This window comes from uncultured Psychrobacter sp. (genome assembly GCF_947488565.1).
In the GTDB taxonomy this organism is placed as follows: domain Bacteria; phylum Pseudomonadota; class Gammaproteobacteria; order Pseudomonadales; family Moraxellaceae; genus Psychrobacter; species Psychrobacter saeujeotis.
In genome coordinates this window covers 576,714-692,056 of sequence record NZ_CANKZC010000001.1, presented here as the reverse complement: position 1 = coordinate 692,056, position 115,343 = coordinate 576,714, and the positions used below count along the sequence as shown (strand labels likewise).

94 protein-coding genes and 1 tRNA gene (2 of these 95 cut by a window edge) are annotated in these 115,343 nt (G+C 43.2%); 48 read left to right on the top strand and 47 right to left on the bottom strand.

Features of this window, described 5'->3' with window-relative positions; translation table 11 throughout:
* Positions 1–465 carry the 3' portion of an SDR family NAD(P)-dependent oxidoreductase gene (locus tag Q0890_RS02705; protein WP_299217280.1) on the top strand. The gene continues 387 nt to the left of window position 1, outside the view, so only the last 465 of its 852 coding nucleotides appear in the window; its start codon lies off the left edge, out of view; its stop codon occupies positions 463–465.
* Positions 466–678: 213 nt separating this feature from the next.
* Entirely contained in the window at positions 679–1,014 is a 336-nt protein-coding gene (locus Q0890_RS02700; RefSeq protein ID WP_058369897.1) for a GlpM family protein, read from the top strand.
* 19 nt (positions 1,015–1,033) lie between these two features.
* Here the strand turns inward: Q0890_RS02700 and Q0890_RS02695 are convergent, their stop codons facing one another.
* From Q0890_RS02695 to Q0890_RS02685, 3 genes are all read right to left on the bottom strand, one after another.
* Positions 1,034–1,273 (bottom strand): hypothetical protein, encoded by a 240-nt coding sequence (locus tag Q0890_RS02695; RefSeq protein ID WP_299217273.1) that lies wholly within the window; start codon positions 1,271–1,273, stop codon positions 1,034–1,036.
* A 194-nt stretch (positions 1,274–1,467) separates the two neighbouring features.
* A complete protein-coding gene (locus tag Q0890_RS02690; RefSeq protein ID WP_299217270.1) occupies positions 1,468–1,923 on the bottom strand; it encodes an outer membrane protein assembly factor BamE in 456 nt (151 codons plus the stop codon).
* A gap of 99 nt (positions 1,924–2,022) precedes the next feature.
* On the bottom strand, positions 2,023–10,464 hold the full coding sequence (locus tag Q0890_RS02685) for a YadA-like family protein (RefSeq protein WP_299217267.1): 8,442 nt from the start codon (positions 10,462–10,464) through the stop codon (positions 2,023–2,025).
* Between the two features lie 751 nt (positions 10,465–11,215).
* Between Q0890_RS02685 and Q0890_RS02680 the strand changes: the two genes are divergently transcribed.
* Positions 11,216–11,779: a GNAT family N-acetyltransferase gene (locus Q0890_RS02680; protein WP_299217264.1), complete on the top strand. Its 564-nt coding sequence runs from the start codon at positions 11,216–11,218 to the stop codon at positions 11,777–11,779.
* A gap of 342 nt (positions 11,780–12,121) precedes the next feature.
* On the opposite strand, the gene Q0890_RS02675 is transcribed toward Q0890_RS02680, so the two are convergent.
* From Q0890_RS02675 to Q0890_RS02655, 5 genes are all read right to left on the bottom strand, one after another.
* A complete protein-coding gene (locus Q0890_RS02675; protein ID WP_299217261.1) occupies positions 12,122–12,742 on the bottom strand; it encodes a hypothetical protein in 621 nt (206 codons plus the stop codon).
* Between the two features lie 96 nt (positions 12,743–12,838).
* Entirely contained in the window at positions 12,839–13,516 is a 678-nt protein-coding gene (locus tag Q0890_RS02670) for a hypothetical protein (RefSeq protein ID WP_299217258.1), read from the bottom strand.
* 42 nt (positions 13,517–13,558) lie between these two features.
* Positions 13,559–14,314 (bottom strand): phosphate/phosphite/phosphonate ABC transporter substrate-binding protein, encoded by a 756-nt coding sequence (locus Q0890_RS02665; protein ID WP_299217255.1) that lies wholly within the window; start codon positions 14,312–14,314, stop codon positions 13,559–13,561.
* A 3-nt stretch (positions 14,315–14,317) separates the two neighbouring features.
* Positions 14,318–14,812, bottom strand: a complete 495-nt coding sequence (locus Q0890_RS02660; protein WP_299217253.1) for a PAS domain-containing protein — start codon at positions 14,810–14,812, stop codon at positions 14,318–14,320.
* 49 nt (positions 14,813–14,861) lie between these two features.
* A complete protein-coding gene (locus Q0890_RS02655) occupies positions 14,862–15,224 on the bottom strand; it encodes a roadblock/LC7 domain-containing protein (RefSeq protein WP_058369317.1) in 363 nt (120 codons plus the stop codon).
* Between the two features lie 683 nt (positions 15,225–15,907).
* Here Q0890_RS02655 and gdhA point away from each other — a divergent pair.
* The 5 genes from gdhA to Q0890_RS02630 all read left to right on the top strand — a co-directional run bounded on the left by gdhA (position 15,908) and on the right by Q0890_RS02630 (position 23,406).
* Positions 15,908–17,254, top strand: a complete 1,347-nt coding sequence (gene gdhA, locus Q0890_RS02650; protein ID WP_299217250.1) for an NADP-specific glutamate dehydrogenase — start codon at positions 15,908–15,910, stop codon at positions 17,252–17,254.
* 709 nt (positions 17,255–17,963) lie between these two features.
* Positions 17,964–19,766 (top strand): glycosyltransferase family 2 protein, encoded by a 1,803-nt coding sequence (locus Q0890_RS02645; RefSeq protein ID WP_299217247.1) that lies wholly within the window; start codon positions 17,964–17,966, stop codon positions 19,764–19,766.
* 107 nt (positions 19,767–19,873) lie between these two features.
* Positions 19,874–21,079, top strand: a complete 1,206-nt coding sequence (locus tag Q0890_RS02640; RefSeq protein ID WP_299217244.1) for a glycosyltransferase — start codon at positions 19,874–19,876, stop codon at positions 21,077–21,079.
* Positions 21,080–21,145: 66 nt separating this feature from the next.
* Positions 21,146–22,402, top strand: a complete 1,257-nt coding sequence (locus Q0890_RS02635) for a hypothetical protein (RefSeq protein WP_299217241.1) — start codon at positions 21,146–21,148, stop codon at positions 22,400–22,402.
* 38 nt (positions 22,403–22,440) lie between these two features.
* Positions 22,441–23,406 carry a glycosyltransferase family 2 protein gene (locus Q0890_RS02630; protein WP_299217238.1) on the top strand — a complete coding sequence of 322 codons (966 nt, stop codon included), beginning with the start codon at positions 22,441–22,443 and terminating at the stop codon, positions 23,404–23,406.
* A gap of 177 nt (positions 23,407–23,583) precedes the next feature.
* On the opposite strand, the gene Q0890_RS02625 is transcribed toward Q0890_RS02630, so the two are convergent.
* Positions 23,584–24,417: a hypothetical protein gene (locus tag Q0890_RS02625; RefSeq protein ID WP_299217236.1), complete on the bottom strand. Its 834-nt coding sequence runs from the start codon at positions 24,415–24,417 to the stop codon at positions 23,584–23,586.
* Between the two features lie 239 nt (positions 24,418–24,656).
* Here Q0890_RS02625 and Q0890_RS02620 point away from each other — a divergent pair, with 239 nt between their 5' ends.
* On the top strand, positions 24,657–25,274 hold the full coding sequence (locus tag Q0890_RS02620; protein WP_299217233.1) for a PepSY domain-containing protein: 618 nt from the start codon (positions 24,657–24,659) through the stop codon (positions 25,272–25,274).
* 123 nt (positions 25,275–25,397) lie between these two features.
* Here the strand turns inward: Q0890_RS02620 and hutI are convergent, their stop codons facing one another.
* The 5 genes from hutI to hutU all read right to left on the bottom strand — a co-directional run bounded on the left by hutI (position 25,398) and on the right by hutU (position 33,224).
* Complete coding sequence (gene hutI, locus Q0890_RS02615; protein WP_299217229.1) at positions 25,398–26,738, bottom strand: imidazolonepropionase; 1,341 nt, start codon at positions 26,736–26,738, stop codon at positions 25,398–25,400.
* Between the two features lie 291 nt (positions 26,739–27,029).
* Positions 27,030–28,160, bottom strand: coding sequence for a formimidoylglutamase (locus tag Q0890_RS02610; RefSeq protein WP_299217226.1), 1,131 nt, complete (start codon positions 28,158–28,160; stop codon positions 27,030–27,032).
* Between the two features lie 192 nt (positions 28,161–28,352).
* Entirely contained in the window at positions 28,353–29,915 is a 1,563-nt protein-coding gene (gene hutH / locus Q0890_RS02605; protein ID WP_299217223.1) for a histidine ammonia-lyase, read from the bottom strand.
* Positions 29,916–30,055: 140 nt separating this feature from the next.
* Positions 30,056–31,447: a YjiH family protein gene (locus Q0890_RS02600; protein WP_299217220.1), complete on the bottom strand. Its 1,392-nt coding sequence runs from the start codon at positions 31,445–31,447 to the stop codon at positions 30,056–30,058.
* 61 nt (positions 31,448–31,508) lie between these two features.
* A complete protein-coding gene (gene hutU, locus Q0890_RS02595; RefSeq protein WP_299217988.1) occupies positions 31,509–33,224 on the bottom strand; it encodes a urocanate hydratase in 1,716 nt (571 codons plus the stop codon).
* A 445-nt stretch (positions 33,225–33,669) separates the two neighbouring features.
* Here hutU and Q0890_RS02590 point away from each other — a divergent pair, with 445 nt between their 5' ends.
* The 4 genes from Q0890_RS02590 to Q0890_RS02575 all read left to right on the top strand — a co-directional run bounded on the left by Q0890_RS02590 (position 33,670) and on the right by Q0890_RS02575 (position 37,137).
* Entirely contained in the window at positions 33,670–34,464 is a 795-nt protein-coding gene (locus tag Q0890_RS02590; protein WP_299217217.1) for a UTRA domain-containing protein, read from the top strand.
* Between the two features lie 301 nt (positions 34,465–34,765).
* Entirely contained in the window at positions 34,766–35,602 is an 837-nt protein-coding gene (locus Q0890_RS02585; RefSeq protein WP_299217214.1) for an amino acid ABC transporter substrate-binding protein, read from the top strand.
* Positions 35,602–36,339 carry an amino acid ABC transporter permease gene (locus Q0890_RS02580; RefSeq protein WP_299217211.1) on the top strand — a complete coding sequence of 246 codons (738 nt, stop codon included), beginning with the start codon at positions 35,602–35,604 and terminating at the stop codon, positions 36,337–36,339. The genes Q0890_RS02585 and Q0890_RS02580 overlap by 1 nt, the downstream gene beginning before the upstream one ends.
* A 54-nt stretch (positions 36,340–36,393) precedes the next feature.
* A complete protein-coding gene (locus Q0890_RS02575) occupies positions 36,394–37,137 on the top strand; it encodes an amino acid ABC transporter ATP-binding protein (protein WP_299217208.1) in 744 nt (247 codons plus the stop codon).
* Between the two features lie 195 nt (positions 37,138–37,332).
* On the opposite strand, the gene Q0890_RS02570 is transcribed toward Q0890_RS02575, so the two are convergent.
* From Q0890_RS02570 to uraD, 11 genes are all read right to left on the bottom strand, one after another.
* Positions 37,333–37,482 (bottom strand): hypothetical protein, encoded by a 150-nt coding sequence (locus Q0890_RS02570; protein WP_299217206.1) that lies wholly within the window; start codon positions 37,480–37,482, stop codon positions 37,333–37,335.
* Positions 37,483–37,614: 132 nt separating this feature from the next.
* Positions 37,615–38,274 (bottom strand): aminodeoxychorismate/anthranilate synthase component II, encoded by a 660-nt coding sequence (locus Q0890_RS02565; protein ID WP_299217203.1) that lies wholly within the window; start codon positions 38,272–38,274, stop codon positions 37,615–37,617.
* Positions 38,275–38,307: 33 nt separating this feature from the next.
* A complete protein-coding gene (locus Q0890_RS02560) occupies positions 38,308–39,726 on the bottom strand; it encodes an anthranilate synthase component I family protein (RefSeq protein WP_299217200.1) in 1,419 nt (472 codons plus the stop codon).
* Between the two features lie 62 nt (positions 39,727–39,788).
* Entirely contained in the window at positions 39,789–40,067 is a 279-nt protein-coding gene (locus Q0890_RS02555; protein WP_299217197.1) for a Trp family transcriptional regulator, read from the bottom strand.
* 225 nt (positions 40,068–40,292) lie between these two features.
* Positions 40,293–41,129 (bottom strand): bifunctional allantoicase/(S)-ureidoglycine aminohydrolase, encoded by an 837-nt coding sequence (locus Q0890_RS02550; protein ID WP_299217194.1) that lies wholly within the window; start codon positions 41,127–41,129, stop codon positions 40,293–40,295.
* Between the two features lie 99 nt (positions 41,130–41,228).
* A complete protein-coding gene (locus Q0890_RS02545) occupies positions 41,229–41,789 on the bottom strand; it encodes an ureidoglycolate lyase (protein WP_299217191.1) in 561 nt (186 codons plus the stop codon).
* 42 nt (positions 41,790–41,831) lie between these two features.
* Positions 41,832–42,824: an allantoinase PuuE gene (gene puuE / locus Q0890_RS02540; RefSeq protein WP_299217189.1), complete on the bottom strand. Its 993-nt coding sequence runs from the start codon at positions 42,822–42,824 to the stop codon at positions 41,832–41,834.
* 265 nt (positions 42,825–43,089) lie between these two features.
* On the bottom strand, positions 43,090–44,601 hold the full coding sequence (locus Q0890_RS02535) for an NCS1 family nucleobase:cation symporter-1 (RefSeq protein WP_299217186.1): 1,512 nt from the start codon (positions 44,599–44,601) through the stop codon (positions 43,090–43,092).
* Between the two features lie 202 nt (positions 44,602–44,803).
* Entirely contained in the window at positions 44,804–46,144 is a 1,341-nt protein-coding gene (locus Q0890_RS02530; protein WP_299217183.1) for a urate hydroxylase PuuD, read from the bottom strand.
* Positions 46,145–46,211: 67 nt separating this feature from the next.
* Positions 46,212–46,580, bottom strand: coding sequence for a hydroxyisourate hydrolase (gene uraH / locus Q0890_RS02525; RefSeq protein ID WP_299217180.1), 369 nt, complete (start codon positions 46,578–46,580; stop codon positions 46,212–46,214).
* A 43-nt stretch (positions 46,581–46,623) separates the two neighbouring features.
* Entirely contained in the window at positions 46,624–47,145 is a 522-nt protein-coding gene (uraD, locus tag Q0890_RS02520; protein ID WP_299217177.1) for a 2-oxo-4-hydroxy-4-carboxy-5-ureidoimidazoline decarboxylase, read from the bottom strand.
* Between the two features lie 231 nt (positions 47,146–47,376).
* On the opposite strand from uraD, the gene Q0890_RS02515 reads away from it, so the two are divergent.
* Positions 47,377–48,039: a TetR/AcrR family transcriptional regulator gene (locus Q0890_RS02515; protein ID WP_299217174.1), complete on the top strand. Its 663-nt coding sequence runs from the start codon at positions 47,377–47,379 to the stop codon at positions 48,037–48,039.
* A 123-nt stretch (positions 48,040–48,162) separates the two neighbouring features.
* Here the strand turns inward: Q0890_RS02515 and Q0890_RS02510 are convergent, their stop codons facing one another.
* Positions 48,163–49,560: a nucleobase:cation symporter-2 family protein gene (locus Q0890_RS02510; protein ID WP_299217987.1), complete on the bottom strand. Its 1,398-nt coding sequence runs from the start codon at positions 49,558–49,560 to the stop codon at positions 48,163–48,165.
* Between the two features lie 718 nt (positions 49,561–50,278).
* Between Q0890_RS02510 and Q0890_RS02505 the strand changes: the two genes are divergently transcribed.
* Both Q0890_RS02505 and Q0890_RS02500 read left to right on the top strand, forming a co-directional pair.
* Entirely contained in the window at positions 50,279–52,342 is a 2,064-nt protein-coding gene (locus Q0890_RS02505; RefSeq protein WP_299217172.1) for a TonB-dependent receptor, read from the top strand.
* 137 nt (positions 52,343–52,479) lie between these two features.
* Positions 52,480–53,235 (top strand): siderophore-interacting protein, encoded by a 756-nt coding sequence (locus Q0890_RS02500; protein WP_299217170.1) that lies wholly within the window; start codon positions 52,480–52,482, stop codon positions 53,233–53,235.
* Positions 53,236–53,363: 128 nt separating this feature from the next.
* Here the strand turns inward: Q0890_RS02500 and Q0890_RS02495 are convergent, their stop codons facing one another.
* The 4 genes from Q0890_RS02495 to Q0890_RS02480 all read right to left on the bottom strand — a co-directional run bounded on the left by Q0890_RS02495 (position 53,364) and on the right by Q0890_RS02480 (position 57,514).
* Positions 53,364–54,134, bottom strand: coding sequence for an ATP-binding cassette domain-containing protein (locus Q0890_RS02495; protein ID WP_299217168.1), 771 nt, complete (start codon positions 54,132–54,134; stop codon positions 53,364–53,366).
* Between the two features lie 41 nt (positions 54,135–54,175).
* The gene (locus Q0890_RS02490) at positions 54,176–55,246 is read right to left on the bottom strand and encodes an iron chelate uptake ABC transporter family permease subunit (RefSeq protein WP_299217165.1); all 1,071 of its coding nucleotides are present in this window, start codon (positions 55,244–55,246) and stop codon (positions 54,176–54,178) included.
* Positions 55,247–55,297: 51 nt separating this feature from the next.
* Complete coding sequence (locus tag Q0890_RS02485) at positions 55,298–56,401, bottom strand: iron chelate uptake ABC transporter family permease subunit (RefSeq protein ID WP_299217162.1); 1,104 nt, start codon at positions 56,399–56,401, stop codon at positions 55,298–55,300.
* A 66-nt stretch (positions 56,402–56,467) separates the two neighbouring features.
* On the bottom strand, positions 56,468–57,514 hold the full coding sequence (locus tag Q0890_RS02480) for a siderophore ABC transporter substrate-binding protein (protein WP_299217159.1): 1,047 nt from the start codon (positions 57,512–57,514) through the stop codon (positions 56,468–56,470).
* A 505-nt stretch (positions 57,515–58,019) separates the two neighbouring features.
* Between Q0890_RS02480 and Q0890_RS02475 the strand changes: the two genes are divergently transcribed.
* The 3 genes from Q0890_RS02475 to Q0890_RS02465 all read left to right on the top strand — a co-directional run bounded on the left by Q0890_RS02475 (position 58,020) and on the right by Q0890_RS02465 (position 60,269).
* The gene (locus Q0890_RS02475) at positions 58,020–58,961 is read left to right on the top strand and encodes an energy transducer TonB (RefSeq protein WP_299217156.1); all 942 of its coding nucleotides are present in this window, start codon (positions 58,020–58,022) and stop codon (positions 58,959–58,961) included.
* A gap of 116 nt (positions 58,962–59,077) precedes the next feature.
* Positions 59,078–59,755: a MotA/TolQ/ExbB proton channel family protein gene (locus tag Q0890_RS02470; protein ID WP_299217153.1), complete on the top strand. Its 678-nt coding sequence runs from the start codon at positions 59,078–59,080 to the stop codon at positions 59,753–59,755.
* Between the two features lie 112 nt (positions 59,756–59,867).
* Positions 59,868–60,269, top strand: coding sequence for a biopolymer transporter ExbD (locus tag Q0890_RS02465; RefSeq protein WP_299217150.1), 402 nt, complete (start codon positions 59,868–59,870; stop codon positions 60,267–60,269).
* 233 nt (positions 60,270–60,502) lie between these two features.
* On the opposite strand, the gene Q0890_RS02460 is transcribed toward Q0890_RS02465, so the two are convergent.
* Positions 60,503–61,042: a DUF2799 domain-containing protein gene (locus tag Q0890_RS02460; RefSeq protein ID WP_299217148.1), complete on the bottom strand. Its 540-nt coding sequence runs from the start codon at positions 61,040–61,042 to the stop codon at positions 60,503–60,505.
* A gap of 355 nt (positions 61,043–61,397) precedes the next feature.
* Here Q0890_RS02460 and Q0890_RS02455 point away from each other — a divergent pair, with 355 nt between their 5' ends.
* The gene (locus Q0890_RS02455; protein WP_299217145.1) at positions 61,398–61,994 is read left to right on the top strand and encodes a hypothetical protein; all 597 of its coding nucleotides are present in this window, start codon (positions 61,398–61,400) and stop codon (positions 61,992–61,994) included.
* Positions 61,995–62,271: 277 nt separating this feature from the next.
* On the top strand, positions 62,272–64,950 hold the full coding sequence (gene topA, locus Q0890_RS02450; protein ID WP_299217142.1) for a type I DNA topoisomerase: 2,679 nt from the start codon (positions 62,272–62,274) through the stop codon (positions 64,948–64,950).
* A 245-nt stretch (positions 64,951–65,195) separates the two neighbouring features.
* On the opposite strand, the gene Q0890_RS02445 is transcribed toward topA, so the two are convergent.
* Together Q0890_RS02445 and lon are read right to left on the bottom strand one after the other, a co-directional pair.
* The gene (locus Q0890_RS02445) at positions 65,196–65,750 is read right to left on the bottom strand and encodes a superoxide dismutase family protein (RefSeq protein ID WP_299217139.1); all 555 of its coding nucleotides are present in this window, start codon (positions 65,748–65,750) and stop codon (positions 65,196–65,198) included.
* A gap of 354 nt (positions 65,751–66,104) precedes the next feature.
* Positions 66,105–68,654, bottom strand: a complete 2,550-nt coding sequence (gene lon, locus Q0890_RS02440) for an endopeptidase La (RefSeq protein WP_299217136.1) — start codon at positions 68,652–68,654, stop codon at positions 66,105–66,107.
* A gap of 386 nt (positions 68,655–69,040) precedes the next feature.
* Between lon and Q0890_RS02435 the strand changes: the two genes are divergently transcribed.
* Positions 69,041–70,417, top strand: coding sequence for a Na+/H+ antiporter NhaC family protein (locus Q0890_RS02435; protein ID WP_299217133.1), 1,377 nt, complete (start codon positions 69,041–69,043; stop codon positions 70,415–70,417).
* Between the two features lie 123 nt (positions 70,418–70,540).
* On the opposite strand, the gene Q0890_RS02430 is transcribed toward Q0890_RS02435, so the two are convergent.
* Positions 70,541–71,461: a 5-formyltetrahydrofolate cyclo-ligase gene (locus Q0890_RS02430; RefSeq protein ID WP_299217130.1), complete on the bottom strand. Its 921-nt coding sequence runs from the start codon at positions 71,459–71,461 to the stop codon at positions 70,541–70,543.
* Positions 71,462–71,656: 195 nt separating this feature from the next.
* Here Q0890_RS02430 and fumC point away from each other — a divergent pair, with 195 nt between their 5' ends.
* The 4 genes from fumC (at position 71,657) to Q0890_RS02410 (ending at position 75,405) form a co-directional block, all read left to right on the top strand.
* Complete coding sequence (gene fumC, locus Q0890_RS02425) at positions 71,657–73,060, top strand: class II fumarate hydratase (protein WP_299217127.1); 1,404 nt, start codon at positions 71,657–71,659, stop codon at positions 73,058–73,060.
* Positions 73,061–73,113: 53 nt separating this feature from the next.
* A complete protein-coding gene (locus tag Q0890_RS02420; protein WP_299217125.1) occupies positions 73,114–73,641 on the top strand; it encodes a peroxiredoxin in 528 nt (175 codons plus the stop codon).
* A 571-nt stretch (positions 73,642–74,212) separates the two neighbouring features.
* Positions 74,213–75,004 carry a hypothetical protein gene (locus Q0890_RS02415; RefSeq protein ID WP_299217122.1) on the top strand — a complete coding sequence of 264 codons (792 nt, stop codon included), beginning with the start codon at positions 74,213–74,215 and terminating at the stop codon, positions 75,002–75,004.
* Between the two features lie 101 nt (positions 75,005–75,105).
* Positions 75,106–75,405 (top strand): HigA family addiction module antitoxin, encoded by a 300-nt coding sequence (locus Q0890_RS02410; RefSeq protein ID WP_299217119.1) that lies wholly within the window; start codon positions 75,106–75,108, stop codon positions 75,403–75,405.
* A gap of 8 nt (positions 75,406–75,413) precedes the next feature.
* Here the strand turns inward: Q0890_RS02410 and Q0890_RS02405 are convergent, their stop codons facing one another.
* From Q0890_RS02405 to Q0890_RS02385, 5 genes are all read right to left on the bottom strand, one after another.
* Positions 75,414–76,271 carry a DMT family transporter gene (locus Q0890_RS02405; protein ID WP_299217116.1) on the bottom strand — a complete coding sequence of 286 codons (858 nt, stop codon included), beginning with the start codon at positions 76,269–76,271 and terminating at the stop codon, positions 75,414–75,416.
* Positions 76,272–76,544: 273 nt separating this feature from the next.
* The gene (locus Q0890_RS02400; protein ID WP_299217113.1) at positions 76,545–77,354 is read right to left on the bottom strand and encodes a MipA/OmpV family protein; all 810 of its coding nucleotides are present in this window, start codon (positions 77,352–77,354) and stop codon (positions 76,545–76,547) included.
* 114 nt (positions 77,355–77,468) lie between these two features.
* Positions 77,469–78,380, bottom strand: coding sequence for a rhomboid family intramembrane serine protease (locus Q0890_RS02395; protein ID WP_299217110.1), 912 nt, complete (start codon positions 78,378–78,380; stop codon positions 77,469–77,471).
* A 57-nt stretch (positions 78,381–78,437) separates the two neighbouring features.
* Entirely contained in the window at positions 78,438–79,646 is a 1,209-nt protein-coding gene (locus Q0890_RS02390) for an alpha-hydroxy acid oxidase (protein WP_299217107.1), read from the bottom strand.
* 64 nt (positions 79,647–79,710) lie between these two features.
* On the bottom strand, positions 79,711–80,028 hold the full coding sequence (locus Q0890_RS02385) for a glutaredoxin family protein (RefSeq protein ID WP_299217105.1): 318 nt from the start codon (positions 80,026–80,028) through the stop codon (positions 79,711–79,713).
* 210 nt (positions 80,029–80,238) lie between these two features.
* On the opposite strand from Q0890_RS02385, the gene mtgA reads away from it, so the two are divergent.
* Together mtgA and ppk1 are read left to right on the top strand one after the other, a co-directional pair.
* Entirely contained in the window at positions 80,239–80,925 is a 687-nt protein-coding gene (gene mtgA, locus Q0890_RS02380; protein ID WP_299217102.1) for a monofunctional biosynthetic peptidoglycan transglycosylase, read from the top strand.
* Positions 80,926–81,031: 106 nt separating this feature from the next.
* Complete coding sequence (gene ppk1, locus Q0890_RS02375; protein ID WP_299217099.1) at positions 81,032–83,230, top strand: polyphosphate kinase 1; 2,199 nt, start codon at positions 81,032–81,034, stop codon at positions 83,228–83,230.
* Positions 83,231–83,236: 6 nt separating this feature from the next.
* On the opposite strand, the gene Q0890_RS02370 is transcribed toward ppk1, so the two are convergent.
* Complete coding sequence (locus Q0890_RS02370; RefSeq protein WP_299217096.1) at positions 83,237–83,782, bottom strand: DUF2058 domain-containing protein; 546 nt, start codon at positions 83,780–83,782, stop codon at positions 83,237–83,239.
* 347 nt (positions 83,783–84,129) lie between these two features.
* On the opposite strand from Q0890_RS02370, the gene Q0890_RS02365 reads away from it, so the two are divergent.
* The 4 genes from Q0890_RS02365 to Q0890_RS02350 all read left to right on the top strand — a co-directional run bounded on the left by Q0890_RS02365 (position 84,130) and on the right by Q0890_RS02350 (position 85,551).
* Entirely contained in the window at positions 84,130–84,300 is a 171-nt protein-coding gene (locus tag Q0890_RS02365; RefSeq protein ID WP_299217093.1) for a hypothetical protein, read from the top strand.
* Positions 84,301–84,386: 86 nt separating this feature from the next.
* Positions 84,387–84,638: a hypothetical protein gene (locus Q0890_RS02360; RefSeq protein WP_299217090.1), complete on the top strand. Its 252-nt coding sequence runs from the start codon at positions 84,387–84,389 to the stop codon at positions 84,636–84,638.
* A gap of 71 nt (positions 84,639–84,709) precedes the next feature.
* Positions 84,710–85,165, top strand: coding sequence for a hypothetical protein (locus tag Q0890_RS02355; protein WP_299217087.1), 456 nt, complete (start codon positions 84,710–84,712; stop codon positions 85,163–85,165).
* 185 nt (positions 85,166–85,350) lie between these two features.
* On the top strand, positions 85,351–85,551 hold the full coding sequence (locus Q0890_RS02350) for a hypothetical protein (RefSeq protein WP_299217084.1): 201 nt from the start codon (positions 85,351–85,353) through the stop codon (positions 85,549–85,551).
* A 138-nt stretch (positions 85,552–85,689) separates the two neighbouring features.
* On the opposite strand, the gene Q0890_RS02345 is transcribed toward Q0890_RS02350, so the two are convergent.
* Complete coding sequence (locus Q0890_RS02345; protein WP_299217081.1) at positions 85,690–86,397, bottom strand: tRNA-(ms[2]io[6]A)-hydroxylase; 708 nt, start codon at positions 86,395–86,397, stop codon at positions 85,690–85,692.
* Positions 86,398–87,017: 620 nt separating this feature from the next.
* Between Q0890_RS02345 and Q0890_RS02340 the strand changes: the two genes are divergently transcribed.
* From Q0890_RS02340 to Q0890_RS02285, 12 genes are all read left to right on the top strand, one after another.
* Entirely contained in the window at positions 87,018–89,216 is a 2,199-nt protein-coding gene (locus Q0890_RS02340) for a malate synthase G (RefSeq protein ID WP_299217079.1), read from the top strand.
* Positions 89,217–89,815: 599 nt separating this feature from the next.
* The gene (locus tag Q0890_RS02335) at positions 89,816–90,892 is read left to right on the top strand and encodes a porin (RefSeq protein ID WP_299217076.1); all 1,077 of its coding nucleotides are present in this window, start codon (positions 89,816–89,818) and stop codon (positions 90,890–90,892) included.
* Positions 90,893–91,060: 168 nt separating this feature from the next.
* Positions 91,061–92,191 (top strand): porin, encoded by a 1,131-nt coding sequence (locus tag Q0890_RS02330; protein WP_299217073.1) that lies wholly within the window; start codon positions 91,061–91,063, stop codon positions 92,189–92,191.
* 230 nt (positions 92,192–92,421) lie between these two features.
* Positions 92,422–94,056 (top strand): CTP synthase, encoded by a 1,635-nt coding sequence (locus tag Q0890_RS02325; RefSeq protein ID WP_299217070.1) that lies wholly within the window; start codon positions 92,422–92,424, stop codon positions 94,054–94,056.
* A 222-nt stretch (positions 94,057–94,278) separates the two neighbouring features.
* The gene (kdsA, locus tag Q0890_RS02320; RefSeq protein WP_299217067.1) at positions 94,279–95,154 is read left to right on the top strand and encodes a 3-deoxy-8-phosphooctulonate synthase; all 876 of its coding nucleotides are present in this window, start codon (positions 94,279–94,281) and stop codon (positions 95,152–95,154) included.
* Between the two features lie 27 nt (positions 95,155–95,181).
* Positions 95,182–95,436, top strand: coding sequence for a heavy-metal-associated domain-containing protein (locus Q0890_RS02315; RefSeq protein ID WP_299217064.1), 255 nt, complete (start codon positions 95,182–95,184; stop codon positions 95,434–95,436).
* Between the two features lie 183 nt (positions 95,437–95,619).
* A complete protein-coding gene (locus tag Q0890_RS02310; RefSeq protein WP_299217061.1) occupies positions 95,620–95,844 on the top strand; it encodes a heavy-metal-associated domain-containing protein in 225 nt (74 codons plus the stop codon).
* 389 nt (positions 95,845–96,233) lie between these two features.
* Positions 96,234–98,582: a cation-translocating P-type ATPase gene (locus tag Q0890_RS02305; protein ID WP_299217058.1), complete on the top strand. Its 2,349-nt coding sequence runs from the start codon at positions 96,234–96,236 to the stop codon at positions 98,580–98,582.
* Positions 98,583–98,899: 317 nt separating this feature from the next.
* Entirely contained in the window at positions 98,900–100,216 is a 1,317-nt protein-coding gene (eno, locus tag Q0890_RS02300; protein ID WP_299217055.1) for a phosphopyruvate hydratase, read from the top strand.
* Between the two features lie 123 nt (positions 100,217–100,339).
* Positions 100,340–100,648 carry a septum formation initiator family protein gene (locus Q0890_RS02295; RefSeq protein ID WP_299217052.1) on the top strand — a complete coding sequence of 103 codons (309 nt, stop codon included), beginning with the start codon at positions 100,340–100,342 and terminating at the stop codon, positions 100,646–100,648.
* Between the two features lie 122 nt (positions 100,649–100,770).
* Positions 100,771–101,520, top strand: a complete 750-nt coding sequence (gene ispD / locus Q0890_RS02290; RefSeq protein WP_299217049.1) for a 2-C-methyl-D-erythritol 4-phosphate cytidylyltransferase — start codon at positions 100,771–100,773, stop codon at positions 101,518–101,520.
* 426 nt (positions 101,521–101,946) lie between these two features.
* Entirely contained in the window at positions 101,947–102,567 is a 621-nt protein-coding gene (locus Q0890_RS02285; protein ID WP_299217046.1) for a BLUF domain-containing protein, read from the top strand.
* 175 nt (positions 102,568–102,742) lie between these two features.
* Here the strand turns inward: Q0890_RS02285 and Q0890_RS02280 are convergent.
* From Q0890_RS02280 to pyrC, 3 genes are all read right to left on the bottom strand, one after another.
* A tRNA-Glu gene (locus tag Q0890_RS02280) sits at positions 102,743–102,818 on the bottom strand.
* Between the two features lie 520 nt (positions 102,819–103,338).
* A complete protein-coding gene (gene rnt, locus Q0890_RS02275) occupies positions 103,339–103,998 on the bottom strand; it encodes a ribonuclease T (protein WP_299217985.1) in 660 nt (219 codons plus the stop codon).
* A gap of 276 nt (positions 103,999–104,274) precedes the next feature.
* Positions 104,275–105,354: a dihydroorotase gene (gene pyrC / locus Q0890_RS02270; protein WP_299217043.1), complete on the bottom strand. Its 1,080-nt coding sequence runs from the start codon at positions 105,352–105,354 to the stop codon at positions 104,275–104,277.
* A 470-nt stretch (positions 105,355–105,824) separates the two neighbouring features.
* Between pyrC and Q0890_RS02265 the strand changes: the two genes are divergently transcribed.
* The gene (locus Q0890_RS02265; protein WP_299217041.1) at positions 105,825–107,063 is read left to right on the top strand and encodes an argininosuccinate synthase; all 1,239 of its coding nucleotides are present in this window, start codon (positions 105,825–105,827) and stop codon (positions 107,061–107,063) included.
* A gap of 136 nt (positions 107,064–107,199) precedes the next feature.
* On the opposite strand, the gene Q0890_RS02260 is transcribed toward Q0890_RS02265, so the two are convergent.
* On the bottom strand, positions 107,200–108,453 hold the full coding sequence (locus tag Q0890_RS02260) for a hypothetical protein (protein WP_299217038.1): 1,254 nt from the start codon (positions 108,451–108,453) through the stop codon (positions 107,200–107,202).
* 136 nt (positions 108,454–108,589) lie between these two features.
* On the opposite strand from Q0890_RS02260, the gene Q0890_RS02255 reads away from it, so the two are divergent.
* Positions 108,590–109,105, top strand: a complete 516-nt coding sequence (locus Q0890_RS02255) for a L,D-transpeptidase (RefSeq protein WP_299217036.1) — start codon at positions 108,590–108,592, stop codon at positions 109,103–109,105.
* Positions 109,106–109,226: 121 nt separating this feature from the next.
* Here Q0890_RS02255 and Q0890_RS02250 read toward each other — a convergent pair whose 3' ends face one another.
* Positions 109,227–110,825, bottom strand: a complete 1,599-nt coding sequence (locus Q0890_RS02250; RefSeq protein ID WP_299217033.1) for a CYTH and CHAD domain-containing protein — start codon at positions 110,823–110,825, stop codon at positions 109,227–109,229.
* Positions 110,826–111,021: 196 nt separating this feature from the next.
* Positions 111,022–112,608, bottom strand: coding sequence for an isocitrate lyase (locus Q0890_RS02245; RefSeq protein WP_299217030.1), 1,587 nt, complete (start codon positions 112,606–112,608; stop codon positions 111,022–111,024).
* 681 nt (positions 112,609–113,289) lie between these two features.
* On the opposite strand from Q0890_RS02245, the gene Q0890_RS02240 reads away from it, so the two are divergent.
* Both Q0890_RS02240 and Q0890_RS02235 read left to right on the top strand, forming a co-directional pair.
* Positions 113,290–114,279, top strand: a complete 990-nt coding sequence (locus tag Q0890_RS02240; RefSeq protein ID WP_299217027.1) for a LysR family transcriptional regulator — start codon at positions 113,290–113,292, stop codon at positions 114,277–114,279.
* Positions 114,280–114,653: 374 nt separating this feature from the next.
* Positions 114,654–115,343, top strand: the 5' portion of a protein-coding gene (locus tag Q0890_RS02235; RefSeq protein ID WP_299217025.1) for an NAD-dependent succinate-semialdehyde dehydrogenase. The gene runs 690 nt beyond the window's last position; 690 of the gene's 1,380 nt are visible here — the first part of the coding sequence; its start codon is at positions 114,654–114,656; its stop codon lies off the right edge, out of view.

Genomic DNA, 115,343 nt, shown 5'->3' with positions numbered 1-115,343 from the left:
AAGTCAAGTGAAGCCCGCATCATTAATCTAAGCTCAGCGGCGCAAGCACCGATATCTTACAAAGCATTTGCAGGACAAGAGCGTCTCGCCGATAAAGACGCCTATGCCCAAAGCAAGCTGGCGCTCACGATGTGGAGTATGGATTTAGCTGCCACAGTCGCGGCATATGATATCAATGTTATCGCTGTCAATCCAGGCTCGCTACTAAATACCAAAATGGTCGATGAAGCTTATGGTCAATATTGGTCATCGGCGGATAAAGGGGCAAATATCCTAACCGAGCTTGCCATCTCAGATGAGTTCGCTAATGATACTGGCAAGTACTTTGATAATGATATTAAGGATGGCGCGCATGGTGATGCAAGAGGGGAGTTTGGTCAACCGCATGCAGATGCTTTAAATAAAGAAGCCATTGCAGAGCTTAAACACCAAACTCAGACAGTATTACAGAGACTTTTTCTATAAGTTATCGATTTTTGAATAATTTATTAGCTTTTTCTAATGATATAATCCGTCACTTTAGCTTCTATATCTTTATGACCTGTGTTTAAGTGACTTAAGTTTCACGACTTAAGCTTCATGATTTTTCATAAGCTAGGCACATTCATTAAGTGTTTAATGATAGCTAAAAATCGATAAGAGCGTAGCTAGTTTGAGTCCAACAGGAGATAACCCATTATGATCTGGCTAAAAATGCTTGTTGGCGCGTTGGTAGTATTATTGATTCAACTGTTCGCTCAAAGTCGGTTCTTTTATTTGGCTGCACTTGCGCCACTTTTTCCGACTTTTACTTTGATCAGTCATTTTTTAGTCAGTACTCAGCGTAGTGCTACAGATTTTAAGGTTGCACTGATATTTAGTATGCTAGGTGTGATACCGCATCTTATTTATACGCTGATTGTGTTTTTTAGTTTTAGCCATATGGGGCTTTATAAGGCGTTGCTACTAGGTATCGCAGGCTGGCTGATCGCTGCTGCTATTTTGGTATTTGCATGGCAACATCTGCAAATATAACGAAGAATGCATCAGTACGTTAAGCGCTTCTTTTTTTATTCATGCAATCAAACCAAGCGTCGTCATAGACAGCAGTAGCAGAATCAAAGTGCACATATATTTTTTCATTATTTAGTGTCGCATACCAATGCTCATCGTTATATCCTGTAAGCACTTGAAAATACTTTTCATTCACAAAATCGCCTACAACATAGGTATTGCCTGTTGCAAAAAAGGTATTGCCAGCTGTACAGAGTAGTGTGTCGCCCGTATTTATCATAGCTTCCTACTTGTATATTTGTTTATATTCGGTAATGCTAATATATGATTTTAGCCGAATATAAGGTGAAATACCATAAGGTAGGGTGCGATGAATACGTTTTGTAACGTAATTTTTTACGCTTCCATACAAAAAAGCAAGACAGTAGCTGCCTTGCTTTTTAGTCAATTTAGACCGTTTATTGAATCAACGAATTAACGCCCATACTTAGCACAAGAGGCAGGTTGCCAATAAAATTCAGTAGCGACAAATTCATCATCACGTAGACGACCTTCATAACTGTCGTCAAAGATAATCTTATATTGACAAGACTCCACTCTGTCATCAGCATCGTAGAATTTGAGAATATAATCCCACTCGCGAGCATTAAAGCCTTCACTAAAATGAGGGGTGCCAATTAACTGGTAAATTTCATCTTTAGTAGTACCCACCTTGATTTTGGCAACATCATCCTGACTGACGATACTACCGCCTTTTTGCCACGCTTTGTTTGGATCTGGGAACACCAAGTCATCGGTATCAACAGAGCCGTGCTGAGCACCAGGGGTCAAATGCCATGTCGGCGTTATGTTTTTTTGGGTACAGCCAGTCACAGCAAATAGTAGAGCAGTAGTGGCTAACAAGCCGTAACGGTATACAGATTTTTTCATGATCCATTCCTTAATATATGTTGTGTGTCATTTGACAACGTTTATCTATTTATAAAAGCTATTGGTAGACAAACGCTATCAGGAGGTAAGGTGCGTGTACTAGAAATGGAAGCCTGCACCAATGGCACCGCCAGCATTCCCTTGTGTATCCGCTGTACCATTCACTTTAATTACCCAGCGACCGTTATCAGACACTTTAGACACACCAACGGCCACTGCGCTTTCGCCATTGTACGAGGCGATACCGCCGCCGACCATCGACTTACCTGGGATATACGCTTGTGGCAATGAAGACATCGCCATCGCCGCTGAGATACCAGCATTGGCATCATCTTCGACTTCACCAATTCTGTAGCCTAGGGCGTTGACGCTATCGCCAAGCTTTTTATCAAGAGCATGTAGCTGACCACCGTTAACCGCATCAGTACTGTCCGCTGCAACTCTGCCAGCTTCAACTCCAGTGATGACAGTGTTGGCGGCATTAAAGCCTTCAGTTGTCATGCTAGGACCATCTTTGATCGTGACGCCATTGTCACTAACCACTGTGTTGCCAGTAGTGACGCTGTCGACTTCGATGTTGCCATCTAGGCCAATTTGAATACCACCATTAGCAGTACTGGTGGTAATGTTATTGCCGCCTTCAAATTGAATGCTGCCATTGTTACCGCCGACGCTCTGACTGATATTGTCACCATTATCCGCGCCAAAGCTGATACCTGCGTCAAGACGACCAGTATTGTCTGTGATCTGCTCGTTATTGGCTTGGATATCTTCGTTGGCCTGCGCGTTGCCTTGGTTAACAGCAGCGATGGCGTCACTAATGTTACCTTGACCAGTACCGCCGATGTTATTAGCAGTGAGGTTGCCATCAGCATCATAGCTAGCATCGCCGCCAATGATGCCAGCGACGCCGCTACCAAGATTATCTAACTGACCTTTATTAACAGCATCTGATGATTGAACACCATTGGCTACGTTAGTGATAGTAGTCCCTCCCGCACCGCCTAAGGTAATATTGCCCTTATTAACCGTGCCATCTTGGTTTTTATCGTACTGAACCGCAGCATCATTAATAGCAGTGTTATTATTGTCAATTTTGTCATTGACCGCTTTTAGCTGTGAGACGTTGACCGCGTCAGAGTCAGCCGTACCCGCAGCGACACCTGTAACTTGACGATATACGCCATTAGCCGCATCGCCTACAGCAACTGCGCCTGTCGTGCTGGTCGTCGCTGTGATAGCAGCATTACCTGCTGCGCCGAAGCCTACGATACCAGCACCTGTTGTAGCTGCAGAACCAAGACCTAATACTACTGAGCCATTTTGGTTTGCTGTAATGCCGTTACCGATTACGAAAGTATCATCACTGTTAATCGTATTGTTATTACCCACAGCGTAACTGCGATCACCATTAATGGTACTTGGGTCACCGAACGCACCGGAGTTATTGCCATCAACGATGTTGCCTGTACCAATACTGATGGACTGATTGCCATTAGCTTGAGCACCATCACCGATGGCAACAGAGGAGGCGCCTGATACTTTTGAGCCTTTACCAATGACAACTGAGTTTTTAGCCGTCTCTGTTGCTTCGGTATCATGGCCTAGAGCAACCGTGCTGTCAGCGCCTTCTTTAATAATGGCATTGACACCAATGGCTGTTGAATCAAAGCCGCCGGCACTTGAGTCGTTGGTCATACCAATGCCGCCTGCGCCATTATCTCTGGCATTGGTGTGAGCAAATTTTACGCCTTCGGTATTCATTTTTTGTACAGTTTGACCAATGGTTAGGCGATCTGTAACTTCTTGGCCTGTTTTATCGTAAGTTAAGAATAATGAATCTAAATTATTATTATCTACGGAAGTGTTAGCGACTTGCTCAGCGACATTAATAGTCACTTCACCCCCATTGCTATCAAAGACTTTAACTTTAGTAGCGCTGTCGAGCTGACCTTTATTGACTGCATCGGAAGCATTGACACCATTGGCAACGTTGGTAAGTGTCGTACCACCACTAACGACGATATTATTACCGCTATCATTTTGCTCGATTACCGCTGGTGTACCAGCAAAGCTAACTCTATCGTAGTTTACTGTATTGTCATTATTACGATCATACTGAACGCCACTTGCACTTATGTTGCCAGTAATAGCGTCTAACTGACGTTTATTCACAGCGTCTGTGGCATTGGTGCCATCAGCCACACCGGTCAGTTGACGGGCTTTGTCTGCTGAGTTTGTGAAGTTAACGCTTGTACCGCCCGTTTGAGCGCCAACGGTGATCGCGCCTGTGCCTGCGTCTTGACGAACAATACCGGTGCGACCAGCATTGATGTCGTCGATATCGCTGGTGTTGTTGGTAGTGCGACCATCTAGGTTCTCAAGTGCCGATCCGACGTTGTTAACCGTGGTATCGGTGCCAGTATTAGCGCCATTGTCTAAGGTGTAGGTTGGGGCGCTAACTACGCCTGTTGCAGCGTTGTAGCTTGCACCGCCGCCAAGGTTGCTTGCTGTACTGGCACCTAGAGCATCTGCCTTCGTGTTACCTGCACTTGCTATCGCGTCTAATTGGCCTTTGTTAATGGCTTGGTCAGCCGCGGTTGCGTCGGCCACACCGCTAATTTGTCCTGTGTTGCCATCTAATACTAAAGTGTTAGATACAGGGTTTGCAGGGTCAGTGTTGTCAGTACCGCTTATACTAATGCGGTCCGTACCAACAGTTGTGCTGTTGATCCCATCAGTCGCTGTGAAGCCATCAGCGCCATAGTTGCTAGTGTTCGTGCCGTCAGTGACCGTGGTGCCAGTACCGGTGGTGGTGGTGACGTTGTTGCCAGTGGTGATGGTATTGCCTGTCGCGGTGCTGACATTGGTGTTGCCTTGGTCATCACTTAAGCTTGAGCTGGCTGCTGTGTAGCCCGCATTGTTACCATCAGCATCAACCACGCTGATGCCTGCGGTGGTGATGGTGGTTGCATTGCCTGCGCCATCATTAACCGAAAGCCCTGTATTGTTCATTAGGGTGTTGCCGGTGGTCACGCTACCATCTGCTCCAAGATCAATATTCTCAGCAAGCTTGACCGTTAGGGTATCGTCAGTACTAGCAACCACACCAATGTTGTTATCAGTTAGGTCCGTTGCTCCGCCACGAACTTTTAATTCTTCACCCAGTTTACGAGTGAACGGTGTCGCAGTGTTGTTGTCGCCTGAGAACTGTAGACCAGCATTGGTCAAGCCTGTAACCGCTGCATTCACGTCACCAGCATTCACCGCAGTATTTGCATTGGCAGGTAAACTTATATCGCCTGCACTTGCCACGCCTGTTAGTTGACGAGCATCGCCACCTACATTGGTAAAGTCAACGCTTGTACCGCCAGTCTGAGCGCCAACGGTGATAGCGCTTGTACCTGTGTCTTGACGAACCAGGCCAGTTCTACCTGAAGCCAGATCTGCGAGACCAGACGTGTTCGCAGTGGTACGACCATCTAGGTTGCCTAGTGCACTACCGACGTTATCAAAGTCGCTGTTGGTACCAGTATTGCTACCATTATCTAGTGTATAAGTCGGGGCGGTATAAGTATCAGTTGCTGCATCATAAGCCGCATCGCCACCAAGGGCAGACAAGTTCCCTGTTGCAATATTATTGGTGTCTGTTAACTGACCGAAGGTTGCTGCGTCATTTGGCGCAATGCCGTCAGCTAGGTTGGCAATTCTATTATTACCGTTATTGAGTCCAGTTCCACTAAGGGTAACAGTATTGTTAGGACCATCAACAATGGTAACACCAGCATTATTTAATGTACTGTTACCAGCAGTGATTCTATTAACATCAATATTATCGTTCAGACTAACTTGTACACCGCCTGTGGTGGTGGTAGAAGTGATATTACTGTCACCAGTGACATTAATGGTATCGCCTAGCGCAAAGTTATTATCTGTCGTACCATTCCCAACGCTAATACCTTTATTAATGTCAGCAGTATTAGTGGTGGTACGAGTATCTAAGTTACCTAGAGCATCACCAACGTTGCTAAATGCAGGGGCGTTAGTGCCTGTGTTAGTCCCGTCATCTAAGAGATAGCTTGGCGCGGTATAGATGTCATTTGCCGCATCATAAGCAGCGCCACCACCTAAGGCTGCAAGGTTGCCAGTAGAGCGGTTGTTGTTATCGGTGACATTGCTATTGGTAGTATTTAATTGATCACCAGTCACCGCTTCAGTTGAACCTGTGGCAACGTTGCCATTAGCAAGACCACTTAGCGTACGTACGCCATCAGTACCAGTAAAGTTAACGCTTGTACCGCCAGTCTGAGCACCAACGGTGATAGCGCCTGTGCCTGCGTCTTGACGGACGATACCAGTGCGACCAGCGTTGATATCGTCGATATCGCTGGTGTTGGTAGTGGTACGACCATCAAGGTTGGTGAGGGCAGCGCCCACGTTGTTAAATGCTGGGGCGTTAGTGCCCGTGTTCGTCCCATCATCTAAGGTATAGCTTGGAGCGCTGACTGCGCCAGTGGCTGCGTTATAGTTCGCGCCGCCACCTAGGTTACTCGCTGTACTGTTGCCCAAGGCATTGGTCTTAGTATCAGCAGCATTGCTTGATGCTTCTAGCTGACCGAAATTCACCGCGTCGCCTGCGTCCGTACCGTCATCGACGTTGGTGATTTTGTTACCAGCGGTATTGATGCCAGCACTGGTGACACTCGGTCCACCCGTAATGGTCAGACCGGTGTTGTTCAAGACGCTATTGCCTGCGGTAAAGCTACCATTTGCACCAAGATCAACGCTCTCATTTAAACTAACTTGTACACCGCCTGTGGTGGTGGTAGAAGTGATATTACTGTCACCAGTGACGTTAATGGTATCGCCTAGCGCAAAGTTATTATCTGTCGTACCATTTCCAACGCTAATACCTTTATTGATGTCAGCTGTATTGGTGGTAGTACGAGTATCTAAGTTACCTAGCGCGCCACCAACGTTATTGACCGTGGTATTGGAGCCAGTATTAGTCCCGTCATCCAAGGTATAGATTGGGGCAGTATAGGTATCGGTTGCTGCATCATAAGCAGCATTGCCGCCCAATGCCGCTAAGTTGCCAGTAGAGCGATTGCTGTTGTCGGTGATGTTGCCTGCGTTGATATCGATGTCTGTTCTATTAGCAGTAACGTTAGTATTAGTAGTATTTAACTGATTACCAGTCACCGCTTCGGTTGAACCTGTGGCAACGTTACCATTTGCAAGGCCACTTAAGGTACGCACGCCATCAGTGCCAGCAAAGTTAACGCTGGTACCACCAGTAGCAGCACCAACAGTGATCGCACCTGTACCAACATCTAGACGGACGATACCGGTACGACCAGCGTTGATGTCGTCGATATCGCTGGTGTTGGTATCAATATCTGTTCTGTTGGCTGCAACGTTATCATTGGTAGTGTTTAATTGATCACCCGTCACTGCATCACTTGATCCAGCAGCAACACTGCCGTTAGATAAGTTAGTGATCTTATCACCGCCTACATCTAAACCATTAACTGTGCTGGTCAATACCGTATTATTAGTGGCATCACCAATAGTCGCTTGGGTGACACTAATGTTCTCTGCTAAGTCGTAGTTAATGCCATTATCGACAGTATTGGTCACAACTAGGTTGCCGTCGGTATTTGTGAAGTTGACGCTTTCACCAAGTTGAACGTTATCGTTAGTACCACCAGCTGCGCTGATGTTAAAGCCCTTTGCAATATCAGCGGTATTATCAGTGGTGCGACCATCTAGGTTACCTAGTGCGCTACCGACATCATTATAGCCTGTGGTGCCAGCGTCATTGTTACCGTTGTTTAGGGTATAAATGGGCGCGGTATAGATGTCATTTGCCGCATCATAAGCAGCGTCACCGCCCAAGGCAGCTAAGTTGCCAATAGAACGGTTATCGTTATCAGTGATGTTGCTGGCATTGGTGGCAACATTGCTATTGGTAGTATTTAATTGACCCACGTTTACCGCATCATTGTCGGCTGTTCCGGCAGCAATGCCTGTCAGTTTACGGTTCTCATTTGTTGAATTACTGAAGTCAACGCTGGTACCACCCGTTTGAGCACCAACGGTAATCGCGCCTGTGCCTGTGTCTTGACGGACGATACCGGTGCGACCAGAAGCTAGGTCAGCGATGTCATCGGTGTTGGTGGTCACTCTGTCATTGGTGGATCTGAGCTGCGCGACGTTTACCGCATCAGAATCATTGGTACCTGCTGCCAATCCAGTTAATTGACGGGTGACTCCATTATCACTATCTCCTAAAGCTACAGCTGCTCGAGTAGATTGCCACACATTTGATGTTTTGGTAGTTGCGCCACCCGTAGAAGGGTCAAAGCCTTTAATACCTGCTTCTATATTAGCTATAGAGCCTGCACCAATGGCAACACCACCTGCTTTATTTGCTTTAGCTCCTGCGCCAATAGCAGTACCATTTGCAGCTGCAATAGATTCTCGACCAATAGCCAATGCATCTTTACCTGAAGTGTTTGCCAGTCGACCTATGGCAATACTAGCTTCACCCTTGACCGTTGACCGTTGACCGATAGCAATTCCGTAAGAGCTTGCACCGTCAGCAAAATCACCACCAACAACACCCGCTACAGCGTTGTCACCAATTGCAATACTGCGGGTATTGTGTGCCTTAGCCTTATTACCAAGCGCCACCCCAACAGAGGCTGCAACAGCTTCGCTGCCTATCGCCGTTGCATCAGAGCCTAATGACTCAGCTTTATTACCAATGGCAAGCCCCCTATCAAAGACGGATGTTGTCGCATCAGTACCGAGGGCAACAGAGTTAGTCCCCCTAGCCCATGCTTTATTACCAATAGCAACTGCACCGAATGGTAGCGCAGCTCCTGTATCGGGTCCCCTGTCAACCTTCGCCCCAAGCCCCATAGCGATAGAGCTATTATGACCATCAGCAACTTTAGCATCTTTACCAATGGCTATTGCATTGGTGCCTTGTGCACCGTCATTGTTTACGTTACCACCACCTGTGGAATTCACGCTGAAGTACTTGACTTTATTGTCTGCAACCGTTCGGTTTAGCTGACCGAAGTTCACCGCGTCATTGTCATTAACGCCATCAGCGACACCTGTCAGTGTACGGGCATCGCCTGCTAAATTTGTGAAATCAACGCTCGTACCACCAGTAGCAGCGCCAACAGTGATTGGACCAGTGCCAGTGTCTTGACGGACAAGCCCCGTTTTACCTGTGGTAAGGTCGCTAATATTGCCTGTATTGGTATCAATGTCTGCTCTATTAGCGGCCACGTCTTGATTGGTGGCATTCAGTTGACTGCCATTGACCGCGTCCGTGCTGTTGTCACTCAAGTCGCCTGCTTTGACATTAGTGATTGTAGTACCATTCGCACCACCTAGGGTAACGTTGTCTTTTGTGTTGTCATCATATTGAACGGCGTTGTCTGCTTGCGTGGATGCAGCATCAGCCGTTGCTTGAGCGGCTCTGATATTATCAACCAACTCATTGGTCACTGAAAAAACCTGACTACCATTAATCGCATCGGTGGAGGTTGAGGATATCTCACCTGGTGCCACGTTTTTGATCTGGCGCTCATTACCTATAAGACCAACAGACACTTGACGTCCAGCATCGCTTGCATTACCAGCAAAACCTGACGCACCGTCAAACCCTGCGAAGGTAACACCGTTGACTGTCTGGCTTTCGACCTTTGTCGCGCTACCATCCGTTTTACTACCTGCGCCAATAGCCACTGAGCCTTCTTTGGACGCATCAGCAGAGACACCAAAAGCTGATGAGGCAACACCTGTAGCATTGGCCTGCGTACCAAACGCAGTTGATAGTGCGCCAGAGGAGACCGCTTGTACACCAATGGCGACGGAAGCGGCACCACTTGATGCTGTATTAGGGTATTGATTACCGCCTGCCGATGTATCGACTAAATCTCGGCCACCAGAATACTTTTTAAAAATTGTATTGACTTCACCGCTGTTGACTGCGCCAACAGTCTCTGTACCATCTTGGTTTACAGTAGTTCCAGAGGCTTTGTTTAGATCATCACCGCCGATGGCAATAGAGGAGCTGCCTGATGATACTGCGTTCGCACCGATAGCCGTGGATTGATCACCACTTGCTGTCGTATTCTGCCCACCGTTTACTCCACCAATGGCAATTGATTGACCGCCTGTCGCTTGGGCATTTTGACCGATAGCCACGCTTGTACCTCCCGCAGCGTTTGCCCCAGTACCGCACTGTACTCTGTCAACCACACTTGCACCTGCTGCATTATCCTCAGCACAAGCAGCGATAGCTGATGCTTGCATACTAAACCCAGCACTCGCAAGTCCAATACACAACGCACTTAACCGCAACAAGTGCGCACCTCCTGTTGTCGTGCCATTGGAGACATTTGCAGCGTTAGAGCTTACGACGGTACTTGATGATTTTCCTCGGCTCTTTGCATATTCTGCAACTGCCATAAAACAGTTTAATGACTGATTCCAAATAACTTTATAATTGCGATTCATAAGTTAACATCCTGTATTGGTCAAAACCCTGCCTAGTAACAGTAAAACCTGCTGACAATAAATTGACATCACGAAAAAACCAATTTATGGTTTATTAAATAAAATTTAATTAATGTTAATGCAAAAATAAATAAAAGTGAAGTTAATAAAAATAATAATTATAAAATAACAAGCAGGATATATATTAACTTAAAAGAATATATTCATTTATCTATATATTTATTTTTATGAATATAAAAATTCATTAAAACGAATATTGATGGTAGTTGTTATTTAATATAAAATTTATAGAACATATGACGAGAATTTTGTTTTTTAATACAGAGTAGTAGTCTGTAGAGAGAGGGATGCAGGTAGTCTTAAGTGCTGTTAGTCACTCAATCTTTAATTATAAAAATTAAAACAGATTATTTTAAATTTTATTCGATATAAACTTTTTAAAGAATATTAATCGTTTCATTAAAATAAAAAATAAAATTTTTTATATAATATTTTAATGAGAATAAAATTAAAAAATAAGTATTTAATAATATAAAAAATTAAGATATTTATTTTTTATTTTAATTGTAATAAATTAAATTATTACAATTTAATTTTCGTTTTAGGTGAGTTTTTAAATAGATATACGATATCGTAATGAGAGGCTGATAATCAGACGCATGATTTAGAGTATAATGGCAGAACATATCAATAGTGCAGAATGTACTAGACATCAGTAAAGTTATACATTGAATGAAGCAGACAAAATATCATGAGGCAAAGAGTGCTAACAACACAGCGGCTTGTTCTTAGGCAATGGCAACCAAGTGACTTGGCCGTGTTTGCTAAGATGAATGCAGATCCTGAGGTCATGAGATATTTCCCAAAGCTACTAACACCGACATTGAGCGATGCGATAGCCAATAAATGCCAGCGGCTTATTGAAGACAATGGCTGGGGGTTTTGGGCGGTCAGCTTAAAAAAAAGCAATATTTTTATAGGGATGGTCGGCTTAAATACAGCACATGCTGATATGCCTTTTGCGCCCAACGTGGAGATTGGTTGGCGACTGCATAAGGACTATTGGGGGCAGGGTTATGCTACAGAAGCGGCGCGGGCTTCATTGAGGCTTGCATTTGAGGAATTAGAGCTTGATGAGGTCGTTGCCTTTACTGCCGTTGTTAACACGCACTCACAGCTAATTATGCAGCGCATCGGTATGAGTAATACACAAGACAACTTTGATCATCCTATGCTTGATCCTAGCCATCCTCTAGCTGAGCATGTCTTATATAAGATTACGCAGCAGGAATGGCAAGATAACAATTTGTTATAAAAAGCCACTGTAACCAATGGTGAATAAACCATAGAGTTATACAGCATAAAAAACAACCTATTTATAAAGTAATTATTTGTATTGAATAAAACAACTAAATTACATTGTAATGTTAAATTCTCTTTTCAAGATTTTATCTTCTATAAAGCTGCATCAAAACAAACCGATAATTGATAACAGTACGGAAACATTATCTTTTACTATACTCTCTTAATCATTAAAATAACGGTTCATTATTTAGATCAGATTGTTTATTTGTTAGTCAATATAATCATTATATATTTTACCCGATTGGTTTTTGGTGCATGCGCTTCATACCTTGCTACGCCGCAGTTGCTATTCTCAAATTGAATTATCAAATCGTAGCCCAGAGGTTTTGATTCCCCAGATGAGCTCCACAAAGGCGCGATTGTTAGTCAGTGGTTCACCATCGATAATGAGAGCGTAGCCGCCACCATCAATCCACAAAAATACAAAGCTGGTCTCAGGTATCAATAAATCAACTTGCTGAAAGAACGATATCGCTTGGCTTTCAATCGCCCAGCCGCGCTGCTTTTGGCGTAGCATAAATCCAGAAAAATCCGCAGCTGCTACGCTCAGCATATCTGCTTCTTCTTGACTATAGCCAATGCGGGCTAAGCAAAACCCTTCATCTGAGGCAATAGCAGCACGGCGCTTACCAGACAAGCTTGCGACCACATACGGCAAAAACTGATCAAGCGGTAAGTTGGGCGCGGGCAAAAAGGTAGATAGCTTTTCGATAAACCCTTGCTCAACGAAGCTATTTAGCCAGCGCTCTGAGTACTCCTCTAACCATACTGCGACCAGCATCGTCTCGCGATAGGATAGGAGCGCCTGTAGTGCTAGCTGCTGGGCGGTCGGTTGCTGTTGGGAAAAAGCCTCAAATACGCCAGCAGGGGTCAAGGTAATATAGGTTTTGTCAGCATTATCAAAAATGGACATAAAAACGTTCTCGTTGACAGAATGAGTAAAAATGAATAAGTAGTAAGTGGCTACAGCAATGCTCAATGCGGCAAATAACTGTTGGGTAAGTAACCGCTACACGCTTAATTTATGGTCTAAATTCTGCGTATTTTTTAGGACGGTAGAGCCGGTTTGTTCTAGTTGCTGCTGACAGTCACACCAGCGCTCATCAAACTGCCAATCGCTCTTGCCCAAACCAAACCAAACGATGGAAAAAGCCAAGCGATCATTACAGGCCAAGCAGTGCGCAAAAAACTCACGTTCAACTTGTTCAATTGTATGCCAATCTTCAGCAGCACGCGCACTCATAAGCTCAGTGGTAATGTTTTTGGCGATTTCTTTTGCATCGTCGCTACTGATGCGTAGACGATGAGTCTGTACGTTTAACGATGGTGTCACCAGCACGCTCCAGCGCGTTGCAAACTCACTGCTGTACTTGATGTAATCGAGCTTGTTAATACAGTTATGAAAAGCGTGTTCTATCTGCGGATGCAGGCGACCTTGAATACGGGCAAAGATATCTTTGACATCGTAAGGAATGTCATACCAACAGCCAAAGAAAAAGTCGGCGACCGCGCCTTGTAGCGGTTCTTTTTCGTTAAGTAGCAACGCAGCATTAATACGCTGTTCGTGATAGTAGCGGTTGCTAGGATCGATAAAGATCTTTCGCGCATAATAACGATACGTATGACGGGCAATCATCTCACTATCTTTAGACAACGATAAATCATCAGTTGCAGATAAATCAGCCATGACGGTGTCCTAAATATAAAAAGGAATGTTAGGTTTTGACGCTTAATCGAGCAAGGTTTCCATCAGATCTAACATAAACTCACCATCTTCTTCACTCATTGCCTCAAACCCTTGCGGCATACCAAGCTCGGTCAGTGCTTCTTTACCGCTATCATCTTGATGAAAGGCCAGTAACGCCTGACTCAATGCCTGGGCATCAGCGAAGTCATCTTTAATCAGTAATATATGGCTAATATCTGCCAGATCACTTTCGATCAGCACTGACAGTTGTGCTTTAGTCAAACGTGAGAAGCTGTGAAAGATTTCTGCTAAGAAAAACGCCACTTGAGCGTCACCTTTGATGACCTGCCTTGCTGCCGCTTGATAGTTTTCGGTTACCTCCCAGATGAGATCGGACTCTTCTAAATCTACCGCTTCTAATAAGCGCAGACCGATAAGCTTTACATCACGGTTGTCTGCCATAGCGACAGACGCGCCTTTGGTCAAATCCTCTAAGCGCTTAATATCACTATTGGCAGACGCGGCAATTACCATTTCATCTGATTTGCCGATGGGACGCGCAATGGCGCGATAGCCTTTTTCCCGAATCAAAGCAGCAGCGTCAAAGGGGTTGGCATAGATAATATGTATGTTACCAGCATTGACCATCTCTTCTTGCTCAACATGAGAGGTGGGCGTATTGAGATGCAAGTGAATGTCAGCACGCTTTTGAATCAAGGTATTAAACATGTGCCAGCCTGCAAAACGATCAGGCGAAAAATCAGGAGCGATTAATAGGTTATAGGTTTTTTCGTTCATGGTTTAACCTTCCTCATTCTGTTTCATTTGAGCATATTGCGTGATCGCGGCTTCTATCTTGCGACGTGACGGCTGACGGCGTACAGAGGTATAACCGACGGTCTGTCCGCGGCGTATGTTAGGAACGACCGTTGCATACACCCAATAGTGGCTACCATCTTTGCACAGGTTTTTGACGTAGCCGTGCCATTTTTGTCCTGATTTTACCGTCTGCCATAAGTCTTGGTAGGCGGCACTTGGCATATCAGGGTGGCGCAAGATATAGTGCTGTTGACCGATCAGCTCATCTATCGTATAGCCACTGATTTCAACGAAAGCATCGTTTACATGGGTAAGATGACCATCCAAGTCAGTACGTGAGACGATAAGCTTACCATCAGGGTAGGGACGCTCGATCCCCGAATCATAAATCGTACGTGAGACACCGTCATGATAGGTTATGCTAACTTCTTTAGCTGGTATGTCAGGCTTTGCAGCATCTAAAAGTGGAGAGCCCATAAGTATTTCCTATATTTACTGTTCTAAATTCTCGGTTATCTAAGTCTGTTTAGATGAGCTTTGCTAGTGCCTCTGATGCACGCTTAATATCCAAAAAAATCAATCCCAGTTTGGCATTTGGCTTGGCCATGATCGTAAGGACTGCTTCATCACCCGATGAAGTGGTGATTACGTAGCCTTTTTCACCTTGAATCATGATTCGGTCAATACTGCCTCGAGCCAACTCGCGACCAGCACGATCACCTAGTGATAAAAGCGCAGCTGACATAGCGCCAACGCGGTCTTCATCGATGCCTGTCGGTAACGCTGACGCTATCATTAAGCCATCATTTGAGATTAGAGCAGACGCTTCGACATCTGCTGATGAGCTATTGAGGTCTTCTAGTATTTGTTGGAACGTATCTGTACGCATAGATATCTCACAATCCCTTATAGTTAAATGGTCATATGCCATTCGTTGGTAAAGTTAAAAAGGAGTCTTGTACTCAGGTAAACGATGTATTCAGGTAAACGATTATAATACCCTACTAGCAATGTGGATTATTATAAACCCATACTCTTTATATTGATATAGAATTATTAGAATTATTAGAATTAAGCCGGTTTTTTTACCTTTTGTTTTGTTTTTGATACCGCTGATACCGTTATCTGTTTTAATATGGTATAAAAATCAAAGGGTTGTATGGTGACAGGTGGGTTTAAAATTATAGTCATTCATAATTGGTAGCATTTATATTGCAATACGGGATTGACTTTTTTCAGTAGCAAGGTAAATTAAATAAGAGCTATCAAGCAACCAATCGTTCTGACCGCATATGCTGCGCACTATAATTACTGTCTTTGTCATATCTATCCCATCTATGCACAATCAGTATTTTCAAACCGTAGTCTCACAATAATATGTAGTAGATCTAATCTATCAATGTCACAACGCCTATCGGTTGCTCAACTTATGGGTTATTAAATCCGCTAGCCTTTTATTTACTGTAAAAAAGCCAATCCTGCATCAGTATCTACAATATGATCGTTTTGTAAAGACGACATGGTAGGGATGTAATTCAGCACGACCACACGTTCTATAGTTAAGGAAGATATATGAGTATTAGTCAGGTCATTGAAAAAATCGAATCACGCTACGCCCATCAACCTGAATTTATTCAAGCGGTTAAGGAAGTTGCTCTTACCATTACCCCTTTATATGATGCTCATCCTCAATACGAAAAATTCAAAATATTTGAGCGCCTAGTAGAGCCTGATCGTGTTATCGCTTTTCGTATCAATTGGGAGAACGACAAAGGTGAGGTTCAAGTCAATCGTGGCTGGCGGGTACAGTTTAGTAATGCCTTAGGCCCTTATAAAGGCGGCGTACGGTTCCATCCTACTGTCAACCAATCCGTGTTGAAGTTCTTAGGCTTTGAACAAATCTTCAAAAATGCTTTAACTGGTTTGCCTATGGGCGGCGGTAAAGGTGGTTCGGACTTTGATCCTAAAGGAAAATCAGATAGCGAGATTCGCCGGTTTTGTTATGCCTTTATGCGTGAGCTGCATCACTACGTAAATAAAGACGTCGATGTACCCGCTGGTGATATTGGTGTGGGAGGCCGCGAAGTAAGCTACATGTTTGCAATGTACAAAAACCTAACTCATGAGCATGGCGGCGTATTGACTGGCAAAGGTGTGGGTTTTGGTGGTAGCTTAATGCGTACAGAAGCCACAGGCTATGGTGCTGTCTACTTCTTAGAAAATATGCTCACAGCACAAAATGAAGGTATTAAAGGTAAAAAGGTATTAATATCAGGCGCGGGCAATGTCTCATTACATGCCGCTGAAAAAGTCTGTATGCTCGGAGGCATCGCAATCACGGTGTCTGACTCAAAGGGCACCTTGTATGATGAAAAAGGCTTTGATCAAGAAAAAATTGATTGGCTAAAAAACCAGAAAGAACAAAGTAAACCGCTAGCTGATTATGTCGATGTTCATGGCGGCGAATGGTTCGAGGGTCAAAAGCCGTGGGGTATCAAAGGAGATATTGCGATACCATCAGCGACTCAAAACGAGGTTGATGAAGATGATGCCAAACTTATGGTCGAAAATGGCGTCAAATATGTTGTTGAAGGCGCTAATATGCCATTGACCGCTAAGGCAGCAGACTACATTTGTCTACATCGCGTACATTATGCGCCAGGAAAAGCCGCCAATGCGGGAGGAGTCGCTGTGTCAGCGCTTGAGATGTCACAGAACTCGGTCCGTCAATATAAGAGTTTTGAGCAAATCGATGAGCGTCTAAAGCTTATTATGAAAGACATCCATGATTGTGCAGCTGACGCATCAGAGAAATATGGTCAGACTGATGATGGCTATATTGACTATATGGCAGGAGCCAATATCGTAGGCTTTAAACGCGTCGCTGATGCCCTCGTGGCGTATGGCATTTTAAACTAATTTATAAGATAAGCTAACTTGAGCTACAAACCAACTTTGTTTGGTTAAGCGACAGTAAATCTAGATACCGCTACTATGTCTGATAGTTGCGGTATTTTTTTGTACAAAATAAACCCATTAAACGGATTCTCTATAGTTTAAGTGTCGTTACGATACTTTGTAATAACATCAAACGTATGAGATTCAACACGACGTTTACTATCGTTTATAAAAGCTAACAACCAAACAAGACTATCCATACTACAAAGACGATAAATGAGTTTATATGGACGCTAAGTAGCTAATAAAGCGAGACTTTTACAATAATTACGTGACGTTACACTACTAGGTTGTTATGTACATTTCATACGTAAACTCTACTATTTATTTCAACTATTATAAAACTTCATACAAATAAATAGTAAGAATAACTACAAATATTGCTCAGAAAAATTTATATATCAGTAAAAGCTGAGTGTCAATTAAGTACATATCTATACAGGCGTTGACCCTCTAACTCGTAAATGCATTACCACAACAATAGAGACCGAAACGTTTCTATTTTTGTCTTAATCTTTTTTAAGTTGATGGGTGAACACAGGAACAAGACATGAGCATTAACAATACAAACTATGCTACAAGAACGCCGTTATCTGTAAGTGAGGAGGTCATCAGACAGAGTGCTATAAAGAGGAATGCTATAGCAAAAGATACAAGAAGGAGAGCTGGTATGAAAAAGATAGCTGCCAATCGCCATACTGGTATAAGGGACGTAGAAGAAAATGCGACTGGTTTAAATTTAACTAAGAATGATATATCAAAAATTGATCGTCCAACTGGTTATAACTTAGATAGTTTTGAAACAGATAGCTTTGAAACAGATAGCTTTGAGACAGATAGCTTTGAAACACCGATCAATAAACAGGAAAGAGAAGAGCATAGTAATGTTTTTAGAGATAATAATTATAAAGAGACCGTCTTAAATAAGAAAAATAATCGAATATATAAAGGAGCATTAAATAATAACAAACAGGGCAGTACGGATGCTCTAGTACGTTTGAGCTTTCAGCTAATGACTCGTGCTGAGCCGGCAAACATGGTTATTGATACTATTAAGTCGTTGTTGGCAATCAAAGCGGACGATGATGAGATTTTAATTGTCGATAACAACAATACCCAAACATCCTTGTATGAGCCTTTGGCACAGTTTTGTGCCAGTCTTGATGCAAGCTGCAACGTGCATTTTTATCATATCGATGCGGTGGCTGGCTTTAAAGCAGGTGCGCTTAACCTGGCACTAGGTCTTATGGACCCTGAATGTAGTCACGTGGTTGTAGTCGATAGTGACTATCAAGCATTGCCGCAAGCGCGTATGTCCATTGCAAAGGCCATTGAGCGTTATCCAGACCATGCGCTATTGCAGTTTCCACAGTTTTACCGTGATGCAGGAAAAGCTGATGTCCATAGTGAATTGAACCATTATTTCAATCATCATTTGTATCGCTCATTTAACCGTCAGCGTGCACTATCGACAGGGACTTATGCCGTTATTCGTCGTCGTGCGCTTCTAGCGATGGGCGGTTGGTCAGGTGCGTCGATTACCGAAGATGCACAGATGGGAGTGCTGATGCATGGTCGCGGTTTGCGTACTCGGTTTATACCTGAAGTCATTGCGACCGGTCTGTTACCGACTACCTTGCATGATCTAATGAGTCAACGCCGTCGTTGGATCTACGGTAATATGCAGGTGCTAAACACTTACTTTTCTACGGTATCAAATTCATCTGCGCCAAGCTCATCTAGAAGTAAGAGGCTTAACGAACGCCTAGCCTATATGGGTGCACATGTATCACAACTGAGCGCATGGGTGAACTTTACAGGGATATTTATTGTCTTGCAGTTGTTGACGCTACTTATCATTACAGGTGCGCTACTATTTAGCACCAGTCTCAACATTCATGCTTTGCTGGCTCCTTTATATGCGGTGTATGCAAGCTATGCAATATTTTTGGGTAGACGCTTATGGGCTTATATGCAAGACAAGGCTCCGCTTAATCAGCAAACTGACCATGGCGTGGCACCAAGCTTAGGCAGTCGACTTCGAGCTTGGGCGTTACATCTAAATTTTTGGGAACTTGGTGCTTTATCATGGTGGCCTGTGCTTTGGGGCCAAAAAAAGCCCTTTATCTGTACTCCAAAACAGGCACTTGTACGTACACGTAAGTCAGTTTATGTGGCTAACCTGATGGCAATGCCTAAAGTGCTACTAATGCTAAATATAACCACAGCTATCATTGTATCGCCATTTTCATTGCTGTACTCACCGCTATTATTTGGCTGTGCGATAGTGGTTTGTATTTTAAAGATATGGGCGGCCAAAGTCATGCTGGTCAATTATGGTTATGAGAAGCGCTCTGTAACTAATAAAGCTGTAACGGTTAAGAATACCTTCGCTAAAAACCTGTCTCATTCGCGCATAGTCCGTCTTAACGAAAAAAAATCGTTTGAAGATGATAATACTGTAAATTTTTAGCGCCGGCTTATTCACGTCTGGCCATTAGACATTGTCAATTTTGATGGCTATGGTTTTGTTTGCTGCCATAGCCGATTCATACCCCCTTAACTTATGTTGGACTCGTTATGCTATCTAGCCCTACTGTCGATATAACAAATATTACTGATGATAGTGACGCAAAACCAAAGTATGCTTCCGTACTACGTATTGCGGTTATCGCGCATTCTTTATATCCCATTGCACAGCCTTATGCAGGCGGTCTTGAGATGATTACTCAACTGATCTGTGATGAGTTGGTGGCTCAAGGTCATGAGGTATTGCTTTATGCCCATACTGATAGTCAAACGAGGGCGACGTTGGTGCCATTTATGACTCGTGATGAGTTTGATAACACGGTTTATCCCAACGAACATGATTCAGTAGGGATGAGCCGCGAAGAGCTATATCAGTATTTGGTTTATCAGCAAGCCATGCGCGACATTATTAGCCGTGATGAACAAGGTATGATTGATGTGGTACATAACCATAGCTTGCACCATATACCGATGACAATGGGTCAAACGTTTGGTGCACGCTTCTTTACCACCTTTCATACACCGATTTTTCCGCAGCTGCGTTTGGCATTATTGACGCTACGCTTAGGGACGCAAACCCAGTTTACTGCGATTAGTGGTCATCAGCAGCAGCTGTTTGATGAATTTGTACCGTCGCATGTAGTCTACAATGGTATTGATGTGCAGTCATTTAATGCCAATACAAACCCAATTGATGACGAAGTATATTTTTGGTACGGGCGCATTTGTATTGAAAAGGGCACGCATTTGGCGATGGAGTACTGTAAAGCGGCAGGTAAGCGTCTTATTATAGCAGGGCCTAAAAGCAATGAAGAATACTTTGATGAATATGTAGCGCCGCTACTAGAAGAAGATAAAAACGATGAGTCTTTATTTGATTACGTTGGTCATTTGAGTAAAGATCAAATCAATGAGCGCTTAAGTCAAGTCACAGCCATGCTATTTACCAGTACGTGGGATGAGCCTTATGGCTTAACATTGGCTGAGAGCTTAGCTTGTGGCACCCCAGTCATTGGTTTTGATGTTGGTGCAAGTGCTGAAATCGTTACGCCAAAGACAGGCATTATCGTACCCAAAATGGATAAAGATGCCTTTATTCAAGCCTTTGATGATATCAAACACATATCACGTAAGGCATGTCGCATTCGAGCTGAGCAGTTTTGTTCCGTCGCTGCAATGGTTGGTGGTTATCTGCGCTTATATGAGCAGGCTGTAGCGGTCGATGATAGCGACAGCATTCAAGAGGCGTTTGTCTAACGTTCTTCTTTTTTTATTCTCTCATTAATATCAATGACTGCCTTAACCTGTTAGGAACTTTTTATAATGCGTATCGGCTATTATGCTCATCACCATGGCTCGGGGCACTGCCGTCAAGCCGATAAATTGGCCGCTTTACTACCATCAGAGTTGCGTCAGCGAATGACAGTGTTTACAAGTTTGCCTAATGACGCTTATCACTTCAGTACGATAACCGATGAGCAAATCGTACGTTTGAGTGCTGAGGATGAGTTGCCAGATGATGTGCTGCCAGGGCGCGCTGGAAAATACTGGCAGCCAAACAGTTTGCACTATTCGCCAGTGGGTAATGAAGATATTCAAAAGCGCAGTTGGCAGCTGCTTGATGCTATTTATCAGCGCCAGATTGATTTGATGATTGTCGATGTCAGTGTCGAAGTCGCTATGCTGTGCCGTACCGCTAGCGTGCCTTATTTGTATGTGAGACTGGCAGGCGAGCGTGATGATATGCCGCACTTAAACGCCTTTGCTGGCGCGCTTGGATTGCTAGCTCCTTATCCTAAAGCGCTAGAAGCCGCTGCAACGCCAGACTGGGTACGCCAAAAAACACTATATCTGGATTTTTTGCCAAACAAAGCCCAAAGTCTGCCCAGCTTTAGCGAGTTTATAGATAAGCTCATGACGCTCAGCGAAAATGGCGCTACTAAACAACAGCTATGCTCGCACGCAAGTGCTGATAAAGCAATCTATGATCATGATAAAGCCAATCCACAAACCAGTGTTAAAACTCATATAGCCACTGTGATTAAAGGTTATGGTGGTCATGAAGCGATTGATGCCAAGCTGCCAGAGCTGCGCCAATTGCTACCAGACGCTATAATCGTCTCTCTTGGCCCTATTAATGAAGAAGTAAGACATTGTGTTGATATCGCCGCCCATGTGGATGATGTGACGCCGTTTATCGCCTATAGTAATTTGCTGTTGATGGCCTGTGGTCTCAATGGTATCGCGCAAGTCTATGATTATGCAACGCCGCTTGTGGTACTGCCTGATGTGCGTCCACATCGTGAGCAAGAAGTGATGGCAGAAGCCTTAATTGAGCGAGGGCGTGCGCTTAGCTGGGCGCAGTTTATGGCTCAAACTTCCCATATGGACAGTCAGAATGGAACGTCTTTTTTATCAATGAGTGATAAAACCATTAGCAATGAGCAGGCTGCTTTGACGGATCATCAGACCAATCAAGCCGCGCAAAATTTTATGGACAGCATCGCTGACTATATTTCTGTGAACGCTTGGTTTCAAGAATGGCTATTGCCGCAGTTGGGCCTAAAACCTGAGAAATAACAAAGAAACTTATAATAATAAAAGTAAAGAAGATATTTATGATTACCATACCCCAAGTAGCAAGCCCTGCACATAACACCATTCCTGTGAGTGTAATAACGACCTGTTACGGACGCAATCGGCATCTCTACAACCTACTTGGTAGCTTGGCGCAGGGTAGTGTCAGACCAAGCGAGGTGATTATCGTTAATGACGATGCTGAGCCTCAACGTCTGGCAGAGTACGATTTAAATATTATTAAGATAGCAACGACTACAGCGACTGAGAATGGACTAGCAAGTAATGTCTCGTTCGATATTGGTCGTAACCGTAATCTTGGCGCTACGCGTGCCACACATAAGGCCATGATTTTCTTGGATGTGGATTGTATCGTCGCGCCAACCTTTATTGAGCAATTACATAGTAAACTGCAAGCGCATCCTGATGCACTACTCATGGGTCAACCGCGTTATCTGACACGTCCTTTGACGGATGATGAGGGTAATCAGCTACAGCAAGGTAGATTGGCAGTCGACTTTTTAGATGAGCTGTCCGTCTTTAACCCTTATCGCGATAACTTTGATTTACAGCATCAGGGTCAATCTATTAAACAGACGCAAGATTATGGCGCATTTTGGAGTCTTTGTTTTGCTATTATGCGCAGTCAGTTTGAGCGGGTAGGCGGCTTCGATACGGATTATGTTGGCTATGGCGCTGAAGATACGGATTTTGCTTTTATGGCGCGTGCGTTAAATATCGATTTTTATTTAACTGACGATGTGATTTACCATCAACAGCATAGTGTCTATAGACCGCCGCTTAATCATTTAGATAGTATCGTTATCAATGCCAATCGCTTTTATGAAAAATGGCAACATTGGCCGATGGCAGGCTGGCTTGTAGAGTTTGCGCAGCGGCAATTGATTGATTGGCAGGAGGCGCAGACAGTGCCGATTGCTATTAATCGGCAACCCAGTAAAGCGGAGATTAATGCCGCGCATTGCCCAGATGCGCCTTATGTGTAGATATAGAGTCGATACTAAATAAAATAGATATACTGCATTGATACGCTAGACTGGTACAAATTGCTTTTGAGTACTGTGCCTGGGCAGACAGAGGCTGCAAGACATTTAACCCAGTTTCGCTATATCAGTTTTAAACTGAATCAACTATAAGGGTTTAATCTTATTGGTAATGTTCTATTAGTATTGACGAATAATTTCGACATCTCTAGGCGGCGTGGCAAGTTCTTGTCTTTCAAAGGCCCAGTTATGCCCTTCCCAAAAATGCGCGGTTTTGTCATCATTATTAAAACCCAACATGATGATAGATAGCGGAGTCTCAACATTCTGTTTTTGCTGAATGTGCAGGCGAGCAGATAAGAGTAACCGATATAACAAAAATCCTGAAGTTGGCGCAGATGAATGAATATCAGCAAAGATAGGATAGTCTGCTACTACTTCATGTTGTTCTGACAACACGCGGCAATACTCATCACTACGTAATAGTTTATCAGGCGCCTCTGAAATCTCTAACACTCGGTCAACCGTTATGGGGTCATCATGAGGACTTGGGTCATCAGATGGCAATGGGAACTTATAGTCAGTGTTGCCAAACAAAATACCAAGTGGCGCTTGCTTTGCCATATCTAGCATCGCTGTTAAGTTATTACTACGCGGCGGCAGGCCAAAATGTAGCTTACTGTCACCAATTTGTCTAAAGAACAGTAGCTTTGGTAAACCTTTAGCCAGTGGATGATGGGCAAAGAAGTCTGCGTGAATAAAGTCATTAAATAACACCAGCATATCAGTAGGCCGTAATAGTGCTTCTAAGCTTGCTGTATCTATCGACGGGTTGTTAGCTATCAATATGATCCGCTCACTTTGTAATAATGACTCTTGAATAACAAGCGGTAAGCTTGCAAAAGCCAAAGCCGATATCATGTTTTCATCGGTAGCAATATTGAAATCAAAATCACTTATAGAGTGATAAATGTTGTCGTACAATGAGTCTGTTGGCTGGGACGTATGTAGCATAGAAGCTTAAATGACCTAAATAGAAAGAAGAATTAACATTATAAAAAACGGAGAAACATTATACCGTATGTCTATTAAAATAACATCACCTAAGGTTATGATAAATATAGTAAAAAACCGACTATTAGACAATGTTTTGTAATACATAGATGCTACATTTTGCAACCTTTTTACCTTAGAGTCTTTTTTATATATCCGTACCATAAGAGCAGCTAAATCATAATTAGAAGGATGGATTTATGAAAAAGACACTTAAAAACTTTAAACTAACGACATTGGGTGCTTGTCTAACTGTGGCATTGACGACAGGGGCATTAAGTACCGCTGTGGTCGCGGCAAATAACTCTGATGAAGTAAGCGTGGTGCAAGCAGCTAAAGTCAGCTTAAAGCAAGCGGTTGCTACAGCAAGTAAAGAAGCTGCTGGTTCTTTGGTCAGCGCAGAGCTAGACGATAATGATAGTGATGCCCAAAATGGTAATAGTGTCTACGAATTAGAATTTAGTAATGACACCACCAGCTACGAGATAAAAGTCGATGCCATGACAGGCGAGATCGTAACGTCTGAGACCGAGCAACTTGATAAAGAAGATATCGACGATTATAAGGTTCAGCAACAAGCGAAGATAAGCATGACTGATGCCATTGATATTGCTGAAAAACAAACCAACGGTCATACTCTAGAGATTGAATTTGAGAGTGACGATGATAAGATGGATCATCCAACTTACTACGAGGTTAAGGTGTTAAAAGACAATCAAATATTTGAATTAAACATAGACGCAGAGACGGGTACAGTGTTTGAAAATTCAATTGATGATATAGACGCTACGCCAGATATGACGGCAGTCGAGTTATAACACTTTTAAAGTTTATCAAATGTATTAAATTTTGGTTAACTTCTATCGATAGACAATAAGAAAGCCCCTACCATTGAATGGTTGGGGCTTTCTTTAGTTATGCTAAATGTTTATATGAATTCGCTATACTGTTTCGCGCCATTTGCCTTGTACCATAATACCTGCGATAGGGTTTAATCCTATTTGATAAGCAAGGTCAGCGGGGCGGGCGATGTCCCATAATACCAAATCAGCATCACAGCCCACTTCTATTTTACCTTTGTTGGCGAGACCTAACGCTTGTGCCGCATGAACAGTTGCCCCTGCCAATACTTCTTCAGTAGTGAGATAAAATAATGTACAGCCCATGTTCATTGCCAATAACAGCGAGGTTAATGGGGAGGTACCAGGATTGCAATCGGTTGAAATGGCCATCGGCACCTGATGTTTACGCAATGCTTCAATCGGTGGCAACTTGGTATCACGCAAGGTATAAAAAGCACCTGGCAATAGCACCGCTACCGTGTTGCTTGCGGCCATTTTTTTAATATCGTCTTCTGCTAAGTGCTCGAGATGGTCGCTTGATAGTCCTTGGTATTCTGCTACCAAAGCACTAGCACCTATATTTGATAGCTGCTCGGAATGTAACTTCACTGGCAAGTCTAATGAACGGGCAACGTCAAAGACCCGCTTAATTTGCTCACTACTAAAGGCGATGTTTTCACAAAAACCATCGACCGCATCGACCAAACCCTCGCTATGCAAGATTGGTAACCATTGGCAAACTTGCTCTATATAGTCATCGGCATGGTCTTTATACTCAGGCGGTAGCGCATGGGCGGCCAAATACGTGGTGCTGACATGAATGTTGTGTTTGTCGCCGAGCGTACGAGCGACTTTTAGCATTTTTCGTTCAGTGTCTAAGTCCAGTCCATACCCAGATTTGATTTCGACACTGGTCACGCCTTCTTTAATGAGCGCGAGCAGACGTTTTTCACTTTGCGCAAATAACTCTTCTTCATTTGCCTTGCGAGTAGCGCTAACCGTCGAGACAATGCCGCCACCTTGTGCCGCGATATCTTGATAACTGGCACCTTGCAAGCGTGCTTCAAACTCGTTGCTGCGATTGCCGCCATACACGATATGGGTATGACAATCGATGAGTCCGGGCGTGACCCAGTTGCCGTCAACGTCTTTGATTTGCTCGCTTTGATAATGGTTCAGATGAGGCTTTATTTGCTCATACATACCAACCCATGCGATTTTACCGTCTTTGATACCGATAGCGGCGTTTTCCAATTGACCATAAGGAGTGCTTTTGTTTTGATTGGCGCTTTGGTTGTCACTTTGATTATCATTATAAATATCAAAGCCGTATTGTGCTGAAAAGGTGGCGAGATTGGCATTGATAATGAGGTGGTCGAACGAGGTCAGGGTAGAATCGTTTATAGGCATTCGGTCTGTAGAGTTTGTTGTGTTAGTCATGATGTGCTCCTACTTAATTAGTATAGATTTAGTGCAGCCATCCATAGTCCGTTCACTTTAAAATAGACATTGTGTCGTTGGTAAAAACGCTTCTTGCTGTGGTGCTGCTAACAGAGGATGTGCAAAATTTACTTCAGTAGCCTTGTATGGTTGGTTTATTTTAAAAATGTTATAGCGTGACTGGTACAAATTTTACTCGCTTGTTGTGCGCAAGCGAGACAAAGGTTTTGCAAAATTTATCCCAGTCACTTGTATAAATATTCATAACACTTTTATTCTGTATCGATTTACTTATACTAAAAGTAAATGCTGCTCAATAATAGTCGCTAAGAGGCGAGCGGCGACTTTACAGCTGCGCCCATCAACATCAAAGGTCGGGTTAATCTCGGCAATATCAGCCATCTTTACTTTGCCTGACGCCATGATACGTTTGACCGCGCGCTCAACGAAGGCCAAGTTAATACCATAAGCGGCGGGTGCGCTGACACCAGGTACGACGCTCGATGGTAAGCAATCCATATCAATGGTTAAGTAGATAACATCAACGTTATTGATAAATTCTTCTATTTGAGCTGCAATTTTCTTCCATTTCTTATTGGTGCAATCTTCATCACTGATAATATGTACGCCTAACTGCTCAGCACGGTCGAAAAGCGCGGCAGTATTGGAAAACCGACTGACGCCGATACAGCAATAGTGAAATGGCTGATCCTGCGCTTCAAGGTGCTCGGCAATCTGGCGAAAGGGCGTACCAGAGGTGGCCACATCAGACTGACGAATGTCCAGATGCGCATCAAAGTTAATCACCCCAATGCTAGGCAGTGTGCTCGTATTGCTTTTAACATCATTTTCAATATTACTTTTAACAGTGCTAACGTCATTAGTAGGTTTGTCGGTTTCTGATGACAGCGCTTGCCACAATCCCAAAAAGCTGCCATAAGCAATGGCATGACCACCGCCAAGTCCGATAGGTAGCCCGCCTTGCTGAATAATGTCACTTATCTTATCGGCATATTTTACTTGAGCTTGCTCAAGGGTACGCTCAGCAAAATTATCATTATCATGACAGTGGATATCGCCAGCATCACCCAGTAGCGTCGATAGTTGACCATCAAAGCGTTGTTGCAGCTCAGCGATGACGGGCAGTGCCGCAAATGCCTGACGAATCAAGGGCGGAGCCGCTCGTGCACCCACGCGTCCTTGATTGCGTCTGACGCCTTGGTCACAAGCGAAGCCGACCAGCCCAATGCGCTGGCCGTTTTTCTGGTTGTTTTGTTGACTGCTGCTATCAAAGGTATAAGGCTGCGCTATTTGATACCAATAGCGGGCGCGTGCAGTTTCAAACGGCTCGGCACGTCCAGTCCAGCGGCTCATATCAGCGGCGCTGTGGCTCACGGCTGTGTCAGGCATTGATAGGCTCATCACTGATTTCCTTTAATCCGTATTGCTTGTGTATATTTGATCCGCTATAAAATAAGTACAGTGCTACTGGTATAAACTTTCTTTGCTTGCTGTGTGACTTCGTCACTCCAGAGGCGGCATAAAATTCATCCCAGTAGCACGCCGTAAAAGCTGTACTCTTTTTATTTAGCACTTACTATAGAAGGAGGCTATTTATTTAGACTCATACCAATTGCTACGCAGTGCCTGCCAATGCTTTGTCAGCGCACCATCTAATACCAGCTGTTTTGCTGCTTCAATATCAGGGGCTAGGTATCGATCTTTGTCATAAAAAGTCACTTGCTCACGCAATTTTTGATGCGCGGCCTGTAATGCTTCGGAAGTAGCAAGATTACGATGGAAGTCGATACCTTGACCAGCAGCCAATAGCTCAATACCAACGATGGTAGCGGTATTTTGCGCCATCTCATATAGGCGGCGGGCGCTATAGGTGGCCATCGACACATGGTCTTCTTGGTTGGCAGAGGTTGGGATACTATCAACGCTGCCAGGATGGGCGATAGACTTGTTCTCTGAGGCTAGCGCCGCTGCAGTCACGTGTGCAATCATAAAGCCAGAGTTCACCCCTGCATTTTCCACCAAAAATGGCGGTAAGCCACCTGACAAGGTTGCATCAATTAATAAAGCCACACGGCGCTCAGACATAGAACCAATCTCAGCGATTGCTAAAGCGAGCATATCAGCGGCAAATGCCACTGGCTCAGCATGGAAGTTACCCCCTGAGATAGCAACTGGGCCGTCATCATTGTTAAAAATAAGCGGGTTATCGGTCACCGCATTAGATTCAATCAATAACGTCTTGCCTGCTTGGTTGATGATATCAAGGCAAGCGCCCATGACTTGCGGCTGACAACGTAAGCAATACGGGTCTTGTACTCTATCGTCTTGCTCGCCATCGTGGGAGGCGCGAATAGCACTGCCTTTAATCAGCTGACGATGGGCTTTAGCGATCTCTATCTGACCGTGATGGCCACGCACTTCATGAATACGGGCATCAAATGGCGCATCCGAGCCTTTGGCGGCATCGATAGACAGGGAGCCGACGATGGTGGCGGTCTCTAATAAATCACGCGCTAAGAAATAACCGCGCAATGCCAGTGCGGTGGATACTTGGGTGCCATTAATAAGAGCAAGACCTTCTTTGGCCGCAAGGGTAATGGGTTCAAGACCATGCTGCGCTAACGCCTCAGCGGCAGGGACTTTTTTGCCGCCAACATAGACGTCGCCTTCGCCCATCATGGCCAGCGTCATATGCGATAAAGGCGCAAGGTCGCCAGAAGCACCAACGGAGCCTTTGACCGGAATGTTTGGGGTAATTTGATTATTGATTAAGCCAAGTAAGCTATCGACCACAGCGCGGCGGACGCCAGAGACGCCTTGTGCGAGGCTGGCGACTTTCATCACCATAATCAGCCTGACTACGTTGTCTGGCAGTGCCTCACCTGTACCCACTGAGTGAGAAACGATAAGGTTACGCTGCAGTAGCTCAAGTTGATCATCACTAATACGGGTTTTTGCTAACAGGCCAAAACCGGTATTGATGCCATAAGCGCTCTTATCACGTGCAATGATGGTACGTACATCTTCGTGTGAGGCATCTATCGCCTCGTAAGCACTGTCGGGCAAGGTGAGATTGACAGGATGATTATAAATATCACGTAGCATCTCAAAGCTAAGCTGGCGTGGGTGTAGGGTTAGTTTTTTGATATCAGTCATGCGATTCATCCTAATTTTATGAGCTGTATTAATTGTATTTTTTGTTGTCTATACATTTTAGTTTATGTGTTGTTATTTATAAACCGTTAAAAGCTATGCTGTCTAAATTTTCTTAACCAATCCCGCCTGTTTCAGTCGGTCTAACCGAACCAGCCTAGATATATCGCTAAATGTCCAAAAGGCGCGGCGATGAGAATGCTAAGCACCACGCGCTCAAACCAAATGATGACCATCTTAGGTACTGACAGCGGAATCTCAGTTGCCAATACACAAGGAATCATCGCTGAAAAGAACAGCACACTACTAATCGAAACGACGCCTGCCACATAGCGGGTCAAAACCTCAGCTTCCGTTAGCAATAGGGCAGGCAAGAACATCTCAGCCAATCCCGCTGACATGCCTTTAGCAGCAACTAGTGGCTCGGGCATACCGGTTACCCAAGTGAATGGATACAAGAGCAAACCTAATGCATCAAAGACGGGCGTATATTTGGCTAGTAAAAGGCCTGTCAACCCTACCGCGATGATAGAAGGCACAATCGCTGCCGCCATCGTCACCCCATCGCGAAAGTTCGACCACATAATTTGTTTAAGGTCAGTCGCACGGCGTGAGGTAGCTAGTCCCAAATGATACGCTGCGGCTAAGCGATTGCCTTGTTGGTTGTCCAAATCTGGACGGCTGGCACTATCATCAAAACCCCGGATAGGCGGAATACGGGCAGTAATGGCAGTGACAATAAAGGTAATAATCAGGGTCGACCAAAAGAACAGATTCCAAAACGCCATCAAGTTTAAAGTCTTGGCAACGATGACCATAAAGGCTGCCGACACCGTAGAAAACCCAGTAGCAATAATGATGGCTTCACGAACCGAATATTGCTTTTGCAGAAAGACTCGATTGGTAATGAGCAGCCCAATAGAATAACTGCCAACAAAGGACGCAACGGCATCAATCGCTGATGAGCCGGGCGTTTTCCAAATCGGCTTCATAATAGGCTGCATGAGTACCCCAAACATCTCTAATAAGCCAAAACCGAGCAAAAAAGCGAGGATTAATGCGCCAATAGGAACAATCATGCCAACTGGTAACGCCAGTTTTTCAAACAAAAACGGCATCATGTCCTTTTCCATAATAATAGCAGGCGCCATATCAGTGATATACATCATTGCTAAAATAAGCCCGATTATCTTAAAAACAGTTAATATCATATTGGTGATATTTTTACGCCATGAACCATCATAAATGGGCTTGCCAACACCATAAATCATCAGTAGAAATAGCAAAAACACTGCAAGGGTGTGCTGCTGAGTGACCAGATAAGTTGCCCCATGATCAAATAAAATGGTGCTCTTTTCACCAATAGTAAAAGGCACAAAGAACATCACCAAGCCAATAGCACTAAATACGATTAGCTGTATTAGCGCGACAGGTTTGGACAGCAGCTCTTCAGGCGGCGGGCTAGCAGGCGCTGGACTGTCTAGAGGCGTTCTAGGCACGGAGCTATCTGGGGGCAAAATATCACGTTCAGACATATTATCGTCCTTGATAAAGTGTTGATAATGTCCTTATACCACTTGAGCATATAAGGACAAGCTATTTAATCATTGGTAGATTTAAGCCGTAGTCCTTCGCTGTTTTGATCGCCAGCTCATAGCCTGCATCCGCATGACGCATCACCCCTGAGCCGCAATCATTGACCAGTACGCGTGACAAGCGCTTGGCGGCGCTATCTGTGCCATCAGCGACGATGACCATGCCAGAATGCTGCGAGTAACCCATACCCACGCCGCCGCCATGATGCAATGACACCCAAGTGGCGCCGCCTGCGACATTGAGCATGCCATTTAATAATGCCCAGTCAGAGACCGCGTCCGAGCCATCTTTCATGCTTTCTGTTTCGCGGTTCGGGCTGGCAACAGAGCCAGTATCTAAATGGTCACGACCGATAACGATAGGGCCTTTGAGCTCACCGTTTTTGACCATCTCGTTAAAGGCAAGTCCTGCTTTATCACGTTCACCAAGCCCTAACCAGCAGATACGCGCTGGCAAGCCTTGAAATTGAATGCGTTCTTTCGCCATGTCTAGCCAGCGATGAATATGTTGGTTTTCAGGGAATAGCTCTTTAATCTTTTGATCGGTTTTGTAGATATCTTCTGGATCACCTGATAATGCGACCCAGCGGAATGGGCCTTTACCTTGGCAAAACAGCGGACGAATATAAGCAGGGACAAAACCCGGGAAGTTAAAGGCATTTTTTACCCCTTCATCAAAGGCAACTTGACGAATGTTATTACCGTAATCAGTCGTTGGGATACCCATTTCTTGTAGATCTAGCATGGCCTGCACGTGTACGGCACAAGACGCGGCGGCATCTTTGGTTAAGGCAGCATGTTGGTCCGGATTTTCTTGTGCTGCCCTCCATTCTTCAACTGTCCAGCCACTTGGCAGATAGCCATTGATTAAGTCATGAGCGGAGGTTTGGTCAGTGACCAAATCAGGTTTTATCTCGCCTACATTGGCACGCTTGACCATCTCAGGCAAGATATCTGCCGCATTACCAAGTAGCGCGATTGAGACGGCTTCACCCGCGTCGGTATGCTGTTTAATCAGCTTATAAGCATGGTCAAGATTATCAGCTTGCTTATCGACGTAACCCGTACGCAAACGGAAGTCAATACTAGACTGCTGGCATTCGATGTTTAGAGAAGTGGCGCCAGCAAAGGTGGCCGCTAGTGGTTGCGCGCCACCCATGCCGCCAAGACCTGCGGTCAAAATCCAGCGTCCGCTCCAGTCGCCATCATAATGCTGACGACCGGCTTCGACAAAGGTCTCATAAGTACCTTGGACGATGCCTTGAGTGCCGATATAAATCCAGCTACCCGCGGTCATCTGTCCATACATAAATAAGTCTTTACGATCCAGCTCATTGAAATGCTCCCACGTTGCCCAGCGCGGGACAAGGTTGGAGTTGGCAATCAATACGCGCGGTGCATTTTCATGCGTTTGAAAGACGCCGACCGGTTTGCCCGATTGCACGAGTAGGGTCTCATCGTCTTCTAATTCTTTTAAAGATTCTAAGATTTGATCATAGCTTTCCCAGTTACGGGCAGCGCGTCCGATACCGCCATACACAACCAAGCTTTTTGGGTTTTCGGCCACATCAGGATGTAGATTGTTTTGCAGCATGCGATACGGCGCTTCAGTGAGCCAGCTTTTGCAATTGAGCGTACTGCCAGTCGGCGCAGCGATATCACGACTCTCATCACGACGCGTAAAAACATTGCGGTTGCTGGTGCCGTTATTGTTCATTTCATTATCGGTAGTCATGATCATATCCTTGTGATTATTTATACAGTTTGCTGGTGACATTTTAGTAGTAGCATTATTGGGTATAATGAATAAGTTGTATATACAAATTATCAAAGATTATTTTTTCATGCAAGCACTTTTTTATAAATAGTTAAATTATTTATGAAGTTAATAGTTAGTTAGGTCGTTCTCGTGGTGATTGTCATAACTGTCGTGATATTATGTCAGCACTTTCATAGCTGCACAGTCCCATATAGTTGATACTAAATAAAATGGATACGTTATTTCATAACGCGAAACGGGTATAATTTTTTCTAGCTTGCTGTGCCTACGCCGACAGAGGCTGCAAAAAATTCATCCCAGTTCCGCTGTATCTTTTTCATATTGGACTGGCTATAGTTGGAATCAACGGTTAGAGACAAGCATGACAAAGGTGAAGCGTGACATGACAAAAACAGTTCCAGCATATCAGCGGATTAAAAACGCCATACTAGATAATATCCATTCTGGAAAGTGGCAGGCGGGCGAAGCTATCTCCACCGAAATGGCGTTGGCAGAAGAGTTTGAAGTATCGCGCATGACGGTCAACCGCGCGCTAAAAGAGCTAAGCGAGGAGCGAGTATTAGAGCGCAGGCAAGGGTCAGGGACGTTTGTTGCCCAGCAGCAGTTCAATCATACCTTTGTGGAAGTGCGTAATATCGCGCAAGACTTAAAATCGGCCAATCGTGACTATCAGGCACGAGTGGTGAGCAAACGCGCTATTACCGCGAGTATGTTAGATGATGAGATGCGCCGTAAATTTGGTATTGATGAAGCAGTCGTGCCCTCTAACTCCAAAGCTGCTAATGCAAAGAACGTTGACTCATATAGCATTGATAGCAATACTGATAGCACTGAGGCAGCTGTTTTATATGAAGTAAAAATCATTCACTTTGCGGATGGTCAGCCGATACAGTTCGAAGAGCGCTGGGTTGATGCGACAAAAGTACCAGAATTCATTGAGCAAGATTTTAGCGTGGTGAATACCAGCGACTATCTGATTGCCAAAAGCCCGCTTGAGCGCGGCAACTATACCATTCGAGCCTTAGCAGCACCTGATGAGATCGCTAATGCGCTACAAATTGCACCGCAGTCACCAACGTTAGTACTGCGCCGTCAGACTTATTCGGCAGGACGGGTGCTGACCTTTGTAAAGATGTGGCATGCAGGGGATCGTTATCAATTCTCCGGCAAACTTTAACCTTCTTACGTAAGGTCACTGTTTTCGTACGGTCATTCTTGCCAAGTTGTAATAAGATAAGTTATAAATAGCAGACGATTATCAACTATCAACGCTTGGTTCTATTGAATCACGTTTTAATACAAAAAGCTTATTCCAAAAAAATACTATAAAATGGTATTGAAAGACACAAATAATACCCTCAAATCGGGCAGCCAGAGTAAGATATTGCCAAGAGTAAGTTATATTTTGCGGCAACATCGATGGTTTGTTTAACTTGGTCCGCTCATTACATTATTTACTTACCTTATAAGGACGCCTTATGAAACGTCGTAATCTTTTAGCCCTTGCTGCCAGTACCGTACTGCTTGCCGCTTGTGGTCAGTCAACTACCAATGAAGCGGAAACCAGTGCAACCGATAATGCTGCAACCGAAGGCTCCGATTTGCTACAACGTATCAACAACGGCGGCACGATCAATGTCGGTACAGAAGGTACTTACCCACCGTTCACTTATCATGATGAAAGCGGACAGCTAACTGGTTATGATGTCGAAGTGACTCGTGCAGTCGCTGACAAGCTAGGCGTTGACGTTGAGTTTAAAGAAACCCAGTGGGATGCCATGTTGGCAGGCCTTGATTCTGAGCGTTTTGATATAGTCGCCAACCAAGTAAGCTTGACGACGCCTGAGCGCCAAGCGAAATACGACCTCGCTCAACCTTATAGCTGGTCAGGTGCTGTCGTCTTAGCAGCAACCGATGACAATCGTTATAGCTCATGGGAAGCATTAAAGGGTCTGCGTAGCGCGCAATCATTGAGCAGTAACTATGGTGAAATGGCAGAGCGCTATGAAGCAGAAATCGTTCCTGTTGATGGAATGGCGCAAGCAATCCAGCTGGTGAAGCAGGACCGTGCTGATTTCACAATGAATGACCAACTCGCTGTACTAGACTACCTAAAAAAATTCCCAGACAGCGGCTTAGAGATTAAATTGGAGGCTCCTGCTAGTGAGCAGCGTGGTTCAGGTTTAATACTGCTAAAAGGTGATGATGCTGTCGTAGAAAAGCTAAATGAAGCGATGGGTGAGTTGCAAGCAGATGGCACGTTGACTGAGCTTAGCGAAGAGTTCTTTGGTGCTGATATAAGTCAACAAAAATAATGCTAGCGTCTATAACGTCGATGTTGGCTGATTTATTGGCATTGTTGCCGTTTATGAGTCCTGATCGGGCGCAAATCGTTATTGATTCTTTTTGGCCGATGCTAAAAGGCGGTATTTATTATTCGATACCGCTGGCATTGATATCATTTGCTATTGGTATGATGATTGCGCTGACAGTGGCGCTCATTCGTATTGTGCCGCGGACAGGCTGGTTTCATAAGATTATCTATAGACTGGCTCGCATCTATGTGTCTGCTATTCGCGGTACACCGATGCTGGTACAACTATTTATTATCTTTTATGGCTTGCCAAGCGTTGGCCTCAAGCTTGATCCGTTTCCCTCAGCGATTATCGCCTTTTCATTGAATATCGGAGCCTATGCATCGGAGACCGTGCGTGCATCGATTTTGTCGATTCCAAAAGGTCAGTGGGAAGCAGGGTCAACCGTTGGCTTGACGTATTTGCAGACCTTTCGGCATGTGATTTTGCCGCAAGCGCTACGGGTATCGGTACCACCGTTATCCAATACTTTTATTAGTTTGGTCAAAGACACCTCTTTGGCCTCATTGGTACTGGTTACTGAGTTATTCAAAGAAGCCCAGATTATCACCGCACGTAACTACGAGTTTATGCTGGTCTATACCGAAGCGGCATTTATATATTGGGGTATTTGTCTGTTTTTGACCTTTATTCAAGGTAAGCTTGAAACTAGGCTTGATCGTTACGTGGCTAAGTAGTTCATTGACTCATTCACCAGCAGTTTTAGTATTATTAGCACAACAGGAACCTCTATGATTCAAGTCACTAATATTCACAAAGCCTTTGGTCATAATCAAGTGCTCAAAGGCATCGACTTGACCATCGAAAAAGGTAAGGTAGTAGTGATACTTGGGCCATCAGGGTCGGGTAAAACAACTTTTTTACGCTGCTTAAATGCGCTGGAGATTCCTGATCAAGGTGTCATTGCTTTTGATGATGACAGTTTGACGATTGATTTTGCTACTAATCCTAAGAAAAAAGCACTACTGGCGCTACAACGCAAATCTGGTATGGTTTTTCAGTCTTATAATTTGTTTCCGCATAAGACGGCGATTGAAAACTTAATGCTCGGACCGACCATCGTACAAGGTCAGAGTAAAGCGCAAGCTCGCGAGCAAGCTTTAGCATTGCTAAAGAAAGTTGGTTTATCCGAAAAAGCTGACCTGTATCCGTTTCAGCTGTCTGGTGGCCAGCAGCAGCGTATCGGTATCGCGCGGGCGCTGGCGATCGAGCCGTCATTATTGTTGTTCGATGAGCCGACGTCTGCACTTGATCCAGAGCTGGTGCAAGACGTGCTTGAGACTATGAAGCAGCTAGCGTCTGAAGGCTGGACGATGGTCGTGGTGACCCACGAGATTAACTTTGCTCGTGAAGTGGCAGATCATGTGGTTTTGATTGAAGACGGTTATGTGGTCGAAGAGGGCAGTGCCAAGCAGATGTTTGAGCTATCAACACACCCACGTACACAAGCGTTCTTACAGCGTATAGAGCAGTAATGTCGCTAAAACAGCCACAATTATCTATTAAATTTTGACGGATCAAAACCCTCTTTTTCTAGTAAATGATGAAGTAATAGAAGTAACACCCCCTCAACGATAATATCATGGCTAAGGGTTTCGCTCTTTATCGACTATTATGTAGAGTGCAAAGGGCGCCACTGTCCCAATTAAAGACAGTTCTAAAGCGTAGCCCTAGATACGTAGTGACAAGCTTAGTAATTGCTCGTAAGTTCTATAGGTAGAAAATATCCCCAAAGTACCCCAACAGACAGCGGCAGTAATGATTTGAATGGTGCCTATCCACGATTGCCGCGCTGACATTATGCTACCAGTATTTGCCATATCGCTCTCTATTATTATGTATTATCAAACTTGATAAGTCACCATTAAATAGATACCAGCGACGAGTGCGAAGTGGCAGCAAGTAAGGAGCATCTATACCAGTGGCGCGTAATGGTACTTACTTAAAACAAACTACACTTGCAATAAAAAATTGGTAAGTAGCCGTTTGGCGCCTTCGGTGGCAAAGGACTCAGGGTGAAACTGCACGCCCTGAATTGGATAGTCTTTATGCTGCAATCCCATAATCTCATCTCCTGCGAGCGCTGACTCAGCCAAGCTTAAATGATGATGTGCATCATTTGCAATGACAGCTGTGACGCTTAAACACTCAGGCAGAGTATCTGCTCGTACCATAAGTGAGTGGTAGCGCATGATTTCAAGTTCTTGCGGCAAGCCTTGATAGACACCTGCGTCATCATGGCGAATGGCTGAGACTTTGCCATGCATCGGTACGCTAGCTTGAATCACATCTCCGCCAAATACATGAGCGATACCTTGCATACCTAAGCAAACACCCAGTAGTGGCACCGTCTTACCCAGCGTTTCAATCACTTCTGCACAAATACCAAAGTAAGCAGGATCATCAGGGGAGCCAGGGCCGGGTGAGATAATGATTCTATCTAGATTCATTGCTTGTACGTCAGCCAAGGTAATTTCATTATTGCGTTTAACGATGACGTTTGCAGCGTTATTGCCGTCTTTATCATCCTCCATGGTTTGCAAAATCTCGCCGATATACTGATATAAATTAAAGGTAAAGGAATCGTAGTTGTCGATAATTAAAACGTTCATAAGTCATAAGCTCTTTACTGAGATATAGGAAAGTTAGGCGGTCATAAAGCTGTCTAAGACCACTTTCATGGCAGAGAGCTTACGCTGAATCTCAAGATATTCATCAGCAGGGTTGGAGTCGTAGACATTGCCGCCGCAGGTTTGCGCATAGGCGGACTCACCATTGATAAATAGACTACGAATAGGGATGGCAAAAATACAATCGCCATTAAAATTAAACGAGCCAAGCGCGCCGCCATAAGCACCGCGACCATCAGGCTCTAACTCATTGATGACTTTGATTGCCTCGACTTTTGGTGCCCCTGATAAGGTGCCAGCGGGAAAGTTGCTGGCTAGAGCGCTAAACATATCTTCATTAGGATGCAAAATCCCAACGATTTCAGAGGAGATATGCTGGACATGTGAGAAGCGTTTGATGTCCATTAGACTGCGTACTTTTACCGTACCAAAGCGCGCGACGCGGCCGATATCATTACGGTGCAGGTCAACAAGCATATTGTGCTCGGCAATCTCTTTAGTATCGTTTAGTAAGGCACGAGCAAGCTTACGGTCCTCTACTATATCAACGCCACGCTTGGCGGTGCCAGCCAGTGGGTAGGTCTCCATCTCACCTTGTCGCAGGCGAAACAGCAGCTCAGGGGAGGCACCAATAATGCACTGCTCAGCAAATTTCATAAAATACATATGTGGTGACGGGTTGACCGCCCGTAGCTTTTCATAAATCGGCATTTTGTCACCAACGATACGGTACTTTGACTTAAAGCCAACCTCGCACTGAAAAATACGACCAGAGATAATGTCTTCTTTTACCTGCATCACTCCCTTGGCATGTTCTTCCGGACTCATACCATCGCCCAAAAACTCAACTCTGGGCGCTTCATAGCTAGGCGTTGGCTCATCAAGTAGGGCTTTGATTTGCTCAATACGATTGTCTTGCTGAGCAGTCGGGTAATAAAAGTAGAAGATCTCCCCGGTCATTTTATCTAGCGTCAATCCATCTAGATACACGCCAAATTTAAAGGGTTCGAAATCATCGCTTGCCTTTGCATCAAGACTTGGCTCAAAAAAATTGACACTGTCATAACCTAAATAGCCGACCAGCCCACCGCTTTGGTCACGGGCAATGACATGCTGCGGCGTAATTTTTCGTAGCAACTGGTAAGGATTGTCAGTTTGATAATGTTTGGTATTCACTGTTTTATTATCAGTGATAGCCAGGGTAGTGCGGTCAATGGCTGCGATAGTCATAATTGGATCAAAACCGATGGCATGGTGACGTGCCATATGACCATCTTCGCCCAATGACTCGAGTAGATAACAGGTCTCAAAAGCACGCTCAATACGTTTAAATAGCGCGAAAAAATCGATATCTTGTGTCAGTTTGATGCGTTGTGGTTTGCTAGGAATATCAATCGCAGCAGGATGATCATGTTGGGATATAGAAGAGCTCATAATAATGTCCGAGGGGATTTATCAATATTGGCAAAAAATAGATTCAATTTGTGTGATTTTATTTATTGGGCATTTTGTCTGTGGGTCGCTAGTAGCGCGCTGACATCATGACTTTGCATCACTTTGGCCCCACGCGAGACAGTAGCAATACCGACACCTAATTGTTCAGATATCTCACGCTGAGTCATACCGTGTGCTAATAGATCAAAAATACGAATACGATTGGCGATTTCTTGCTGTTCTTTATCAGTCAATAACGCACTAAATAACACGCCAATAGCGGTACTGTCACTACAATTTGCTAAATGAGTTAATAAACTGTGATAGGGATCAATGCTCATGGTATTTAATCTTTATAATAGTAGGATGAATAATGTATTGTTTCAGTATTCTAGTGCAATAGTACATAGAAAACAAGTAAAGTTATGGATTGTTTTACCAGTACTTGGCTAAAGGACTATTATATTATGATTCAATTTGCTATAAAAACAAAAAACCAGCTAATGGTTATTAGCTGGCTCTATTATAGAATAGTATCATTTATAGCGCTTATTACTCAAAGTTACCTATCGTTCTGGACGAATAAACGGCATATGACGGTTCACATCTTTATAGAGTAAGTATCTAAACGGTCCAGGACCGCCAGCGTAACAAGACTGTGGGCAGAACGCACGCAGCCACATAAAGTCACCCGCTTCAACTTCTACCCACTCAGCGTTTAAGTGGTAGACCGCTTTACCTTCTAGTACATATAAACCATGTTCCATAACATGCGTTTCATCAAATGGAATCACACCACCTGGCTGGAAAGTAACAATGTTTACATGCATATCGTGACGCATGTCTGATTGCTCTGTAAATCTAGTGGTTTTCCATACGCCTTCTGTACCTGGCATTTCAATCGCTTCGACTTCGTGATCGCTGGTGACAAAGGGTTCAGGCACATCAATGCCTTCTACAAATTGATAAGCTTTACGTATCCAGTGGAATTTAACATGCTTGTCGCCATTGTTTTTCAACGACCATTTGCAACCAGGTGGTAAAAATGCATATCCACCTGCTTCAAGATGATGTGACACGCCTTCTATGGTCATGTCCATCTCACCTTCGACGACGAATATGACACCTTCAGCCTTTGCATCTAGCTCAGGTTTTTCTGAGCCGCCATTAGGTTCAACTTCGACGATATATTGTGAAAAAGTTTCTGAAAAACCTGTTAGTGGACGGGCGATTACCCACATGCGCATACCTTGCCAAAACGGTAGGTAGCTGATAACAATATCAGTGAGCACACGTTTGGGAATGATGGCATAAGCTTCAGTGAAGATAGCGCGGTCAGATAGTAATTGCGTTTGCGGAGGCAAGCCGCCTGTAGGGGCGTAATAAGTACTTTTTGTTGACATAATTGATGTTCCTTAGCAGTTTTGTGTCACGATAAATTTGTATTTAAACTCATAGAGCAAAGAGGAGGTATATCTGTAAAATTATGAAACATCTAACTTCTAAACAGTATTAGCCTTTGCTCTATTTGACTTAGCTTGCTCAGTAGCGACATCAATGCAAACTTCCCAATCATCAATCTCAAATTCATGGCAGTTGTTGCCCTCACCATTAATGCGATCGATAACTAAAAAGTCACAATCAGCGTTTAGAGCAAGTAGCGGATGATGCCAAACGTTAGCGTCATATTGAACGCCCTGATGCGAATAAGCATAAAAAACTTCTAAATCATCAGCTGATTTAGGTGGATCGCCTGGTTTGGCCACAACGACCAAATAGTCTGTTGAATTCATAGAAAAAAAAGCTTGTGTACCAAACGGATGATATTCCATAACTGATAGAGTAATAGGGCAATCACGTCTTTTAGTACGGAATATACTAAGACCAACCTCTCCGCCGTCATGTTGAACTTTGCAGATGGAGTCATGACGACAGGCATAACCGCGATTGATATCCCAGCTATTTTCGGGGGTTTTTTCTTCATCGCTATAAGGCTCAATCACTGAGCCATATGGCTTAAATGCAGCTTTAGTTAAAGGCTGAGCAATTATCGTAGTTTTCATAAGTTCACCTTTATGACGATTAACAATGTCATTCATTATAGATTACATCCAATTAGCAGTATTGTCATCTGTGGCAGGATGATTTTCGTACCAATGCTTGGCGATTTCATCGCGGCGGCAGACCCAAACATCAGGCTTGCTGGTGATGTATTTTAAAAATTGTTTGAGCGCAGTAATACGGCCAGCACGGCCAATAATACGGCAATGCAAGCCAATGGTTAGCATTTTTGGCGCGTTTTTGCCTTCTTTGGCACCTTCTTCATAAAGGGTATCAAAACTGTCTTTTAAATACTGATAAAAGGGTTCAGCATTGGTAAATCCTGGACTTGACGCAAAACGCATATCGTTGGTTTCAAGGGTATAAGGGATAACCAAATGCGGCTTGCGGGTTAGCTGACTGCCTTCTTCTACCTTCACATTGAGCCAGTAAGGCAGTTCATCAGCGTAGGAATCAGAGTCGTAGATATAGCCACCTTGCTCAGCGACCAGTTCACGTGTATTAGGGCTATCACGCCCAGTGTACCAACCTAGTGGCTGACCACCGAGCATGCGATTAAAGATTTCAGTTGCTCGGCGCACATGCTCACGCTCCGTCTCACGATACATATATTGATAAGTGATCCAGCGTAGTCCGTGGCTTGCCACCTCATGCCCGTCTTCTAAAACACGCTCGATAATGTGCGGTGTCTTTTCCGCAGCAGAAGCACAAGTAAAGGTGGTAATTGGTAGACCATATTCTTTAAAAACATCTAACACTCGCCAAACGCCCACACGGCTACCGTATTCAAAGGCAGACTCGATAGACTGGTGACGGTTGTTGAATTCTGGTGTCCCTAAAACATCCGATAAAAAGCGCTCAGACTGACCATCGCCATGCATGACACTGTTTTCTGCGCCCTCTTCGATATTTAGTACGAACTGTACCGCTATTCTTGCACCGCCTGGCCAGTTTGCTTGTGGTGGATTGGCACCATAGCCTTTTAGATCGCGGGGGTAGGCATCATGATTAAAATCGCTGGTAATCTTTTTTGTCATTTTGTTTAATCCTTTATAAAACAGAGCAGTATAGTCGCTCGAAACTTACTAACTAAAAGAGGATAAGAACGCGATAAAAATATAATAGAGCGTTATCGCGTATTTATTACGAGTTGAATGTCATCGATTGAGCGTTATGAGTAGGCTTCATTAGTGATCTAACCGTTTTGATATTGTAGCAACGCCTGTTGAGCAAATAGTCAGCACAAAGATAAAATCGTTTGTACTGAGTTTTACAAACATGCTTATGTTTATACTGTGGTTCTCATTCTACTATTGTGTCAGGATCTACTGCATAAGAGCGCATCAAGACCCAATATACGACACCCCCTAATGCAGCACCTAACAAGAAACCATAGCCTTCAAGCTTAGTAAGCGCTGGTATCAGCACCGTGGCAATAGAGAATAAAGCGCCGATGGCAAAGGCAATAAGCGCACGAATGTTCCAGCCTTTGTAGTAATAATAAGCGCCTGTTGGTTGATCAGAAAACAAATCATTCATATCAATATGTTGACGTTTAATCAGGTAGTAATCGATTACCAAGATTCCAAAAAATGGAGCGATGATGGCACCGACAGCATTGACAAAACCAACAATACCGATTTTACTGATGAATGATAACCACAGTGCGCCAACAAAGAAGGCGATAATAGCAGTGATTAAGCCGCCCCTACGAAAGTTAATATGTTTAGGGAACAAATTGGCCAAATCGTAAGCTGGAGGAATAAAGTTTGCGACCATATTGATACCGACCGTAGCGGCAAAAAAGGTCACCGCCGCAACAATGGTCAAGGGTAGGGTGTCCACTCGATCAACAATGTCCGATGGATTGGTCAACGCTTCACCAAATATGACCAAGGTACCAGCAGTAATGACCAAAGCGATGAAAGAGAAAAACACCATATTAATAGGTAGACCCACTAAATTACCTAAGCGCATATCACGCTCACTGCGTAAAAAGCGAGAGAAATCTCCAAAATTGATGACGACTGCGGCAAAGTAAGCAACCATCGTACCGACGATAGCAGTAAATGCTTGGATGGAGTTTCCACTGTAATCACTGCCACTTACAAAGATAGAGTTGATGGCTGGTAGCAATTCAGAACCTGACTGATACCAAATAACCGCCATAAGGACGACCATCACAACATAAACCAGAGGACCTGCCCAATTTAAAAAGTGCTTGATTGGCTCAATACCTGCCCAAAATAGCAGAATTTGAAATACCCAAACAATCACAAAAGCAATCCATGCGGTACTGTTTAAACCTAAAAATGTTGTATCTGGACTGCCTATAAAGATTGCCAATAAGATGGCGACTGCGGTTGAGGCAAAGTAGGTCTGTACCCCATACCAGAAGATACCGATAATAGCGCGTAAAATAGCAGGTAAATTGGCACCATTGATGCCCATGCTGGCACGTATCAATACAGGAAAAGGAATACCATATTTGACACTAGGCTTACCAGTTAAGTTCACCATCCACATGACGATAAAGCCTGAACAGATAATGGCTGCCATAACCCACCAACCACTCAAACCATAGCTCAAAAACAAAGACGCAGCAAGGGTATAACCGAATAAACTTTGGATGTCATTTGACCAGACATTAAATATCGCAAACCAGCCCCAGTTGCGCTGTTCTGACTGTAACGGTGCTAAATCTTCATTGTATAATCTGGAGCTTTTACGCTCGGGATTAAACTTATTACAGTCATAAAGAGCTGTGTTCTTATGAGTATTCTGCCGACGTCCTTGTCGCTCATTATTAGACATCCTTTTCTTCCTTTAGATTAGAGTCAATCGAAGCCAAGATTGTTAACACTTATTGATATCCATTGTTAACACTTTAAGGATGTCTAAGTCATTGGTCAAGATAATTTTTGACTTAACTGAATAAATAGCGACAACGTTGTAAACAGTAAGTAATCATGAGCTTAGCATTATTACTTACACCATAAGGGTCAGTATTTGAAAACTACAAACCTGAAGTGTAAGCGACGATCTGCTGACGTTCTTCATCCGTTAATTGCGTAATGTTGCCTAAAGGCATATAGCCACTTTGTACCGCAGTGACGATTTTGGCTTTGTGAATTTTCATATCTTCAGGCGTTTGAAGGATAATCCCTGCTGGCGGGGCAGCAAATCCTTGTTGAGTCGGCTGCGCGGCATGACACGTACTACAGCGCGTATGTACGACAGCCATGATAGCATCGTCAGCTGAGGCGGTAACTGGTACAGTTTCAGCAGCGCTACTATCATTAGCACTGTCAGTAGCACTGGTCGTATCAACGGCTGCAGCGTTTTCTACTTCAGTATCTGTACTAGCAGCCGGTGGCGTGCTGTCAGTCTCTGCAGGTGCAGCAGCGACTGGAGCTGTAGCAGCAGGCAATGGCTCAATTGGGGCTGGACGCATCCAAATAATTAATAACAACGTTAATAGCGCAGGAATCCATAAGAATTTTGTTTGAGTATTACCTAAATGCTTTTGGTTAAAATAGTGTCTTACAAGGGCTGTGATAATACCTACAAATACTAAGATTAACCAACCATGCTCATGAGAATACATCATCGGATAGTGGTTACTAATCATGGTAAAAATAAGCGGTAAGGTAAAATAGTTGTTCATCAGTGAACGGTTTTTTGCTTGCAAAGCTAGGTCAGCAACTTCTTTACCTGGTTTTTCACCGCGCCGCACACAGTCTACAAGTGCTCGCTGAGCTGGCATGATGCCAAAGAATACGTTACCTGCCATCACAGTACCTAAAATGGCACCAATATGAATAAAGGACGCGCGATCGCTGAACAGCTGATACGAACCCCACGTTGCAATAATTAATAGGGTAAAGATAATCGAGCTAAATACAAAGGCATTTTTGCCTAGATGACTGCGAACAATCACTTCATAAATAAAGTAACTGCCAAATAAAAATAGTAAGCTTGTTGATATGGCGCCAATGCCACTACCAAAAGCGATTTTGCTTGGGTCGATGAGATAAGCGGTGGCGTTGGCATAATAGACAATAGAAAGCATCGCCATACCAGTCAACCATGTCGTATAAGCTTCCCATTTAAACCAATGCAAAGTTTTGGGCATCTCTTCAGGTTCAAGCTTATATTTAGCAATCTCATAGAAACCGCCGCCATGTACAGCCCATAAGTCACCTGAAATACCTTTGTCGGTTTTCCATTGTGGTGGCTTACGAAGGCTAAGATCTAGCCAAACAAAATAAAAGGACGCACCAATCCATGCAATTCCAGCAATAACGTGAAACCAGCGAAAAAATAAAGCGACCCAATCGAGAAGATATGCACCCATATGGCAAATGTCCTTTTGTCCAATGTTCTTTCATTCAGTATGTTCTTACACTGAAATGTAATAATTTTTACGAACCGCGATATGTACTGTAGCCATGTGCGCTTAGTAATAGCGGTATATGGTAATGACCATTGTCACTTATCATAAAGTCGATAACCACTTGCGGATAAAAAGCTGTTAGCTTTTGTGCGTCAAAATAAGTTTGAGTATCAAACGTTAATGTATAACGACCAACATCTAAATGATATTCGGCAATGTCAATAGTCGGGTCAAAAGACCAGCTATCTGGTGCTACGCGACCATCAGCGTTGGTGACTCCCTTGGCCAATAGTGATGCCTCACCGCTTGCGTTTACACGATGGAGCGTCACAGCAATGTCAGCGGCAGGTTTGCCAAGATGGGTGTCTAAGATATGTGATGAGAGAGTACCTGACATGATAATTCCTTTTATTTATTGTACAAGTAAGACGAAGTTTAAGTTAAGCTGCGCCCAGTAGTTTTTGTAGGCGCAAACGCGTAATTTTGTTTTGCTCAGTAGCAGCATTAACCAGCTCAGTAGCGCGATCGTTTGGTAGGCGTGCTAACAATAGGTCCAGCATTTGCTGTGCGCTTTTACCCGTGGCAAATACGATAAAGATAAAACCAAACTTATCGAGATAGTCTTGATTGCCTTGAGCCAATGCTGCAATCACATCATCCTCAGCATCATTTGCGCCTGATTGTTCATGTGCCGCGCTATCTTGAGTATTACGGTATTTTTCTTTTAGTGAGTCGACGTTACCGATTTGCGGATGACCGTCAAAGGCCTCAAGCAAATTTGCTTCAGTCGTTTGAGCCTGTTGCCATGCTTCATCACTATGAGTGAGTAAAGCATCTATATCTGTAAAAGGACGAGCATTTGCTACTTCTTGTGCCCAGCTGGTGCTTGTGCAGCAGGTTAAGAGACATGAGGTCGCCTTTTCTTGCGAGAGAGTATTAAATTGCTGTAAAGTTAAGCTCACAACGAAATCCTTTTCTTTTTATACAAAAGTAGTATTACTTAAGTAATTATTGCTTTAGTATTATCTATTCTGCTTAAACCTGACCATTTGGTCAACTACTTTATGCGAAATACTTGTATTTATCTTACTATGTTCTATAAAAACCAAAAATTGTTCTATAAAAACCAACAATTCAACTCATCTGCTCACCAGAATATAGCTACTTAACAATAATACCTAATGGTTTAAAATATGGCTCATCAAAATCAAGCAAACATCTCATCCGCCTTTGAAGCATATACTCATCGTAGTCAACAAGATATACGCGCGCAAAATCAGGCACTGATTTTGTCAGCGGCTGAAGAGGAGTTCGTTCTACAAAGCTATCGCGGTGCCACCATGCAAGGTATCGCTGATCGAGCAGGGCTGCCAAAAGCCAATATTCATTATTATTTTAAAAATAAAAAAAATCTGTACAAGGCTGTGCTGCATTCTATTATTCAAGAATGGAACGAGGGGCTGATTACCATGACAGTGGATAGTGATCCCAAAGTTGTTATCGAAAAGTTTGTACGTACCAAGCTGCATCAGGCATTTGCCAATCCAAACCGGCACAAGCTGTTCGCACTTGAAGTCATCGGCGGTGCACCGCACCTCCATGATTTTATGTCGACTACGATGAAAGAGTGGGCACTGGATAAAACGCAGGTAATGAAGACATGGCATGAACAAGGCAAAATAAGCGTTGTTGATCCATTACAATTGCTGATTTTGATTTGGGCGACAACCCAAAGATATGCTGAATTTGAAACAGAAATCGTCGGCTTAATGGAGAAAAATGCTTATGATAAGCAAGACGAAGCACGAGCGGCTGAGTTTTTGGTACCGTTTATTTTGCGAGGCTGTGGTCTTTAACGGCTTGTATAGTCAATACGAAAAACCCTATTAACAATGGAGCTGTATGAGTGCTTTATCGTTAAACAGGTACTAAAAGTACAGCAAGCGCTTCTTGCTGTACTCAATTAAATGAAGGGCAAATTATAACGCTTGTCCTTCGACCTCATTTTTACTCTGAGGTGATTTATGTACAGGTTTCAAGCCATCTTCATGATGCTGCTCATCAGTGTCGTATTCAACACCGAAGCTCTTCGGTAAAATCATATCAAGCATAATAGCTACTATACCTGACATCGTCACTGCTGAACCAAAGATATTACGGAATAGCTGTGGCATTTGTGCGAATACATCAGGTACAAATGCAACCCCTAAGCCAAGGCCTAAAGATGTGGCAATGATTAAAATGTTGCGATGAGTAAAGTTCACTGTTGATAGAATACGAATACCAGCGGTGGCCACGGTTGCAAACATCAGCAAGGTTACTCCACCAACAACTGGTTTTGGCAGCTGAGTGAAGATAGCGCCCAAGATAGGGAATAAACCCATAAAGAATAAGATACCAGCGACATAGAAGCCAACATAACGACTGGCAATACCTGTCATCTGAATAACACCGTTGTTCTGACTAAACGTAGTGACTGGGAAGCTGTTAAATATGCCAGCAATGGCGGAGTTGACACCATCACCTAACACCCCACCTTTAATACGTTTTTCGTATATTGGACCTTTAATAGGCTCGCCTGAGATCATTGAGGTCGCAGTTAAGTCACCCGCAGTCTCAATACTAGTAATGATATACATAAAGGCAATAGGAATAAACGCCTGCCAATCAAAACCAAAACCAAACTTAAAAGGGATAGGTACAGTCAATAGTGGAGCTTCAGCGACCAAAGAGAAGTCAATACGACCCATAAATGCTGCTATCAGCAAGCCTAACATTAGACCAATAAAAATAGCGCTTGAGCGAATAACTTTATTGGGTACGATACTAATAAGCACTACGCTCACTAGGACACCGCCACCTAATAACAAGTTTGGTATGCTACCAAAATTTTCAGCACCAACACCGCCTGCTAGATCGGTTAGACCAACTTTAGTGAGTGACAGACCGATAGTGACAATGACACAACCCGTGACGATTGGACTCATCAAGGACTTAAGTTTAGTGATGAACTGGCTTAAAAAGATTTCAACGAATGCTGCAAGGAAGGTGATACTAAAGATGACCGATAAAATCTCTTCAGGACTTCCCCCTTTGTTTTTGACTACAAAACCTGCCGCCAATACGGCCGCTAAGAAACCAAAGCTGGTACCTTGTAGTGCCATAAGACCTGAGCCTACAGGGCCGACCTTGCGAGTCTGAATAAAGGTAGCAACCCCAGATACCATCAGGGCCATACTGATAAGGTAGGGAATATGTTCACCCAGACCTAAAACACCACCAATGATTAATGAGGGAGTAATAACGCCGACAAAAGCGGCTAAGACGTGCTGTACGGCACCTAAAAATGCTTTTGTAGGGGCGGGACGATCATGCAGACCGTATAATAAATCAGGGTTTCCTTGAGTGGTCTTACTAATCTGGGCTTCCTCCTAGAGTGACTCTTTAGTCCAATCCTTATCAGAAATATTTAGTAATACAGGGCGTGTGTGAGCTAGAAATCCCTATTCGCTTAAAACTATATAACGAATCGTATTGCCTATCTATCCAACAAAGAGTCGCACTGATCCTTGTGCTAATTAATAAAACCGATTAGCCATTATTAATAGTCAATTTACTATGAAAGAGTTATAACAGTCGCTTGCTTAAAGTGTTACGCAACCAACTGTACGTGGCTGATTTATAACTTCTTTAAATAGCACTAACTATGTCAATAATAATCATCTATTTATTAATGTCATTAACTATAATACCTAAAAACCTGACTATCTGGTCAGATATCTTAGCGTATAACGAAAAGGTAGCTAATTGCAATGTTTTTCTAATATTAAATTCTCATATTAATTATTGCCAAAATGTTATTACTCCGTTATCATACTTGCCATTATTTAAATGTTAATCATTATCATTAACATTTACAATATTCTTATTATATGTAATTAACTGATTACGATTGAAGCTTTAGTTGTTGTAAAACCAATCTTGTTAAAAGCAGATAAGTATTTAGAAGGTGAGTTAGGGTAAAAACCGTTGATAAACAGTTTTTAATAGTAATTCTAAAAATATAATTTTGACCGTCATTAAAGTGAGTGTGTTATGCGTGAAGTAAAGTTATCAATCTCATCCAACCCATTAACCGTATTATCAATGGGTGTGGCAGCCATATTATGGACACAAGCGGCCAGTGCGGCGGCAGACGATACGCCTAGTACGACCTTACAAACCATTACTGTCACGGCCAATACGTCGGTTAGAGATAAAGTACAAGAAGACAGCGTTTATATCGAAGATTATACGCCAGCCAAGCAGGCCAGCCATTTAAGCGATTTTTTAAATGTGGTGCCAGGAGTGACGGTTGGCGGCACATCCACAGTCAATCAGCGCATCCGTGTGCGCGGCCTTGATGATACCAATCTAAAAGTGTCTATCGATGGCGCGCGCCAAGAAGGGCCACTGTTTTATCATATGGGCGATGTCACCATCGATCCTGACTTGCTCAAGCAAGCTGAGGTATCCGTGGGCAACAACTCAGTCACGCTTGGCAATGATGCTTTGGGCGGCGCAGTCGCGTTTGAGACCGTCGATGCCGCAGACTTGCTAAGACCAGGTCAAAAAATTGGCGCAAAACTAAAAGCCGGTTATGCCAGTAATAATGATGAATTACTCACATCAGCGACTGTCTATGGCGCGCCAACTGACAATGTCGATTTATTGGCCTACTATGGCAAACGTGATACAGACTCAGGCGAAGATGGCAGCGGCCGCGAGTTATTTGAAGACAGCGAAAGCGAAAACATCTTATTAAAAGCTGGTGCTTATCTCACGGACGATCACCGCGTGGGTGCAAGCTTTAGCCGTACCGACAAAGAAGGTGTTTTCCCATTTCGTCCGGATTTTCCAAGCTTAGGTGATGACCCAATACCGCAACAGGTAAAACGCGACACTTATACGCTCGACTACAATTTCAATCCGCTAAATAAGCTGGTTGATGTTGATACCACTGTTTATCAAACCGAAACAGAGATTTCTCGTAATAATAATGCTGAGGTATCATCAGACTATGACTGGAATGCCAAAGTAAAAACCACCGGCGCTAAAATTGAAAACACCAGCGTCATTGATACCAATGCAGGTCGCCATAAGCTGATCGCAGGCGCTGAGCATTATAAGAAAGAATCTGAGATGGCGCGAGAGGGTGCTCAGACTGGCGACGACAGTGCCAATAACACTTCAGTCTATCTAGAAGACCAATGGCAAATGGGCAAATTGACCCTGACGCCAGGCGTGCGCTATGACCGTTATAAATCACCTGAATTTGTAGCAGGTGGCTCCACTTATGACAATGTCGTGGGCGCACTGGCGGCCAGTTATGAGATTGCCCCGCGCACGCAAGTATTTGCCAGCTATACCCAGCTGTTTAATGGTCCAGATTTGGCTCAAGCCGTGTTTAATAAAAACGGTGAAGGCCTTTATGTCAATAATGATCTCAAGCCAGAAGAGGGCTACAACTCCGAAGTTGGCGTGGCTACCACACTACGCGATCTAACCGTCGCTGATGATGCGCTACAACTGAGTGCAAAATACTTCAGAACCAATATCGAAAACTATCAGCTGTATATGCGTACGGGTGACCGCCCAGGCAGGTTTGGTCTGGACTGCGATACAGGCGCGATAGGCGGCGAGTGCCAAGGGATGTATAACAGTGATGAGGACTATAAAATCGACGGCGTTGAGCTGGCAGCCAACTATGCTGTTCAAGACTTTGGCATGGGTCTGAGCTATTCGCGTGCCCGTAGCGAAGGCGATAAAACGGGTAATAGTATCCCCTCAGTGAGCGGCGGCAGTAGCGATTCAGGCGATCGCTATATGGTCAACTTAAACTATGCACCAAATGATATGGTTGGGCTTGGCTGGCGCAGTACTTATGTCGCCTCTATCACTGACAATCAAGGAGAGACTAAGCCAAGCTATGACGTACACGATATCTATATGGATTATGCGCCGCGTCAGCTTGATAATGTTACTACAACGCTTGGAGTGTATAACTTGTTTGAGGAAACCTATGCCAGCCATGCGTCACGCTTCAATGCCATTGAAGATGAGAGTACTGACTTTGAGCCAGGTCGCAACATCAAAGCCTCACTCACGTATCAATTCTAAACCTTTTTTGGTATTTTAAGTACAAATAAGCCAGCTGTCTGTATGAGAGCTGGCTTTTTTAATCGTAATTTTAGACACTACGAAGATACTGTATCTTTTTTAAAGTGGGTCAACGAGACAGTTAAAAGGAGCTGAAAATGGCCAAACCTAATCCAAGAGTATTGGAAGTGAAAGGCATCACTGATATCACCCCAAACATGCGCCGCATTACGCTTGGCGGTGAAGGCATGCAAGGCTTCCCAGCAGATCAAGAAAGTGGCTATATTAAGCTGATGTTTGCAGGAGAGGTAGGGCAAAAGCCCATCATGCGCACCTATACCATCATCCAGCAGCGCGCTGATGAGATTGATGTCGATTTTGTGTTGCATGGTCTCAATCATAACGGCTGCGAGGGACCTGCTTCGCATTGGGCCAAAACCGTACAGGTCGGTGATACCATCCTGATCGGGGGACCAGGCCCCAAAAAGCTTATCAATCATGAGGCGGATTGGGTTTTATTGGCAGGTGATATGACCGCCTTGCCAGCCATCACCGTCAATTTGGCAAAGTTGCCTAAAGACGCTACGGGCTATGCGGTGATAGAAGTATTAAGCGAAGACGATATTCAGCCGCTACAAAAACCAGAAAACATCACGATCCATTGGGTGATAAATCCGGCGACCACCGATAGCCACTATCCGTTATTAGATAAGATTAACACGCTGGACTGGCTGGACGGTGAGGTGGCCGTGTGGGCGGCGTGTGAGTTTAATAGTATGCGCGCGCTACGTCTCTATTTTAAAGAAAAAAGCGTGAATAAAGCCTATTTTTATATCTCCAGTTACTGGAAGCTCGATAATAGCGAAGATGAGCACAAAGTCATTAAGCGTGAGGATGCCGCGTTAGCGTTATAAGCCAAACATGACAACCAAAGAGAAGTCCGTCCTAAGCTGTATGACCCAATAAGCCGCGTTGTTTTAGATACTAACTATTAGGTAACAATGACTTTTAAGCGACAGTTTTAGTTTTGTGCATTCCTATATTAAACCGTATCCACAATCACGGGGCGGCCTTGATGATTGAGTACGGTCACATCGACGTTATACAGCTCTTTCATCGTCTCTTGGGTGATGACATCAGCAGGACGTCCAACGGCTGTCACGGTACCTTCTTTCATCATGACCACCGTATCAGCAAATTGCGCCGCTTGATTGATGTCATGTAAGACTATCACCACCGTTTTTTGCTCTACCTGACTGAGCTTGCGCAACTCACGCATCAGCCGCCCAGCATGGTACATGTCTAAATTATTCAGCGGCTCATCAAGTAGCAGATAGGGCGTATCCTGGCAGACAATCATCGCAATCAGTACCCGCTGCCGCTGACCGCCCGATAATGTCGATAAAAACCGATCGGCAAGTGGCGCCAGCTCAAAGCGCTCGATAATCTCAGCGACTTTTTGTACATCTGTGGTCGTAGGTTTGCCTTGATGGTAGGGATAGCGGCCAAACATCAACAGCTCATGCACTCGCAGGCGGCCTTGTACCTGATTGTCTTGGCTGAGCATCGCAACCGTCGTGGCAAGCGTGCGCGCATCACAGCTGACGATATCACGCGCCTCATTATCTACCGAAAAACTCACTTGCCCTGATTGTAGCGGTTGCAGGCGTGCCATGACCGAAAACAGAGTAGATTTGCCCGCGCCATTGGGGCCGATTAAGGCGATAACTTGTGACGGCGGCAAGGATAAGTCAATATCGTGCAAGATGTGCTGCTTGCCGATGTGATGCGAGAGGTTATTTATTGTTATCATAGTCGTGTTTACTACCGGTTTTGTTTCAGTTATCGATGCCACTACACGCGGCGACGATTGGCCATAAATATCAGCAATAAAAATACCAAGCCGCCAGCAAGCTCAATCACCACGGATAATACGCCAGCCATGCCGAGCAGTTGCTCAAATATCGTCTGACCCAGTACCAAGCAAATCATGGCGATCAGACTGACGAGTATCAGCCGCTCACTATGATGCATATGACGGGCAATACGATTGGTCAAGGCGCAGACCAGCAGTCCAAAGAAAGTCACCGGACCCACTAGCGCGGTGGCGGTGGCGACCAATACAGCGATAACGATTAACAGCCCAAATGCCAAGCGTTGATAATTGATACCAAGGTTAATGGCTTGTGATTTACCGAGCATCAATACATCACACTGGTAACGCCAGCGCCAGACAAACAGAGCGCTTATCACGCAGATAATCATACTGATGCCCAGTAGCTGCGGATTGACCGTATTGAACTGCGCGTAACTTGCCGACTGTACCACCACAAAGTCATCGGGATTAATCAGCCGTGCAATGAGAGCTGATAAGCTACGAAACAGTACGCCAAAGATCACACCCACCAATATCAAGCGCGTTAAATCCTGACTGCTTTTAGAAAATAGCAGCTTAAATAACAATAAGGACGCGCCAAACATCAAAACGATCTCAAGGGTAAACTTGACAATAGGATTGATGCTGGCAAAGCTCATCGCCCCTAAAAAAAACACCAATAGACTTTGCAGCAGCACATAAAGCGAGTCAAAGCCCAGTAAGGAGGGCGTCAAAATCGGATTGTGCGTTAGCGTCTGAAACAGGAGCGTCGATACCCCAATCGCGTAGCCGACCACCATGAGCGCCAGCAGTTTTTTGCCGCGTAACGGTAGGGCAAAATCCCAATGACCATTGACGTTAAGGGTCAAAAACAGCACTGCTGAGACTAATAAAATGACGGTGGCAACGAGGCTGGGATGCTGCTTGATAGCTTGCCAAAACGTTACCCCTAACCCTTTACTAGCAGAAGACTTGCCTGCGGCATTGGCTGAGCCATTGACACTTTGGTTATCCATATTGTCAGGGTTAGAAGCAGACGATGAAAACATACGCAAGTCTTATTAAAAAGGGTAAGTAAAGTAGAGGTGGATCAATAATGCTTAAGAGTCACTAGGGGCACGTAATAATAGCCATAAGAAAATGATGGTGCCTACCACACCAAAGACTGTGGCGACAGGCACTTCAAACGGATAGCGAATTGAGCGGCCAATGATATCGCACAGCAGCACAGCAGAAGCGCCAAGTAGCGCGACCGCAGGCAGGCTACGCCGTAATTTGTCCCCCATAATACGGCTGACGATATTGGGAACAACCAGACCAATGAACGGAATCATACCAACCGTCACCACGACCATCGCACTCATCATCGCCACCATGCCAACCCCAAGCCAAGTGACTTGCTTTTTACTGACCCCTAAGTTGAGCGCAATATTGTCCCCCAAACCGACGATGGTCAGCTTGTCGGCGATAATATAAGCGATGACGCAGAGGCCGCCCGTCAGCCAAAGCAGCTCATAACGACCTGCTAATACGCTTGAGAAATCACCAAACTGCCAGACGCTAAGCATCTGTAACGTTTCAGTCTGATAGGCAATAAAGGTGGTAATCGCCTCAATAATACCGCCAAAAACAATACCAATCAGCGGAATCATCAAAAAATCTGTCGGAGGAATACGGTGGATCAGCGCCATAAATCCCATCATGCCAATAAGCGCCGTCACGGTTGCCACGCTCATTTTGATCAACAAGGTGCTGGCAGGAAACAGCAAACTGACCACCAGTAGCCCTAATGCGGCGCTTTGGGTGGCGCCCACCATAGAAGGCTCTACAAAGCGGTTTTTGAGCACCACTTGAATAATCATACCCGCGACCGCCATCGCAATACCGGTCAAAATAATGGCAATGGTACGCGGCAGACGGCTGACCAGCATCAGCGAGCTGTCTGCATTGGCGCTATGGTTCACCAAGCTTTGTAGCATACCCGACCAAGAGAAGTCAGCCACCCCAATAGACAAGCTTAATAACACCAATACACTCATAACCACTAAGCTGCCGCCATTGATGAGCCAAGGCGGCGGGGTGCGCTTGCTGGTAGGGTTGCGAGCACCATATCCTGAGCGCCACGATGAGACCGCTGTTAGGCTCGCCGCGCCGTGAGTCGCATGATAGGCACTACTGTTATTACGTTTCGGGAATAATGACATAACGGCTACTGGCTTAAAAGCTGTTGTAGGATGGAGCACCCAGCCTACGCTAGAGTATTTGAGGTGTTATTTGGCATTACTAAAAGCGGTCTTAATCGAGGTCAAGTCTTGCATCCATTGATTATAACCACCAAACGCCAGGTAGGAGTCTGGGCTTAGGTACACCACTTGATCTTTTGACCAGGCATTGGTTTGTGCCACTAGCGGATTATCGAGTACCGCTTTTGCGCCCACGCCATCTTCACCGATAGCCGCACTGCGGTCGATGACAAACAACCAGTCCGGATTGGTTTTTTGCAGGTACTCAAACGAGATCGGCTGACCGTGACGCGCATCCTCGATTTGCTTATCTGCCATTGGCACGCCAAGCACGCTATGGACAAACCCAAAGCGCGACTTATCGCCATAGGCGGACAGCTTATTGCCATTGACCATGACCACCAAGCCAGTACCGCTGTCTTGACTCAAAGCTTTGGTTTCATCAATCAGCCCATCGATGTTTTGCTGCAGCTTGAGCGCCTCATCACTTTTGCCAAACAAGGCACCCAAATCATGCAAGCGCTGTTTGCTGGACTCGTAAATATTAGCGGTATCGATCGTCATATCAAGTGTGGGCGCGATGCTTGAGAGCTCATTGTATTTTTCTGCCATACGTGAGCCGACCAAAATCGCTTGTGGCTGCATGGCGTTTAGGGCTTCAAGATCAGGCTCAAATACCGTACCCACCTCTTCTGGATCCGGCTGGTTTTTGGAGTACAAGTTATCTAATTTTAGACCGCTTGGGATACCTGTGACTGCGACATCAAGTGCCGCTAAGTCTTGTAATAGGGTCATGTCGTAGACCGCTATTGGTGAGGGATTAATCGGTAGGCTGACATCCCCTTTTACTGTATCAATATCGATAGCATTGACAGACACGGCATCATTATTAGCGACGTTTGAAGCGGCATCCGCTGTTTTATTCTCAACCTTAGTGTCGTCTATCTCCGTCTCATTTGAGTCAGGTGACGAGCAGCCAGTTAAACCGATACTGACAAACAGTGCTGCTGCCATCGTTGCTAATAATGGACGTTTAAATAAAGTAGTAGCGGTCGTAAAATTATTGTTAGCCATAAGGAACTCGGTATATCAGCTGAATGAGCAGTGTATAAAAAAATGTTGATTAGCGTCTTAAAAGCGTCAACGTTAGTCTTAAGTACAAAAATAGTCGTGACACTACTCATCTAAAACAAGAAAAATTTGTCTTGCAGGATTAACTACATGGGGCGGTACACAAGACAAAGCTCGGTGGTATTTTTTATCATTTATACATTCACTATCTACAGGCTTATTGATGTTATTGGTCTAATTAAGCAGTCTTAGCGCATAGATAAGCGGTCATGATAAATTAATTGAGACTCATTATCAATATAAACGATAATGGTTTTTATTAACGTATATTGAATATTCTTTTATTTTATTAAACTAAAACCCCTTATTTACGACCTATAAACTTCCATCTGCTTATCATCTAACAGGCAATTATTTAATAAAATTATCATAATCTATTATTGATAATAATTATCGTTTGCATTATTATCTACACCATTATATCTTAGTTAATGTATATTAGAGTGTTATGAGTTCAACGAATTTAGACGCACCATCCTCCAAATTAACACTGACAGCTGTCGCGGCTGTCATTGGCCTACATGTGCTGACTGCTGTAGCCTTGATTGGGATGAAAGCACCTGACATAAAAGTAGCACCAAAAAACCAAATACCGCCTATCGAGATAGAGCTTGTAACATTGTCGCAAAAACAGCCTGTGGCAGCGGTGGAGGAAGTGGTTCCTGATTTGCCGCCAGCCACACCGCCCAAATCTAAAGCGTCACCAGCCGTCAAGGCTCAGCCGAAACCGCGTAAAGAACCTGTCATAAAAGAGCAGAAACCTGAAGTCGCACCGCCCAAAAAAGTAGAAGAAAAAAAGCCTGACATCATTAAAACAAAAACACCAATAGCTGAGCCTAAAGTCGATACTCAAGTGGTTGAAGACCAGCGCAGAGCCAAAGAGCGCCGCCAAGCTGAAGAGCATCGTAGAATAGAGCAAGCACAGCAGAAGGCTGAGCAAGAAGCGCGTGATAAAGCTGCGCAAGAGGCTCAGAGGCTGGCCACAGAACAAGCTGCTAGAGAAGCTGAAGCAAAAGCTGCTCAACAAGCGGCAGCACAAGCAAAAGCGGCTAAAGAAGCTGCCGAGGCGGCAGCGAAAGCTGCAGCAAGCAATACGCCTGTGAGCTTTACTGCCAGTAATGCAGATTGGGCATCTGCACCGAGGTTAAGCTTTCCTGAGCGTGCTGCTCGTAATGCTCGCTCAGGTGATACCTTTAACGTGGTACTGGTATTAAGAGTCAATAAGCAAGGCGGCATTGATAGCGTGAGAATAGCAAAGTCGTCAGGCAATCCAAGAGTAGATAAAGAGGCGCAGCGTCAAGTACGCTCTGGCAAGTTTAAGCCCTTTACACAAAACGGCGTACCTGTGGTAGGCGATGTAACCTTACCTGTCAGCTACGCTGTACCCTAACGCTGGCGATTAACTAAGATATTCTAAAACATATTTATTTTAAATATTCGTGATAACGAAAGCTGTAATAAAAGTGGCGTTATCCTGTAATGGTATTAAACATTAAGGAGTCTGACATGGACTTTATGCACTACTGGCAAATTAGCGATATGGTGACCAAGACCCTGTTCTTTTTGCTATTGATTTTGTCTATTGTCTCTTGGGTGACGGGTATCATCCGTGTGCTACAAAGTCGCAAATTGGCCGCTACGGTCGCGGACGACTTGAGTCAGCAGATTGCTTCCAAACAGTCTGATCTACTAGAGTCTGATGCGGTCACTCGTCGTTCGGTCACAGAACAGACGCTACTCAAATATATCGGTCGCTACCGCTTTGCTAGTGAGCGCGGACTGCCTATTTTAGGTACGATAGCCGCTATTGCGCCCTTTATCGGGCTATTTGGTACGGTATGGGGTATTTTCCATGCGCTACATAACATTGGTAACACTGGGCAGGCGGGACTTGCGCAAGTAGCAGGGCCTGTGGGCGAGGCACTGATTATGACGGGTTTAGGTATTGCTGTCGCGATTCCAGCCGTAATATTTTATAACCTTGCAGTGCGTATCAATCGCCGTGTTATGTATCATGCCAATGACCGCGCCCATGATTTGTTAGCGTCGTCTGCCAAGCAAGCAGCCGCCAATAGCCGTCCAAGTACTGTACCAACCGCGCAGCTAGCAAAAGATCAGCAAGTTGCCAAAAAAGACGCACAGCACGCCGCGCATTATCATAGCTCAGCACCATCACAGGGGTAGTAGCCATCCTCTAATAAGGTCGTTAAAACCGACGAAGGTTATGATCAGATAATAGATGTAAGTGGTAGTGTGAATAATCAAATGAATTAAAAGCAGCATGTCGAGGGTAATTATGGCGTTTCAACTGGGTGATGATGACGTTCAAGGTATGAATGAGATGAACCTTATTCCGCTGATCGATATCATGTTAGTGTTGATGATTATTTTTTTATTGACGGCGACGGTATTAAATCCCACAGTGCCACTAGATTTGCCAAAAACTAGTGCCACAGTTAATGAGACCCCGCCCGAGGTGATTCAGATCAGTATTGATGAAGATGCGGGAATATTTTGGGATGATAAAGCCATTAGTCTAGAGGCTTTAGAGGTACGTTTGCAAAAAGAAAGCGCTAAGGGTAAAGAGCCTTCAATACAGCTACGCGCTGACAAAGATAGCAAGTACGATACCGTGGCGCAAGTATTGGCAACGGCTAGTGAAGCAGGTCTGTCTAAGATAGCTTTTGTCAATGAGTAGTTTTTATAGATAGGCTGTATTGAAAGGTTGGCCTTTATAGTAATAGGCTTGCCAAAAAAACCAATAAACCCAGCAATAAAAATATAACCAAAACAATAAGAAGAATAATTAAAATAATAAATTTTTCTCCAGCCTTACTTGGGTAACCTTGTAAGGTTTCTTTATTGTAGAATGATTTTAAAGTGTCAATGTTATTTAACAATGTCAGTAAAGTTCAAAGCTCGTTGTAGTGGTTACCAGCCATAGCCAAATGGACGATAACCATAGCCAAAGTGACTAGGTCCGTAGCCGAATGGATAAGGCGTACGTAGATAATCAAGGTCACGCTGACGAATATAGTAGTAGCGACCTTGCGAGTAAGCTTCCTCTAACTTTTCGATGTTATCTAACGGGCAGACAGGTTGCCAGTCATAGCCCTCGCGGCCAAGCTTATAAGCGTTCAGCTCGGTACAATAATTTTTGAGACCTTGCTGGCGTCCCTGTTCCCATTGGATACGGTTAGGTGTAGCGCCGCCAACGCTTGCACATTGATTGGTATAGTGACCGAAATAAGCCCCTGAGCGGCCGCGGATACCATCTGCATAGCCGACTTCTTGCCAATTGCTGGCTTGGCACTGCTGCGGCGTGAGGGTTTTCGTCGTGGCACAGCCTGATAAGGCGAGTACAGCCGCGCCCATCAGCCCCAACGCTATACCCGATTTATTGATTCGTATTTCGTTTATTTTGCCGCCAAAAGCAGCAGCCGATGAGTGTTGTTTAAGAAGATATTTCATAATAAACCTGCGCGCGTTTAAAATTATGGTTTATCATAGCATTTTTTATACGAATGGCTTTTATATCTTGTTATCGAGTTGAATTATTATCTCTTTTTAAGTAATTGATATAGAAGTGTTTGTTTGCCTTTTACTGATAAAGAGCAGAAGCTTGTGCTTGAATTTTGAGTATAAGGCCGCGATATTAGTCTGCACACAGCATCTTGAGAGTGTCTCTTTATTGGCTCATAGCATATTGGCTTAATATATAGTGCATAAAAAAGAGTTGGCCATATCTGATAACGATAGCTAGCAAACAAGTATCATTTATAACGTTAATAGATGCTTATTAACCAAACGATAAGGCAAGTTTTTCATGGGGCTATGGATCGCAGTCGTCATTGTACTATTTGTATTAGGGAGTATGATGGCGCTTAAACCAAACGGTATTGATCAGCGTTTAGATAAGCTGCGTATGACAGCGCGTCGTCTACAGCTTCATCCAAAGCTTGTGGCTTGTCCTGATTGGATCAAAGGTCGTGACAATGAGTATGGTCGCGGGATGCTTGGTCAGTACTGCCTTGTGTTAGAGGATACGCAGCTGCCGCATATGCGTTATCAAGTTATTGATGGCCAATGGCGACCAGACAGCAATTTTATCGATACGAGTACAGATGATAGTAAGCTTACGATTCCAAGTGTGATTCGTAATCATCAAGCTAGTAACAATACGGTACTCAAAAAATCCAATTTTGCTCTAGATAAAGCGCCGCTGGATTTGCCTGTTAGTATCGAGCCATTTGTAAAAGGTCTGCTGACTAAATCTAACAGCATTGTTATATATTGGGAAGATATCGCTTATGTTCGTCCATTGACCAATCCTAATTACCAATCAAAAATGATTGAAACTGACTTACTTGCACTCAAAGAAAACCTTGAAAAGTGGGCCTTAACCATGCGAAAACAGCCATAATCATATAAAACGGTCATGAAGCTGGTAAAGGGTTTTTTCATCTCCATTAAGGGATATTGAGCAGACGTTTTTGGCAAACTCTAAATTATTTAAAGTTGACAGTTTCACTATTAGCAGTGTAACGTCTTTATAACCGCATTTTTGTTTTATGGTTATTGTTTGTTAAGTAAACATTTTTAATGGCAGCTATTACTACAATAAAACGCTGAACTATTATCATTAGTCAATAAAATTGCCATGCTGCTGAATTTATCCTTATTTTTAATCTACTTATATTATGGTGTCGTCACATATGGCAAAAACTACAACTAAAAAGAAGGCAACTACTGCTGATAAACCGAAAGGTAAGTCTTTAGTTATTGTCGAATCACCAGCCAAGGCCAAAACCATCAATAAATATCTTGGCGATAGTTTTATTGTTCGCTCAAGTATTGGTCATGTCCGTGACTTGCCTGTCAGTGCCAGTAAGAGTGCCAAAAAAGCAGCGACGGCCAAAAAAGATGAAACGCTCAGCAAAGAAGAAAAGGCGCAGCAAGCTCTAGTACGCCGTATGGGTGTTGATCCAGAGCATGATTGGGCAGCAGTCTATGAAGTACTGCCGAACAAGACCAAAGTCATCAAAGAGCTAAAAGCTCTGGCCAAAGACGCCGATAAAATCTATCTGGCAACGGATATGGATAGAGAAGGGGAAGCAATCGCTTGGCATCTAAAAGAAGTCATCGGTGGCCCTGATAGTAAGTATCAGCGTGTGGTTTTTAATGAAATTACCAAGTCCGCTATTCAAAATGCGTTTAAAGAACCATCGAAGCTTGATATCGATCGCGTCAACGCCCAGCAGGCGCGGCGCTTTTTAGATCGGGTCGTCGGCTTTATGGTGTCGCCGCTGCTATGGCAAAAGGTCGCTCGTGGCCTGTCTGCAGGACGCGTGCAGTCGGTTGCTATGCGCTTGGTCGTTGAACGCGAGCACGAAATTCGCGCTTTTATACCAGAAGAATATTGGCAAATTCATGCTGATACTCACGTTACCAATAGTACTGCCAAAAAACCTGCAGACGCTGAGCAAACTGCTTTGCGCTTAGAGGCGACCAAGCAAGGTGGTAAGACGCTTAAGCTTGTCAATAAAGAGCAGACTGACAAAGTCTTAGAGGTATTAAAATCAAGCGACTTTATCGTCAAAGAGCGTGAAGAAAAGCCAACACAATCACGTCCGAGTGCGCCGTTTATTACCTCGACCTTGCAGCAAGCTGCTAGCACCCGCTTAGGGTTTTCAGTTAAAAAAACCATGATTTTGGCCCAGCGTTTATACGAAGCGGGTCATATCACCTATATGCGTACGGATTCGACCTTCTTGTCTGGTGACGCATTAGCTGCTGCACGTGGCTATATCGAAGATAACTATGGCGCAAAGTATGTACCAGAAAAGCCAAACTTTTATGGTAACAAACAGGGTGCACAAGAAGCGCATGAGGCGGTTCGTCCCTCTAACGTCAACATGAAATCTACTCAGTTAAAAGGTGTGGAGCGCGATGCCATACGTTTGTATGAGCTGATTTGGCGTCAGTTTGTCGCTTGTCAGATGCCGCCAGCAAAATATTTGTCAGTAAACCTATTCGTTGGTGCCAGTGATGTCGAGCTAAAGGCTCGTGGTCGCACCATGACCTTTGATGGTTATACTAAAGTAATGCCCCCAGCCAAAACTGACGATACTTTGTTACCTGATGTTAAAAAAGGCGATCAGCTCATCTTGGATAAGCTTGATCCAAGTCAGCATTTCACCAAGCCACCACCGCGCTATACTGAAGCAAGTCTCGTTAAAGAGCTTGAGAAAAAAGGTATCGGACGCCCATCGACTTATGCCTCAATTATCTCAACCATTCAAGATCGCGGTTACGTCAAATTAGAAAATAAGCGCTTATTTGCCGAAAAGATGGGTGATATCGTCACCGACAGATTGACAGCAAGCTTCCCAGACTTGATGGATTATACCTTTACCGCAGCATTAGAAGATAAACTTGACCATGTCGCAGAAGGCGATCAAGACTGGAAAGATGTGTTAGACAACTTCTATGGTGACTTTAAGACCAAACTTGAACATGCCAAAGATAAAGATGGTATGCGTCCTAATGATCCGACGGATGTGCCGGACGTACACTGTGATATCTGTGATCGTCCGATGCAACTACGTACTGGCTCAACGGGTGTGTTTTTAGGGTGTACTGGCTACAACTTACCGCCAAAAGAGCGCTGTAAAGGTACAAAAAATTTAATGCCAGTTGAGGCTTTTGCCAATCTCGATGACGCGGAAGGGGACGATGAGGCGGCCGAAGTCAAAGATTTGATGGAAAAAAAGCGCTGTCCGAAATGTGGTACAGCCATGAACGGTTATATCGTTGATGGTGGCCTAAAACTTCATGTTTGTGGTAACAACCCCGACTGCGACGGTTATATCTTAGAAGAAGGTAAGTTTGAAGTACCAGGCTCAGATGCGCCAACCATTGATTGTAATAAGTGTGATGGGCAGATGGAATTAAAGACGGGGCGTTTTGGTCCTTACTTTGCTTGTCAAAAATGTGATAACACGCGTAAAGTGCTCAAAACGGGAGAAGCGGCACCACCGCGTATGGATCCAATTCATATGCCGGAGCTCAAATCAACCAAGCATGATGATTATTTCATTTTGCGAGAGGGGGCGGCTGGGATGTTCTTAGCAGCATCTAAGTTCCCAAAAGTACGCGAGACACGTGCGCCAAAGCTTGCTGAGCTACGCGCAGTCAAAGATAAAATGGAAGATAAGTTCCAATATTTGTTTGAAGGGCCAGATGAAGATCCTGATGGTAATCCAACGATTTTACGCTGGTCACGTAAGAAAAAAGAGCAGTATATCGGCTCTGAGAAAAACGGCAAAGCCACGCGTTGGGGTGTATATTGGCGTAAAGGCGAGTGGGTTGAGGAGTAGTTAATAACCCAAACTATAGTCAATCTGATATAAAAACGATACAGTGAGATGGAAAGTTGTTTTTCGCAGCATCTGTCGGAGTAGGCACAGCACGCAAGAAAAATAACTTTTCATTGAGCGACTTGATAGCCATGTATCTGATTTATTTGGATTCAACTATCCCTTACGATCTTAATTATCCATAAAAAAACCTCTTAGCATCCTAAGAGGTTTTTTATTATCGATAAGAGTTGAGCTAAACGTTATTATCTCTTTTCGATGATACCGCAAGCAATACGGTCGCCAGCGTTACCTGCTGGTTGACTGGTATAGTCATCAGCGCCAGCATGAACGATAAAGGCACGGCGATTGACACTGTATTTACCTGTTTGAGCTGCTGAAATTTGCTTGTTCACATAGTTGATAGTGGCAACACCATCTTCGTTGGCGGTTAAGTTAGGCAAATCACCTGCATGACCGTTCATATCATCTGGGTTAGAGTGGGGGAAGTTATCAGGATTAAAATGACCACCTGCTGCTTTACCCATATCAGCACAGCTACCAGTTTCGTGAATATGTAGCGCTACTGTTTTACCTGGTGTCATATTCATAAGCTTACCGTAAACCTGTACACCGCCATCAACAGGGCGCAAGAACACCTGACCAACTTCCTTATTACCATCAACCGTTTTAATCGTTGATTTTAGAGCAGGTTGACTAAACGGATTACCTGTTTGGAGCTGATCTTGTACTGTTTGGCAACCTGTCATTGCTAACGCTGAACCACATAATAAAACACTTGCGAGCATCGTCTTTTTCATTGTTTTCTCCATTTTATTCGGTTATTGAACGTTTTTATTGATAGTTAAGTCTACTATCTATATAGGTTTGTTCTGTACTGTTCGCTCTGTACTACTTACAGACATCACAGTCAGTATAGACAAACATTGGTCATAGTTATTCACCATAAGCGCAACAATCGGTTAATAAATGTAAATAACGTATGGGTTTGAAAAATGAGAACATGAAGTAAGAAGAAAAAATATAAGCTACGGTCATCACAGTAGTATCAAAGAGAATAAGTAGGCTTAGCTAAGTAGAAGAGAAACATAAAAAAAGACCGTAATTAATATTACGGTCTTTTTGCATTTATTGACTATTAATAACTTTACAGCTTAATTGTGCAGCGCTTTACCTGCCGTTTTATCAACGGTCACTTTTGCAGGTTTTAGTGGCGTTGGCATACTGACCAAGGCAACCTTTAATATCTCATCAATTGTCGCTACAGGCTGAATGGTTAAGCCTTCTTTCACATTGTCAGGGATATCAGCCAAGTCGCGCTCGTTACTCGCTGGAATTAATACGTGCTTGATACCGCCGCGATGGGCTGCGAGCAGTTTTTCTTTAAGACCACCGATGCGCAAGATTTTGCCGCGCAGTGTAATCTCACCTGTCATCGCAATATCTGGACGAATGGCAATACCAGTCAAAGCAGAGACCAGGGCGGTTGTCAGCGCTCCACCTGCAGATGGACCATCTTTTGGGGTCGCACCCTCTGGCATATGCACGTGAACGTCAGTGGTTTTGACAGTCTCATAGTCAATACCTAAGCTATCACCGCGAGCACGAACGACACTCATGGCAGCGCGAATAGACTCTTTCATCACATCACCTAGTGAGCCTGTGAAGCTAAGCTCACCTTTGCCTTTCATGGCTACCGCTTCGATGGTTAATAACTCACCACCGACTTGTGTCCAAGCAAGACCAGTGATACGACCAATTTCAGGGTCTTTTTCGGCCAATCCATAATCGTATTGATGCACGCCTAGATAGTCATCGATGTTTTTGTCATCGACTACGACCAGTTGACGCTCATCTTTTTTCGGAGCACGTGCGCCATGACTTTCAACTGAACCGCGTACGACTTTACGGCAGATTTTATTAACTTCACGCTCAAGGTTACGTACACCTGCTTCGCGAGTATAGCTACGCACGATGCTGTGCAACGCTGCTTCGACAATTTCAATCTCGCCTTCTTTAAGACCATTTTGCTTAATCGCTTTTGGCACAAGATATTTCTGCGCGATATTGACTTTTTCTTCTTCGGTATAACCTGGTAGACGAATGACTTCCATCCGGTCAAGAAGGGCAGGCGGGATATCCATGCTGTTAGCCGTACAGATAAACATCACTTGTGATAAGTCTAAGTCCATGTCCAAATAATGGTCGTTAAACTTATCATTTTGTGATGGATCTAGTACTTCCAATAGCGCTGATGCTGGATCACCACGGAAATCTTGGGCCATTTTATCGACTTCATCTAGCAAGAATAGCGGGTTTTTCACCTCTACTTTGGCTAAAGACTGGACGATTTTACCTGGCATTGCACCGATATAAGTACGGCGATGACCACGGATTTCAGCTTCATCACGGACGCCGCCTAGTGCCATACGCACAAACTTACGCCCTGTTGCTCGCGCAATCGATTCACCCAATGAGGTTTTACCCACACCAGGAGGACCCACGAGACAAAGAATCGGACCGCGCAATTTTTTCACGCGCGATTGGACCGCTAAGTATTCTAAGATACGATCTTTTACATCTTGCAAGCCATAGTGGTCTTCATCAAGCGTGGTCTTAGCTTTTTCTAGATTGATAGAGACTTTAGTGGTCGCATTCCACGGCGTGTCCAAAATCCATTCAATATAGTTACGTACAACCGATGACTCACTCGATGCAGGTGGCATCATCTTAAGCTTTTTAAACTCTTGCTCCGCCTTCTTACGGACATCATCAGGTAAGTCAGCATCTTCTAGGCGCTTCTCAAGCTCCGCGACATCATCATCGCCATCAAACGCGCCGTCATTCATGTCAGACAGCTCGTTTTTGATGGCTTTCATTTTTTCGTTTAAGAAGTACTCGCGCTGATTGTCTTCCATTTGCTGACGTACCGCATCTTGAATATCTTGTTCGATATTCTGCTCGGCACTTTGCTTAACCAAATATTCAGTCAAGGTATTGATGTGAGCTTTGATGTCATTATTTTCTAAAAACGACTGCTTGACATCAAGATCCATCGATACGCGAGTTGAGATGAAATATACCAACTCAAGCAAGTCATCAATGCGCTTCGCGACACGAGTAAGCTCACGAGCATTACGTAAGCGTGCATCAGCGTAGCTTTCAAACAAGCTGGTTAAAGCTTGAATGGTGTTTTTTTGTTGGCTCTCATCCATTTGTACATCAAGATCAGCGCGCTCAAAGCTTGCCATCAAGACATGGTCATGACTTTGGATGGTATCGACACGCGCACGATATTGACCTTCGATAAGGACTTTAATGCAATCCTCATCGCTATCATGTGGCATCGTGCTGACGATGCGACACACCGTACCGTATTGGTATAAGTTGTCCTGATCGATATCTTCGGTCAATGAGTCTTTTTGTGCCACGACCAATACTTTATTACCATATTCAGCTTGCGCCAGCTCAACCGCTTGCACGGATGGTGCACGACCGACGAATAGGGCGATTTGCATGTGCGGATAGACCACCACATCTCTAAGAGCCAGCAGTGGCAAATAGTCTTCAGCACTATCGTCTTTGACAACGTCAGATGACGCGCTCAACTCATCTACAGATGAGTTATCTGTTTCGTTATCATGGTCAATAGCAGATGATACATCGATGTCGATGTTATCTTTATCAATATTATGTTCACTCATATATTTTTCCTCGTTAACCAGACTTGTAAAGTCAAGTTCGTGGTTCATGTTTAGATAAATGGAGTCCCCATAAAAAATTGCAAGGCCTTACTATAGTCAATGCTAAATAAAATCAAGACATCAATAACCATGTAAAACTAAGGCAAATTCTCTTACTTAAACACAGATAATACCGCTTACTCATTTCTTCTTTAGTGAATATCTCCTTCATTATGAGCATAGGTTTTACTTGTAAAATCAGGTAAACTGACGCCCGTCTAAAACCATACTGTCTAAAGTAGAGCGTTTGAGGTACTAGAGTGTTATTTACAAGGTGTATAGATTTGTAGGTTTTAAGATATAACCAGTCTTTATCAGGCTAAAGCAAAGAGCAAAAGGGGCCATACATGGCAATTAACGCAGTATTATTGGCAGTAGTCATTATGCTTGGTCTGTCACTTGCGCGCGTGCATGTGGTGCTAAGTTTATTAATCGGAGCGCTGGCAGGTGGACTCATCGCAGGTCTTGGTATTACCGATACTTTAGAGGCCTTTCAAGAAGGCATCCGTAATGGCGCACAAATCGCCCTGTCTTATGCGTTACTGGGTGCTTTTGCGGTAGCGATAGCTCACTCTGGTTTGCCGCAGTCATTAGCAGGGACAGTTATCAAACGCATTGACGCGGCGGGCACTGGTGGCATGATTAAGTATATGCTGTTTGCAGGCTTAATCGTCATGAGCTGCTTTAGTCAAAACTTAATTCCTATCCACATCGCCTTTATTCCGTTGCTTGTGCCGCCGTTATTACTCGCCTTTAATCGCATGCAAATTGATCGACGGCTCATAGCTTGTTTGCTGACCTTTGGTTTGGTCACCACCTATATGTTTATCCCCTATGGTTTTGGTGATATTTATCTCAATCAAATCATGCTAAAAAACGTCGGTGAAGCAGGTATAGATATCGCTAACATTTCTGTCATTCAAGCAATGGCGATACCCGCGTTAGGTATGTTCATCGGTTTGTTGACAGCAGTCTTTATCAGCTACCGTAAGCCGCGTCAGTATCAACAAGTCGCTATCGATAAAGAAGCTCGCGATGCCGCTATCCAAAGCGAAGGGTTAGAAGGTGATGAGCTAAGCAAAACAACCGCTGGTGCCAAGGCGCAAAGTAAGTTAAAAACGCTGGTCGCTTTGGCTGCTATTGTGACTGCTTTTGTAGTGCAGCTTTATACGGACTCGCTGTTGCTCGGCTCAATGTTTGGCTTTGGGGTCTTTATGGCGACAGGCGTGGTCAAGTGGCGTGATGCCGATACAGTGTTTAATGATGGTATCAAACTGATGGCGATGATTGGCTTTATCATGATTACCGCGCAGGGTTTTGCCGAAGTCATGAAAGCAACAGGTGAGATTGCACCGCTCATCGATGGCGCGACTAACTTTTTTGCGGGCAACAAAGCCATTGCTGCCTTGGTCATGCTGGGTATTGGCTTGGTGGTGACGATGGGTATCGGCTCGTCATTCTCGACTATTCCGATTATCGCCGCGATTTATGTACCGCTGTGTATCTCTCTAGGGTTTTCGCCGCTCGCCACCGTTGCGATTATTGGTACGGCTGGGGCGCTTGGTGATGCGGGCTCGCCAGCGTCAGATTCGACCCTTGGTCCAACCTCTGGTCTAAATATCGATGGACAGCATGACCATATCAAGGACAGCGTGGTACCAACCTTTTTGCATTATAATATTCCATTGTTGGTATTTGGTTGGATTGCGGCGATGGTGTTGTAGGCGAAGGGTGTTTGGCTAAAATTTAATGTAGGCTGGATTTTTAAACCAGCATCAAATATTTTAAAAAGCGCACCGAAAAAGACATCAACTTCCACTATCGGTGCGCGAGGCATACCCTAGATATTACTCACTTTTATTATCAGAGTCCTCATCAAAATCCTCAATCTCACCACTTAAGCTATTCAAAAAAGCATCACTGTCAGCCAGCAACTCGTTTAAGCGTTTCTCATTAATCACCCTTGCCAACTCATCACCGCTAAACACCTGTTCTTGACTGTAGTACAGAATTTCCCTAGCGTCATCACTTCCTAATGCTTTTAAGTACGTATCAACCGTATCAGCGCTAGAAGATTTTTTCTCAGCACTGTCGTTAGCCTTTGCGACATTATTCGGTTTAAACCACCTTATGCCACTTGGCGTAATTAAGCCATCTAACGGAACATCCCATGGTTGACGTTCGAGAAGTTCTACCACCTGAAAATCATAGCACCAGCCAATTTTTAACGGTTTTTTCGAGCCTGAGCGATAGCTTTTACCAAGCGTCGTATCATAAAATCCGCCGCCCATGCCCATACGATTGCCATTTAAGTCTACCGCCACAAGCGGACAAATAATCACATCTAATTCGCGCGCCCAAAGTAGCCTGCGATGATGGTTTTGTTTCATACCCAAGCTGTGAATCCGTGTCGGCACGTTTACCAATTTGGAATGATAAATCGGCACAAAGCGCAGGTGTTTATCAATATTGCCTGTAGCATCACGACCAAACGAACCAACGACTGGCAAATAAGGTAGATAGCCTAAGCGCACGCACCAAGTGAGTAGTGGCTGAGTCGGCAGCTCACCAAAGCCATCATAATATAAGCCAATACGGGCATGTGGAGGCAAGCGCTGTTGCAACTTGATTAAGTGCAAGCTTGCCAAGCGCGCGTATTGTCTACGCTCGCCATCTGTTAACTGGCGACGTTGGCGGGTAAATTGCCGTCTCGGTGGATTGCTAGGTTTAGACTGTTTCGATTCAATATCTTTGGATTTAGGATGCATAGATATACTATTCGGTAATGTATTGATTTGATGGTAGTTGATACTTTTAGGCGCCAGTTAGACTTATGGACTTGGAGAAATTTGTCATAAGTCATGCTATCATAACGGCACTTTAAAACGTATTCTCCTTTATGTGCAGCGTATTTTGCACTTTTTTCAAAGCAGCTATACAACAAACCATCAAAGAGGGTAGTTATGTCGACACAGAATCAGGCAACTCGTACCGAAAAAGACACTATGGGCAACGTGGAAGTCCCAGCTGATGCTTATTGGGGCGCGCAAACCCAGCGTAGCCGCGAAAACTTCAAAATCGGTGGCGAGACCTTGCCACGTCCGATGATTGAAGCGATGGCTTTAGTCAAAAAAGCCGCTGCGATTACCAACGCAGGTCTTGAGCGTATCGAAGGTGATAAGCGCGACCTAATCGTGCAAGCCGCTGACGAGATCATCAACGGTGGTCTAACGGATCAGTTTCCATTAGTCGTATGGCAGACGGGTTCTGGTACGCAGTCAAACATGAACATGAACGAAGTACTCGCCAACCGTGCCAACGAAATCGCTGGTTCTGAGCGTGGTAGCTACGCGCCGATTCACCCAAATGACCATGTCAACCATGCACAGTCTACCAACGACAGCTTCCCAACAGCGATTCGTGTGGCTGCCGCGCGTCAAATCAATAGCTTGCTTATCCCAGCGGTAAAAGCATTACGCGATACGCTAGATGCCAAAGCCAAAGAATTCGATAGCATTGTTAAAATTGGTCGTACGCACCTGCAAGACGCCACACCTTTGACCCTAGGTCAAGAGTTCAGCGGCTATGTCAGCCAACTTGACCATTCGTTGACTCGTATCGACAACGCACTACAGGGTCTATATGAGTTGCCACTAGGCGGTACGGCGGTTGGTACAGGTCTAAACGCCCATCCTGATTATGCAGTAAAAGCAGCTGAGCAGTTATCAACCTTGACTGGTCTGCCATTTGTGACTTCACCGAATAAATTTGAAGCGCTAGCGGCGCGTGATGCCGAAGTATTTGCTTCAGGTGCACTCAAAACTCTAGCGGGTAGCTTGAACAAAATTGCTAACGACGTACGTTGGCTCGCATCAGGTCCTCGCTGTGGTTTAGGTGAGTTGACGATTCCAGAGAACGAGCCAGGCTCCTCTATCATGCCAGGCAAAGTAAACCCAACTCAGTCAGAAGCAATGACGATGGTTGTCGCTCAAGTGATGGGTAACGACACGACGATCAGTATGGCTGGCGCGTCAGGTAACTTCGAGCTCAACGTTTATAAGCCGGTTATCGCTTTTAACCTATTGCAATCTATCCAACTATTGGGCGATGCGTGCAACAGCTTTAACGATAATTGCGCCGTTGGTATTGAGCCAGTCAAAGACAAAATCGATGACTTCTTGCATAACTCGCTCATGCTGGTTACCGCATTGAACCGTCATGTCGGTTATGAAAATGCGGCAAAAATCGCGAAGACCGCTTATAAAGAAAACAAAACCTTGAAGCAAGTCGCGGTTGAATTAGATCTAATGACCGAAGCACAGTTTGATGAGTGGGTGACGCCAGCTGATATGGTGCATCCTTCTTAATGTAAAGTTTATCTGGATAAATAAAAAGACAATAACCTAAATAGGAGTAAATAATGATTACCCATGTACCTGATGTGACTTTTAAAACTCGTGTTCGTGATGAATCTATCGGCGGAGATAACCCATTCACATGGTATGACCTAACCACCGATGAGTTATTTGCCAATAAAAAAGTAGTTGTGTTCTCGCTACCAGGTGCCTTTACGCCAACGTGTTCAACCAGCCATCTGCCTCGTTATGAAGCGCTTTATGATGAGTTTAAGGCGTTGGGCGTAGATGAAATCGTGTGCGTTTCTGTCAATGATGCCTTTGTCATGTACCAATGGGGTCTCAAGCAAAACCGCGAAAACGTATTTTTGCTGCCTGATGGTAATGGTGAGTTCACTCGTAAAATGGGTATGCTTGTTGATAAGAGTAATCTCGGCTTTGGTATGCGCTCATGGCGTTATTCGATGCTTGTTGACAATAAAGCCATTAAAAAAGTGTTTAAGGAACCTGATTTTGGCGACAACTGCCCAATCGACCCCTTTGAAGTGTCAGATGCAGACACTATGTTAGAGTATTTAAAAAGTAATGCTTAACCACATTGACGCTTGAATACTGTCGAACTGCGTAGTCCTTAAATATAAGGGCTACGTAGCGAGTAGGGTGGGTTAGCGAAAGCGTAACCCGCCGCTGTATACTCGAATAAAAAGACCTTATCACTTGAAGTGAAAAGGTCTTTTTTTTGGTTATAAATTTTTGGAGCCAATCCTGCTTTGCGCTTGTATCTACTAGTCTGGTTGAGGCGGTAGCTACGGTTTGTAGTGTCTCCTGCTCCGCGAGCCACTCCAAAACCTAGCTTCCGCAACTCACCCAAACCAGCAGGATACCGCTTCAATCAGGGCTAGCGGCAACATCTTGTTTTTGCTTATATTTATCGTAGTTAAAGCTTTAATATTTTACAAAGCTTGAGAATACTTAATTCGTAGGTTGGTGTGGAGCTTGCGACACCCAACTACTTTGAGTTGATAAGTTATTGAATATTGTTCTTCCAAAACAACCTATGAAAATTAACTAATGTTTATATGTAATATCTATCCGAAAAGAGGAATGTTGTGTAATAATTGACAACTTATTAAATTATATTTCATTTGTTATACAAGGATATTTATGAGTTGGTTACAAAGATTGTTAGATGGAGGAATCTTAACTAACCTGATGTTTTTGATTATTGCAGTGGTAAGCGTACTAATATCAATCAGTTTATACATAAGAAGTAAAAAAGAGAAAAAGTTGGTTTTTATTGCTAAAAGTTATGAGCTTATAGAGAACTCCACTTCTTCAATCGAAAATTTAACTATTAAATATGGTGAAGAAAGTGTTGAAGTATTAACACTAACCAAACTCTCCTTTTGGAACAATGGAAAAGCTACTATCGATTTTAATGATATAGTAAAGTCTGATAGATTAAGAGTTGAGTTGCCAAAAAATGTTAGAGTCTATAATGCAGTTATCGAAATGCCAGCTAAGAAATCTAACTCAATAAAGCTAGATATTGTTGATAATAAGATAACAATTGAATTTGAATTTTTAGATTATGGGGACGGAGCTATTGTAATTTTTTATCACAGTGGCAGTAATGAACAAGGAGTACATCTAACAGGTACTCTTAAAGGAGCTTTGCCAATAGAGCCAGCTGAAGAGATGGAAGATCTACGTATTACTAAGTATGTAGGACGAGTTGTATTTCGCAAATATTTTGACGGCTACCCAAAAGATTTCAATATCGTAGGTAAGTTTATTCTTTTCAGTTTGATGCCACTAATGACGATTATAATATTAATATTAATTCCTATTGATTTAATTAGTTACAAGTTCTTCAAGAAGATACCAAAGCAGTTCAACCTAATTGACAAGGGTAAAAATGTTGCTAAAAAAGACAATAACTCTAAATTAAGCTAATAAAAAAACTACCATCTTCAAGTTAAGATATTAGAATATGTGATTAACTATGTAATATTTAAGTCAGTCGCTGCTAGAGAGTTAGATAGAGAGAAAACACTATGACTAAAAATGGTATGCGACCTATTCACCCAGGTGAAGTATTACGCGAGGACTTTCTTAAGCCGCTGGGTATGAGTGCAAATAGCCTAGTCAATAAACTCGGTGTTACTCCTGCACGTATTAATGAAATAATACGTGAGAAGCATGGCATTACAGCAGACACTGCCCTGCGTTTAGCCAAGTATTTTGGTGGTAGCGCTCAGTTTTGGTTAAACTTACAATCTACTTATGAGCTACGTTTGGCCGAGACTGATGATCTTGATTTCTTAGACGATATCGAGCCTATTGAGTATGCTTAACTTCCCAATCAAGCAATACTATCTTTATCTACTGTTCTAGAATATATATTTAACGAATTACCGGCCACGATGAGCATGATTCCAATCAATAAGGCAACGCTAAAACTCTCAGAATATAAAAGCACACCAATGATTGAGATGAGCGGTAATCTAAATAAATCCATAGTCACGACGAATGTCACCTCTGCGTATTGCATGGCTTTGGTCATACAATAATGTGCCGATAGCGCCGTTACACCTATAATTATAAGCCATAGCCACTGAATACCGACTGGCGTCGTCCACCCGTCTATCAATAACAGCAATCCTAAAGGCGCTTGTATCAAACACATCATAAAAATAATCGTGATTGGGCTATCTGTGTTAGATAATGATTTTGTGGCCACATGAGAAAAGGCATAACAGATGGCGGCGCCCAACACGATCAATGACGCATAGTGAGCGACATCTAGGCTAGGTTGAACGATGACTATTATTCCCAGTATGCCTAACAGTACGGCAATAACTTTTTTTACCGTGATAGATTCTTTTAAAAAGAGATACGAGATGATTATCGTCCAAAAAGGGACGGTGAATTCAATAGCAAAAACGGTCGCTAAGGGCAGTAGTCCTATGCCTAAGAACCAGCCATATTGTCCCGCGAAATGAAATAAATTCCTTACTAGGTGTAGTTTGATACGTGTGGGAAATGAGAAACGTGCCTTCTTCAATAACAGTATGATTGGCAATAGTACCAATAGGCCGACGATACTTCGGAAGAATAAAATCTGAAAAACACTGATTTCGTTATTCAGCTCACGAGCACCAATGGCCATTAAACAAAATGAGGTGAGTGCGCCAATCATCCAAAGGGTAGAGCGGATCATAATGGTGCAACCCTGTATATAAAATCAAATCTGGAGTTTATCTTATAGTTCATTTACTCTAAGAATGTTACGGCAAGGTTGATATAAATTTTTGCAGCCTCTGTCTGCGTAGGTACAGCAAGCAAGAAAATTTCTATCAACCTCGCATCCAGATAAAGTACATGACACTTTTATTTTGTACGAACTATACAGGCTAGTGTCTCATATCAAAGAATTAACACAATAAAAAAGCCAAGCAAAATGCTCGGCTTTTTCTATTACATTTTTAAAACTCTAAAACTTATAAAGCAAACCGAGCGTCGTACGAGACTCAGTGCGCGAGTCAACCATTGGGCTGTCGTATTGCTCATCCGATAGATAGCTTAAGCTCTGATTGGCGAAGCCTGCCCAGCGCTCATTAAAGTCATAGTTGGCACTGATATTGATGTAGGGGTTAAAGCTTGAGTCAGGTGAGTATGAGTCAACCCCAGTACGTGCTGATTCTTCATCGCTGACACCATAATAATATTCATTGTAGTCTTCGTTATTCCACTCAATACCGATACTTGGATAGACCGTCAGCTTATTTTTACTATATTTGGCAAGGTAAGTTAAGCGGCCAAATGTACCATCACTACGATCTAAGACGTCAGTGGCGATTTGCCCACGCAAGCCACCGATAGGTGTACGGCGTAAATAAGTGAGACCCGCAGCGGCTGAAGCTTTACGTTTATCAAGACCTTGAAGCGCCCCATTGGCGTCATCAGGATCAAACTCACTGCCCGCCAGCTGTGTATAAGCCGATAGCTGGTTGGTCCCATCATTGATGATATACGCACCAGCTTGAGCACCGCGTGCATAAATCTTATTGTTATCATAAAAAACGCCTGGCAATACACGTACTTCGGTATTGTCATCCAAGTCATAAGCTGAGTTTGCCGCCATGACATTGACCCCAACGCTTAGTTCAGCGTCTTGGTCGGCAGGTAGATTCTTAAAAGGAGCTGCACTGGTCAAGCTAGCCACACTAAGTAATGCAGTCGCTGTTAAAGTACTAAGCAAAACTTGTTTAGTGTTATTAGAAAGTGCTGCAATTTTGAACATAATGGAATCTCGTTAGTGAGTGAAAATGATCGGATAGAAAAAAGCGAGTAGGGCAAACTATATTAATCTGCTGCTTTTGTGAGCTATCTAGCAATAATAAATAAGTATGACAGTTTACTCAATGGTTTTTAGTACTTGTAATATTTGCTGATGAATATCCTGCCACCACCAAATAAAACCTGCGCTAATAAGTAGCATTATAAGCCATGGAAGTAGCTGCCATATCAGCGCAGGTTTAGTAGGAGTCTCTAGCAAGACAGAGTAGCTGCCAGATGGTTCATGATTGATAGTAGTATTTATAGGATCAGCGGTAGCAGGATAGACAGTATTTGTATCCTGAGTATCGCCATACTCAGGCACGTCATAAGTATGAGAGTAGGTCATCGGTGCCATTGATGAAGTTATACGTTGACGATGAGCAAGCGCAAATCCAAAGGCGATAAGCAGTCCAGTAATAGCCCCACCAATGTGACCGGCGTTATCAATACCCGGTACCGCAAAACCATACACAAGATTAATACCCATAATAAATACTAGGCTTCTTAAATTGAGAACCATACCGTTAACAGATATTTTAAATAGCGCGGCTATCAAGAGTGCAGCGCCGATACCCATGATACCACCAGAGGCCCCAGCTGATAGACCCGGTTGTCCTGTACCATCCAAAATACCTTGCCACGTCACGTAATTGTTTAGCAAATTACCACCGATGGCCGACAGCAAAAATAACGCCAAAAATTTGGCTGAGCCAAACATCGGCTCTGCAACTTGACCAAAAAAGTACATGGCAAACCCATTAAACAGTAAATGCATCAGGCCAATGTGCAAAAACGCACTACTTACCAGCCGCCACGGATCATCAACCATGGTTAATGGCAGTGCATTAGCGCCCCAGCTTAGCAGCGCTTGCGTCGAGGGATTATTGGCATCAACACCCGTTAACACTTGCACGATAAACAGTCCAATGAAACTGACTAATAATAAGGTGCTAACGGGCGCGGTCTTTAACAATTGCTGTATGGTCATAAAACGAAGTATCAATTAAAAATGATGAATAAAATGGTGAGTATACGAAGCTAAGCGCTACCAGCGTAACGGTGAGATATAAGGCTGAGATGATTTGAGTTGCTCATAAGTGCCTTTGACTAAAATATCGTCAGCCACCTGATTAATATTAGTATGACCGCAAAATGCCATGCTGATATCACATTCTTTATAGATGATCTCAAGGGCGCGGCGCACTCCATCTTCACCATAAGCACCAAGGCCATACAAGAATGCGCGCCCAATCATGGTGCCTGTTGCACCCAGTGATATAGCTTTTAGGACGTCTTGACCAGAACGAATACCACTGTCGAGCCACACCTCGATATTACTGTTTTCGGCACGAACCGCTTGTACGATATCTGCAAGCGCAGCGATGGAAGAGAGTGCACCATCTAATTGACGGCCACCATGGTTTGAGACCACCAATGCATCCGCGCCGCTACGAGCCGCCATGATAGCGTCTTCAGGCTCCATAATACCTTTGATAATCAGCTTGCCGCCCCACATGTCTTTAATTCGCGCCACATCATCCCAGCTTAAGCGTGGATCAAACTGCTCTTCTGTCCAAGCGGTTAGAGACGACAGATCGTCCACACCTTTAGCATGACCGACGATATTGCCAAAAGTATGACGTTTGGTCCCCAGCATATTCATACACCATTGCGGTTTGGTCATGAGATTGACGATATTGGCGAAAGTAGGTCTGGGCGGCGCAGATAAGCCGTTTTTGATGTCTTTATGGCGCTGACCAAGCACTTGTAAATCAGCCGTTAATATGAGTGCTGAGCAATTGGCATCTTTGGCACGTTGAATGAGATTGGACACATATTCTTGATCACGCATAACATAGAGCTGAAACCAAAACGGTGCATTGGTGTTTTCAGCGATATCTTCGATAGAGCAAATACTCATGGTCGATAGGGAAAACGGCACACCAAATTTTTCTGCTGCGCGCGCTGCATGAATCTCACCATCCGCCCACATCATGCCAGTAAACCCAGTTGGGGCAATAGCTACTGGCATTGACGCCGGCGTGCCTATCATATTGGTTGCAAGCGAGCGTCCTTCCATATTGACCAGCACTCGTTGGCGCAGCTTAATACGGTCAAAGTCGCTTTCATTATTACGGTAAGTGGTTTCAGTCCATGAGCCTGAATCGACATAATCATAAAACATACGCGGTACTTTACGTTCAGCGACTCGGCGCAAATCTTCGACTTCTGTTATTTTTTTTAAATCTTTCATAGTTCTCTCATCCATAAGATCTGATGATAAAGTTACAGTTATTAGTGTTGTTAATTGGAATAAATCATTTATAGGTAAGTAACTGTTGCAAATCCATGACTGAAAATGGATAGTCTAATCGTTTTGATGATGTCAAAATTACTGGAATGCTGGTGGCAAACTCCATCATCAAGTCCTCAGGAAAATCTGCAATATCAACATGCCGATACTCAATAGGTTGTACCGCCTGAAAGCGCTTTATCAATTGCTCAGCGACATCACATAGATGGCAGCCAGAGGTACCCAGTAACCACCAGTTATCAAAGTTTTTAGCATGGTCGAGATTTGGGCTCGCTTCAATAATGCGCGCACGCAATACCTGTATAGGGCGATCGTTATGCATAATTACTCTCTTAATTACTCGCTTAGCTTTATACTTGTCACAAACGACTTATTCTAAACGTGATCATCAACCATAATATGTTTTAGCAATCAACACATAATAAAGAAAAAGGGTAAGTAATGACAGCGATTGTGAGATTAGGTAAGATAGCTTGCTACTAATCAATAGCTGACAACTTTTATTATTTCTCATTATTTGGATATTTTGCGCATGGCGAGTTTTGGCAAGTTTATTAAACGATTATTACTGGCGCTGATGTTGTTGGTGGTAGCGTTCCATGTACTGGTGGCAGGTTTACTATTGATTTGGAAAACGCAGCCAGTCAATAACAGTATGTTTATGCTAACCCATCGACTCACAGGCGGCGCAGTGACGCAAACTTGGGTAGATTATGATGACATTGCCAAATCTGCCAAACAAGCAGCGATTGTCAGCGAAGATTCGACATTTAGTCAGCACAATGGTTTTGATCTCAAAGGTATAGAGGCGGCACGCAAAAAAAACGAAGAGACAGGTAAGATGTCCGCTGGCGGCTCAACGATCAGTCAGCAACTGGCAAAGAACTTGTTTTTGACCTCGCATCGCTCCTATATTCGTAAAGGCGAGGAAGCAATCGTCACTGTTATGATAGAGAGCTTATGGGATAAGCAGCGTATTTTGACCGCGTATCTAAATGTGGCAGAGTTTGGTAACGGTATTTACGGTATTGAGGCCGCAGCGCAGCACTATTTTGATAAATCCGCTGCCAACCTGAATCGCGATGAGTCAGCATTACTCATCAGTATGTTGACCAATCCCAAATACTATGAAGACAATCAAGGCGATAGACGCTTACGTAACAAGCAGCGAATCATCAAAAAACGTATGAAAAATGCGGTCTTGCCGCAAGTAGCATAGCTTGATAAAAGCAAAGTCTGATTATCAATGATGAAGCTTGCTGACAATAACAAAGCCTGCTCACATAAAGGTTTAGCCACCATAAATAACTATAAAGGACTGCGATATGAGCACTGCCAACCATGCATCAAACGTGACTATAGAACGCGACAATATCGATAAGCTTGATCGAACACAAGCTCACAGTCTTACTCAAATAGCTTGGCAACGCTCAGAAGACGGCAGCTACTCACCCAGTAGTTATATCAATCGCGACTTGTCTTTATTACAGTTTCATCTACGAGTGTTAGCACAAGCGGCAAGCCCGCGACATCCATTACTTGAGCGCTTATTTTTCTTGATTATTTTTTCATCAAACATTGATGAGTTTTTTGAGATTCGTGTCGCCGGTATCATGCAAAAGCTCAACATCGGAGATGTCTCAACGAGCGCTCATGGCATGCGTCCGAGCGAGGTATTGAATGAGATATCAGCCATTGCACACGAGGCTATTAATGAGCAGTATCGTATTCTTAATGAAGATATCTTACCAGCCCTTGCCAAAGAAGATATCCGCTATTTAAAACGTGATGAATTAAATGCAGAGCAATCGGCTTGGATGAAGCGTTATTTTACGGAGCAAGTATCGCCAGTACTAACGCCCATTAGTATTGATCCTGCCCATCCGTTTCCGCGACTGGTTAATAAGAGCCTAAACTTTATCGCAACGTTAGAAGGCAAAGATGCCTTTGGTCGCGATATTAACCTAGCCATTGTCCCTGCGCCGCGTAGTCTGCCGCGTGTCATTCGGCTGCCTGATGAGCTGACTGGCGGTAAAGAGCACCATGTCATGCTCTCTGCTATTATTCATGAGCATATTGGAGAGCTATTCCCTGGGATGAATGTGACAGGTTGTCATCAGTTTCGGCTGACGCGCAATGCAGATTTGGACTTGGCAGATGATGTCGAAGATATCGCTAAAGCGCTTGAGGGTGAGCTTGAAAACCGCCGTTTTGGCGACAAAGTGCGGCTTGAAGTCACCACCGATTGCCCAACGCCCATCAGTGATTATTTGCTCAATGAATTTGAGTTACATGACAATCAATTGTACCGCGTCAATGGACCAGTAAACCTAACGCGCCTGCTCTTTGATTTTAATATTCCAGCGCTGCGTTATCAGCCGTTTACCCATGTCTTGCCAAAGGCTTTTCGTAGGGAGGCGGACAAACTTGAAAAGGCGACGAGTATGTTCGCTGCCATGCGTAAAAGTGATGTCCTAGTACATCATCCTTTTCATGCGTTCTCGCCTGTGGTGAACTTATTGTGGCAAGCTGCCAGCGATCCAAAAGTCTTAGCGATTAAACAGACTTTGTATCGCTCAGGTACCAATTCAGAAATCGTACAAGCCCTCGCAGCTGCTGCTCGTAACGGTAAAGAAGTGACTGCCATCATCGAGTTGCGGGCACGTTTTGATGAGGCATCCAACATTGCGGTTGCCAATTATTTGCAAGAAGCAGGGGCCGTCGTGGTCTATGGTATCGTCGGCTACAAAACTCATGCCAAGCTGATGCTCATCATACGCCGTGAAGAGGACAAAATCCGTCGTTATGTGCATCTAGGGACGGGTAACTACCATGCCGCTAATGCTAAGGTCTATACGGACTACGGTTTGTTTACCGCTGACGCTGATATCTCAGAAGATGTGCACAAGATATTTCAGGAGCTGACGGGGATGGGCAAACCTGCCAATCTCAAAAAGTTGTTACATGCCCCTTTTACTTTGCATGAAAAGTTGATGAGCTTTATTGATGATGAAATCATTCATGCCAAAGCAGGCAAGCGTGCGCATATCATTGTCAAAGCCAATGCTCTGACCGAACGTCGTTTGATAGGTAAGCTATACGATGCGTCGCAAGCAGGGGTTAAGATTGAGCTGATCTTACGGTCCATGTGTTGTCTGCGTCCGCAAGTACAAGGGCTGTCTGAAAATATCACGGTGCGCTCAGTTATCGGACGCTTTTTAGAGCATACCCGCATCTACTACTTTTATAATGCGGGTAATGAGCGGATGTATTGTGGCAGTGCAGACTGGATGGATCGCAACTTATTCCACCGGGTCGAAGTTGCGTTCCCTATTGAAGACAAAAAAATATTTGCTCAAATTTATCAAGACGGTTTACAAAGCTATCTACAAGACAACGTACAAGCATGGACGCTTGACGGCAGCGGACGCTGGGAGCAAGTCCAGCCAGCAGCAGACGAGCCACAGCACATTGCTCAAGAGCATTTATTAAAAACCATCAATCACGTTGATGAAAAAACCTAACCATCCCTACCACATCAGATCATCTGGGATCACATAGGCTGCATAAGGGTCGTCATCATCCAGCTCAGTGTCTGACTTGTCGTTGGACACGACGATAAACCCTTCCAATTTGGCATCTATACGATCTGCTAACGGGCGGGGAAGTAGCGCATATCCCTCTTCTAGTCGCGCAATGACCACATGACCAGCCACTATTTGGTCATACAGTTTTTGGGTAACATGGATCTTTTTTATTTTAGACTGATCAACGAATTGATAGCTAACGTCATTTTCCGTACCCGTGACCGTCTCTTTGATTTGATGTTGTTTAATCATTTGAATGATATTAGCATGCAACGTTTTTTGTTCTAAAATCTGCTGTTTTTCTTGATTAAGCTTCTGATCTTTTTCTATCTTTTTTGCTTGGGCTTCTGCCAATGCTTTTTTGGTCTCAATATTTGACGCGTCACCGGTACGTTTGGCGTGTTGAGACTGTTTACTCAATTTTTTAGCTTTTTTGCTATCAACCAAGCCAGCTTTTAATAGTTGAGCTTGTAGGGCATTTTTGGCCATAATTTGATTACCTAGACAATAAACGATGAGTCACTTTTTTAAAGATATGTGGTTTTTAAAAATACATGGTAGCAAATTTTACTAGCGCGTGTCGTGAGTTCCGCCAAATTACATAAGATATGAATAATTAAATAGTTAAATTATATCAATCGTCCACTGACGAAGGTTACAAACTGTCTTTTAATATCACATTTATTCACACATTGATACGGCAGTACACTAGTGCTATCACTAATATGGGACATATAATCGTTGTAATACTGAACAATAAAGACAACTTTGTAAATTAATAACTTCATACATTAATAATAAAATTTATAATCTCATCATAAAAGTAGGAGCTGACTATGAGTGACACGAGCAAAGATGTTTCAGACATTAAGCAAGCTGCAGAACAGGTAGATAGCCAACAGATTGATAACAACTTAAAAAATACCTCTCACTCGAATACTGCCGAAGAACTGAGTGAAGAGGAACGGACTCCCTTTATCGAAGATGAGCTACGTACTGACAAATAATTTGCGTTTTAAAGGCATAATCATATAAGTGCTATAACCTTGGTAGCTTAAGGATATTTTTAAATTGTAAATATAAGGGACATTTCATGCCAAACAATACTGATCCAAACAACGAAGAAGCAGTGCCGATGAATGATCCTGCGACCGCCCGTTCTGAGAATCCTAAAGACAGTTATGAAGGGCGTAAGCATGAGCCAAATATAGATGGGCCAGAGCAAGCGTCTCAAGAAACAGATGAAGTATATGTCGATCCTCGTAAGGAAGAGGATCTGCCCCCAGGAGGCAAGAACGTCGGTGACCTAAACGCTTACGATTTAAGTCAAAAGAATAATCCGTAAATCACTATTAGGTCTACAATTATCGTTTGACCGATTTAATGTATTTATAATAAAGATATAAGGAAAAGCTCATGGAAACGAAAGATCCTGCACTGACAAAGACGCTCATGACAGATGATAATTCAGTTAATACTGATTTACGTAATAACGATGTAGAGCGTAATGATTTAGACAGCGATAATATGAACAATCAGCCATTGGCAGAAGAATCAGCCAAGGCTAACGAAAAAGAATTTCATGACAGTCGTGATGAAATTGAGGCCACTACCTCAGTCAATAAAGGGACTGATACCTTTGGTGAAGAAGTGGTTCACTCAGAGCATGTAAATGATGGTGATAACCCAGCGCGCCAGCCTGATCGACGTGATCAAGAAGGCAGTACAGCATTTGATGAAAATGTTAATGAAGAAACAGTTGGCAGTACAGCGCCTAAAAGCGAAGAGGTCACTGATGAAAACCGCTATGCGAGTATTGCCAATGCGCAATCTCGTACTTTAAATCCAGATGAAAAGAATTCAATTCGATAAAAACTGACAATGAGTGCAATGATAATTGGCAATACTCGTTGTATAGTCAATTCGCTATAAAAACGAGACACCAGTTGCGCATTACGTTACAACGTATCGATTTTATTTGGTATTGATTATATTTACAAGTGCTACATATAGTGGTCTGGATATAACTTAGATGTTCATAATAAAAAGGAAGACTAATGAGTACTCCCAAAGATAACGATGTTAACAAAGACTACGAGTTAAAAGATGCAGACGACAATAAAGGTATCGTACCTCACGATGCGCTGCAAAAAGCGAATCCAGCTGCTGCTGAGCGAAAGAGTGAGGATCATGATCCGCACCATATTGCAAAAGATGCCAAGCAATACGATAGTCCACTCATGGAAGATGACAAATAGCGTCTTTTTTACAAGCTATAAAGGTAAAGCAAGTAAATAATAGGCCAAAGTAAAAAGGTACTATCGCCAATCAAGTGACAACTTTGATCAGCGCTAGTACCTTTTTGCTATATCTATAGGACTATATTTTATAGGCCGTTATTGTATCGGTACACCGCTATGAAAGCGTAGCTCAGTGTCTGGACTAGATATTAACTCTGCTTCTACGTCTCTAAATAATGTCACACGCTCATCAATATTATCATCACACAATGACTGTGCGAGGGCCAGATAGTCCTCGAAGTGACGGCTTTCTGATTTAAGTAAATAACGATAGTATTTGGCCAAACGCGCATCGTTAATGACCTCAGCAAGAGCAGCAAAACGCTCACAAGAGCGCGCTTCTATAAATGCGCCAATGATCAATACGTCTACCATAGCAGCTGGCTCATAGGTACGTTTATGCTTTAACAGACCTTTAGCATAACGGCCAGCACTAAGATATATCCAGTCTTGACCACGCTCATTCATAATGCCCAGTACTTGCTCGTAGTGCAGCATCTCCTCACGTATTAGCTGTGCCAATTTACGCTGTAAATCATAAGAAAACTCGTAGCGAAACAACAAGTTCATTGCAGTCCCTGCCGCTTTTTTTTCGCAGTTGGCATGGTCTTGAATGATAAGTGGTAAGTTCGTGATGGCAGCGTCTACCCAACTTTGCGTGGTTCGACTACCTAAGAATGCATAGATAGGGGACAAATCTACCTTTATAGGTGTTCGTAATTGAGCAATATCAATACTATCGTCATTTTGATTGTCAGGGTCCTGCAAAATATCATTGTCTATATTATTTGGTAGATCACTCATGAGGTTCTCGATTACTGGCTATTGACGTCTCGATTTTATTTTGAACTGACTGTAGTTAGCGCTATTATAGCTAGCACTAAGCATGCATAAAAAATCAGCAATTCAACCTGCTGGCGCGCATAGTATAACAGTAGGCTGTCCTTACATGAACCACTAACCCCAAACGCAAATAGCAAGGCTATTAAGCCTAACAATGCTAAGATTTTATTTTGTAATTATTGCTTACAGTTTATACTTACCCTTGAGTCATCTTCTTGAGTAGTATCAGCTATAGCGTCTAAGGCTTATGTCCTCTACAGTATCATTCTTATACAACTCAAATATTTATTTGGTGAATGTCTCGTTATTGTTTATTTCACTATTTGATAGTAGGATAATATTTTATCTTAGAGACACTTTACTCTAACATTGACTGTCAGCACTACTATATAGGTAGCGCTACCTTAACTGTTATTAGTCGGGCATGACCAAGCTATATTGTTTATAGCAAGCTCTATAATACTTACTTAGCACAGTATTTATATCTGAATCAGATATTAGGTGCTAAACATCTCTCAAGCGTAACCGCTATTATAATAAATCATCATTGAATTCTATCATCCACATATAAGGACACCACTATGAACCAGACTTCTCACTCTAATCGTATCCAAAAAGGTATTCTCGCAATCGACCAGCAGATGTACGACTTTATTGAAAATGAAGTACTACCTAAAGTTGGCGTTGATTCGGATAGTTATTGGTCAGGTTTTGAGAAGGTCGTCAAAGAGTTTACTCCGCGCAACAAAGAGCTGCTGGCTATCCGCGAAAAAATGCAAAACCAGATCGATCAATGGCATCTACAACATCCTACCAAAGATGGTGAAATTGACTATCCTACTTATAAAGCTTTTTTAAAAGAGATCGGTTATCTATTGCCAGAAGGGGAAGATTTTAAAGTCAGTACCCAAAACGTCGATGATGAAATTGCTCATATTGCAGGGCCACAGCTGGTTGTACCTGTACGTAATGCTCGTTATGCCCTAAATGCTACTAACGCACGCTGGGGCAGTCTCTATGATGCGTTGTACGGCACTGATGTGATTAGTGACGACAATGGCCAAGAAGCCACAGGTGGTTACAATCCTACTCGCGGCGCTGCAGTTGTCGCTTATGCCAAAGACTTTTTAGATGATAATTTTGCATTGGCATCCGGTTCTTATAGTGATGTCACAGGATTCAAAATAGTCGATGGCAACCTTCAAGTTGCGATGGGTGAGAGCAGTACGCAATTGCAAAATCCAGAAAAATTCGTCGGTTACGTTGGTGAAGCTGACAGTCCAACAGGTGTTTTGTTAAAAAATAACAATCTACACGTAGAGATTCAGATCGATGGCAGTCATCCAGTAGGCAAAGACGATCCTGCACATATTAAAGACGTATTGCTAGAGTCTGCCATTACCGCTATTCAAGACTGCGAAGACTCCATCGCTGCTGTCGATGCAGAAGAAAAAGTCGAGGTGTACCGTAATTGGTTTGGTCTTATGAATGGCGACTTACAAGAAACCTTTGAAAAAGGCGGCAAGACTCGTACGCGTAAACAAAACCCAGATCGTGAATATACCACGCCAGATGGTGGTAAGCTGATCCTACCGGGTCGCTCACTGCTGCTTATTCGTAATGTCGGTCACTTGATGCAAAACCCTGCCATTTTAGTCGACTTAGGTGAGGGGCCAGAAGAGATATTTGAAGGGTTAATGGATGGTTTAATCACGCCATTATTGTCTTTAAATGACATCAAGGGCAGAAATCAGCTGTCAAACTCGCGCACAGGCTCAATGTATATCGTCAAGCCAAAAATGCATGGTCCTGATGAAGTCAAAATGGCCAATGACCTGTTTAACGCCTCAGAAGACTTGTTAGGCTTAGAGCGCAATACTATTAAAATCGGTATTATGGATGAAGAGCGCCGTATGACGGTCAACTTAAAAGAAGCGATTCGTCAAGCCAAAGAGCGCGTTATCTTTATCAATACAGGCTTCTTAGATCGTACGGGTGACGAGATGCATACCAGCATGAATGCAGGAGCATTTGTCCCTAAAGGCGAGATGAAGTCACAAGCGTGGCAGCCAGCCTATGAGCAATGGAACGTCGATATCGGGCTAGAGACAGGTCTGCAGGGACATGCTCAGATTGGTAAAGGCATGTGGGCAAAGCCTGATGATATGAAAGAGATGATAGATACCAAGGCGGCTCATCCAAAAGCAGGTGCCAATACCGCGTGGGTTCCGTCTCCAACTGGCGCAACCTTACACAGCATGCATTATCATCAAGTAAACGTCGCTGATGTGCAAGACAGTCTAAAGTCACGCCAGCGTGCAAGCTTAGATGATATCTTGACCATTCCATTGGCCAAAGATACCAATTGGACAGAAGAAGAGAAGCAACAAGAGCTTGAGAACAACGCTCAGGGTATCTTAGGGTATGTCGTACGCTGGGTAAACCAAGGCGTTGGCTGCTCTAAAGTGCCAGATATCGACGATGTGGGTCTAATGGAAGATCGTGCTACTTTACGCATCTCAAGTCAACACATCACCAACTGGTTACATCATGATATCGTCAGCGAAGAGCAAGTGATGAATGCGATGAAACACATGGCAAAAGTTGTGGATGAGCAAAATGCAGATGATCCAGATTATCAGCCAATGGCTCCTAACTTTGAAGATTCTTACGCATTTAAAGCGGCTTGTGATCTTGTATTTAAAGGACGCGAGCAGCCAAGTGGCTATACCGAGCCATTATTGCATCAAGCTCGTTTAGACCTAAAGGCCAACGTATAACCTTATTAAATAGCAAAAAGTAGCAAAATTGGCCACTATTTACTCTATAACGGAACATTCTTTATCAAAATACTCACTATTTTTATAAAAATTAAGAATATTTTTTAGGGTGTTTTGAAAGGTTTTTTAAGGTTATTAAGCTGTCAATAAGTAGCTTTGCTAATCATGGTTATAAGCACGACCACTAGTCTTTTCAAAGGCTGGTGGTTTTTTTTATGAATATTCATTTCTGATTGCTAAATAACTCTCGAATTTTGTACTATAAATATTTGAGCAACATTCTGTGATTAAGCCGTAAAAAAGATGTTGCAAATTATGTCAGAGTTGTTATGCTTATAGGCGAAGTATGAGTTTGGTAACGGATGTTACGCACTAGAGCGTTAAAGACCTAAGTTTACATAGTGGTTACGCGGTTAGTATCAGTTATGTAAGTCATGGTTTTTTTCATCTTACGGTAATAGAACTTCGCCACACTTGTTTCTGACTAATCTCGGTAGCCAGTTACACATTATATCTTTGAGGATTTGTGACGATACCTTTTTGAGCCTTTGCTAATAACAGCTTGCTCATTACTAAAATTGTAAAGTGGAGATACACCCATGAAAAAACTACTTTTAGCTTCAGCAGTTGCTGCTCTATCTGTATCTGCAGCTAATGCCGCACCAACTCTATATGGTAAAGCTTTTTTAGCAGCTGACTATGTTAACGCAGAGTTTGATGGTCCTAGTGGTAACATGTACGATGAAGATACAGTAGAGATCAACTCTCATGCTTCACGTATTGGCCTTAAAGGTTCTGAAGCCATGACTGCGAATACTGATGTGATCTATCGATTAGAGTATGGCACAAGTATTGATGGTGATAATGCTACCTTCACTAATCGTGATACGTATCTTGGTGTGGTCAACAAGCAATTTGGTGAGTTCCGTGTTGGTAAAAACCAATCAACGCTAGCGCGTATTGACAACGTTGTAGTGAACCAAGGTTACTGGGATAACCTAGGTCAAACTGAAAATGAAAGTGAAGTTGTTAATGCGTTAAATATGGCAGATAGTAGCCGTATCAACAGTTCAATCATTTGGACTGCACCAAAGTATGACGGTCTACCGGTACAGCTGTCTGCAATGTATAACTCTGATGATCAAAATGGTAATGATGATGCAGGTTTTGGTGTAGCAGCGCTATTTGATCAAGGTACTGGCTTTACCGCTGGTATTGCTTATGACAAAGATCAAAACATCGACGGTGACATCATTCGCGGTACAGCAACTGTTGATCTAGGTAAGTACATGGCTTATCCAGTACAACTAGGTGCGTTATATCAAGTAGGTGACTACGATAATCGTGATAAAGACGAAAAAGGTTTAGTAATTAGTGCTCAAATGGGTCTAAATAACTTTGCTCGTCCAGCATCTATCTATACTCAGTACAACAGAACTGATAACTTAAATGGTTTTGATAATTCTGATTCAGACCAAATCGTTGTTGGTGGTAAGTACATGTATAAAGACAACATCATTGCACATGCCTATGCTGGTATAAACAATGCGGATAATGTTGGTTATACGTACAATACTGGCGAACGAGACCCTGTCACTGACGAAGATATATTCAATACTGAAAGCGGTGATGCAGAAGTAGTTGTAGTTGGTGCTGGTCTAGAATACTTATTCTAGTATGAACTAGAATTTGCTTCTAAAAAACTCATCCTTCGGGGTGGGTTTTTTTGTTATGTTGATTTTGCTTTAGAACAGACAGAAAAAACGTAAAAACGCAAGGCCATTCTAGGTTTTGTGCATTTAATATCCTGCTTAATGAATGACCAAGTATTAAAGTGAATATTTATGATGAAAAAACTCCTTTTAACATCAGCGATTACTATTGTATCTATACCAGTTGCGCAAGCAGCCCCAGAAATCTATGGCAAAGCATTCTTGACCACTGATTATATTAATGACGAGGCGGATTACACTAATCGTGTAGATGATGCCCCTGAGGACTCTGATGTGGACTCAGTACAGATTAACTCAAACTTTTCACGGCTAGGTCTCAGAGGTTCTGAAGCGATTACTGTAAATACTGATGTAATATATCGATTAGAGTATGGCATTGATATCGATGGCGATGACAGTAATACTTTTACAAGTCGTGATACTTATCTAGGTCTAGTAAACAAAGACTACGGCGAGTTTCGCGTTGGCCGTAATACCTCTGTATTAGGGTATGTGTACGATCCGATGGTTGCAAGAGCTTACTGGGATAATCTAGGAAAAAGAACCCTGAATGACAATGGCGGAGTTGCTGCACTAAACATGCTTGACTATACGCGCTCTGATAGCTCGGTGTTGTGGATTGCCCCTGAATATAAAGACTTGCAGCTGGTAGTGCAGTATGTAGCTGATGAGGGTTCTGATGACAACAAAGACAAAGATGGCTACGGGGCTGCACTCAAGCTAGATAAAGATAGTTACACTGCCGCGATCGCTTATAGTAAGGATATCGAGGCAAGTGGTAGTATCAATACCTTAGACTTTGTCACTGATGATAATGCTGAGGGTCTTATAAATTATGGCGGTGATGCCTTTCGCGGTACGATAACCGTCGATTTAGATGAATATATAGATATGTCAACTCCCTTAACCTTAGGGGCAGTGTATCAGCAAGCTGACTATGACTTTGCAGGCTCTCATAAAGAAAAAGGCCTGATAGTTAGTGGCAAAATGGCATTAGAGAACTTTGCTCACCCAGCTTCTGTCTATCTTCAATATAACAAAACAGACAACCTAAACGGTATCGACAATAATAATTCGGATCAGATTGTATTGGGCGGTGAATACGAGTTGAAAGATAATGTGATCGCACACGCTTATGTTGGTCAAAACTCAGCCGATTATACCAGTCCTTTAGATCCTACTAATTCTGTCGCAGATATTAAGGTCTTCGCCGTTGGTGGTGGTTTGGAATATCTGTTCTAGTGGCTTTTATCTAAGTAGCCTTTATTGTAAAACCATCCAAGTGATAGCGAAACATCATAACTATATAATACTAAAAGACTCATCCTTCGGGGTGGGTTTTTTCGTTGTGCCAACTTTAATAGGGTAACAGCCAGTAAAACCTAAGAGTTTAAGAGACTTTGAGTTTTTACCCTATATTTTATGGCGTATTTTTAGTAAAATCCTCTTTTACCAATTACCGATAGAGTACTATGACCAAGTTTATATTTGTGACCGGTGGGGTAGTGTCCTCACTAGGGAAAGGTATTACCGCAGCTTCCCTTGCCGCGATATTAGAAGCGCGCGGTGTGAGTGTAACCATGACCAAGATGGATCCGTATATCAACGTTGATCCAGGGACGATGAGCCCGTTCCAGCATGGTGAAGTTTTCGTCACTGAAGATGGGGCGGAGACGGATTTAGATTTAGGCTATTATGAGCGTTTTTTACGTCATTCTAAGATGAGTAAGAGCAACAACTTCACCAGTGGTCGCATCTATCAAAACGTGCTAAATAAAGAGCGCCGCGGTGAGTATCTTGGTGGTACGGTACAGGTGATTCCGCATATCACTGATGAGATTAAAAGTAAGATTCTTGCCAGTGGCGAAGGCTATGATATCGCTATTATCGAGATTGGCGGTACGGTCGGTGATATCGAATCACTGCCCTTTATGGAAGCGGTACGTCAGATGCAAGTGGAGCTTGGTCGTAATCGCGCCATGCTAATGCATTTAACGCTCGTGCCCTATATTGCTAGTGCAGGTGAAACCAAAACCAAACCCACTCAGCATTCAGTAAAAGAGCTGCGCTCTATTGGGTTGCAGCCTGATATTTTGATTTGCCGCTCTGATCATCATATCTCTCAAGACAACCGCCGTAAGATTGCACTATTTACCAACGTCGAAGAGCGTGCGGTCATTATGTGTGAAGATGCCCAAAGTATCTATCAGATACCGCGTACCCTTCATGAGCAAGACCTTGATGATTTGATTTGTGAGCGTTTTGGCCTTGATGTACCCGAAGCGGATCTGAGCGATTGGGACAAGGTGGTTGAGGCTCAGCTAAACCCTGAATCGACTGTCACGGTAGCAATGGTGGGTAAATATGTCGAATTGCCCGATGCTTATAAGTCTATTAACGAATCATTGCTACACGCTGGTATTACTCACAAAGCAGATGTCAAAATCAACTACATTGATGCTGAGCATTTAGAAGATGATGAGAGCTTACTGACACAGTTAAATGATGCTGATGCCATCTTAGTGCCAGGTGGTTTTGGAGAGCGTGGTACGAATGGTAAAATACAAGCCATTACTTATGCTCGTGAAAACAATGTCCCATATCTAGGCATCTGCCTTGGTATGCAGCTGGCAGTGATTGAGTATGCTCGTAACGTACTTAAGATTGATGCCAACTCTTCTGAATTCGATCGCAAGACCGCAGAGCCTATCATTGGTTTAATCACTGAATGGTTAGATGAGCGCGGCGAGTTACAGATTCGCAGCGATGATTCAGATCTTGGTGGGACGATGCGTCTGGGTGCACAGCAAGCCGAACTGGTTTCTGGTAGCAAGTTAAGCCAGATCTATGGTGCCAGCAACATCACAGAGCGTCATCGTCATCGTTATGAGATGAATAACCGTTATATTGAGCCATTACAGCAATCAGGCATGACTATATCTGGTTATTCAGCCAAGCAGCATCTGGTCGAGTCGGTTGAGATTAGCGATCATCCTTGGTTTATCGCGGTACAGTTCCACCCCGAATTTACCAGCTCACCACGCGGTGGTCATCCACTGTTTAACAGCTTTGTGAAAGCTGCGAAGAACTATAGCGAAGCCAAGTAGGGTTTTAGGCTTTTGTTACAGCTATTATATTAATTAAAAGACTGATCTTCGGATTGGTCTTTTTTTATGAGCTGATAGTTGGCTGAACTGTCACAACATTTGTATCTGTCCATCTACCATTTGTCTGTGGCCTCTAATTACGCTTAGATACTTTTTTTAATTGAGCCATCGGTTACAATAGCGGATAGAGATATCGATAACTATAAAGAGGATCACTGTTTCATGGATAATTTATCTACAGCTCAATCGCATATCACGCTTACTACTCCTAACAACAATACGATTAATATTGGTAACGATCAGCCGTTTGTGTTGTTTGGCGGTATGAACGTCTTGGAGTCTAAGGAGTTGGCGTTTGAGATTGCTGAGCAGTATGTCGAGATATGCCAGCGTTTAGGGATTGGCTATGTATTTAAGGCCAGCTTTGATAAAGCCAACCGTTCAAGCTTACACTCATATCGTGGGCCTGGATTGGAGCAAGGTATTGATTGGCTCGGTCAAATCAAAGAAAAGTTTCAAGTACCGATCATCACTGATGTGCACGAGCCGTATCAAGCAGCACCCGTCGCTGAGGTTGCCGATATTATTCAGTTGCCGGCATTTTTATCGCGTCAGACTGACTTAGTGCATGCAATGGCAAAGACTGATGCGATTATTAATATCAAAAAAGCGCAGTTTTTAGCGCCACATGAGATGCGTCATATCGTTAATAAATGTCTTGAAGGAGGTAACGATAAACTCATCCTATGTGAGCGTGGTAGTGCTTTTGGGTATAATAATCTGGTCGTCGATATGCTCGGGTTTGATACCATGAAGCAGATGGATATCCCAGTTTTCTTTGATGTGACGCATAGCTTACAGCAGCCGGGTGCACGTAGTGATAGTGCAGGCGGACGCCGTGAACAAATCACAACCCTTGCACGTGCTGGCATGGCAACCGGACTAGCAGGACTGTTTTTAGAGGCGCATCCCAATCCAGAAACGGCAAAGTGTGATGGTCCTTGTGCTTTGAGAACAAGCCAGCTAGAGCCATTTTTGTGCCAGCTTAAGCAAATTGATGATTTGGTCAAAGGCTTTGAAGTATTAGATACTCATTAATGGATAAGTAACAAAGAGGGCAGCACAATGGCGATTCAGACAGCACAGGTGAGTATTGAGAATATCGATGACGCTGAAGGGTTAGACAGTGTCATGACAGCGTTAAAGAACATTACAGGGGTCACTGCGATAGATCTTGATGCAGCGAGTAGCATCGCAACTGTACGCTATGACGATACCGATACGAGTATTCATGCGTTGACAGCTGCGATTAGCATGGTTGATTATGTGACCCAGCCGTATCCTATTGATGCGCCGCAAAATCCACATTATGACAATTAGATACCCATAATGTATTAGCAAAAAGCTATTATTCTTTCATAAAGTGATAACCAAAAGGGGTTGTTGTTCACGTTGATCGGGCTTATGCTGTAGTAGTATATTTTTTACAAACCAACCCACTATAACCATTTATTAGAATTTCAGATAAGTAGTTTATTAAACGATAATAATAAGGAGCTTAATATGGCAAATCAAACACGTATCATTAAAATCGACGGAATGACTTGCGGCGGTTGTGTGGCAAGTGTCCACACTGCGACTGACAGTATCGATGGTATAGACACCATTTCTGTCGATCTTGCTGACAATCTGGCAACAGTGACTTTTGATGATAGTAAGACCAGCGCAGAAGCTATTGCATCTGCTATCGATGAAGCAGGATTTGATGCCACAGTCGCCAATTCTTAAGTTTTTTTCTACAGAAAAACCAGCTATCATAGCTGGTTTTTTTAATGGTTGTTTATTATCTTTTTAGTAGTTTTTAATGATTATAACTTGTAGCTGGTCACTATTATTTATCTATCATCTATGTTCATGCTGTTTAATTGAATGCCCTTGAAATGTTAGTGACCACAACCATCTACTATGTATGTCAATATGTATTTTAGTATAATAATAGGCAGGTTATTCGGGGCGACAGATCAGATATCCATGCTGAGGCCCAGTTAAACTACTAGACTAATTAAGATACCTGACACGCTTAAAGTTTTGCATAACTGTTGGCCTTTTTTATAGCTCATAACAATCTATAAATGCTCTATAAACGTTCTCCATAAACATTGTAACGAGTTTTATTTATGAATGATTCTATCCGTACTGCCGATGACCAATCTTATGATGTCGATACTGACATTCAGTCCAATACGCTGCTTGAGCCTCAGCGTGCGCACTTGCAACTAGCCATTGATGGTATGACATGTCAGGCCTGCGCGTCTAGAATCGAGAAAGTCCTTAACAAGAAGCCCTCAGTTTATGAGGTGAATGTCAACTTCGCAGGTGAGACTGCCAATGTCGATTATGATCCAGCGCAGACGACGCCTGAACAAATCACAGAGTGGGTAAGTAAAACAGGTTTTGTCGCAAACGTGCAGGCCGCTGATAACTTGTTTGCCAAGACGGATAAAGATACCGCGACAGAGTATCCATGGCGATTGATTGCGCTATGGGTCTGTTTGGTGCCGTTTTTGGTCGGTATGGCGGGGATGCTCTTTGGACAGGGTATGGCGTGGATGCCACCTGTTTGGATTCAGTTTATCCTTGCAACCATTGTACAATTTGGCTTGGCGTTGCCATTTTATAAAAGCGCTTGGGCGTCCATTAAGGGCGGTCTTGCCAATATGGATGTGCTGGTGGTCATCGGTACGGTCACTATTTGGGCATATTCAACGTATCTATGGCTCACTCATGGCGATGGCACGTTAAACAGTCTATTGCAAAGCGGTCATGGTAGTGGACACGGACCAGCTGTATATTTTGAAGCAGGGGTGATGGTCATTGCTTTTGTCCGCACGGGTAAGTATTTAGAGGAACGTACCAAAAAGCATAGTCTTAATAGCATTGATTTATTATTGTCATTGACGCCAGATGAAGTCGAGCAACAACAGCCAAATGGTGATTTTCATAATGTCGCACTGCAAGACGTACAAGTCGGTGATATCCTGCGTGCCAAACAAGGCAGTCGCGTTGCCACCGATGGCGTGGTCATTGATGGTAGTGGCTGGTGCGTTGAGAGTCATTTAACTGGCGAGTCTGTGCCCCTAAAAAAAGAAGAAGGAGGTGAGCTGCTGGCAGGTGCTTTGGTCGAAAACGGTAGCTTATTATACCGCGTCAGTGCAAAAGGTAGCGATACCAAACTTGGTGATATGGTGCAAGCGCTTAGCGATGCGCAAGGCTCTAAAGCCAATTTGGCGCGTCTGGCTGATAGAGTAACAGCAGTATTTGTCCCAGTCGTTGTGGCCATTGCTATCGTCACCTTTGCGCTGACATGGTGGCTAACTGGTGCGATCGATACGGCCTTAATGCATGCAGTTTCAGTATTGGTGATTGCATGCCCCTGTGCCCTTGGTTTGGCGACGCCAGCGGCTATTATGGCGGGTATGGGTGTCGCTGCGCGTCATGGCGTCTGGTTTAAAGACGCGCAAAGCCTTGAGGCTGCAGGCAATATTGATACTGTCGTTTTGGATAAAACCGGTACCTTAACTGTTGGCAAACCGACGATCGTTGATCAAGTGATGGTCGATAAATCTTTACCAATAGATGATGTGTTGCAAATTGCTGCAAGTGTTGAAGCACACGCCAGTCATCCGCTGGCGACGGCGCTTATCAATGCAGCAAAAGCGCGCAAGCTGTCGTTGTTGACGGTCACTGATATTAGCGTCATTAAAGGTGCTGGTATACAAGCAAACATAGAAGGTCTTGGTTTGGTTAAAGTCGGTACGGCAGAATTTGCCAGTTTAAATTTACCTAAGCTGATGCCAAAAGTGTGGCAAATCGCCAGTACGGTTGCTGTCAGTATTAATGATGAACCCTTAGGTGCCTTTGCCCTTGCTGATGATCTAAAGACGGATACTCCGCAAGCTATTACTGCACTACAAGATGCTGGTATCAATGTCATTTTGATGAGTGGTGATAAACAGTCTGTCGTCGATCATGTGGCAGGACAGCTGGGTATTGGGCAAGCTTATGGCAAGATGAGTCCCCGTGATAAAGCCAGCCAAATTGCCGTGCTGCAAACGGCGGGTCATAAAGTGGCGATGGCAGGAGACGGGGTCAACGATGCACCAGCGATGGCAACCGCTGACGCAAGCTTTGCGATGTTTGAGGGGACAGATGTCGCTCAGCATAGTGCGTCTGCACGCTTGATGGGCGAGTCGCTCATGCATATTGACGCTGCGCAAAAGATCGCTCAAGCAACCTTACGCAATATCAAACAAAACTTGTTTTTTGCCTTTATTTATAATTGCTTAGGTATACCGCTTGCCGCTTTTGGTTTTTTAAACCCTATGATCGCTGCTGCTGCTATGGCGCTGAGCTCTATTTCAGTATTAATGAATGCGCTACGATTAACACAATTTAAGACAAAGGTTGAACTGAATAATACCGTATCTGCCTCTAGTATGAACAGCCAGGACCCAGCAAAAACGTAAATAATATATTTTTTTAATAATATATGCACTTAAACGAGACAATGATGCCAAACGTTATATAAATGTTTGGTTTTATGGACGCCAGTTGGTGTAAGATAAGGGAAGTTTGACTAAATATATGCTATGATGCCAAGCACTATAGCCGAGTATTATTGTATCGAATAGACCTTCAATGACTTTCAAAAACAGCTGGTTGTATGATGGTTTATCATTGTTGCAAATGCATGAGCTATCAGATATTTTTCTTTATTTTTTGTATTCTAGTTGCCGTTTTTCATCCCACAAACTTGGCATGACCAAAGGAATTAACAGACATTATGTACGCTGAAGAAATAACCAACGTCACCGCAATTAAAGACATTCGCGCTCGTGAGATTTTAGACTCGCGCGGTAACCCAACGATTGAAGCCGATGTTATCTTGGCTGATGGCACTGTTGGCCGTGCTGCTGCTCCAAGTGGCGCATCAACTGGCTCACGTGAGGCGCTTGAGCTACGTGACGGCGACAAAGATCGCTACATGGGTAAAGGCGTCAAAAAAGCCGTTGCCAATGTCAACAGTCAAATTCGTAGTGCACTAATGGACAAAGATGTCACCGAGCAGCAAAGCATAGATGATGCGATGATTGCGCTAGATGGGACAGAGAACAAAGACAATCTAGGCGCTAATGCCATGCTGGCCGTCTCTTTAGCAACTGCTAAAGCTGCTGCCAAATCACAAAATTTGCCATTGCATCAATACATCGCTGACTTGCGTAATCAGACTTCTTTAACGATGCCTGTACCGATGATGAACATCTTAAACGGTGGTGAGCACGCGGATAACACAGTCGATATCCAAGAGTTTATGATTGAGCCAGTTGGTTTTACCAGCTTCTCAGAAGCACTGCGCGCTGGCACTGAGATTTTCCATAGCTTAAAATCTGTTCTAAAATCACAAGGTCTAAATACAGCGGTCGGCGACGAAGGCGGCTTTGCACCGAATCTACGTAGCAATGAAGAAGCCATCACGGTTATCATGCAAGCGATCGAGCAAGTTGGTTATAAGGCTGGTGACGACATTCATTTAGCTTTGGATTGCGCCGCTACTGAGTTTTATAAAAATGGTCAATACATCTTAGCAGGCGAGGGTAATAAAGCCTTTGATAGCCAAGGTTTTTCAGATTATTTAGTAGGGCTGGCGCGCCAGTATCCAATTATCTCTATCGAAGACGGTCTTGATGAGTCTGATTGGGATGGCTGGAAATATTTGACTGAGCAAATCGGCGATAAGGTTCAGTTGGTCGGAGATGACTTGTTTGTGACCAATCCTGCCATCTTGCAAGAAGGTATCGATAAAAACATCGCTAATGCAATTTTGATTAAATTTAATCAAATCGGTACGTTATCAGAAACTCTAGATGCAATTTATCTGGCGAAGAAAAACGGTTACGCAACGATTATCTCGCATCGTTCAGGTGAAACTGAAGACAGCACCATTGCAGATTTGGCAGTAGGTACAGCGGCAGGACAAATCAAAACAGGCTCATTGTGTCGTTCAGATCGCGTAGCGAAATACAACCAGCTATTACGTATCGAGCAACAAGTACGCGCAAGCTATCGTGGCCGTGAAGAGTTCATCGGTCTACGTGGTTAATGTTTAAGCTATAAAGCTATATTAAGTGTTAGTGCTAGACGGTATATAGGAGTTTATATATTGTCTAGTCAGCTTAGTTAGTTTTTCTTTTATCCTTTTTAGATTATTTGGCGTTATTGTTTTATGAAATACTTCAGCCAATTTATATTACTCGCTTTAGCTGTGGCAGTGCTGTTAGGATTGCAATATCAGTATTGGTTGGGTGAAAATGGTCGATTTGAACATAATAAACTGCTTACTCAAATTGAAGATCAGCAGCGCCTAAACGACAATCAAGTGGCGGCAAATAACTTGTTACGCACTGATGTACATGACCTAAAAAATGGTCTTGAAGCAGTTGAAGAGCATGCTCGTTTAGACTTAGGCCTAATTAAGCCAAACGAGACCTTTGTACAAGTATCAACTGCACCCAACACTCATAGTCGTCAGTAGCTTTTTTGATATTTCATCAAATCCTTCTTATATAACGCGATTCTCTTTATTTCTTTAGTAACTTTCAAGCTTTGTCTTTTTTAAGCAACGTTGTGATGGGCTTAAATCATGAGTAGCACGTTATGAATATCAAACCTAGTGTACACGCGATGATTGTCGCTGCAGGTCGCGGTAGCCGTTTCGGTGCATCTGTCGCTAAACAATACACAAAATTGCAAGGGCAGACGCTACTACAAAACAGCGTCGCAAGGCTTGCTAGTAGTACCTATATTGATAAGTGCTTATTGGTTATAGCAGTAGATGACAGCACGGCACAGACTTTAGATTTTGCGCTTCCTATCGATTACGCTATAGGTGGCAACGAGCGTTGGCAGTCAGTACAAGCAGGCGTAGAGGCTATTGCTAACGTGGGTGCTAAGGACTCAGATCTGGTTCTTATTCACGACGCTGCGCGTCCTGCTGTACCACGTTCTGATATTGATGGAGTTATTGAAGCGGCAATGCTAGAGCCTTATGGGGCGATTCTAGCCGCTCCTGTGGCTGATACCTTAAAAATATCTATTGACTCTAATGCTCAATCTGAACCCACAGATAGACCTATAAGTACAAACAATCAGCACTCTTACATCAAACGCACGATTGATCGTAGTCATATGTGGCAAGCGCAAACGCCGCAAGTATTTCGCTTAGGTCAATTGCAGCAAGTATTGGCTTATGTGTCTGAACATCAGCTCGTGATTACAGATGAAGCCAGTGCTTTTGAGCATCTAAACCTTCCTATTCGATTGGTTGATGGCAGTCGTCAAAACATCAAACTTACCTATCCTGACGATGCTATATTGCTAACCGCTATCCTAACCGCTCAAAACTAATATCCTCCTTCTTTTTGCATTACTATGACTTTCAGTAGCAATCTTAATACGCTACTGACTTTTCTAATAATACTCTTTATCGTCGTTATAAATATTATCGGCATAGAGCCGTAATAAAAAGAGTGAAGCAGAACATTTTTATTCTACCTCTTTTTTGATCTTAAATGACTTCAGCCCTCTATATATCTGCATTTACGAATATAAAGCAAAATATAGAACATTGTCTGGTTACAATTCTTTGTTGCTATGTTATGTATTCAGTTGCTTAGTTGACCAAACTGCCTTATTATGTAACCAAGTTAATACAATCAACAATAAAACTTATAATATCAATACTATGACAATGTATGAAGTCTTGTTTTTTATCATATTTTTTTATTTTAAAAATAATGGGCGTTCATTCGCTTGACTTTAAGGGGCAATTGATTGTCAGACATCACTACTATGAATACATCAGAAGAATTAGAACTCTATCAGTTTGTATATGTTAGCCGAATTACTTCTACTGGATTATCAGGCGCAAGTACCTTAAACGATATCGCTGAATTTTCTATAAAGAATAATAAGAGCGATAACATTACTGGCGTACTTTGCTATGGCAACGGTTATTTTTTTCAGTGTGTGGAAGGGACGGAGCAAGTATTAACCAACTTGAAAAACCGTCTCTTGTTAGATGATAGACATAAAGATATACAGACTCTAGAGTTTTCGGCGATTAGTGAGCGCGGATTTACTGGCTGGTCGTTACGCTCTATCATCCTTGAACGTTGGATGGTTAATGATCCTAAAGCGAAGGCACTTATGCCTTTTAAGCCCTACAATTGGGCCCCTAATGAATGGAAGCAATTCTTGAAAATTTTAAAAGGTTATTATAAAGAGCAAGAAGGAACAGGCGACATCGATGCTCAACCGATTAAGTACAATGCACTAGGTTTGACATTAGGGAAAGTGGTGGGGCAGCATCAAGCCTTTTTCCTCATCCAAACTGTATTGGGTGCACTTATTATATTGGCATTGTTATGGTTTATGCTCTCTGATAAATTCTAATGATAGATAAATCTTTAATGCTTTACAAAGAGCCAGCGTCCTGCTGGCTTTTTATGTTTTATGTCTAAAGTAATAAAGCTATTAGGGTAAAAATAGACATAAAAAAAGCCCATAAAATCTAATAGATTTTATGGGCTTAAAAAGCGCTAAATAACTGTTATAGCGTTTTAATATGTGGCGTCCCCAGGGGGATTCGAACCCCCGTTACCGCCGTGAAAGGGCGGTGTCCTAGGCCTCTAGACGATGGGGACTAGGTACTATGCTTCAGCTGCTTTCACCGTTTATGCTGAAGTGGTGCACATTTTAATGGCGTCGACGCTTTGTGTCAAGCCTTTTTCTTCGTCTTTTTAAAATTAAATATCTTTTTTTAATAGCTCGGCGAGGATGTAAGTCCTTACTTTTTAAATGATGGCGAATCCACAGTGATGTGCAAGCACTGATAGTCACAGCCAATAACATATAACCAAGAATGGTAGCCCATAATTTGAATTGTGGATCCATTATAAAGTCCCTCCGTTGTTCCTATATAAGGTATCACATACGCGGTATAGAATATGAGCAACTTAGAACATCTACAGAAAATTTCTGTGTTGATATGGATAAGAATAAAAAAGAGAAGTGAACCTATCAATTGTGTTTATGCCATGAAATATATGAACCTTAATAGACAGTTACCTTTGTTATGGATTATAAAATCAAAATGGTAAAGTCATCTAAATATTGAAATCAACTTACTGGCTCATAAAAGTAACAATATTCGTCCGCTACTGTTTATTCGTCGTCGTTGTCATTCAACTCTACCTCTGTTTGCTCAGTATGTAAAGCATTTGGCAACATAGGGTAGTGGTTTAGAATATGGCAAAATAACTCAGCAGTCTTTTGGGTATCATAGAGCGCTGAGTGAGCATGATTGCCATCAAACTCAATTCCTGCGGCTTTACAAGCCCGTGCAAGTACCGTCTGACCAAAAGCCAGCGCTGATAAAGTGACTGTGTCAAATACTGAAAACTGATGAAATGGATTATGGTTTTTGTTATTAGTACGCATGACTGCGGCATTTAAGAATGCTAAGTCAAAATGAGCATTGTGACCAACTAGCACACATTGACGACAGTCTTCAGCACGGCGCACTTCTTTTAAACCTTTAAATATACGGCGTAGAGCGGTTTTTTCATCTTCTGCAATCGCTTTACGCATCGGATTGTTAGGATCAATACCGGTAAAGGCCAATGAGCGTGGCTCCAAATTGGCTCCTTCAAAAGGCTCAATATGAGCATTAAGCGCTTCTCCTGGATAAAATACGCCATCCTCGTTTAATAAGATTGGAATACAAGCAATCTCAAGTAATGCGTCAGTTTGTGCATTAAAACCTGCTGTCTCTACATCTACAATGACAGGTATAAACTTACGAAAGCGCTCTTTCATAGTCATGGGAGCCAAGTCTTGCTCGGTCTCCTCATGGGTTTGGTTGGCATTAGAGTCAGTAGATGAGTCTATACCTTTATGATTACATGAAGGCTTATTAGTTTGAATGTGTAATGAATCATCATTAGACAAGGTAGCGTCGTTTTGAATGGTCATATTAAGTTAAGTCACTTTTATCGATGATATAAATACATTGACATGCTAAAAGTGTCCAATACTACTAACATAGTAGCAATGGAACACTCACAGCATCTCAGTCGCATTAAGAGTTTTGAGTACGGTTTAAGCTTTGATAGACCATGGTAGCGTCTCACCAGCCATGAGCGGGGTAAGCGTTTGTCCATCAAAATAAGGGTAACCTGCCGGCACTTGCATAGGGTTGTTGGTTAGAGTAACAGTGTTTTCGTTGACTGGCAGGCCATAAAACTGAGCACCAAAACGACTGGCAAAGCCTTCTAGTTTGTCAATTTTGCCAATACTATCAAATGCGGTGGCGTATAAAGGTAGCGCTATTGATGAGCTATAACAACCAGCACAGCCGCAAGCAGCCTCTTTTTTATCCGTAGCATGTGGCGCTGAGTCCGTTCCTAAAAAGAACTTTGGACTGCCACTAGTAGCTACATTTAGTAGCACTTCTTGATGCTGTTTACGTTTTAGAATAGGCAAACAATAAAAGTGCGGTTTAATACCGCTAAGTAGGAGATGGTTACGGTTGAACATCAAATGCTGCGGGGTAATCGTAGCTGCTACTTGATTGCCTTGAGCCAAGACAAAGTCAGCGGCGTCACTAGTGGTAATATGCTCCATCACAATCCTAAGGGTAGGAAATTTGGCGATGATTTGTGCAAGCACTTCCTCTAAAAATCGTTTTTCACGGTCAAAAATATCGACATGATCGTGCGTTACTTCACCATGTAATAGCAGTGGTAAATTGTACTTTTCCATGGCTTCAAACACATCAACGCAGGCATTAATGTCAGTAACCCCATCAGCAGAGTTGGTTGTAGCTCCTGCAGGATAAAGCTTGACTGCTTGTACGATACCAGACTGAGCAGCTAATTCGATATCTTTTGGAGTGGTTTGATTGGTTAGATATAAAGTCATTCGCGGATCAAAGGCAGCTTTGCGTCCCGCCTCTAAGTCGCTGGCTTGCAGGTGTTGTAATATGCGCTCACGATAAGCGCGGGCATCATCTACGTTTTTGACTGGGGGTGCCAAGTTTGGCATACAAATAACGCGATTAAAACTTGCAGCTGCGTGTTTTACAGTAGTCGCTAGCGCGTCATCATCACGCAAATGAATATGCCAATCGTCTGGCTGCAGAATAGTTAGCTCTTTAATGGAATCAGTAATTTGAGTCATAGTGTTCTATGTCTTGAAATAGTGAAAGAAGGGGAGTGTAAAATATACTAAGGTATAAACATATTAAGGTATAAACGTTGTGACCTAGCCACTTTGATTTGAGCAAAATCTTGTGTGCGATTGTTTTAGCTATAAAAACGTGTGATCAAATGGCCTGCTTTACACAACGCTATGTGTTCATCACCCTGTTTATTTATAATGCTGTATGAACCTTAACCATCATAGCAGATTTGACCGCTGGACTAAATATATGCCCGAATATAACCGCGTAATCTGCTATTAATAGTGATGCTTTTTAAACATGATAGCGTTACTAGCAGATATGACAGATATATCTGATAAATCATCGCTTACAAAGTCGTTGTCCTTTTGCCAATTGTGAATATGATGTACACTGATTAAGCAATTTAAACTTCGATTCATTGTCAGTGTTTTTTCTGATAACTACATTCTTATATTAGGAGTTGTTCATGGCTCAGCTTGACCCAAAAAATATTAATAAAATCGTATTAGCCTATTCAGGTGGCCTTGATACCTCAATTATCGCTAAATGGCTGCAAGAAACTTATGATGCTGAAGTGATTACTTTCACAGCTGACATCGGTCAAGGTGAGGAAGTTGAGCCAGCACGCGCTAAAGCTGAAGCGATGGGTATCAAAAACATCTATATCGAAGACTTACGTGAAGAGTTTGCTCGCGATTATGTGTTCCCAATGTTCCGTGCAAATGCTATTTATGAAGGCGAGTACCTACTCGGCACCTCTATTGCACGACCATTGATTGCCAAACGTTTGGTTGAAATTGCCAAAGAACACAATGCTGATGCAATTAGCCATGGCGCGACTGGTAAAGGTAATGACCAAGTACGTTTTGAGCTGGGTGCGGTTGCCTTGTCTCCAGATGTTGTGACGATTGCACCATGGCGCGAATGGGATTTGTCTAGCCGTGAGAGCTTGATGCAGTACGCCGAAGAGCACGATATCGCAATCGACTATGCCAACCAAAAGACAAAGTCACCATACTCGATGGATGCCAACCTTTTGCACATCTCTTATGAAGGCGGTGTGTTAGAGGAACCGTATACAGAAGCCGAAGATGATATGTGGCGCTGGTCAGTGAGCCCAGAAGAAGCGCCTGACGCGCCGCAGTATTTAGAACTTGAGTATGAAAAAGGGGATATCGTTGCTATCGATGGTGAAGCCCTTAAGCCTTACGAAGTCATGATTAAGCTCAATGAGATTGGCGGTAAACATGGTATCGGCCGTTTGGATATTGTAGAAAACCGTTACGTCGGTATGAAGTCACGCGGTTGTTACGAGACGCCAGCTGGCACGATCATGCTAAAAGCGCATCGCGGTATTGAATCACTAACGCTAGATCGTGAAGCCGCACACCTAAAAGACGAGCTGATGCCGCGCTACGCAAAAATCATCTATAACGGTTATTGGTTCAGTCCTGAGCGTATGATGCTGCAAGCGCTAATCGACAAATCACAAGAGTACGTCAATGGTACGGTACGCGTAAAACTGTATAAAGGCAGTGTCAGCGTCGTTGGTCGTAAGTCTGATGATTCGTTATTTGACGAAAAAATTGCAACTTTTGAAGATGATGCTGGTGCTTATGATCAAAAAGATGCAGAAGGCTTTATTCGTCTAAATGGGTTGCGTTTGGCTATTGAAGCCAGTCGTGGTCGCGACTTATCAAAATAAGCAAAAGAGACTATCTTTAATAGTTGAATAACTCTTTAAAGCGTAAAAAACAGAGACCTATACTCGTAGTGTCTCTGTTTTTTATTATAAATAGGTTCTAGCACAGCATTTAAAACTATGTGATCCTAGTTGCTATTTACTCAGCTGTAGCGGTTTCTTTAGCCTCATTTTCGTCATCGTTTACCATGACAATAGCGACATCCTGCTGCTGATGCTCTTTAACAGAATCTTGAGCCAATACCTCTTCTGTTGCAGAGACGACACCAGCAGACTTTTGCATCTGATATTTCAAAGTAGCAAGAGCACTAAGACTTCCGATGACAAGAATAACAATTAAAATGACAGGATTTTTCCAAATAGGAGCCGGGGCGTCATACTCAATCGGTTTTTCGCTGATGGTTGCTGGAGTATTATCGCTATTGCCGTTCATAACCCCTAAGCTAACCAACGGAGGTTTTGGTGGATTTTCGGGTTCAGAAGTAATACGCAGACGATTACGCTGCAAGTAAATCTCTGAAATTTTGGCCAACTGTAGTAACCAGCGCTGGTGTGGTAACGTAACAGCGGACATCTCTGCGAACATAAGTAAATCATTATGGCCGCCTTGCTGTATGTTTTCAGATGAACGACCAATGGCCTTTAAATAATTACCGGTTGCAAGCTGCATGTCTTGTGCAGATTCATTATTGTTCGGTGTAAATGCCATCAGCTCATACCAAAAGGGATCAAAGGCTGGTGGTATAGTTGATAACTGCTCGTTATTTAAACGTTTTAACTCTGTGTTTTCTAGCTCGGTTTCTGTATTTTCTATATTAGGTGCTTCACTAGTAGCGGGTTCTACATTCGTAGGGATAGTGTCTGGCACAGTAGTGGTAAATCGCTCCGCTGATAAAAACTGAGGCTGTAAGGCGAACCACTTGTCTATCTCATCATAATCAAGTTGACTATAGTCTGCTAGTATCGCAAGTTCGCGTAGAGCAATAATGCACAAACACCTAAGTAATGTTTGTACCTGCAAAGTAGTAGCATCAATTTGACTGGCAATGTGATCGCTAGCTTTAATGATATCAGTGCTGTCTTTAAATACGGTATCAGCAGTATCATGACGATAGTATAATGTCGCATCGATAGTCGCAAAATTCATAGAGTTATATCGACGCAGCTCTTTTATAGCACTGCGATTGAATAGTTTTTTGCTAACCGACTGTCCTTGATAACGCTGCTGATACGTAAGTAAAGCACATACTATTGCTTGTAAGCCAGAACCAATGGCAAGACGCGTCTGCGGTAATGATAGCTGAGACACATCAGCTAGTAATGATATCATCGGCTGGATATCTTGATATAAAAAGTCATACATCGACACACGTGTCGGTGAAATAGTCGTCATAATCTGCTAGCATCAAAAAGTGTGCCTCTATATTACGGTGCCAAATGTCTTGATACAATCCCTTAATAATAGAAATTTTGACCAATTTTAATCATAACGCTATTGGTCATGTCATGAATAACAATCGGATGCTTTTATGAACAATCACGCAAGTCTTGATAAACAGCTAATTATTAACATTGCTCAGCAGACTTTGACTCTATATAAGCAGCACAAAGTTGTAGTTCAATATACGGTATCAACGGCAAAAAACGGCATTGGCAGTCAGCAAGATAGTGGCTGTACACCACTTGGCGAGCACATCGTTGCAGAAAAGATAGGAGGTAGTGAGCCTATGAATGCTGTGTTTGTTGGACGTGTGCCAACAGGTGAGGTATACAACGCAGCTCTTGGTATATCAAATCCTAATCGCGACTGGATATTGAGCCGTATATTATGGTTAAGTGGTCTAGAAGAAGGGGTAAATAAAGGCCATAATAACCAGGGTGGCTGCGATACTTATCAGCGTTACATCTATATTCATGGTACACCAGATACTGAACCTATGAGTATCCCCCTCTCACACGGCTGCGTACGTATGCGTAACAAGGATATCGTTGAGCTATTTGATCAAGTTGAAGAGGGAGATGCCGTTACTATAGTTGCAAGCTAGTGAATGATTTTGTAGACAATAGATAACGCTACATTTATTCATTTAAAGCTTAAAAAGACAGCACCTACCAATAGGGCTGTCTTTTTTACTCTATATCTTTGTTATAGCGTAATTAGCACGTTTACCAAAAGGTGGGGCTATCTTGAACGTTAGCCAAGCGTTTTTTAGCGCGTTTAACGTCCTTTTTTAGCGTGGCAGCAAACCATCCTGCACCATATAGCGCATTAATATCTGTTGCAGATTTTAATTGATAACGCTGTTGATATAGTGCATGTTTACGGTATTTCTCCATTGCTTTTTGTGCTTTTAATACATGTTTTAACCAGCGTTTGGTTTTCTTTTTAACTTTTTTCTTGTTCAATAAGCGTGAGGCAAATTCACTGGCATAACGCAAGTTTAGTAACTGACAGTATAAATCGTCTTGGATCTGATTATGATTTCTGCTTTTTAGATTGACGCTTTTTGAGTCTTCACTATAAGACCCATTGTCGTTGGCTGCATTTTTATCCTGTAATCTTCGCTCAGTTTCAATAAATTTTGTATACTGCTTCGATAGAGTCTTCGCCAGTTTGTCGACAGCAGGCTTATCTGCTTTTGGTTCAAGGCTTGGATCACTCATTATAAAAGCAATCAGCTCTAATAGCGTAAGTTGAAAGTCATTGGCGCTTACGACATCAAGTGGCTGAATTTTGAGTGCATCGATATCTGCTGTCCAATCAACGCTAGGTGCGCCGCAACTTTGTAGCTTGGGCTCGATGTGAGCGGCTAGGTAAGTAAGCTTTTGGTAGTCACTAAGTAAAGCTGCGGTTTGTGTTAATATTGGTAGCCAATCAGGATTGATCTCATCAGAATAGTCAGCAAACACTGTCAAGGCAGCTTGCAAGCGTGTGAGTCCGATAGTCAACTGCAAGACATGTGTATTATCAATGCTACCCGCTACGAGAGCACTGCTATTTGGTAATATATGTAATAGACAGTTGTGCACGGCTGCGCGCACAAATGCAGGCATGCTACTGTCTTTATTGACGGCTAGCTGGCTTAGGTCAGCACTAACCGCTGCACTGTGGTTTTGTCCTCTTATCAACAGGCCACCGCGCTCAGCTTTGGTGACAGTAGACAAGCAAAGCTTATAACGTTTGCACCATGTCTTGGCTGTCGCAAACAAAAAATCTACATCTCCTGTTATCAGTTCAAACTCGATTTCTTGAATAGAGTCTCGCTGAGTATCATCAAGGCCATGGATGACCTCGCCATGATCGTATGCCATCTCAATGCTACTACCATCTTCATCGTTATTGCCTTGTATTAATAAGCGCGTGATGCGCTCTACATCGGTCACATATAGTCGTGTGAGTTTTTTAGCCAACTTTTTGAGTTTAAAAGCAGCAAGAGCAGGGGCTACCGAGGTATCTTTGTAAATTGTTAAATCAGGCACTAGTGTGTCGCTATCTAGCATTGCCTGTACTTGCTCATTATCTAATACAGCATTATGCTCTAGGCGCGCAGCAATACCATCACCACCAGCTTTGATGGTCTGCACCCACGTATCGCCTTCTTTACGGATGCGTAAACCAATGCCAGCCTGCGCAAGCTTTTGATCAGACGTATCGTAATAATGCGCCGCCAGTTGCGTATGCTTTGAGGATTTAACTTGTGCTTGACGCATTAGACCTTTTAGTCGCGACTCTGGTACCAAAAACTTTAGCTCAATCTCTTGCATAATGGCTCCCGATTATTTTAATACTATATAAGTTATTATCTAGGTGACTACCATCGTATGAAAGCTATCACTGAATAACAAGTAAAACTTTATTTTTGCTTGGCTTAACAGAGCGCAATAAAAAGCCGCCCTACATAATGCAGAGCGGCTTTTTTATAACTGGTATTTATAAAATACCATTATAAGTAGTGGGTTACTAGAACTGGTTCATGGTGTTTTTACCGCCACCAGCTTTAAGTGCGTTGTCACCAGAGAAGATCTCTTTGTGGTCATCACCAAGGTCAGAACCTGCCATTGCCTGGTGCTTAACACAAGAGATGCCTTCACGGATTTCTTTACGCTGGACGCCAGCAGCATAGGCAAGCATACCTTCTTCACCAAAGTAGCCTTTAGCAAGCTCATGCACACTTAATGCTGTAGTGTGATAAGTTGGTAGGGTGATTAAGTGATGGAATACACCTGCTTCGCGTGAAGCATCTTTTTGGAAGTTTTTAGCCGCTTCATCAGCTGCTGTATCAAGCTCAGTACCATCATAATCAGCGCTCATCAAGTCATCTTTATTGTACTTAGAGATGTCTTTACCTTCATCTTCCCACTGAGCGATGATTTGCTTACGGAAGTTTAGCGTCCAGTTGAACGATGGGCTGTTGTTATAAACAAGCTTCGCTTTTGGCTGCTGCTCTTTAATGCGATCGACCATCATTTTGATGTGTTCAACGTTTGGCGTTGGGGTTTCAATCCATAATAAATCCGCACCATTCTCTAGCGCCGTCACACAGTCAAGTACCACGCGATCGATATTGGTGTCTTCACGGAAGCTATATAGGCCATTTGGCATACGTACTGGACGTACTAATTTGCCGTCATGCTTGAGTAAGCTGTCGTTTTCGTTGGCTTCTTCAATGCTCACTTCTTCCATTTCTAGGAAGTCGATATATTTAGAAGCAAGATCGCCTGGCTCATTTGATACTGGAATTTTTTGCGTGAGAGACGCACCTTCAGAGTCAGTACGGGCAACGATAACACCATCTTCTACACCAAGCTCTAAGAATGCATAGCGAATAGCATTTAACTTTGCGATATAGTCTTCATGAGGGACAGTTACTTTACCAGCTTGGTGACCACACTGTTTTGCATCAGATACTTGGTTTTCGATTTGTAGCGCACAAGCACCCGCTTCGATTAGCTGTTTGGCCAATAAGTAAGTCGCTTCTTCGTTACCAAAACCTGCATCGATATCAGCAATAATTGGCACAACATGTGAATCAAAGTTTTCGATTTTTTCTAAGATAGCTTTAGTGTCTTGACCCGCTTCTTCAGCTGCATTTAACTCACGGAAGTAGTCGTTCAATACTTTAGCATCAGCTTGACGTAAGAAGGTATAGATTTCTTCGATTAGCTTACCAACTGAGGTTTTTTCATGCATAGATTGGTCAGGTAGAGGACCAAACTCAGAACGAAGAGCAGCAACCATCCAGCCAGATAGGTAAATATAGGTTTTAGAAGTCGTGCCAAAGTATTTTTTCTTAGCGTACATGGTTTGTTGAGCGATAAAACCATGCCAAGCACCTAAAGATTGGGTGTACTGAGAGGTATCATTATCATATTCTTCCATGTCTTGACGCATGATTTTTGCAGTATATTTAGCGATATCTAAACCTGTCTTAAAACGGTTTTGCAACATCATACGCGCCGCATCGGTTTCACTGATATTTTGCCAGTTACCGTGTTTTTGTTTTAGTTCACGTACTACATCGATCGCTGATTTATAAGCAGTTGACATCTATAATCTCCTTGGTGGGGTGTAAAACAATAAGTTAGAAGTATTTGAATAATTTTGGTATGTATAGAAAAATGCTGGCAGAAGTAAAAACTAAAATATAAACCTTTTGCGTTAGCAAGCTCTACTAAACTATAAGAAAATTATCATAAAAGCAAATAAAACCTGTCGATTTGGTCAGCTTTTATCATTTATTTTTTATTTCAGCCTAAACAGGTTCTTTTATAAGGCTTATTTGATGGACAAAATACTTGTTATCTTGAAAGATACAACTGCCTAATCCAAGCTTAAAAACAAGCAGTAGCGAAAAATAAGTAGGGGTAATAAATGTTATGTCCGTATTTCCGCATGAAAATACGATAAAATACACGTTGTAACTAACCTATTAAGTTCACAGTGATAGCCTGACAAGTAACAAGAACTAATTAAACACTTGCTAAACACTATAGCTAGGTTGTCTTGATTTATCTAGTTTATGATTATTATCTTGGGTATTTCTTATAATGATAGTATTTATAAAACAACGATTTATGATAGATGAATTAAGTTATAATGCGTATATAATAAGAAAGCTAATCCAAAATTATCCTTATTTCATTTTAATATAGATGGCTTGTACTCAATAACAGGACAAAAAGTGCCGCGTTTATAGTGGTATTTATTCTAAGGTAAAGAGACACATATATGAATCTGCAGCGGGTAGACTTGAATTTACTGGTACATTTAGACGTGTTGCTACGAGAAAAAAACGTTACTCGTGCAGCTGAGCAGCTTGGCATTACTCAACCTGCGATGAGTAATATACTGCGTCGTTTACGCAAACTGTTTAATGATCCATTGTTAGTACGTTCATCTGAAGGCATGACGCCGACTGAGAGAGCTTTAGAGTTGCAACCGCGTATTCGCGAAATACTTGCTGATTTGACTCAAGTGCTAGAACCCCGTACAGAATTTCGTCCGTATAGCACATCACGTGTTTTTCGTATTATGACCTCAGATTATGCCGAAGCGACATTAGTACCAAAATTGGTCAAAGCCTTACGCTCTGAGGCACCAAATGTCATTTTGGATTTCTTAACGCCATCAGATGTGTCTTATCGTGATATGGAGCAGGGCCGAGTTGATTTGGCGATTAACCGCTTTAATGAGATACCACAAAGCTTTCATCAAGTATTGGTTTGGCGTGATACTTTTAGCTGTTTGCTAGCATCAGAAAGCCCTTATGCCAATCGTTTTAATCTGAAAAACTATCTAAAAGCGCAACATGTATGGGTATCTAAAACTGGTATGGGCGTGGGATTTGGTGTCAATCCAGAAAAATCTGGTGGACTTGGCTCTATTGACCAAGCTTTGCAACGTTTGGGACAAAAAAGACAAATTAGTGTCTTTACACGTCATTATCAGATGCCAGCAATGCTTGCGGCCAATAAAGACTTGATTGCTACCTTGCCGACGCGAGTTGCACGCATGCAGGCCAACAATGACAGCATTATGATGAAGGAGCCACCATTCTTTATTCCTGAGTTTGAGCTAACAATGGCATGGTCACCATTGCTCCAGCATCATCCAGCTCATCGTTGGTTAAGACAACTGATTATGCATGTCGCACGGCAAGTGGTTGCTGATGAGGAGAGTCAGGAGCAAGAAATACCCACTATTAATCATCTGTTCTAAAAGATTGACGAATAAAGTGTCTTTCATTCATATACTTATTGAAAAAATATAGAACCAGCCACCGTGCTGGTTTTTTATTTGCTTAAACTTAGTATGGGTTAAGTATTTCTTAATAAGACAGTCACACTCTTAACATATTGAGCACATTTCTTTATATCTTGTAAAACTGTAAGTCAAATAGTTTTGTTATGATAATTCCAAATTAAAAGAGTAAACGTTGAGCAAAAAGCTATTTAGAACGAGCCTCTTCGAAACAATAACTAATTAGGCCTAGAAGATCAGGCCAAAAAACGTGTGTTTTATAATGAGTGTCATCTAAGCTACTTAGCAATTTCTCAATTAATTAAACAAACAAATAAATAAGGTCAATAATCATGGCAGATATTACTACTGTAAACCCAGCGACAGGCGAAGACATTAAAGAATATAACTATATGAGTAATAACGAGGTCAACGAGATTGTTGAAGCCTCGCATCAGGCGTTTTTAGAATGGCGTAAAACCAGTCATGAAGAACGTGCCAAGGTCATCAACTCTATTGGTGAGACTTTAATGAAATACAAAGAAGAGCTGTCAAAGCTTATGACTGAAGAGCGTGGTAAGCTCTATAATCAAAGCTTGAGTGAAGTCGATTTATGTAAAGCGATTTGTGACTATACGGCAGAGAAGGGCGTTACTGCGCTTGCAGATGATGAACGCGATGTTGAAGGTATGAAAAAAGGCATTGTCACTTATCAGCCAATCGGCGTTATCTACGGCATGCAGCCTTGGAATTTCCCAGCTTATCAAGTATTTCGCTATACTATTGCCAATTTGATGGCTGGTAATAGCATCTTACTTAAGCATGCAGCGAATGTAACTGGTTCAGGATTACTGATCGAAAAAATATTCCATGAGTCTGATTTACCAAACGATTTGTTCCGTACAATCCTAATCGATCATGACCAGTCAGAAGTATTAATCGGTCATGACAAGGTACGCGGCGTGACGCTTACTGGTAGTGATGGTGCAGGTAGCATCGTTGGTCAGCAAGCGGCAAAAGCAATCAAAAAAGCGGTGCTAGAA

What these genes read in the sequence shown, in the direction of transcription:
- ppk1 (WP_299217099.1), top strand. Translation starts at nt 81,032, where the DNA reads ATGAGCACTGCCAACCATGCATCAAACGTGACTATAGAACGCGACAAT.
- Q0890_RS02480 (WP_299217159.1), bottom strand. Translation starts at nt 57,514, where the DNA reads ATGGCTAACAATAATTTTACGACCGCTACTACTTTATTTAAACGTCCA.
- Q0890_RS02535 (WP_299217186.1), bottom strand. Translation starts at nt 44,601, where the DNA reads ATGTCTAATAATGAGCGACAAGGACGTCGGCAGAATACTCATAAGAAC.
- hutU (WP_299217988.1), bottom strand. Translation starts at nt 33,224, where the DNA reads ATGAACAATAACGGCACCAGCAACCGCAATGTTTTTACGCGTCGTGAT.
- Q0890_RS02640 (WP_299217244.1), top strand. Translation starts at nt 19,874, where the DNA reads ATGCTATCTAGCCCTACTGTCGATATAACAAATATTACTGATGATAGT.
- ispD (WP_299217049.1), top strand. Translation starts at nt 100,771, where the DNA reads ATGAATATCAAACCTAGTGTACACGCGATGATTGTCGCTGCAGGTCGC.
- Q0890_RS02395 (WP_299217110.1), bottom strand. Translation starts at nt 78,380, where the DNA reads ATGACCATACAGCAATTGTTAAAGACCGCGCCCGTTAGCACCTTATTA.
- Q0890_RS02610 (WP_299217226.1), bottom strand. Translation starts at nt 28,160, where the DNA reads ATGAGCCTATCAATGCCTGACACAGCCGTGAGCCACAGCGCCGCTGAT.
- Q0890_RS02385 (WP_299217105.1), bottom strand. Translation starts at nt 80,028, where the DNA reads ATGCATAACGATCGCCCTATACAGGTATTGCGTGCGCGCATTATTGAA.
- Q0890_RS02500 (WP_299217170.1), top strand. Translation starts at nt 52,480, where the DNA reads ATGGCCAAACCTAATCCAAGAGTATTGGAAGTGAAAGGCATCACTGAT.
- Q0890_RS02495 (WP_299217168.1), bottom strand. Translation starts at nt 54,134, where the DNA reads ATGATAACAATAAATAACCTCTCGCATCACATCGGCAAGCAGCACATC.
- Q0890_RS02415 (WP_299217122.1), top strand. Translation starts at nt 74,213, where the DNA reads ATGAGTTGGTTACAAAGATTGTTAGATGGAGGAATCTTAACTAACCTG.
- Q0890_RS02310 (WP_299217061.1), top strand. Translation starts at nt 95,620, where the DNA reads ATGGCAAATCAAACACGTATCATTAAAATCGACGGAATGACTTGCGGC.
- Q0890_RS02330 (WP_299217073.1), top strand. Translation starts at nt 91,061, where the DNA reads ATGATGAAAAAACTCCTTTTAACATCAGCGATTACTATTGTATCTATA.
- pyrC (WP_299217043.1), bottom strand. Translation starts at nt 105,354, where the DNA reads ATGACTCAAATTACTGATTCCATTAAAGAGCTAACTATTCTGCAGCCA.
- Q0890_RS02680 (WP_299217264.1), top strand. Translation starts at nt 11,216, where the DNA reads ATGAGGCAAAGAGTGCTAACAACACAGCGGCTTGTTCTTAGGCAATGG.
- Q0890_RS02485 (WP_299217162.1), bottom strand. Translation starts at nt 56,401, where the DNA reads ATGTCATTATTCCCGAAACGTAATAACAGTAGTGCCTATCATGCGACT.
- Q0890_RS02590 (WP_299217217.1), top strand. Translation starts at nt 33,670, where the DNA reads ATGACAAAAACAGTTCCAGCATATCAGCGGATTAAAAACGCCATACTA.
- Q0890_RS02265 (WP_299217041.1), top strand. Translation starts at nt 105,825, where the DNA reads ATGGCTCAGCTTGACCCAAAAAATATTAATAAAATCGTATTAGCCTAT.
- Q0890_RS02635 (WP_299217241.1), top strand. Translation starts at nt 21,146, where the DNA reads ATGCGTATCGGCTATTATGCTCATCACCATGGCTCGGGGCACTGCCGT.
- rnt (WP_299217985.1), bottom strand. Translation starts at nt 103,998, where the DNA reads ATGACTATGAAAGAGCGCTTTCGTAAGTTTATACCTGTCATTGTAGAT.
- Q0890_RS02475 (WP_299217156.1), top strand. Translation starts at nt 58,020, where the DNA reads ATGAGTTCAACGAATTTAGACGCACCATCCTCCAAATTAACACTGACA.
- Q0890_RS02460 (WP_299217148.1), bottom strand. Translation starts at nt 61,042, where the DNA reads ATGAAATATCTTCTTAAACAACACTCATCGGCTGCTGCTTTTGGCGGC.
- Q0890_RS02585 (WP_299217214.1), top strand. Translation starts at nt 34,766, where the DNA reads ATGAAACGTCGTAATCTTTTAGCCCTTGCTGCCAGTACCGTACTGCTT.
- Q0890_RS02350 (WP_299217084.1), top strand. Translation starts at nt 85,351, where the DNA reads ATGAGTACTCCCAAAGATAACGATGTTAACAAAGACTACGAGTTAAAA.
- Q0890_RS02315 (WP_299217064.1), top strand. Translation starts at nt 95,182, where the DNA reads ATGGCGATTCAGACAGCACAGGTGAGTATTGAGAATATCGATGACGCT.
- Q0890_RS02405 (WP_299217116.1), bottom strand. Translation starts at nt 76,271, where the DNA reads ATGATCCGCTCTACCCTTTGGATGATTGGCGCACTCACCTCATTTTGT.
- Q0890_RS02360 (WP_299217090.1), top strand. Translation starts at nt 84,387, where the DNA reads ATGCCAAACAATACTGATCCAAACAACGAAGAAGCAGTGCCGATGAAT.
- Q0890_RS02325 (WP_299217070.1), top strand. Translation starts at nt 92,422, where the DNA reads ATGACCAAGTTTATATTTGTGACCGGTGGGGTAGTGTCCTCACTAGGG.
- fumC (WP_299217127.1), top strand. Translation starts at nt 71,657, where the DNA reads ATGTCGACACAGAATCAGGCAACTCGTACCGAAAAAGACACTATGGGC.
- hutH (WP_299217223.1), bottom strand. Translation starts at nt 29,915, where the DNA reads ATGACTGATATCAAAAAACTAACCCTACACCCACGCCAGCTTAGCTTT.
- Q0890_RS02260 (WP_299217038.1), bottom strand. Translation starts at nt 108,453, where the DNA reads ATGACGACTATTTCACCGACACGTGTGTCGATGTATGACTTTTTATAT.
- Q0890_RS02245 (WP_299217030.1), bottom strand. Translation starts at nt 112,608, where the DNA reads ATGTCAACTGCTTATAAATCAGCGATCGATGTAGTACGTGAACTAAAA.
- Q0890_RS02620 (WP_299217233.1), top strand. Translation starts at nt 24,657, where the DNA reads ATGAAAAAGACACTTAAAAACTTTAAACTAACGACATTGGGTGCTTGT.
- Q0890_RS02455 (WP_299217145.1), top strand. Translation starts at nt 61,398, where the DNA reads ATGGGGCTATGGATCGCAGTCGTCATTGTACTATTTGTATTAGGGAGT.
- Q0890_RS02335 (WP_299217076.1), top strand. Translation starts at nt 89,816, where the DNA reads ATGAAAAAACTACTTTTAGCTTCAGCAGTTGCTGCTCTATCTGTATCT.
- Q0890_RS02700 (WP_058369897.1), top strand. Translation starts at nt 679, where the DNA reads ATGATCTGGCTAAAAATGCTTGTTGGCGCGTTGGTAGTATTATTGATT.
- Q0890_RS02545 (WP_299217191.1), bottom strand. Translation starts at nt 41,789, where the DNA reads ATGAAAACTACGATAATTGCTCAGCCTTTAACTAAAGCTGCATTTAAG.
- mtgA (WP_299217102.1), top strand. Translation starts at nt 80,239, where the DNA reads ATGGCGAGTTTTGGCAAGTTTATTAAACGATTATTACTGGCGCTGATG.
- Q0890_RS02625 (WP_299217236.1), bottom strand. Translation starts at nt 24,417, where the DNA reads ATGCTACATACGTCCCAGCCAACAGACTCATTGTACGACAACATTTAT.
- Q0890_RS02685 (WP_299217267.1), bottom strand. Translation starts at nt 10,464, where the DNA reads ATGAATCGCAATTATAAAGTTATTTGGAATCAGTCATTAAACTGTTTT.
- Q0890_RS02400 (WP_299217113.1), bottom strand. Translation starts at nt 77,354, where the DNA reads ATGTTCAAAATTGCAGCACTTTCTAATAACACTAAACAAGTTTTGCTT.
- Q0890_RS02665 (WP_299217255.1), bottom strand. Translation starts at nt 14,314, where the DNA reads ATGAACGAAAAAACCTATAACCTATTAATCGCTCCTGATTTTTCGCCT.
- eno (WP_299217055.1), top strand. Translation starts at nt 98,900, where the DNA reads ATGTACGCTGAAGAAATAACCAACGTCACCGCAATTAAAGACATTCGC.
- Q0890_RS02645 (WP_299217247.1), top strand. Translation starts at nt 17,964, where the DNA reads ATGAAAAAGATAGCTGCCAATCGCCATACTGGTATAAGGGACGTAGAA.
- Q0890_RS02370 (WP_299217096.1), bottom strand. Translation starts at nt 83,782, where the DNA reads ATGGCCAAAAATGCCCTACAAGCTCAACTATTAAAAGCTGGCTTGGTT.
- Q0890_RS02250 (WP_299217033.1), bottom strand. Translation starts at nt 110,825, where the DNA reads ATGCAAGAGATTGAGCTAAAGTTTTTGGTACCAGAGTCGCGACTAAAA.
- Q0890_RS02355 (WP_299217087.1), top strand. Translation starts at nt 84,710, where the DNA reads ATGGAAACGAAAGATCCTGCACTGACAAAGACGCTCATGACAGATGAT.
- Q0890_RS02555 (WP_299217197.1), bottom strand. Translation starts at nt 40,067, where the DNA reads ATGAGCATTGATCCCTATCACAGTTTATTAACTCATTTAGCAAATTGT.
- Q0890_RS02560 (WP_299217200.1), bottom strand. Translation starts at nt 39,726, where the DNA reads ATGAGCTCTTCTATATCCCAACATGATCATCCTGCTGCGATTGATATT.
- Q0890_RS02570 (WP_299217206.1), bottom strand. Translation starts at nt 37,482, where the DNA reads ATGGCAAATACTGGTAGCATAATGTCAGCGCGGCAATCGTGGATAGGC.
- Q0890_RS02565 (WP_299217203.1), bottom strand. Translation starts at nt 38,274, where the DNA reads ATGAACGTTTTAATTATCGACAACTACGATTCCTTTACCTTTAATTTA.
- Q0890_RS02295 (WP_299217052.1), top strand. Translation starts at nt 100,340, where the DNA reads ATGAAATACTTCAGCCAATTTATATTACTCGCTTTAGCTGTGGCAGTG.
- Q0890_RS02305 (WP_299217058.1), top strand. Translation starts at nt 96,234, where the DNA reads ATGAATGATTCTATCCGTACTGCCGATGACCAATCTTATGATGTCGAT.
- Q0890_RS02660 (WP_299217253.1), bottom strand. Translation starts at nt 14,812, where the DNA reads ATGGGCTCTCCACTTTTAGATGCTGCAAAGCCTGACATACCAGCTAAA.
- gdhA (WP_299217250.1), top strand. Translation starts at nt 15,908, where the DNA reads ATGAGTATTAGTCAGGTCATTGAAAAAATCGAATCACGCTACGCCCAT.
- puuE (WP_299217189.1), bottom strand. Translation starts at nt 42,824, where the DNA reads ATGACAAAAAAGATTACCAGCGATTTTAATCATGATGCCTACCCCCGC.
- Q0890_RS02390 (WP_299217107.1), bottom strand. Translation starts at nt 79,646, where the DNA reads ATGAAAGATTTAAAAAAAATAACAGAAGTCGAAGATTTGCGCCGAGTC.
- Q0890_RS02430 (WP_299217130.1), bottom strand. Translation starts at nt 71,461, where the DNA reads ATGCATCCTAAATCCAAAGATATTGAATCGAAACAGTCTAAACCTAGC.
- Q0890_RS02675 (WP_299217261.1), bottom strand. Translation starts at nt 12,742, where the DNA reads ATGTCCATTTTTGATAATGCTGACAAAACCTATATTACCTTGACCCCT.
- Q0890_RS02445 (WP_299217139.1), bottom strand. Translation starts at nt 65,750, where the DNA reads ATGAAAAAGACGATGCTCGCAAGTGTTTTATTATGTGGTTCAGCGTTA.
- Q0890_RS02410 (WP_299217119.1), top strand. Translation starts at nt 75,106, where the DNA reads ATGACTAAAAATGGTATGCGACCTATTCACCCAGGTGAAGTATTACGC.
- Q0890_RS02465 (WP_299217150.1), top strand. Translation starts at nt 59,868, where the DNA reads ATGGCGTTTCAACTGGGTGATGATGACGTTCAAGGTATGAATGAGATG.
- Q0890_RS02505 (WP_299217172.1), top strand. Translation starts at nt 50,279, where the DNA reads ATGCGTGAAGTAAAGTTATCAATCTCATCCAACCCATTAACCGTATTA.
- hutI (WP_299217229.1), bottom strand. Translation starts at nt 26,738, where the DNA reads ATGACTAACACAACAAACTCTACAGACCGAATGCCTATAAACGATTCT.
- Q0890_RS02530 (WP_299217183.1), bottom strand. Translation starts at nt 46,144, where the DNA reads ATGGGTGCATATCTTCTCGATTGGGTCGCTTTATTTTTTCGCTGGTTT.
- Q0890_RS02345 (WP_299217081.1), bottom strand. Translation starts at nt 86,397, where the DNA reads ATGAGTGATCTACCAAATAATATAGACAATGATATTTTGCAGGACCCT.
- Q0890_RS02490 (WP_299217165.1), bottom strand. Translation starts at nt 55,246, where the DNA reads ATGTTTTCATCGTCTGCTTCTAACCCTGACAATATGGATAACCAAAGT.
- Q0890_RS02255 (WP_299217036.1), top strand. Translation starts at nt 108,590, where the DNA reads ATGAACAATCACGCAAGTCTTGATAAACAGCTAATTATTAACATTGCT.
- uraH (WP_299217180.1), bottom strand. Translation starts at nt 46,580, where the DNA reads ATGTCAGGTACTCTCTCATCACATATCTTAGACACCCATCTTGGCAAA.
- Q0890_RS02365 (WP_299217093.1), top strand. Translation starts at nt 84,130, where the DNA reads ATGAGTGACACGAGCAAAGATGTTTCAGACATTAAGCAAGCTGCAGAA.
- Q0890_RS02515 (WP_299217174.1), top strand. Translation starts at nt 47,377, where the DNA reads ATGGCTCATCAAAATCAAGCAAACATCTCATCCGCCTTTGAAGCATAT.
- Q0890_RS02420 (WP_299217125.1), top strand. Translation starts at nt 73,114, where the DNA reads ATGATTACCCATGTACCTGATGTGACTTTTAAAACTCGTGTTCGTGAT.
- Q0890_RS02550 (WP_299217194.1), bottom strand. Translation starts at nt 41,129, where the DNA reads ATGTCAACAAAAAGTACTTATTACGCCCCTACAGGCGGCTTGCCTCCG.
- Q0890_RS02575 (WP_299217208.1), top strand. Translation starts at nt 36,394, where the DNA reads ATGATTCAAGTCACTAATATTCACAAAGCCTTTGGTCATAATCAAGTG.
- Q0890_RS02655 (WP_058369317.1), bottom strand. Translation starts at nt 15,224, where the DNA reads ATGCGTACAGATACGTTCCAACAAATACTAGAAGACCTCAATAGCTCA.
- Q0890_RS02435 (WP_299217133.1), top strand. Translation starts at nt 69,041, where the DNA reads ATGGCAATTAACGCAGTATTATTGGCAGTAGTCATTATGCTTGGTCTG.
- Q0890_RS02240 (WP_299217027.1), top strand. Translation starts at nt 113,290, where the DNA reads ATGAATCTGCAGCGGGTAGACTTGAATTTACTGGTACATTTAGACGTG.
- Q0890_RS02600 (WP_299217220.1), bottom strand. Translation starts at nt 31,447, where the DNA reads ATGTCTGAACGTGATATTTTGCCCCCAGATAGCTCCGTGCCTAGAACG.
- Q0890_RS02630 (WP_299217238.1), top strand. Translation starts at nt 22,441, where the DNA reads ATGATTACCATACCCCAAGTAGCAAGCCCTGCACATAACACCATTCCT.
- lon (WP_299217136.1), bottom strand. Translation starts at nt 68,654, where the DNA reads ATGAGTGAACATAATATTGATAAAGATAACATCGACATCGATGTATCA.
- Q0890_RS02580 (WP_299217211.1), top strand. Translation starts at nt 35,602, where the DNA reads ATGCTAGCGTCTATAACGTCGATGTTGGCTGATTTATTGGCATTGTTG.
- kdsA (WP_299217067.1), top strand. Translation starts at nt 94,279, where the DNA reads ATGGATAATTTATCTACAGCTCAATCGCATATCACGCTTACTACTCCT.
- Q0890_RS02670 (WP_299217258.1), bottom strand. Translation starts at nt 13,516, where the DNA reads ATGGCTGATTTATCTGCAACTGATGATTTATCGTTGTCTAAAGATAGT.
- Q0890_RS02695 (WP_299217273.1), bottom strand. Translation starts at nt 1,273, where the DNA reads ATGATAAATACGGGCGACACACTACTCTGTACAGCTGGCAATACCTTT.
- Q0890_RS02340 (WP_299217079.1), top strand. Translation starts at nt 87,018, where the DNA reads ATGAACCAGACTTCTCACTCTAATCGTATCCAAAAAGGTATTCTCGCA.
- Q0890_RS02470 (WP_299217153.1), top strand. Translation starts at nt 59,078, where the DNA reads ATGGACTTTATGCACTACTGGCAAATTAGCGATATGGTGACCAAGACC.
- Q0890_RS02690 (WP_299217270.1), bottom strand. Translation starts at nt 1,923, where the DNA reads ATGAAAAAATCTGTATACCGTTACGGCTTGTTAGCCACTACTGCTCTA.
- topA (WP_299217142.1), top strand. Translation starts at nt 62,272, where the DNA reads ATGGTGTCGTCACATATGGCAAAAACTACAACTAAAAAGAAGGCAACT.